General features: G+C 44.3%; 90 protein-coding genes, 1 tRNA gene and 1 pseudogene (2 of these 92 cut by a window edge). 52 read left to right on the forward strand and 40 right to left on the reverse strand.

The features are described from left to right. On the forward strand, window positions 1-146 hold the 3' portion of the coding sequence (locus ACFPIB_RS05595; RefSeq protein ID WP_378016451.1) for a hypothetical protein. It extends 637 nt beyond the left edge of the window; the window shows 146 of its 783 coding nt (coding positions 638-783); its start codon lies off the left edge, out of view; its stop codon occupies window positions 144-146. Between the two features lie 229 nt (window positions 147-375). Here ACFPIB_RS05595 and ACFPIB_RS05600 read toward each other — a convergent pair whose 3' ends face one another. Both ACFPIB_RS05600 and ACFPIB_RS05605 read right to left on the reverse strand, forming a co-directional pair. Beyond that, the gene (locus ACFPIB_RS05600) at window positions 376-1017 is read right to left on the reverse strand and encodes a VTC domain-containing protein (protein ID WP_378016452.1); all 642 of its coding nucleotides are present in this window, start codon (window positions 1015-1017) and stop codon (window positions 376-378) included. Between the two features lie 220 nt (window positions 1018-1237). After that, on the reverse strand, window positions 1238-1906 hold the full coding sequence (locus tag ACFPIB_RS05605; protein ID WP_378016453.1) for a DUF4956 domain-containing protein: 669 nt from the start codon (window positions 1904-1906) through the stop codon (window positions 1238-1240). A gap of 152 nt (window positions 1907-2058) precedes the next feature. Here ACFPIB_RS05605 and ACFPIB_RS05610 point away from each other — a divergent pair, with 152 nt between their 5' ends. From ACFPIB_RS05610 to rplT, 6 genes are all read left to right on the forward strand, one after another. Continuing rightward, entirely contained in the window at window positions 2059-4554 is a 2496-nt protein-coding gene (locus ACFPIB_RS05610) for a DUF5686 and carboxypeptidase-like regulatory domain-containing protein (RefSeq protein ID WP_378016454.1), read from the forward strand. An 851-nt stretch (window positions 4555-5405) separates the two neighbouring features. Continuing rightward, the gene (locus tag ACFPIB_RS05615) at window positions 5406-6398 is read left to right on the forward strand and encodes a tetratricopeptide repeat protein (protein ID WP_378016455.1); all 993 of its coding nucleotides are present in this window, start codon (window positions 5406-5408) and stop codon (window positions 6396-6398) included. Window positions 6399-6419: 21 nt separating this feature from the next. Continuing rightward, window positions 6420-8357 (forward strand): threonine--tRNA ligase, encoded by a 1938-nt coding sequence (thrS, locus tag ACFPIB_RS05620; RefSeq protein WP_378016456.1) that lies wholly within the window; start codon window positions 6420-6422, stop codon window positions 8355-8357. 91 nt (window positions 8358-8448) lie between these two features. Beyond that, entirely contained in the window at window positions 8449-8994 is a 546-nt protein-coding gene (gene infC, locus ACFPIB_RS05625) for a translation initiation factor IF-3 (protein WP_378016457.1), read from the forward strand. A gap of 34 nt (window positions 8995-9028) precedes the next feature. Continuing rightward, window positions 9029-9226 (forward strand): 50S ribosomal protein L35, encoded by a 198-nt coding sequence (gene rpmI, locus ACFPIB_RS05630; RefSeq protein ID WP_150904294.1) that lies wholly within the window; start codon window positions 9029-9031, stop codon window positions 9224-9226. Window positions 9227-9305: 79 nt separating this feature from the next. Then, entirely contained in the window at window positions 9306-9650 is a 345-nt protein-coding gene (gene rplT, locus ACFPIB_RS05635; RefSeq protein ID WP_150904295.1) for a 50S ribosomal protein L20, read from the forward strand. A gap of 111 nt (window positions 9651-9761) precedes the next feature. Here rplT and ACFPIB_RS05640 read toward each other — a convergent pair whose 3' ends face one another. Together ACFPIB_RS05640 and ACFPIB_RS05645 are read right to left on the reverse strand one after the other, a co-directional pair. Continuing rightward, window positions 9762-10499, reverse strand: a complete 738-nt coding sequence (locus ACFPIB_RS05640) for an outer membrane beta-barrel protein (protein WP_378016458.1) — start codon at window positions 10497-10499, stop codon at window positions 9762-9764. A gap of 115 nt (window positions 10500-10614) precedes the next feature. After that, a tRNA-Met gene (locus ACFPIB_RS05645) sits at window positions 10615-10688 on the reverse strand. Window positions 10689-10808: 120 nt separating this feature from the next. On the opposite strand from ACFPIB_RS05645, the gene ACFPIB_RS05650 reads away from it, so the two are divergent. The 8 genes from ACFPIB_RS05650 to bshB1 all read left to right on the forward strand — a co-directional run bounded on the left by ACFPIB_RS05650 (window position 10809) and on the right by bshB1 (window position 19855). Continuing rightward, window positions 10809-11228, forward strand: coding sequence for an START-like domain-containing protein (locus ACFPIB_RS05650; RefSeq protein ID WP_378016459.1), 420 nt, complete (start codon window positions 10809-10811; stop codon window positions 11226-11228). Between the two features lie 71 nt (window positions 11229-11299). Further along, complete coding sequence (locus tag ACFPIB_RS05655; RefSeq protein WP_378016460.1) at window positions 11300-12712, forward strand: LptF/LptG family permease; 1413 nt, start codon at window positions 11300-11302, stop codon at window positions 12710-12712. Window positions 12713-12966: 254 nt separating this feature from the next. Continuing rightward, window positions 12967-13242: a 30S ribosomal protein S15 gene (gene rpsO / locus ACFPIB_RS05660; RefSeq protein ID WP_378016461.1), complete on the forward strand. Its 276-nt coding sequence runs from the start codon at window positions 12967-12969 to the stop codon at window positions 13240-13242. A gap of 139 nt (window positions 13243-13381) precedes the next feature. Next, the gene (gene pnp / locus ACFPIB_RS05665) at window positions 13382-15529 is read left to right on the forward strand and encodes a polyribonucleotide nucleotidyltransferase (protein ID WP_378016462.1); all 2148 of its coding nucleotides are present in this window, start codon (window positions 13382-13384) and stop codon (window positions 15527-15529) included. A 191-nt stretch (window positions 15530-15720) separates the two neighbouring features. Further along, the gene (locus ACFPIB_RS05670; RefSeq protein ID WP_026464485.1) at window positions 15721-16584 is read left to right on the forward strand and encodes a sigma-70 family RNA polymerase sigma factor; all 864 of its coding nucleotides are present in this window, start codon (window positions 15721-15723) and stop codon (window positions 16582-16584) included. A gap of 366 nt (window positions 16585-16950) precedes the next feature. Continuing rightward, window positions 16951-17892, forward strand: a complete 942-nt coding sequence (gene trxB, locus ACFPIB_RS05675) for a thioredoxin-disulfide reductase (RefSeq protein WP_378016463.1) — start codon at window positions 16951-16953, stop codon at window positions 17890-17892. Between the two features lie 158 nt (window positions 17893-18050). After that, on the forward strand, window positions 18051-19115 hold the full coding sequence (locus ACFPIB_RS05680) for a peptidoglycan DD-metalloendopeptidase family protein (protein WP_378016464.1): 1065 nt from the start codon (window positions 18051-18053) through the stop codon (window positions 19113-19115). 20 nt (window positions 19116-19135) lie between these two features. Further along, complete coding sequence (bshB1, locus tag ACFPIB_RS05685) at window positions 19136-19855, forward strand: bacillithiol biosynthesis deacetylase BshB1 (RefSeq protein WP_378016465.1); 720 nt, start codon at window positions 19136-19138, stop codon at window positions 19853-19855. Window positions 19856-20323: 468 nt separating this feature from the next. Here bshB1 and accC read toward each other — a convergent pair whose 3' ends face one another. Further along, window positions 20324-21823: an acetyl-CoA carboxylase biotin carboxylase subunit gene (gene accC, locus ACFPIB_RS05690; protein WP_378016466.1), complete on the reverse strand. Its 1500-nt coding sequence runs from the start codon at window positions 21821-21823 to the stop codon at window positions 20324-20326. A 192-nt stretch (window positions 21824-22015) separates the two neighbouring features. Between accC and ACFPIB_RS05695 the strand changes: the two genes are divergently transcribed. Both ACFPIB_RS05695 and ACFPIB_RS05700 read left to right on the forward strand, forming a co-directional pair. Next, window positions 22016-23254: an aminotransferase class I/II-fold pyridoxal phosphate-dependent enzyme gene (locus ACFPIB_RS05695; protein WP_378016467.1), complete on the forward strand. Its 1239-nt coding sequence runs from the start codon at window positions 22016-22018 to the stop codon at window positions 23252-23254. Window positions 23255-23362: 108 nt separating this feature from the next. Next, window positions 23363-23539, forward strand: a pseudogene (locus ACFPIB_RS05700) (histone H1); the annotation flags it as partial. Window positions 23540-23707: 168 nt separating this feature from the next. Here ACFPIB_RS05700 and tyrS read toward each other — a convergent pair. Beyond that, window positions 23708-25012, reverse strand: coding sequence for a tyrosine--tRNA ligase (tyrS, locus tag ACFPIB_RS05705; protein ID WP_378016468.1), 1305 nt, complete (start codon window positions 25010-25012; stop codon window positions 23708-23710). A 954-nt stretch (window positions 25013-25966) separates the two neighbouring features. Here tyrS and holA point away from each other — a divergent pair. From holA to ACFPIB_RS05765, 12 genes are all read left to right on the forward strand, one after another. Beyond that, on the forward strand, window positions 25967-27016 hold the full coding sequence (holA, locus tag ACFPIB_RS05710) for a DNA polymerase III subunit delta (RefSeq protein ID WP_378016469.1): 1050 nt from the start codon (window positions 25967-25969) through the stop codon (window positions 27014-27016). A 358-nt stretch (window positions 27017-27374) separates the two neighbouring features. Further along, the gene (locus ACFPIB_RS05715) at window positions 27375-29654 is read left to right on the forward strand and encodes a TonB-dependent receptor (RefSeq protein WP_378016470.1); all 2280 of its coding nucleotides are present in this window, start codon (window positions 27375-27377) and stop codon (window positions 29652-29654) included. Between the two features lies 1 nt (window position 29655). After that, on the forward strand, window positions 29656-32739 hold the full coding sequence (locus ACFPIB_RS05720; RefSeq protein WP_378016471.1) for a tetratricopeptide repeat protein: 3084 nt from the start codon (window positions 29656-29658) through the stop codon (window positions 32737-32739). Beyond that, entirely contained in the window at window positions 32736-34466 is a 1731-nt protein-coding gene (locus ACFPIB_RS05725; RefSeq protein ID WP_378016472.1) for a TonB-dependent receptor, read from the forward strand. The genes ACFPIB_RS05720 and ACFPIB_RS05725 overlap by 4 nt, the downstream gene beginning before the upstream one ends. A gap of 8 nt (window positions 34467-34474) precedes the next feature. Beyond that, window positions 34475-35767, forward strand: a complete 1293-nt coding sequence (locus ACFPIB_RS05730) for an HU domain-containing protein (RefSeq protein WP_378016473.1) — start codon at window positions 34475-34477, stop codon at window positions 35765-35767. 1 nt (window position 35768) lies between these two features. Beyond that, a complete protein-coding gene (locus ACFPIB_RS05735; RefSeq protein ID WP_378016474.1) occupies window positions 35769-36470 on the forward strand; it encodes a MotA/TolQ/ExbB proton channel family protein in 702 nt (233 codons plus the stop codon). Between the two features lie 187 nt (window positions 36471-36657). Beyond that, entirely contained in the window at window positions 36658-37062 is a 405-nt protein-coding gene (locus tag ACFPIB_RS05740; RefSeq protein WP_200505633.1) for an ExbD/TolR family protein, read from the forward strand. A 4-nt stretch (window positions 37063-37066) separates the two neighbouring features. Continuing rightward, complete coding sequence (locus ACFPIB_RS05745; protein WP_378016475.1) at window positions 37067-37936, forward strand: hypothetical protein; 870 nt, start codon at window positions 37067-37069, stop codon at window positions 37934-37936. A gap of 65 nt (window positions 37937-38001) precedes the next feature. Next, complete coding sequence (locus tag ACFPIB_RS05750) at window positions 38002-38424, forward strand: energy transducer TonB (protein WP_378016476.1); 423 nt, start codon at window positions 38002-38004, stop codon at window positions 38422-38424. A gap of 113 nt (window positions 38425-38537) precedes the next feature. Continuing rightward, window positions 38538-39848, forward strand: a complete 1311-nt coding sequence (locus ACFPIB_RS05755; protein ID WP_378016477.1) for a bifunctional folylpolyglutamate synthase/dihydrofolate synthase — start codon at window positions 38538-38540, stop codon at window positions 39846-39848. 1 nt (window position 39849) lies between these two features. After that, window positions 39850-40509, forward strand: a complete 660-nt coding sequence (gene trmB / locus ACFPIB_RS05760) for a tRNA (guanosine(46)-N7)-methyltransferase TrmB (RefSeq protein ID WP_378016478.1) — start codon at window positions 39850-39852, stop codon at window positions 40507-40509. Window positions 40510-40700: 191 nt separating this feature from the next. Further along, a complete protein-coding gene (locus ACFPIB_RS05765) occupies window positions 40701-41756 on the forward strand; it encodes a bile acid:sodium symporter family protein (protein WP_378016479.1) in 1056 nt (351 codons plus the stop codon). A gap of 170 nt (window positions 41757-41926) precedes the next feature. Here the strand turns inward: ACFPIB_RS05765 and trpF are convergent, their stop codons facing one another. Further along, window positions 41927-42547, reverse strand: a complete 621-nt coding sequence (gene trpF, locus ACFPIB_RS05770; RefSeq protein ID WP_378016480.1) for a phosphoribosylanthranilate isomerase — start codon at window positions 42545-42547, stop codon at window positions 41927-41929. Between the two features lie 249 nt (window positions 42548-42796). On the opposite strand from trpF, the gene mnmA reads away from it, so the two are divergent. The 5 genes from mnmA to ACFPIB_RS05795 are packed head-to-tail and all read left to right on the forward strand — an operon-like array spanning window position 42797 to window position 49474. Beyond that, complete coding sequence (mnmA, locus tag ACFPIB_RS05775; RefSeq protein WP_378016481.1) at window positions 42797-43903, forward strand: tRNA 2-thiouridine(34) synthase MnmA; 1107 nt, start codon at window positions 42797-42799, stop codon at window positions 43901-43903. A 21-nt stretch (window positions 43904-43924) separates the two neighbouring features. Then, the gene (locus tag ACFPIB_RS05780) at window positions 43925-44623 is read left to right on the forward strand and encodes a hypothetical protein (RefSeq protein WP_378016482.1); all 699 of its coding nucleotides are present in this window, start codon (window positions 43925-43927) and stop codon (window positions 44621-44623) included. 2 nt (window positions 44624-44625) lie between these two features. Next, complete coding sequence (locus ACFPIB_RS05785; RefSeq protein ID WP_378016483.1) at window positions 44626-46293, forward strand: S8 family serine peptidase; 1668 nt, start codon at window positions 44626-44628, stop codon at window positions 46291-46293. 57 nt (window positions 46294-46350) lie between these two features. Then, the gene (gene rpe, locus ACFPIB_RS05790) at window positions 46351-47007 is read left to right on the forward strand and encodes a ribulose-phosphate 3-epimerase (RefSeq protein WP_378016484.1); all 657 of its coding nucleotides are present in this window, start codon (window positions 46351-46353) and stop codon (window positions 47005-47007) included. A gap of 16 nt (window positions 47008-47023) precedes the next feature. Continuing rightward, entirely contained in the window at window positions 47024-49474 is a 2451-nt protein-coding gene (locus ACFPIB_RS05795; RefSeq protein ID WP_378016485.1) for a TonB-dependent receptor, read from the forward strand. Between the two features lie 184 nt (window positions 49475-49658). On the opposite strand, the gene ACFPIB_RS05800 is transcribed toward ACFPIB_RS05795, so the two are convergent. Further along, window positions 49659-50522 carry a DUF2911 domain-containing protein gene (locus tag ACFPIB_RS05800; protein WP_378016486.1) on the reverse strand — a complete coding sequence of 288 codons (864 nt, stop codon included), beginning with the start codon at window positions 50520-50522 and terminating at the stop codon, window positions 49659-49661. Window positions 50523-50634: 112 nt separating this feature from the next. After that, window positions 50635-51318 (reverse strand): YiiX/YebB-like N1pC/P60 family cysteine hydrolase, encoded by a 684-nt coding sequence (locus tag ACFPIB_RS05805; protein ID WP_378016487.1) that lies wholly within the window; start codon window positions 51316-51318, stop codon window positions 50635-50637. 329 nt (window positions 51319-51647) lie between these two features. Here ACFPIB_RS05805 and ACFPIB_RS05810 point away from each other — a divergent pair, with 329 nt between their 5' ends. From ACFPIB_RS05810 to ACFPIB_RS05830, 5 genes are all read left to right on the forward strand, one after another. Beyond that, window positions 51648-52430 carry a C39 family peptidase gene (locus tag ACFPIB_RS05810; protein ID WP_378016488.1) on the forward strand — a complete coding sequence of 261 codons (783 nt, stop codon included), beginning with the start codon at window positions 51648-51650 and terminating at the stop codon, window positions 52428-52430. After that, a complete protein-coding gene (locus ACFPIB_RS05815; RefSeq protein WP_378016489.1) occupies window positions 52431-53906 on the forward strand; it encodes a RimK family protein in 1476 nt (491 codons plus the stop codon). Continuing rightward, the gene (locus tag ACFPIB_RS05820; RefSeq protein ID WP_378016490.1) at window positions 53890-55137 is read left to right on the forward strand and encodes a carboxylate-amine ligase; all 1248 of its coding nucleotides are present in this window, start codon (window positions 53890-53892) and stop codon (window positions 55135-55137) included. Before ACFPIB_RS05815 ends, ACFPIB_RS05820 begins: the two co-directional genes overlap by 17 nt. A 90-nt stretch (window positions 55138-55227) precedes the next feature. Then, window positions 55228-55932: an N-formylglutamate amidohydrolase gene (locus tag ACFPIB_RS05825; protein WP_378016491.1), complete on the forward strand. Its 705-nt coding sequence runs from the start codon at window positions 55228-55230 to the stop codon at window positions 55930-55932. 57 nt (window positions 55933-55989) lie between these two features. Beyond that, window positions 55990-56871 (forward strand): class II glutamine amidotransferase, encoded by an 882-nt coding sequence (locus ACFPIB_RS05830; RefSeq protein ID WP_378016492.1) that lies wholly within the window; start codon window positions 55990-55992, stop codon window positions 56869-56871. A gap of 3 nt (window positions 56872-56874) precedes the next feature. On the opposite strand, the gene ACFPIB_RS05835 is transcribed toward ACFPIB_RS05830, so the two are convergent. From ACFPIB_RS05835 to ACFPIB_RS05845, 3 genes are all read right to left on the reverse strand, one after another. Then, window positions 56875-58245: an ArnT family glycosyltransferase gene (locus ACFPIB_RS05835; RefSeq protein ID WP_378016493.1), complete on the reverse strand. Its 1371-nt coding sequence runs from the start codon at window positions 58243-58245 to the stop codon at window positions 56875-56877. Between the two features lie 296 nt (window positions 58246-58541). After that, the gene (locus ACFPIB_RS05840) at window positions 58542-59054 is read right to left on the reverse strand and encodes an FKBP-type peptidyl-prolyl cis-trans isomerase (RefSeq protein ID WP_378016494.1); all 513 of its coding nucleotides are present in this window, start codon (window positions 59052-59054) and stop codon (window positions 58542-58544) included. 203 nt (window positions 59055-59257) lie between these two features. After that, complete coding sequence (locus ACFPIB_RS05845) at window positions 59258-61219, reverse strand: AAA domain-containing protein (protein WP_378016495.1); 1962 nt, start codon at window positions 61217-61219, stop codon at window positions 59258-59260. A 210-nt stretch (window positions 61220-61429) separates the two neighbouring features. Here ACFPIB_RS05845 and ACFPIB_RS05850 point away from each other — a divergent pair, with 210 nt between their 5' ends. After that, complete coding sequence (locus ACFPIB_RS05850; protein ID WP_378016496.1) at window positions 61430-62761, forward strand: hypothetical protein; 1332 nt, start codon at window positions 61430-61432, stop codon at window positions 62759-62761. A gap of 67 nt (window positions 62762-62828) precedes the next feature. On the opposite strand, the gene ACFPIB_RS05855 is transcribed toward ACFPIB_RS05850, so the two are convergent. The 3 genes from ACFPIB_RS05855 to ACFPIB_RS05865 form a co-directional block, all read right to left on the reverse strand. Continuing rightward, window positions 62829-63191, reverse strand: a complete 363-nt coding sequence (locus ACFPIB_RS05855; RefSeq protein ID WP_378016497.1) for a hypothetical protein — start codon at window positions 63189-63191, stop codon at window positions 62829-62831. Then, window positions 63181-63723, reverse strand: coding sequence for a hypothetical protein (locus ACFPIB_RS05860; RefSeq protein ID WP_378016498.1), 543 nt, complete (start codon window positions 63721-63723; stop codon window positions 63181-63183). The genes ACFPIB_RS05855 and ACFPIB_RS05860 overlap by 11 nt, the downstream gene beginning before the upstream one ends. Window positions 63724-63802: 79 nt before the next feature. Next, window positions 63803-66118 (reverse strand): efflux RND transporter permease subunit, encoded by a 2316-nt coding sequence (locus ACFPIB_RS05865; protein WP_378016499.1) that lies wholly within the window; start codon window positions 66116-66118, stop codon window positions 63803-63805. A gap of 113 nt (window positions 66119-66231) precedes the next feature. On the opposite strand from ACFPIB_RS05865, the gene ACFPIB_RS05870 reads away from it, so the two are divergent. Together ACFPIB_RS05870 and ACFPIB_RS05875 are read left to right on the forward strand one after the other, a co-directional pair. Beyond that, window positions 66232-66438, forward strand: a complete 207-nt coding sequence (locus ACFPIB_RS05870) for a hypothetical protein (RefSeq protein ID WP_378016500.1) — start codon at window positions 66232-66234, stop codon at window positions 66436-66438. Window positions 66439-66616: 178 nt separating this feature from the next. After that, window positions 66617-67411 carry a thymidylate synthase gene (locus ACFPIB_RS05875; RefSeq protein WP_378016501.1) on the forward strand — a complete coding sequence of 265 codons (795 nt, stop codon included), beginning with the start codon at window positions 66617-66619 and terminating at the stop codon, window positions 67409-67411. Between the two features lie 53 nt (window positions 67412-67464). Here ACFPIB_RS05875 and ACFPIB_RS05880 read toward each other — a convergent pair whose 3' ends face one another. From ACFPIB_RS05880 to ACFPIB_RS05900, 5 genes are read right to left on the reverse strand one after another with little or no spacing between them, the layout of a single operon-like run. Then, a complete protein-coding gene (locus ACFPIB_RS05880) occupies window positions 67465-68292 on the reverse strand; it encodes an aminotransferase class IV (protein ID WP_378016502.1) in 828 nt (275 codons plus the stop codon). Between the two features lies 1 nt (window position 68293). After that, entirely contained in the window at window positions 68294-69442 is a 1149-nt protein-coding gene (dprA, locus tag ACFPIB_RS05885) for a DNA-processing protein DprA (protein ID WP_378016503.1), read from the reverse strand. A gap of 27 nt (window positions 69443-69469) precedes the next feature. Continuing rightward, window positions 69470-70066: a hypothetical protein gene (locus ACFPIB_RS05890; RefSeq protein ID WP_378016504.1), complete on the reverse strand. Its 597-nt coding sequence runs from the start codon at window positions 70064-70066 to the stop codon at window positions 69470-69472. A 9-nt stretch (window positions 70067-70075) separates the two neighbouring features. Next, on the reverse strand, window positions 70076-70411 hold the full coding sequence (locus ACFPIB_RS05895) for a MerR family transcriptional regulator (RefSeq protein WP_378016505.1): 336 nt from the start codon (window positions 70409-70411) through the stop codon (window positions 70076-70078). Window positions 70412-70450: 39 nt separating this feature from the next. Continuing rightward, window positions 70451-70879, reverse strand: a complete 429-nt coding sequence (locus ACFPIB_RS05900; protein ID WP_378016506.1) for a hypothetical protein — start codon at window positions 70877-70879, stop codon at window positions 70451-70453. 260 nt (window positions 70880-71139) lie between these two features. Between ACFPIB_RS05900 and alaS the strand changes: the two genes are divergently transcribed. The 4 genes from alaS (at window position 71140) to ACFPIB_RS05920 (ending at window position 77368) form a co-directional block, all read left to right on the forward strand. Next, complete coding sequence (gene alaS, locus ACFPIB_RS05905) at window positions 71140-73773, forward strand: alanine--tRNA ligase (RefSeq protein ID WP_378016507.1); 2634 nt, start codon at window positions 71140-71142, stop codon at window positions 73771-73773. Window positions 73774-73818: 45 nt separating this feature from the next. Beyond that, window positions 73819-74412, forward strand: a complete 594-nt coding sequence (locus ACFPIB_RS05910) for a hypothetical protein (RefSeq protein ID WP_378016508.1) — start codon at window positions 73819-73821, stop codon at window positions 74410-74412. Between the two features lie 202 nt (window positions 74413-74614). Next, on the forward strand, window positions 74615-76075 hold the full coding sequence (gatB, locus tag ACFPIB_RS05915; RefSeq protein WP_378016509.1) for an Asp-tRNA(Asn)/Glu-tRNA(Gln) amidotransferase subunit GatB: 1461 nt from the start codon (window positions 74615-74617) through the stop codon (window positions 76073-76075). Window positions 76076-76237: 162 nt separating this feature from the next. Beyond that, window positions 76238-77368 (forward strand): redoxin domain-containing protein, encoded by a 1131-nt coding sequence (locus tag ACFPIB_RS05920; protein WP_378016510.1) that lies wholly within the window; start codon window positions 76238-76240, stop codon window positions 77366-77368. A 351-nt stretch (window positions 77369-77719) separates the two neighbouring features. Here ACFPIB_RS05920 and ACFPIB_RS05925 read toward each other — a convergent pair whose 3' ends face one another. The 5 genes from ACFPIB_RS05925 to ACFPIB_RS05945 all read right to left on the reverse strand — a co-directional run bounded on the left by ACFPIB_RS05925 (window position 77720) and on the right by ACFPIB_RS05945 (window position 84203). Further along, the gene (locus tag ACFPIB_RS05925; RefSeq protein ID WP_378016511.1) at window positions 77720-78217 is read right to left on the reverse strand and encodes a hypothetical protein; all 498 of its coding nucleotides are present in this window, start codon (window positions 78215-78217) and stop codon (window positions 77720-77722) included. 92 nt (window positions 78218-78309) lie between these two features. Next, a complete protein-coding gene (locus tag ACFPIB_RS05930) occupies window positions 78310-78831 on the reverse strand; it encodes an acyl-CoA thioesterase (RefSeq protein ID WP_378016512.1) in 522 nt (173 codons plus the stop codon). Window positions 78832-78914: 83 nt separating this feature from the next. Further along, window positions 78915-81089, reverse strand: a complete 2175-nt coding sequence (locus ACFPIB_RS05935) for a M43 family zinc metalloprotease (RefSeq protein ID WP_378016513.1) — start codon at window positions 81087-81089, stop codon at window positions 78915-78917. A 102-nt stretch (window positions 81090-81191) separates the two neighbouring features. Beyond that, complete coding sequence (locus tag ACFPIB_RS05940; RefSeq protein WP_378016514.1) at window positions 81192-83435, reverse strand: M43 family zinc metalloprotease; 2244 nt, start codon at window positions 83433-83435, stop codon at window positions 81192-81194. 117 nt (window positions 83436-83552) lie between these two features. Further along, window positions 83553-84203: a protein-L-isoaspartate(D-aspartate) O-methyltransferase gene (locus tag ACFPIB_RS05945; protein ID WP_378016515.1), complete on the reverse strand. Its 651-nt coding sequence runs from the start codon at window positions 84201-84203 to the stop codon at window positions 83553-83555. 91 nt (window positions 84204-84294) lie between these two features. On the opposite strand from ACFPIB_RS05945, the gene ACFPIB_RS05950 reads away from it, so the two are divergent. The 3 genes from ACFPIB_RS05950 (at window position 84295) to ACFPIB_RS05960 (ending at window position 87372) form a co-directional block, all read left to right on the forward strand. Continuing rightward, complete coding sequence (locus ACFPIB_RS05950; RefSeq protein WP_378016516.1) at window positions 84295-85197, forward strand: hypothetical protein; 903 nt, start codon at window positions 84295-84297, stop codon at window positions 85195-85197. A gap of 3 nt (window positions 85198-85200) precedes the next feature. Continuing rightward, window positions 85201-86601 (forward strand): sugar transferase, encoded by a 1401-nt coding sequence (locus ACFPIB_RS05955; RefSeq protein ID WP_378016517.1) that lies wholly within the window; start codon window positions 85201-85203, stop codon window positions 86599-86601. A 177-nt stretch (window positions 86602-86778) separates the two neighbouring features. Next, window positions 86779-87372 (forward strand): riboflavin synthase, encoded by a 594-nt coding sequence (locus tag ACFPIB_RS05960; protein WP_378016518.1) that lies wholly within the window; start codon window positions 86779-86781, stop codon window positions 87370-87372. 122 nt (window positions 87373-87494) lie between these two features. Here ACFPIB_RS05960 and ACFPIB_RS05965 read toward each other — a convergent pair whose 3' ends face one another. From ACFPIB_RS05965 to hemF, 4 genes are all read right to left on the reverse strand, one after another. Then, entirely contained in the window at window positions 87495-88385 is an 891-nt protein-coding gene (locus tag ACFPIB_RS05965) for a DUF4249 domain-containing protein (protein ID WP_378016519.1), read from the reverse strand. A 178-nt stretch (window positions 88386-88563) separates the two neighbouring features. Beyond that, window positions 88564-90963: a TonB-dependent receptor gene (locus ACFPIB_RS05970; RefSeq protein WP_378016520.1), complete on the reverse strand. Its 2400-nt coding sequence runs from the start codon at window positions 90961-90963 to the stop codon at window positions 88564-88566. A gap of 22 nt (window positions 90964-90985) precedes the next feature. Then, window positions 90986-91561: a phosphatase PAP2 family protein gene (locus ACFPIB_RS05975; RefSeq protein ID WP_378016521.1), complete on the reverse strand. Its 576-nt coding sequence runs from the start codon at window positions 91559-91561 to the stop codon at window positions 90986-90988. 175 nt (window positions 91562-91736) lie between these two features. Next, window positions 91737-92633 carry an oxygen-dependent coproporphyrinogen oxidase gene (gene hemF / locus ACFPIB_RS05980; RefSeq protein ID WP_378016522.1) on the reverse strand — a complete coding sequence of 299 codons (897 nt, stop codon included), beginning with the start codon at window positions 92631-92633 and terminating at the stop codon, window positions 91737-91739. Between the two features lie 126 nt (window positions 92634-92759). Between hemF and ACFPIB_RS05985 the strand changes: the two genes are divergently transcribed. Beyond that, a complete protein-coding gene (locus ACFPIB_RS05985; protein ID WP_378016827.1) occupies window positions 92760-94841 on the forward strand; it encodes an alpha-ketoacid dehydrogenase subunit alpha/beta in 2082 nt (693 codons plus the stop codon). A 252-nt stretch (window positions 94842-95093) separates the two neighbouring features. Here ACFPIB_RS05985 and tamL read toward each other — a convergent pair whose 3' ends face one another. After that, a complete protein-coding gene (gene tamL, locus ACFPIB_RS05990) occupies window positions 95094-97619 on the reverse strand; it encodes a translocation and assembly module lipoprotein TamL (RefSeq protein WP_465251495.1) in 2526 nt (841 codons plus the stop codon). 12 nt (window positions 97620-97631) lie between these two features. Here tamL and ACFPIB_RS05995 point away from each other — a divergent pair, with 12 nt between their 5' ends. Further along, a complete protein-coding gene (locus tag ACFPIB_RS05995; RefSeq protein ID WP_378016524.1) occupies window positions 97632-98381 on the forward strand; it encodes a TrmH family RNA methyltransferase in 750 nt (249 codons plus the stop codon). A gap of 109 nt (window positions 98382-98490) precedes the next feature. Here the strand turns inward: ACFPIB_RS05995 and ACFPIB_RS06000 are convergent, their stop codons facing one another. From ACFPIB_RS06000 to pckA, 10 genes are all read right to left on the reverse strand, one after another. Beyond that, window positions 98491-99612 (reverse strand): outer membrane beta-barrel protein, encoded by a 1122-nt coding sequence (locus tag ACFPIB_RS06000; RefSeq protein ID WP_378016525.1) that lies wholly within the window; start codon window positions 99610-99612, stop codon window positions 98491-98493. A 25-nt stretch (window positions 99613-99637) separates the two neighbouring features. Then, the gene (locus ACFPIB_RS06005) at window positions 99638-100537 is read right to left on the reverse strand and encodes a hypothetical protein (protein WP_378016526.1); all 900 of its coding nucleotides are present in this window, start codon (window positions 100535-100537) and stop codon (window positions 99638-99640) included. After that, the gene (locus tag ACFPIB_RS06010) at window positions 100506-101075 is read right to left on the reverse strand and encodes an RNA polymerase sigma factor (RefSeq protein ID WP_378016527.1); all 570 of its coding nucleotides are present in this window, start codon (window positions 101073-101075) and stop codon (window positions 100506-100508) included. Before ACFPIB_RS06010 ends, ACFPIB_RS06005 begins: the two co-directional genes overlap by 32 nt. A 308-nt stretch (window positions 101076-101383) precedes the next feature. Continuing rightward, complete coding sequence (locus ACFPIB_RS06015) at window positions 101384-102412, reverse strand: PorP/SprF family type IX secretion system membrane protein (protein WP_378016528.1); 1029 nt, start codon at window positions 102410-102412, stop codon at window positions 101384-101386. A gap of 5 nt (window positions 102413-102417) precedes the next feature. After that, complete coding sequence (locus tag ACFPIB_RS06020; RefSeq protein WP_378016529.1) at window positions 102418-108246, reverse strand: Ig-like domain-containing protein; 5829 nt, start codon at window positions 108244-108246, stop codon at window positions 102418-102420. Window positions 108247-108705: 459 nt separating this feature from the next. Further along, window positions 108706-109080, reverse strand: a complete 375-nt coding sequence (locus ACFPIB_RS06025; protein WP_378016530.1) for a CoA-binding protein — start codon at window positions 109078-109080, stop codon at window positions 108706-108708. A gap of 99 nt (window positions 109081-109179) precedes the next feature. After that, a complete protein-coding gene (locus tag ACFPIB_RS06030) occupies window positions 109180-110751 on the reverse strand; it encodes an NAD(P)/FAD-dependent oxidoreductase (protein ID WP_378016531.1) in 1572 nt (523 codons plus the stop codon). 139 nt (window positions 110752-110890) lie between these two features. After that, complete coding sequence (locus ACFPIB_RS06035) at window positions 110891-111553, reverse strand: DUF4159 domain-containing protein (protein ID WP_378016532.1); 663 nt, start codon at window positions 111551-111553, stop codon at window positions 110891-110893. Window positions 111554-111709: 156 nt separating this feature from the next. Beyond that, entirely contained in the window at window positions 111710-112414 is a 705-nt protein-coding gene (locus tag ACFPIB_RS06040; RefSeq protein WP_378016533.1) for a 16S rRNA (uracil(1498)-N(3))-methyltransferase, read from the reverse strand. Window positions 112415-112708: 294 nt separating this feature from the next. Next, on the reverse strand, window positions 112709-114325 hold the full coding sequence (gene pckA, locus ACFPIB_RS06045) for a phosphoenolpyruvate carboxykinase (ATP) (protein ID WP_378016534.1): 1617 nt from the start codon (window positions 114323-114325) through the stop codon (window positions 112709-112711). A 294-nt stretch (window positions 114326-114619) separates the two neighbouring features. Here pckA and ACFPIB_RS06050 point away from each other — a divergent pair, with 294 nt between their 5' ends. Further along, on the forward strand, window positions 114620-115343 hold the 5' portion of the coding sequence (locus ACFPIB_RS06050; RefSeq protein WP_378016535.1) for a peptide MFS transporter. It continues 620 nt past the right edge of the window; only the first 724 of its 1344 coding nucleotides appear in the window; it begins with the start codon at window positions 114620-114622; its stop codon lies off the right edge, out of view.

A 115343-nucleotide genomic window follows, 5' to 3' on the forward strand; every position in this document is an offset into this window, starting at 1 on the left:
TGGCAATAGTTTATAAAGAACTCGAAAAAACTGATCTGACTATTGTAACGCTTCAGGAAGCCATTGATCTGAAATTGCTGACTTCGGAAGAGTTGGAAATTAACCGGCGTTGTAAAAACATGCTGAACCAAATGATAAAAGCCTGAACTTAAGTTCGGGCTTTACTTTTTTACCTCTAAACCGTACCGTTTTTCTACTTAATTTGATAGCATGTTTTAGCTAAAGGCAATGCGCTTTATTTTACTTTTCAATAGAAAAACTATAGCGTTTTGCATTTCCTTTTAGCTCAGATTTTTCAGTGAAAATTCATAGCGTTTTGCGCTTTATTATTCTGACTTTTTAGGCTGAAAACCATAGCGTTTTTACTGTATTTATTTAGCCGTAGCAAGCCATAATTGCCTGTACATATTTTGAATTCCGGGTCATGCGGAATGGAAGATCCTGGCTAATGTGATTGTAGCTTTTGGTATAGTCAGCCGGATATTTCAGTTCCAGAATAATGGTATGATCTCTGTAAGGCTGAATGTTGAAATTGAGGTTTTTATCTACGGGGTAAAAGGCTTGCTGCCGGTCTACGGTTATGCGCACTTTTTTATCGAAAGAAAGGAAATAGGAGCGAAGATAACGTACCATTACCGTTGGCTCAATATTGTTCGAAGCCAGCCATAAATGTTGCTTCATATACAATTCATAAGAGAAATCGCCGCCGGGTTTAAACGAAGGTAGTTCTGAATAACGCTTGTAACCAACCTGGTTTTCCTTAATCTTTATTTCCAGAGTTGGATCGTGAATATGGTCAAGTTGTGGGCCGTACCACCTGATGCGCTGCTTCACCCGATCAGACAAACCTGCAACATTATCGTTGTAATAATCCAGTTCCTGTGTATCGAGGTAAATGCTGTTGATGTACCGGTCTGGAAACGCTTTGCGAAACGACAAACGGTGCTGCGACAATATTAACAGCACTTCCTCAAATGTTACATTCTCAGCCCGGAATTTTCGCTCGAAACGCAGCATTTTTTAAGGATTAATTTTTAATGACTAATGATTAATGATTAATGATTAATGGATAATGATATAAGTTTAATGTTTAATAAAGAAGGAGAAAGACTGTTTATGATATTACATTTTGAAAACGGTAGTCTTTTAGGTCTGAAAACTGACACTTTCTCCTTCCTGTTTTTTTTTAAATTTCTAATCCGGTTAAATTAAATCTCCCAGAATAATTAATCATTAATTAAAACACTAGGTTTCGTTGTTCAATAAAGGAGAATTCAATGTCGTTGGAAAAGGCGGCGAGCGCATCCTGGGCTTGGATCACGAGGTCCATATTTGTGGTTGAGATCTGGTACGAAAGCGTGATCATGTTGCCGGAATTATCCATGCGTTTAAGCAGAATGCTTTTAAAATGCTGCTTCAGAATTTCGTGAATCGGATCTACTTGCGAACGTTGGCACAGAATGTTTATGAACATGTGTTCGGAAGTGCTGAAGGCTTCTTTTTTACTCAGTAAAGCTTGGCCGAAAAGTAGTATTAAAATAACCGTTACAGCAATGAGCGTTACAAAAACCTGGTTGGCTCCCATGGCTAAACCGATACCAATGTTCAGGAATAAATAACCAAGTTCTTCGGGCTCTTTAATGGCCGTGCGGAAGCGGATAATAGATAATGCGCCTACCAGACCGAGCGAAAGTGCCACCGATGCTTTTACAATATAAATGATCAGCATGGTGGTAAGCGAAAGCAACAGGAAATTCTGTGCGTATTTTTTCCGGTTGGAAATAGAAGTACCGAACTTAACGTAAAATTGTCCGATCCCGTAGGAAATAATTGCCGTAATAACCAGGTTCAGGAGAAATTGTTCGTGGCTTTGATATTTGATATCTTTAAAAAAATCAAGATCCATGGAGCGGCACCTTTTTTGCTGTTTTTCTGCACTAACGCATATTCCGTTCCGAAGTTATTTCAAACGATTCTGAATGGATGTTATACATCGGAAAATTCCTTATATTTACAAAAGCCGAATTGAACCTGAAGTTCACCTAAAAAGGTACTGCCTTGAAACGAAAACTACTTTTTTTCTTACTTTTCTTTGTAACCGGAAGCGCTTTGCTGGCGCAGGAAAAAGTATTTAACGGCCGCGTGATCGATGCTCAAACCGGTGAGCCATTGCCATTTGTGAGCGTATATTTTAAAAACTCCGATTTCGGCACCACTACCAATTTCGATGGAAATTATAGTTTTAAAGCTGTTCCGAATTCCGATTCCCTCACGGTTTCTTACGTGGGTTATATTACCCGCTCCAAAGCGATTACGAATGAAAAAGTACAAACCATAAATTTTCAGCTTCAGGATAATTCTACCAGTTTGGCGGAGGTATTGATCAGGCCAACCGAAAATCCGGCGTTTAAAATTCTGCGGCAGGTAGTGGCGCATAAAGCGCTTAACAATAAAGAAAAGCTTAGCGCTTACCAATACGAAAGCTACAACAAAATTGAGCTGGACGTAGATAATATTACCGATGCCTTTAAAAAGCGCAGCCTGATTAAACCGGTCACTTCCATACTGGACAGTATAAAATTAATAGCCGGCGATGAAGGCGAACCTGTTCTGCCGGTCTTTATTTCTGAATCGCTTTCCGATTTTTATTACCTGAAGAACCCGAAGAAAACCAAGGAGATCATTAAAGCCAGCAAAGTAACCGGCATTGGTATGGACGATGGTAGCCTGATATCGCAGTTGATCGGTTCAACGTTTCAGGAATATAATTTCTACGACAACCGGATGAATTTGCTGAAAAAGGAATTCGTAAGCCCGATAGCCGATGGCTGGAAATTGTATTACGATTACGATCTGGAAGATAGCCTCTACATAAACGGCGTTTATTGCTACAAATTAAAAGTGATTCCGCGCCGCGCTCAGGACCTGGTTTTTGGCGGGTATATCTGGATCGCGAAAGAGAATTATGCGCTGCGGCAGGTTGATTTGAGTGTAGGAAAATCTGCGAACTTAAACTTCATTGAAAAAGTAAAGATCCAGCAGGAATTGCAACCAACTTCGGCAGGGCCGTATCTGCCGGTGAAAACACGTTTACTCGTTAAAATTATAAGCGTTGGAAAGCAAAGGCCGGGCATGCTGGCTAAAATTTATACATCCAGCCGCAACATTCAGGTAAACCAGCCGCAACCGCTGAAATTTTATACCGAGCCGGTCGAACTCGCCGAAAAAGCTCTGAAACACAATGATACTTTCTGGAATGAAAACCGCCACGACAGCTTAAGCGCCACCGAACAACACGTTTATGCTATGATCGATTCGGTACGGGAAATTCCGGCGGTGAAAACGTATGTAGAGATCGTTAATATCATTATTAATGGTTATAAAACCGTTGGTAAAATTGATCTGGGACCTTATCCTTACACGTATGCTTTCAACAATATTGAGGGGCACCGTTTCCAGGTAGGCTTTAAAACCAATCCTGAATTCAGTCGCAAAATCGAGTTCAGTGGTTTTGGGGCATACGGTACCCGCGATGGCCGTTTTAAATACCGCGCTTCGGGCAGGGCCATTTTGTCGCGCCGTAAATGGACCGAAGTTGGAATTTCGGATAAAGAAGACCTGCAGCAAATTGGTTTAGAAACCGAAAAGATCGGCGATAATGCTTTATTTCTGGCTTCCAGTCGTTTCGGGGAATTAAAACGCCCATATCGCCAGCACGAAACGGAGATCTGGGGCCAGCGGGAATTGTTTAAAGGATTTACCGAACGCATAACCCTGCGTCAGCGCAGTTTTAATCCTCTGTTCCCTTTTTCCTACGTTTTCGATAGCAACGAAAATGGCGTGGTGTTAAAAAACAGTTTTTCAACTTCGGAAATTATCTTCGATACCCGCTTCGCTAATAATGAAATGTTCCTGCAATCGGAAAACAGTCGGATAAGCTTAGGCAATAAAGGATGGCCGGTTTTCAATCTGCGGTATTTGCTGGGCCTGAAAAATGCGCTGGGCTCCGACGTTTCATATCAGCGTCTGGAAGCCAATGTAAGGCAGGATATTCCGATGGGTATTTTAGGAACGGGCCGCTACGAACTGGAAGCCGGACGGATTTTCTCAACAGTTCCGTACCCGCTCCTGGAAGTGCATTTGGGCAACGAAACGCCGTTTTACACCCGTAACGCATTCACACTGATGAATTATTTTGAATTTGCTTCCGACAGTTACGCTTCGTTGCATTACAACCAGCATTTAGAAGGTTTTGGCCTGAACAGCATTCCATTAGTAAGCAAATTAAAGTGGAGAATGGTTTTAACCGGCAATATTCTGTACGGCCATTTAAGCGACGCAAATTTAGCATTGTTGCCTCCGCAGGATCATCAGGGGCGTGACCTTGAAACGTTTAATCAGTTCTCTAATGGCGTACCTTACGCCGAAGTTGGATATGGTTTTGAGAACATTTTTAAATTTCTCCGGGTACAGGCTTTTCACCGCTTAACCTACCGCAATAATCCCGATGCCAATAATTTCGGCATTAAAGTAGCTGCGCAGTTCAATTTGTAGAATGGGTAGGATTACGGAATGAAAAAGTAAAAATGGAGCAAGGTATGATTGGCTGAACAGTTATTTTGTTCAGGATTTTCAGGACAATTGTCTGAATTGAGATTCGTCAGATTCAGGGATTAATAGATTTAACCATCCCTAACCCCTCCTTGAAAAAGTGGGGAGCTTTAAAATCGTCAGCTAAAGCAGACGACAATGAATTTAGAACCATTTACATTTCAATCTCACACATTTCGCCAGCGCAGCGTCGCCTGAAAACCACGGTACCCGAGAAAACTAAACTAAAAAAGAAGCTGACTACGAAGGTGAATGATACCAGTTTCTGTGAGAGCGGCCTCCGCACTTTCCGGCTTTTGCTTTAGCAAAATTGCGCAAGCAAAGGAAAGGGTGCAGCCGCGAACATAGAAACGAAGCCGCCCGGCTTGAGGGAATAAATTGCCGATGAAAGTTAAAAGTCAGCTGTTTAGCAAAATGGTGTTTAAAAAATGCTAGCACTTTTAGTCAAAAAACTGCTAGCCGCCGATGAGGTCCTACGCTAGCGCTCAGAAAGACATAAAAACGCTATCCTTTCAAGCTCAAAAAGTCAATAGCGAACCAAACTACTAATACGAAGAGATCTCTCCTGACGTCGAGATGACGGAAAAACGCTATGCTTTTCAAGCATAAAACTCCCATACCGCTATTTCTACCTCCCAAAACAGGCAATTCTGAGAAAATATTAATACTTTAGCAGCTGTTTTCAAAAACAAAAAAAGAATACTTAAGAGCCAATGCGGTTGCAATTTTGTTACGGGTTATTAATTATGGGTTTATTAGGGTCTTGTTCAGGAAAGGACAAAACTCAGGAAAAAATGATGGACCTGAAAACAGTTGCCGATAAACCGGATGTAAAAATTGCACGCCTGACCGAAGCGATTGAAAGGGAACCGAAAGCGGCGGGTTTATATGCACAACGCTGCCGTGCTTATCTTGATATAAAGAAAAACGAAGAAGCACTCAAAGATGCAGAAAAGGCAATTTCTATTGACGCAACCAACGGTGAATATTTTTTCCTGAAAGCTAAAGCCCAACGCGCCCTTAATCGTCTGGAAGCGGCTTTAAGCTCTGCTAAAGCTGCTGAAACCAAAAATTACCGGCACGCCGAGCTGTATATTCTGATGGGAGAAATTTTCATTATTGTAAAACAATATCAGCAAGCCATCGATTACCTGAACCAGGCATTAAAGCTTTCTTCTTTCAACGAGTTTGCCTATTTCTACAAAGGCATTGTTTATGCCGAAAGCGGCGATACAACCCGCGCTATTTCCAATTTCCAGACGGCTATTGAGCAGGCGCCGGAATTTGTAGAACCCTATAACGAGCTTGCTAAGATCCACACGGCACAACGGAAATTCGGCGAAGCGCATCAGTATATTCAGTCAGGTTTGCGGTTCGATGCCAGCAACGCTTTTCTGCATTATAACGAAGGCGTGAATTTAGTGAAGCAAAATCTTGCTGACAGCGCTGCCACCAGTTTTGAAAAAGCTTTGCGCGCCGATACAGCTATGTATCTGGCTACCTACAATTTAGGGGTGATTGCCTACAACAAAGATAAATATGCCGAAGCCGTGAATTATTTTGAAAACGGTTTGCGTTATGCCGATAGATTGCCGAACCTTAACCTGCTTTTAGCCGACAGTTACGAAAAATCCGGCCGGGGAGAAGAAGCATTACAGCAATATAATGTAGTTTTGCAAAAACAGCCGGAAAACAGTTTTGCTCTGAAAGCGGTCCATCGCCTGAATCGTCAACCGAAAAACGCTATGGATACAACTGCAAAAAGTAAACGGTCCGGCCAATTTTAATATAGAAATTTTTTCTACGATATGATAAAGATTACCCTGCCCGACGGAAGCATTCGTGAGTTTCCAAAAGGCGTAACCGGTTTTGAAATTGCCTCCTCCATTTCGGAAGGATTGGCCCGTAACGTACTTGCCGCCAAAGTGAACGGTGAAGTATGGGATTCTACCCGTCCGATAAACGAAGATGCCACGGTACAACTTTTAACCTGGAACGATCAGGAAGGTAAATCAACTTTCTGGCATTCGTCAGCGCACTTAATGGCCGAAGCTATAGAAGCGTTGCATCCGGGCGTACAATTCGGTATTGGTCCGGCTATTGAGAATGGCTTTTATTACGATATCGATTTAGGTGATAAAACCCTGAGTCAGGATGAATTTGCCGCCATCGAGAAAAAGATGCTGGAGCTTACCAAAGAGAAAAGCGTTTTCGAACGCCAGGAAATTTCCAAAGCCGATGCCATCGATTTCTTCACCAAAAAAGGCGATAAATATAAATTAGACCTGCTGAAAGATCTGCCGGACGGTTCGATCACGTTCTATCACCAAGGCAATTTTACCGATCTTTGCAAAGGGCCGCATATTCCGAATAGCGGTTTTATTAAAGCCGTGAAGCTGATGAACGTGGCCGGGGCTTACTGGCGTGGCGACGAAAAAAGCAAGCAGCTTACCCGCGTGTACGCTATCACCTTCCCGAAACAAAAAGAGCTGACCGAATACCTGGAGCGTCTGGAAGAAGCTAAAAAACGCGACCACCGCAAACTGGGTAAAGAACTGGAGCTATTCGCTTTCTCCGAAAAAGTAGGAGCAGGCTTGCCGTTGTGGTTACCGAAAGGAACGCTGCTGCGCGAGCGTCTGGAGCAATTCATGCGTAAAGCTCAGATCAAAGCTGGTTACAGCCCGGTTGTTACCCCGCACATTGCCAGCAAAGAACTTTACGTAACTTCCGGCCACTACGAGAAATACGGCGCCGATTCTTTCCAGCCGATCCGCACTCCGAATGAGAACGAAGAGTTCTTCCTGAAACCAATGAACTGCCCGCATCACTGCGAGATCTATAAAACCAAACCGCGTTCGTACCGCGACCTGCCGTTGCGTTTAGCTGAATTTGGTACTGTTTATCGTTACGAACAAAGCGGCGAATTACACGGCTTAACCCGCGTGCGCGGCTTTACTCAGGACGATGCGCACATTTTCTGCCGCCCGGATCAGGTAAAAGAAGAGTTCATGAAAGTGATAGACCTTGTAATCTATACTTTCAAGACTTTAGGTTTCGATGATTATACTGCCCAGATCTCTTTGCGCGATCCGGAAAACAAAGCGAAATACATTGGCCGCGACGAACTTTGGGAAAAAGCCGAACAAGCAATTGTGGAAGCGGCTTACGAAAAGAACCTGCCAACTGTAACCGAACTTGGTGAAGCCGCGTTCTATGGTCCGAAACTGGACTTTATGGTACGTGATGCGCTGGGCCGGAAATGGCAGTTAGGAACCATTCAGGTAGATTACAATTTGCCGGAGCGTTTCGAACTGGAATACAACGGTTCTGACAACGAAAAGCATCGTCCGGTTATGATCCACCGTGCGCCGTTTGGTTCGCTGGAACGTTTTGTGGCCGTATTGATCGAACATTGCGCCGGTAATTTCCCGCTGTGGTTAAGCCCGGAACAGTTCGCCATTCTGCCGATCTCGGAGAAATACCAGGATTATGCCCAGCAGGTTTATGATCGTTTAATGCAGGAAGAAATTCGGGGCTACATCGATAATCGCGACGAAAAGATCGGCCGTAAGATCCGCGATGCGGAAGTGAAGAAAGTGAGCTACATGCTGATTGTAGGCGAGAAGGAACAGGAAAATGAGATCGTTTCGGTACGGAAGCACGGCGAAGGCGACTTAGGAAATATGACCGTTGACGTATTTGTTGAGCACTTTAAAAATATTATTGAGGAAACTTTTGCCCAATAAATGGGGTATTGTTTTCATTTGTCGGAAAAATACCCGATATTCGCACCCTGATTGTAAAAACTAAGCTAAGGAGGAACAATTTATAGCTACTATGAACAGACGCACCCCGATGCGGGCAGTTGTCGAAGAGCCATATAAAATTAATCAACGCATTACGGCCCGCGAAGTACGGGTGGTAGGTGAGAATGTGGAACCGGGTGTTTACCCGCTGGATAAGGCTTTGAGCCTGGCCCGCGAGCAGAACCTGGACCTGGTAGAGATTTCGCCGAAAGCGGAACCGCCGGTTTGCCGCATCGTTGATTATTCAAAGTTTAAATACGATCTGAAGAAAAAATCGCGCGAACTGAAAGCGAAAACGCAGAAAGTGGTGCAGAAGGAGATCCGGTTCAGCCCGAATACCGATGACCATGATTTTGAGTTCAAGCTGAAGCACGCTAAAGCCTTTTTAGAAAGTGGCGCAAAAGTTAAAGCTTATGTACACTTTGTAGGCCGTTCGATTGTGTTTAAAGAACGCGGTGAAGTATTGCTGCTGAAGTTTGCGCAAGCGCTGGAAGATTTTGCGAAAGTAGACCAGTTGCCAAAGCTGGAAGGTAAACGGATGTTCCTCTTCCTTTCGCCGAAACCTAAAAAAGCTTAATTAATAAGAAAAATTATCAATCAATCTATATATTATGCCTAAAGTAAAAACCAAATCAGGCGCTAAGAAGCGTTTCAGCCTGACAGGTACTGGCAAAGTAAAGCGTAAACACGCTTTCAAAAGCCACATCCTGACCAAGAAAACCACCAAGCAGAAAAGAGGTCTTACGCACATCGGCTTAGTTCACGAAGCAGATGAGAACCGCGTAAAACACATGCTCGGATTACAGTAATTTTTTAAATGTTTAACCCGGTGCCCGGCCCCAAGTATGCCCGTAAAACGGTATCGCCAGTCACCAAAAAAGTACAGAAATGCCTAGATCGGTTAACGTCGTAGCAGCACGACACAAAAGAAAAAGAATAATGAAATTGGCCAAAGGTTACTTTGGCCGTCGTAAAAACGTTTGGACGGTAGCGAAAAACGCCGTTGAAAAAGGTTTACAATATGCATACCGCGACCGCAAAGCTAAGAAGCGTGACTTCCGTGGCCTGTGGATCCAGCGTATCAACGCGGGTGTACGTGAGTATGGCATGTCTTACTCCCAGTTTATGGGCGCTTTGAAAAAAGCAGATATCAACTTAAACCGTAAAGTTCTGGCTGACTTAGCTATGAACCACCCGGAAGCTTTCAAAGGCATAGTAGAAAAAGTAAAATAACGAATTGATAATTTTGCAAAGAAAAGGCCCCGGAATTTCCGGGGCCTTTTTTATTTTCGGTATTCCAAAACGCTATGGTTTTCAGGGCAAAAACCATAGCGTTTTTACACCTTATTTCAGTTTGTAAGATAAGCCGAAACTGTAATTAATAGCATCTAAATCTTTCTTAGTGGTAACGTTGTTGTGCCAGAATTTTGCGCTTGTGTATAAAGAATAAACTTCGAAGTTCGTTCCAATCTTTTTGCCTTGCCATTTTATGCCGCTGCCTATTCCATAGGCAAAGCCCTGGGTTTTGGAAAGAAATTCCGGTAAAGTTTTCTTAGATTCTGTAGAATTAATATCGGGGTGCGTATTAAAAGAAGCTCCCGCACCAACTTTCATGTATATTGCTAACACTGGAGCTAACGGGTATTTAAAAATGGCATTAGCGAGCAAATAATTAGTTCGCCAATTGGTGTGGATATAGTATTTTACCGGAGCCTTTTGTTCTGAGTAAGCTTCAATATCGAAGGGGTTGCGGCGAATTCCGAATGTTAAGCCAAGGCCAAAATAGTTATCTATAAAACCGTTGTATTCGGCAGCTATGTGGTAACCCTGCTCGGCAAAGCCGGCTTTTTCACCTGCATTTGATTTATCACCGAAAGCGCCTTTGGGAACACTGATACCGGAGCGGATTGTAATCGTGCTTCTTTCATAAATTTCTTCGATTTGAGCCAACGCTTGGAAGCTGCTTAATGAAAGTGCCAGGGCCAATAGTTTTGTTTTCATAGCTTTATTTTTTTGAACAGTAAACCTGCCAAAATTTATGGATTTCAGTTGAGGTAAAGAGGGAGGTAAAGAATTTTGCATTAGAGTTTTTAGAGTCAAAACCCTATCGTTTTTAGTTGAGCACAGCACAAATAAATCTTAAAAAACAAAAAAGCCTGTAACTGGTTAGGTTACAGGCTTTAAAGCAATAAATCAGTAGCGGGGAGCAGGGTCGAACTGCCGACCTCAGGGTTATGAATCCTGTGCTCTAACCAACTGAGCTACCCCGCCGTTTTGATGATGCAAAGGTAGCAAAAACAGATTTACATTCGCAAATTTTTTTTCAAGAAAATAATTTCTTTTATTGGGTCACGTTATGAATATAGTATCCGCTTAATTTTTTTCCGATTTATGCTTACTACCATGAATGATCCTGCCTCTAAAGTTAAATTTGTCCGCGAATATGCAATCAATGCTTCACCTAAAATTATTTATCCTTACCTGAGTTCTGCCTCCGGGTTAGCCCGCTGGTTTGCCGATAACGTAAATATTCTGAGCAACAATGTTTACAACATCATCTGGGATAAAGAAGATCACTTTACAGAACTTACCAATGTGCGGAGCAACCGCTCGGTGCGCATCGTTTTCCTGGATGAAAATAAACAACCCGTTGCCGATGCCGATTACGTAGATTTTACCATTGAGACCAGCGAACTTACCGGCGAGCAGTTTTTACGCGTAACGGATTACAGTTCTGAGCAGGATGAAGAAGAAATGGAAGAACTTTGGGACAACCTGATTCAGAGTTTACGCGAAATAATAGGGGGCTAAGCACTTTTTTGCGCTAAAACCCTACCATTTTTGTTTTACAACCGGTAGCTTTGCGCCCCTTACGTTGCTGCATGAAGAAACTAGATAAACTCATTCTCTCGTCCTTTTTCGGGCCATTTTTTTTAACCCTGGCCATTGCAGAGTTTATTCTGCTTACGCAATACATGCTCAAATATCTCGACGACCTGGTAGGGAAGGATCTGGGGTTTGCCGTAATTGTGGAGCTGCTCATGTATTTCAGCATGAATATGCTGCCGGTGGCGCTGCCGCTGGCGGTGTTGCTTTCTTCGCTTATGACCTTCGGGAACCTGGGCGAACATATGGAGCTAACGGCAATTAAAACCTCCGGCATTTCTCTGGTACGCGCATTATTGCCCATTTTTGTGTTTACCATTCTGGTTTCCTGTTTTGCTTTTTTCTTCAACAATAATATTGTTCCGAAAGCCAATCTGAAAGCATATAGTTTACTTTGGGATATCCGGCAGAAAAAACCATCGTTAGATTTGCGCGAAGGCTCTTTTTACAACGGAATTCCGGGTTACAGCATTAAAGTGGGGAAAAAGTACAGCGATGGACAAACGCTGGGCGACGTAATTATTTACGACCACACGCAGGGTCGCGGCAATACAGCGGTAATTCTCGCCGATTCCGGCATTATGACCACCAAGTTTGACGATAAATACCTGTCGATTGAGCTTTTTAACGGCAAAACTTTTGTAGAGGAAGCCAACGAAAACCTGCGCGACGATGGCACACCGTTTGTGCGGCAGAGCTTCCGCGAAAACCGCATCATGTTCAATTTATCGTCTTTCAACCTTGACCGCACGCGCGAAGAGTTGTTTGCCGAGAACAAAATGATGAAAAATATTAACCAGCTGAAATACGTAACCGATTCGCTGGAGCGGCAAGTTGCGCGCGAAAGCAAGCTGGTTTCTACCAACATTACGCCTTATTATACCTATTTCCGTTCCACGCAACCAATAGTTGGCAACAAGCCGCTTTCGGCCGATGCTAAAATACAGAAGGAAGTTCCGCCGGTAAACCAGTTTATTCTGCAATCGGCCACGAATAAAGCGCGTAACCTGCGCAGTTTTACCCAGAGTTTTGTGGAGCGTTTGCAAAATACCAAGCGCGAAACCAATAATTTTGAGATCGAGATCTACCGCAAATACACGCAATCTGCCGCTTGCCTTATCATGTTCCTGATCGGGGCGCCGCTCGGAGCCATTATTAAGAAAGGCGGGTTGGGCGTGCCGGTGCTTATTTCTATCTTGTTTTTCATTACGTTTTATGTGCTTTCAATTCTGGGGGAAAAATGGGGCAGGGAAGGGCTTTTGCCGGTAGTACAAGGCATGTGGACGGCCAATTTGATCTTGCTGCCAATCGGTTTATTCTTCCTTTACCAGGCCCGCAACGATTCGGCTTTACTGGAGTTTGACATGTACCGCCGCTTAATGAGCAAACTGAAGCGCAATAAACTCTAAAAACGCTATGGTTTAACGGCTGAAAACTGCTTCATAGTTTTACGGCTCCAAACCCTACCGTTTTTCTTGTTTTTAGTTCTGCACTGACTTTTTAAGCCGGAAAGCCTACCGTTTTTGCACCGCAACTTTAGATGCAGTATTTATTGTACCGGATTTTAATATATATCCGGAAAAATATTTTAGGATTCGTGATTTTCTCATTACCTTTGCACTTTCATAAATAAATAGCTGCACAATAAAATTTAATTCTGTTCATGAAATTAACAACTGAAACAAAGAAAGAAATTTTTGCGAAAAGCGGTTTTAACAAGACAGCCACTGACACTGGCTCACCGGAATCTCAGATTGCCTTGTTTACCCATCGCATTAGCCACCTTACAGATCACCTGAAGGTTAACAAAAAAGATTTTTCTACCCGTTTAAGCTTATTGAAGCTGGTAGGTAAAAGAAGAAGATTGTTGAACTACTTATACAAAAACGATATTAACCGCTACCGCGCTATTATCGCTGAGTTAGGTATCAGAAAGTAATATTAGCACAAGCAGATCAGGGAATTCAACATACGAATTCCCTGTTCTGTTTTTATGGCCGGCCGTTGCCACAAATAACGCGCCAAATGCAAAATTACCAAAGGGGTAATTTTGTTCAGATGATGCAAAAGATATAAAGATGTCGTACAACGCAATTAACAAAACCATTATCATGGCCGACGGCCGTGAGATCAGTATTGAAACCGGTAAACTGGCTAAACAAGCCGATGGTTCGGTAGTAGTAAGAATGGGCAACACCATGTTGCTGGCTACCGTGGTTTCTGCTCCAACTGCCAAAGAAGGCGTAGATTTTCTGCCGCTTTCTGTAGATTACCAGGAAAAATTCGCTTCTTCCGGTAAAATTCCCGGTGGTTTCCTGAAAAGAGAAGCCCGTCTTTCTGACTATGAGATCCTGATTTCCCGCTTGGTTGACCGGATTCTTCGCCCGATGTTCCCGGAAGATTACCACGCTGACACCCAAATTATTATTAACTTAATTTCTGCTGATGCTGAAGTTCTGCCAGATGCGCTTGCCGCATTAGCCGCTTCTGCTGCCTTAGCAGTTTCCGATATTCCTTTCAACGGCCCTATTTCTGAAGTACGCGTTGCGCGTATCGACGGCCAATTGGTTATTAACCCTAAAACTTCTGACATTGCCCGCGCCGATATTGAACTGATCGTAGGTGCTTCTTACGACAGCGTAGCGATGGTGGAAGGTGAAATGAACGAAGTTTCTGAAGCAGAAATGCTTGAAGCGATCAAGTTTGCTCACGAAGCTATTAAAATTCAGTGCAAAGCGCAGATGGAACTGGCCGAAATGGTTGGCAAAACTACCAAACGCGAATACTCGCACGAAAGCCATAACGAAGAATTACGCGAGCGCATCAAGCGTGAACTTTACGACAAAGCTTACGCTGCTGCCAAGTTAGGCAACCCGAACAAAGCGGAACGTAAAAAAGCTTTTGGTGCCCCTAAAGCTGAATTCGTCGAATCTTTAGGCGACGACCATACTTACGATGCCGGCATGATCGGTACGTATTATCACGACGTGGAGAAAGAAGCGGTGCGCAACATGATCCTGAACGATCGTGTTCGTCTGGATGGCCGTAAACTGGACGAAATTCGCCCGATCTGGTCTGAAGTGAATTACCTGCCTTCAACGCACGGTTCTGCAATCTTTACCCGCGGCGAAACCCAGTCTTTGACAACTGTAACGTTAGGTACTAAACTGGATGAGCAGCTGATCGATAGCGCCATGATCTCTGGCACTAACAAATTCATGCTGCACTACAACTTCCCGGCTTTCTCTACCGGCGAGGTGAAGCCAAACCGTGGTCCGGGACGTCGTGAAGTTGGTCACGGTAACCTGGCGATGCGTGCATTGAAAAAAGTATTGCCTTCTGCGGAAGAAAATCCATACACCATCCGTATCGTTTCTGATATTCTGGAATCTAACGGTTCGTCTTCTATGGCTACTGTTTGTGCGGGTTCGCTTGCGCTGATGGATGCCGGTGTGAAGATCAAAGAACCGGTTTCTGGTATTGCGATGGGTTTAATTACCGATACTGAAACGGGTAAATTTGCGGTTCTTTCAGATATCTTAGGTGATGAAGATCACTTAGGCGATATGGACTTCAAAGTTACGGGTACTAAAACCGGTATCACGGCTTGCCAGATGGATATTAAAGTTCAGGGCTTATCTTACGAAGTGCTTTCACAAGCGTTAGAGCAAGCAAGAGCTGGCCGTTTACATATCCTGGGTGAAATGGCAAAAACCATTTCTGCTCCGGCTGCCGATTATAAACCACATACACCACGTTCATTCAACATCATTATCGATAAAGAATTTATCGGTGCGGTTATCGGGCCAGGCGGTAAAGTTATTCAGCAGATCCAGAAAGATACGGGTGCTACTATCATTATCGAAGAGAAAAATGAGAAAGGCCACGTAAATATCTTCGCCACGAACCAGGAAAATATGGACAATGCCGTGAGCAAGATCAAGGCAATTGTTGCAGTTCCGGAGATCGGCGATGTTTACACCGGTAAAGTGAAATCGATCCAGCCGTATGGTGCTTTCGTAGAATTTATGCCGGGCAAAGATGGCTTGCTGCATATTTCTGAAGTGAAGCACGAGCGTCTGGAAAGCCTGGAAGGCGTACTGGAAATTGGCGAAGAAATTCAGGTAAAACTGATGGACGTTGACAAGAAGACAGGTAAGTTTAAACTTTCGCGCAAAGCGTTATTGCCTAAACCGGAAAAACAAACAGAGCAAGCTCCCCAGTAGTTTTAATATAGAAACTGAAAAGGTACATCTGCTTCGGCGGTTGTACCTTTAGCAGTTTTTTACCGGTTTTGCCTACCGTTTTTTATTTAGGGGGATTACCGAACTTTTGGTGCGTATTTCTGCGTTACCCAATCAAACCGGAAACGATTTTTCAATTAAAGTAAATAATATTTTTTTAGACCAATACCCCAATGAGACAACTCAAGATCAGTAAACAAATCACGAACCGCGAAAGCCAGTCGCTGGATAAATACCTGCAGGAAATCGGTAAAGTGGATTTGCTTACGCCCGATGAAGAAGTAACGTTAGCTCAGCGGATAAAGGAAGGCGACCAGTTTGCGCTGGAAAAGCTGACCAAAGCGAACTTACGTTTCGTGGTTTCGGTAGCCAAACAGTACCAGAACCAGGGCTTATCGTTGGGAGATTTAATTAATGAAGGAAACTTAGGTCTGATCAAAGCGGCCAAACGTTTTGACGAAACCCGTGGTTTCAAATTCATTTCTTACGCCGTTTGGTGGATCCGTCAGTCTATTCTGCAGGCTTTGGCTGAGCAGTCTCGTATTGTGCGTTTGCCGCTTAACCGTGTAGGTTCTTTAAACAAGATCTCCAAATCTTTCTCTGAACTGGAGCAGAAATTTGAGCGTGAGCCATCTCCGGAAGAAATTGCCGAAGTATTGGAATTAACGACTTCTGAAGTTGTTGATACGCTGAAAATTTCCGGCCGTCACGTATCAGTAGATGCGCCATTTGTACAAGGTGAAGAAAACCGCTTACTAGATGTACTGGAAAACGAAGACGAAGAATCTCCGGATACCGGTTTGATGAACGACTCGCTTCGTAAAGAAGTGCAGCGCGCTTTATCTACTTTAACCAAACGTGAAGCCGACGTAATTACGCTTTATTTCGGTTTGAACGGAGAGCATTCTTTAACGCTGGAAGAAATTGGCGAGAAATTCAATTTAACCCGCGAGCGTGTGCGCCAGATCAAAGAAAAAGCGATCCGTCGTTTACGTCATACTTCGCGCAGCAAAGCCCTGAAACCGTATTTAGGTTAACAAAAAACGGTAGTGAAATTACCCGAAAAACCCGGCTTTCCAGTCGGGTTTTTTTATGTGGTTTTGGGATTGGTTTTAGTTAAATACCAATTGTAGAGACGTAATACTTTGCGTCTAGCTCGAAGCACCGGCAACAATAATCCATTCTATACATAAATTAAATCGCAGTAATATTTCTTAGGAATTTATCAGGTAGCGCACATCGTAAATTTTCCGCAGACCGTGAAAAGACGCAAAGTATTGCGTCTCTACAACCCAAAAAACGTTATGGTTTGGGGCCTAAAAACTGCCTGCGCGGCCGCATAATGGTAAAAGGTTAAGCATTAATTTGTAATATTGTATTCTAAAGAATTACGAAACACGAAAATGACTGACATAGAACACGTTAAATGTCTGATAATTGGTTCAGGTCCAGCAGGTTATACTGCGGCAATTTATGCTTCCCGCGCCAACTTAAATCCCGTTCTTTATCAAGGGCTGCAGCCTGGTGGCCAGCTTACCATTACCAACGATGTAGAGAATTATCCTGGCTATCCGGATGGTATAAAAGGCCCGGAGATGATGGAAGACTTTAAAAAACAGGCGGAACGTTTTGGCACCGATGTGCGCTATGGTATTGCTACTGAGGTAGATTTCAGTGGTAAACCGCATAAAGTTACTATAGATGGCAATAAAATAATTTCAGCCGATACGGTTATTATTTCTACCGGAGCTTCCGCTAAATGGCTGGGGCTGGAATCGGAGGCACGTTTGAATGGCAATGGCGTTTCGGCTTGTGCGGTTTGCGATGGTTTCTTTTACCGTGGTCAGGATGTAGCCATTGTAGGCGCCGGCGATACGGCTGCTGAAGAAGCAACGTACCTGGCAAACCTGTGCAAAAAAGTTTACATGATCGTGCGGCGCCACGAAATGAAAGCTTCGGTAATTATGCAGGAACGCGTTAAAAATACGCCGAATATCGAAGTTTTATGGAATTCTGTAACCGATGAGATTTTAGGTACGGATGTTGTGGAAGCAGTACGGGTTAAAAATGTTGTAACCAACGAAATGAGCGAAATTCCGGTACAGGGTTTCTTCGTTGCAATCGGCCACCAGCCAAATTCAGATATTTTTAAGAAATATCTGGAGCACGACGAAAACGGTTACCTGAAAACAATTCCGGGTACTTCCAAAACCAATATAGACGGTGTGTTTGCCTGTGGCGATGTGCAGGATTTTATGTACCGCCAGGCTGTTACGGCTGCTGGTTCAGGCTGTATGGCGGCGCTGGATGCAGAGCGTTATTTAGCGGCCCAGGGAATTCATTAATTGAGATCTGGTTTAAAGCATACTAAGAAAATTGTGTTATCAGTTTGTAATACAACGCTTTAAGCCAAAATGCTAACGGTGCCGGGTTCATTTCCGGCGCTTATTAAATCTATTAAATGCAAACTTATTCTGTCCGATTAACTTTGTTTTTTTTACTGATGCTCAGCAGTTTTTCTGTTATGGCGCAGGGAAAGAAACCACCCGTAAAAACAACTCCGGCTAAATCTATCCAGAAATCCCGGAAAGATATGTTCAAGATCAAGGCTCCTAAAATTCAGTACGTGCGGCCTGATACTGCCATTCTGGTGGAATATGATGAATTTCCGGAGGATACTTCTGATGCTGCAAACTCGGTGTTTTTTAACCCAAGCAAACAGCTTTCTATTGTAAGTGAAGATACTTCTACGCTCGATCTTGGTGAGCAGCAGATTGTGGAAATGTCAGAAGAAGTATTGATTGACAGTACCTGGATAAAAGTGGCCGGATATTATGCCATCTGGGATACCCATAATATAAACCCTTATCGCAAAGATGGCCGCAATTTAAAAGATACGCTGCACATTCACCTGGAAGAACCGGAAAAGAAGCGTTACGCGAAAATGCCGCTCGAGAAAACGCCGATCACCTCCGATTTTGGTTTCCGGGGTTACCGCTGGCATTACGGAACGGATATAGATCTGAATACCGGCGATACCATTTATGCCGCATTCGATGGCGTGATCCGGATCTCGAAATGGGATGGCGGCGGTTACGGGAATTACATTGTGGTGCGCCATTACAATGGCCTTGAAACACTCTACGGACACATGTCGCGGCCATTAGTAAACGTTGGAACCTTTGTGAAGGCTGGTGAGGCAATTGGATTAGGTGGCAGCACTGGTCGCAGTTCCGGCCCGCATTTGCATTACGAAGTGCGTTATGAAGGTAATCCGATCGACCCGGAAAGACTTTATGATTTCCCGGATTACAAACTTATCAGTAAAGATTTTACGATTACTTCGGCGCTTTTTAACTATTACAATTCAGCACTTAAGTACAAGAAAGGTGGCAGTCGGAGCGGAGCAACCAGTGCTCGCCGAGCGGCATATCATAAAGTGCGTAGCGGTGATACGATCTCCGAAATTGCCCGTAAATATGGCGTTTCGCAAGCGCAGATCATGCGCCTGAACCGCATAACCGGCAAAACTGTTTTAAAACTAGGCCGTAGTTTACGCATTCGTTAAAATACAAACTCAGGAGAACTATGAAACTGGATATACTGGCTTTTGCTGCTCACCCCGACGATGCTGAACTTTCCTGTGCCGGCACCTTGCTTTCGCACATTGCTCAGGGAAAAAAAGTAGGAATTGTAGATCTTACGCGCGGCGAATTAGGAACCAGGGGAACGCCGGAGATCAGATCGCAGGAATCGGAGGCGGCGACCAAGATCATGGGGATTCATGTGAGGGAAAACCTGGGCATGGCCGATGGTTTTTTTGAAAACGATAAACCACATCGGTTAAAAGTTATTCAGGCCATTCGAAAATACCAACCGGAAATTGTGCTGATGAATGCCATTTCGGATCGTCATTCAGATCATGGTCGCGGTTCCGTTTTGGTTTCAGAAAGCTGCTTTTTGTCGGGTCTGAAAATGATAGAAACTGTAGGGGAAAACAGCGAAAAACAGGCTGCCTGGCGCCCGAAAAACGTGTATCATTATATTCAGGATCGTCGCCATACACCCGATTTTGTAGTTGATATTTCAGCCCATTGGGAAAAGAAAACGGAAGCCATCCGCGCTTTCAGTTCTCAATTCTTTGATCCAAATAATGCTGAACCGAATACGTATATTTCGAGCCCTGAGTTTATGAAATTTCTGGAAGCCCGCGCCCGTGATTTCGGCCATTTAATTGGCGTGGAGTTTGGCGAAGGATTTACGGTAGAACGGAATGTTGGCGTGAAGAATTTGTTCGATCTGGTGTAAAGGGTAGACTAAGGTTTGGTGAAAACAGCATAGCCGTTAGTCTAAGAGGATTTGAAACAGTTTTTTCCTGTAGAGACGTAATACTTTACGTCTCCTTTTGAGGCATTATAGCGTTCAGGTTTAAAGCAGGTTCATGGCTTAAATTAAATCTGATAATTGGTCGCAATGCTGTGAAAGACGTAAAGTATTACGTCTCTACAGTGGCGCAGATAATTAGCCTGACAGAGCCTGACAGCCATTGTGAAAACACCACTAACGACGTCTAATTTCAGTAGCGTTGGGTTAAACCCTGTGCTACTGGTTTAAATAAAATCCAAAAAGCCAGCGATATCTATTTCGCAGGCTTTTACTTTTTCAGCTCAAAACCCTACCGTTTTCTATAAAAAAACCTGTGAGGTTTTTTAAAACCTCACAGGTTTGAATTTCACTACAACTTCAGACTTTTTCAGTCTAAAACCCTACCGTTTTTTAGTTCAGGCGGTTCTTTTTCCAGTTTGAAGTGGCTACAGCAGAAGCTTTGACATTCGTTTTTACGTCGGGTTTTTTCTTGTCCATGAGCATGGCAGCAAGAGCAGCGGCAATTTCAACTTCATCTTGTTTGGTTTGCTCTTTCAAAACTTCCGGTGTGAAATAGCGCTCAATAAATTTAGTATCGAAGTTGCCGGAAATAAAAGCTTCGTGGGTTAAAACGAATTTACCGAATGGGAGCGTGGTTTCGATGCCGGTGATCTTGTATTCATCAATAGCGCGAAGCATTTTTTCGATGGCTTCCTGGCGGTCTTTGCCGAAGGTTACTAGTTTGGCAATCATCGGGTCGTAGTAGATCGGAATTTCCATGCCTTCTTCAAAACCATCGTCTACGCGCACGCCCAAGCCTTGCGGACGTTTATATTGCGCCAGTTTTCCAATATCAGGCAGGAAGTTATTTTTCGGATCTTCGGCATAAACGCGGAGCTCTAAAGAATGGCCGTTAATTTTCAGATCTTCCTGTTTAAAGGAAAGCGCTTCACCTTCGGCAATTTTGATCTGCTCTTTAACCAGGTCAAGACCGGTAATTTGTTCGGTAACCGGGTGCTCAACCTGCAGGCGCGTGTTCATTTCCAGGAAGTAGAAATTCTTGTCTTCATCCATCAGGAATTCTACCGTTCCGGCGCCGTAATAAGAGCAGGCTTTGGCTACATCTACTGCAGCTTTACCCATTGCTTCGCGGATTTCCGGGGTTAAAATGGCTGATGGCGCTTCTTCGATTACTTTCTGGTGGCGGCGCTGGATAGAACATTCGCGCTCGAATAAATGCACAATGTTGCCGTGCGTATCGCCCAAAACCTGGATCTCGATGTGGCGCGGCGAACCTACGTATTTCTCAATGAAAACGGCGCCATCGCCGAACGCAGAAATGGCTTCGGAAACGGCGGTGCGCATTTGTTCTTCAAAGCTTTCTTCGTCGTTTACAATGCGCATGCCTTTGCCACCACCACCGGCGCTGGCTTTGATAAGAATAGGGAAACCAATATTTGCAGCAATTTTCTTGGCTGCAGCAATATCGGTAATGGCTTCGGCGGTGCCGGGTACCATGGGAATGTTGTAATTGGCCACGGCGGCTTTGGCGGCCAGTTTGCTACCCATTAAAGTAATGGCTTCCGGAGAAGGACCGATGAAGATCAGACCGGCGGCTTTTACCATTTCGGCAAAATTGGCATTTTCAGAAAGGAAACCGTAACCCGGGTGAATGGCATCTACACCAAGCTGCTTGCAAACTTCAATAATTTTATCGCCGCGCAGGTACGAATCGGCAGATTTTGGTCCGCCCAGGCAAACGGCTTCGTCTGCGAAGCGCACGTGCAGCGCCTGGCGGTCGGCTTCGGAATAAACCGCTACCGTTTTAATGCCCATTTCTTTGGCCGAACGCATTACGCGCAAGGCAATTTCGCCACGATTGGCCACTAAAATTTTTCTGATTTTAGTCATGCTCTATTAAAATAAAAACTCAGTTCTGAATGAAGTTTCAAAGAAACGGTATTCTTTTCAAAGTAAAAAGTAAAGCCTTGTATTAAGGTTGGAAATAGCTAAGATATAAGTTAAATTTGCGCAACAATTTGCCATACAAGCGTTCGCCTGTATTTTATTACCTGATTTCCAACATTTTAACCTGTATAAGCAGTGGATATTTTTGAAAAGTTAGCGGCTAACCGCGGTCCTTTAGGCAGTCACTCTCATTATGCACACGGTTATTTTACCTTCCCGAAACTGGAGGGCGAAATTGCACCCCGCATGAAATTCCGCGGAAAGGAAGTTTTAACATGGAGTTTAAATAACTACCTGGGTTTGGCTAACCACCCGGAAGTACGCAAAGTAGATGCAGAAGCAGCAGCACAATATGGTATGGCTACTCCAATGGGCGCCCGTATCATGTCCGGAAATACCAATCATCACGAAAAACTGGAAGAAGAATTAGCCGAATTTGTGCAGAAACCTGCCGGTTTATTATTGAATTTTGGCTACCAGGGCGTACTTTCTATTATCGATTCGCTTTGCAACCGCCACGATGTAATTGTTTACGATGCGGAATCGCACGCCTGTATTATAGATGGTCTGCGTTTACACCAGGGCAAACGTTATGTTTATCAGCACAACGATATTGAAAGCCTTGAGAAACAATTGGTACGCGCTACGAAACTGGCCAACGAAAATGGCGGTGGCGTTCTGGTTATTACCGAAGGTGTATTTGGTATGAGCGGTAACCTAGGCGCCCTGCGCGAAATTGTTGCCCTGAAAGATAAATATGAGTTCCGTTTATTTGTGGACGATGCCCACGGTTTTGGTACCATGGGTAAAACCGGTGCCGGTACCGGCGAGCATTTAGGTGTACAGGATGGCATTGACGTTTACTTCTCTACGTTTGCAAAATCGATGGCTTCTATCGGTGCGTTTGTGGCCGGTGAAGAATACGTGATCGATTACCTGCGCTACAACATGCGTTCGCAGATCTTTGCAAAATCTTTGCCGATGCCGTTGGTAATTGGTGCGCAGAAACGCCTGGAATTATTGAAAACCCAGCCGGAACTGAAAGACCAGTTATGGACCATCGTAAATGCGCTGCAAAGTGGCTTACGCGAAAAAGGGTTCAACATTGGTACCACTACTTCACCGGTTACGCCGGTATTACTGGCCGGACAAATTCCGGATGCAACCCAGTTAACGCTTGATTTAAGAGAGAATTTCAATATTTTCTGTTCTATTGTAGTGTACCCGGTTGTACCAAAAGACGTGATCATGCTGCGTTTAATTCCTACGGCTGCACACACGTTAGACGACGTAAAAGAGACGATCGATGCGTTCGAGAAAATTGCAGCAAAACTAGATAAAGGTCTGTACTCGAAGCCTGCGGTAGCGGTCTAAAATAATTTGCTCATTTTTGAAAAAAAAAGTGCCTTATTTGCTTGTATTCATAATATTTGTATATTAGAGCAATCAAATATTAATGTTTAACCAATAACAAACGCACTAATGAGCAAGAACAATTTTGGCCAAGTAAGAGACCTGATCATGGGTTTAGAAGCTGATTTCGAGAAATTCTACGATAAGCAAAATTCTGCTGCCGGTACTCGTGTACGTAAAGGCATGCAAGACCTGAAAAACATGGCTCAGGAGATCAGAAAAGAGGTTCAGGATATGAAAAACAGCGCTGCTGGTACTGCTGCTGCTCCTGCTGCAAAAGCGAAAGCTGCTCCTAAAAAAGCTGCTGCTCCGGCTGCTAAAGGCGGTAAAAAGTAATCATCCTCTTACCTCATCAAACAAAAAAGGCGGTTTCGAAAGAAACCGCCTTTTTTGCGTTAAATGGCTTTGTTAAGCTTAATTCACAGAAATCAGGAAATAATTTTTCTTTCCTTTCTGAACCACTAAATATTTATTCTGAAGCAATTCGTAGTTTAAAGCGGCTTCGGCGTTTTGTACTTTTTCGCGATTGATGCTTACGCCGTTGTCGGCTATCATACGCTTGGCTTCGCCTTTGCTTTTAAAAATAATGCCGTTTGAAGCCGTAGCCAACAGGTCGCTTACGGTTGGAGTTGCTTCGTAATCGGCGCGGGAAATTGCAATTTGCGGCACGCCTTCAAAAACCGAAAGCAAAGTCGCTTCATTCAGGCTTTTCAGTGTATTGATATCGCCTTTGCCGAATAAAACTTCCGAAGCATCTACGGCTGCCTGGTAATCTAAAGAAGAATGCACGCGGGTGGTTACATCTTTGGCCAGGGCTTTCTGTAAGATTCTTAAATGCGGCGCTTCTTTGTGTTCGGCTGTGATCTGTTCGATCTCTTCCTTGGAAAGCAGGGTGTAAACCTTGATCAGTTTTTCGGCTTCTTCGTCAGATAAGTTTAGCCAGAACTGGTAGAATTTGTAGGGCGAAGTCATTTCCGGATCGAGCCAGATGTTGCCGCCTTCCGATTTTCCGAATTTAGTACCGTCGGATTTGGTAACCAGGTTGCCGGTAAGCGCAAAAGCTTTGCCGCCGTCCATTCTGCGGATCAGTTCGGTGCCGGTGGTGATGTTGCCCCACTGGTCGGAAGCGCCCATTTGCAGTTTTACTCCTTTATTTTTGTACAAATGGAAAAAGTCGTAGCCCTGCAAAAGCTGGTAAGTAAACTCGGTGTAGGAGAGGCCGGAAGCCGGACCATCTTCTTCACTGGCCGTGATGCGTTTCTTCACCGAATCTTTGGCCATCATGTAGTTCACGGTTAAGTGCTTGCCTACGTCGCGGAGGAAACCGAGGAAAGAAAAATCCTTGAACCAGTCATAATTGTTTACCATTTCGGCGGCATTTTTTCCGGCTTCAAAATCGAGGAATTTCTCGAGTTGTTTCCGGATGCCTTCCTGGTTGGCGCGCAGGGTTTCTTCGTTCAGGAAGCTGCGTTCGGCGGCTTTGCCGCTTGGGTCGCCGATCATGCCGGTGGCGCCGCCCACGAGTGCCATTGGTTTGTGGCCGGCGCGCTGCAAATGCACCAGCAACATAATGGTAGCCAGGTTTCCAATGTGCAGCGATTCGGCGGTCGGGTCGAAGCCGATGTAGCCGGTTACCATTTCGCTTTTCAGTAATTCATCGGTGCCGGGCATGGCGTCGAAATACATGCCGCGCCATTTTAATTCTTCTATAAAATCCATTTTTTTGAGATTATTCGATTGTTCGATTTTCGATTGTTCGACTTTTTGGGCGCAAAACCATATCATTTTGGCCCAAGTTCGAACGTAATTATCCGGCAAAGATATTAGTCTTCGCTTGTTCCTTCATTATAGTTCCGGTAATTTTGTTGGAGGTTGAGTTTTTGAAGGGGAAAGGATAGCGTTTTGGGTGGACAAAAAATGATAAATGAAAATAAATCTACTGTTTCTTTCTTAGAGTATTTGAAGGCATTAGTAATAAAATACTTTAGAAGTGTTACAGTTCGTGTTTATCTTCCAATTCTAGTAGCTGCCTTTATTTATACAATCTATGATGAAGGTTTAGATTTTGCGTTGGAATACTTCTTTTTTGCCATTTTATTATTTTTTTCTAATTTATCTTTATTCTAAAATTTATCTTCTTATTTTTTATAAACAAGGCTCAAAAAATAACTGGATTCTAAACAGTATTCTCATTTTTATTTTAGCTTTTATCTCATTCTTTTTAATGGAATTGAAGCAAATTGGATACTTAGTTATTATGAGTTTGGCCGTTTTTATTATTGCAACAGGAGCTATATTTTTAGGTAACCTTTTAAGGAAGTTTTTTTAAGTTTATCATTTAAACTAAACTACGGTATCCTTTTCAGCCCAAAAACTGAGACAATCAACAAGTGATGGATAATAATCTTCTTTTAGCTTTAACTTTGATTAAAGTTTTGGTAATTCTAATAGGTTTAGGATTGACCTTATGGGTACTGATAAGGGGAATTATGAACAAGGAACTCAATTGGAAAAATAAAGCATTGAAATATTTTTTCTTTACCTGGTTGATAGTAATCATTCTTTCAATAATTGACTTTGGGATCGCTTAGTAGTTATTAGTTTAAGATCAAAAACGATATCCTTTTCCGCCCAAAAACTCAAACAATCAACAATTAACAATCAGCAATTTAAATGGCCGCTCTTACCGCCGACGAAATATTACAGAAGTTAAAGCAAAACCAATACGCGCCGGTTTATTTCCTGCAGGGCGAAGAACCGTATTACATCGATCTGATCTCGGATTACATCGAGAAAAATGCGCTTTCCGAGATGGATAAGGGTTTCAACCAGGTGGTGCTGTACGGCAAAGATACAGATGTGCTGACCATTCTGAGCCAGGCTAAACGCTACCCGATGATGGCCGAACGCAGCGTGGTAATTGTAAAAGAAGCGCAAAGCATTCCGGATATTGAAAAGGAAAACGGTATTAAAGCGCTGGAAGCTTATTTGCAGAATCCGCTGCCGAGTACCGTGCTGGTGTTTGCATTCAAGCATAAAAGCCTGGATGGCCGCAAGTCGCTGAGCAAAACCATGAGCAAGCACGCGGTAATGCTCACCACCAAAAAGCTCTACGACAACCAGATCCCGGCCTGGATCAACAATTACATCAAAGATAAAAAGCTGCAGATCTCGCCCAAAGCGGTGCAAATGCTGGCCGAATACATTGGCGCCGATCTTTCGCGGCAGGCCAATGAAATCGATAAGCTGACCATTAATTTAAAAGAAGGGCAGACGATCGATGAAAAACTGGTGCAGGAAAACATCGGGATCAGCAAGGATTACAATATTTTTGAGCTGCAGTCGGCTTTGATCATGGGCGATGCTTTGAAAGCGAACCGCATCATCAATTATTTCGAAGCCAACCCGAAAGCCAACCCGGTTATTCCGAATTTAAGTTTACTTTTTGGGTTTTTCAATAAAGTGCTTACGGGTTTCTTTGCCGAAGATAAATCGGATGCCGGCATTGCCAAAGCGCTGGGTGTGAGTCCGTTTTTTGCGAAAGATTATCTGAACGCGATGCGAACCTTCGGTTATCCGCGCACGAAACAGATCATTCATTTTATTCGCGTAGCCGATCTGCAAAGCAAAGGAATTGAAGGCGGAAATATGTCTGATGCCGATATTCTGAAAGAACTGGTTTTTAAAATTCTGCATCCGGTGCCGGAAGTTCAGGAAATTTAAGGTTAAACCTCACAGGTCTCTAAGGCCTGTGAGGTTTTTTGTTTCCGACTTTTTCAGACCAAAAGCATATCGTTTTTAAAAGATAATGTAGCGTAGGGTTTAAACCCTACGCTACATTATTAACTTTTTAAGCACCAAACCATAGCATTTTTCGAATCAAACCTCACAGGTTTCTGAAACCTGTGAGGTTTTTGTTACTGACTTTTTTAGCCCGAACCCCTACCGTTTTTGCTGGAAATTATTCATTTGAAATAACATTGGAGCAGAGTTGTCCGGAAGCGGGCAATTTCAGGAAAACGACTATTTAACCGCTGAGCTTTCAGAGATTTTATTAATTTTGATTTTTAAACCTGAAGTGATGCTTACCAAAAACGTTTACGTTAGACTGCTTTTTCTGCTTTGTTTATTCAGTGGTCCTGCCGCCTGGGCCCAAACTGCCGAAGTCCGTGGATTTCTTTACAATGAAAAGAACGGGGAACCCATAATTTACAGTAACGTGTTGCTTTTTAGCGGCAGTAAACTGGTGCAAGGCGCTCAAACCGATGTAAACGGTTACTTTTCAATAACCCGTATTCAGCCAGGTAGTTACATGCTCGTACCGCGCGCATTAGGCTTCGATTCGCTGCAAATGCCAGTTACCCTGAAAGCCGGTGAAATCAAAACCCAGAAACTTTACCTGAAAGCAGGTGATGTGATTTTGAAGGAAGTGCAGGTAAGCGCCAGTAAAGCCGAGAAAAAAACGACCGTAAACGTGGCAGTAGAAAAGATCACGCCGCGCGAAATTACCTCGTTGCCAAGCATTGGCGGTGAACCCGATCTGGCTCAGTACCTGCAAACCGTTCCCGGCGTAGTTTCTACCGGCGACCAGGGCGGTCAGCTTTACATTCGGGGTGGTACGCCGATCCAGACGTTATTCCTGATGGATGGTATGATCATTTACAACCCGTTTCACAGCATTGGTTTATTCTCCGTTTTCGATACCGATATTCTACGCAACGTAGAAGTTTATACCGGTGGTTTTAACGCCGAATATGGCGGCCGTACTTCAGCCGTAATGGACGTAACCACCCGCGATGGTAACCGGAAAAAATTCGGCGGCGTGTTTTCGGCCAATCCGTTCACTTCTAAATTGGTGCTGGAAGGTCCGTTCTCGAAACCGAAAGACGGCGTGAGCAATTCTTCCTTCATTCTGAGCGGCCGGACTTCTTACCTGGAGCAGACTTCCAAATCTCTGTACAGCTACGCCGATTCTTCCGGTTTGCCTTACAATTTTACCGATCTCTACGGCAAAGTTTCTTTTAATTCGAAGAATGGCAACAAAATGAACGTATTCGGTTTCAATTTTAACGACCGGGTAAACCTGGCGCAGAACTCTGCGGTTGACTGGGATTCTTATGGTTTTGGTACCGATTTTATCGTACTTCCTTCTTCGGCGTCCATGATGATTCATGGTTTGTTTGCTTATTCGAATTACGATATTGCCATTTCTGAACCGAGCGGCCAGCCGCGTAACAGCAAAATAAACGGTTTCAATTTAGGCCTCGACTTTACTTACTTCATTAACCAGAACGAGCTGAAATATGGTATTTCGGTAATTGGTAATAAAACGGACTTTGTAGCCGAAACGCCAACCGGCGTAGCCCTTAACGAAGAACAGAACAATACCGAAATGGCCGGTTTTGTAAAATACCGCCTGGTTAAAGATCTTTTTGTGCTCGAGCCAAGTTTCCGCCTGCATTATTACGCTTCGTTGGCGCAGCTTTCGCCAGAGCCGCGTTTGGGTTTTAAATACAATATTTCTGAAAAATTACGTTTCAAATTTGCCGGTGGCTTTTTTAGCCAGAACTTTTTATCTACCCGTTCCGACCGCGACGTCGTGAATTTGTTTGCCGGTTTCTTATCGTCGCCGGAATCGTTGAAAGATGCTGAGGGTAACGCGGTTGCGAATCCGTTGCAGAAGTCGCGCCACGCCATGTTTGGCCTGGAATACGACCTTACGCAAAGAATAACCGTAAACGTGGAGCCTTACGTGAAAGACTTCAACCAATTGGTGAACATAAACAGTAACCGGATCTTTGCCGAAGATGCGCCTTACCTGGTGGAGACCGGTTTTGCAAAAGGTATAGATTTTGCAGTGAAATATGAAGGCAGCAACGCAATGCTTCAGGCCGCCTATTCGTTAGCCAAAGTAGATCGCACCTTCGGGAAAGCTACTTACCCAACGAACTACGACCGCCGCCACAATGCCAATATTTTAGGAACTTACATGTTTGGCGAAGAAAAAGCTTTTGAAGTAAGTGCCCGCTGGAATTTAGGTTCCGGTTTCCCGTTCACGCCAACGCAGGGCTTTTATGAGCGCAACCTGAACGGCGGCATCGATACCGATATTACTACCGAAAACGGTGAACTTGGTATTCTGTACGGCGAAATAAACTCAAAACGACTGCCTTATTACCACCGGCTCGATATTTCGGCCAAACGCACTTTTAAGCTCAAAAACGCTACCGTTTTAGAGATCAATGCTGATATTGTGAATGTTTACAACCGCAAAAATATTTTTTACTTCGACCGGGTTACTTCGCAGCGCGTGGACCAGTTGCCAATTCTGCCAAGTGTAGGTTTAAGATTAAAATTCTAATATGAAGTTATACCAGAAAATTGTCCTTTCGTCGGCTTTATTGGGTGGCGCCGCACCGTTTGCCGAAGCGCAGCACAACCAGGTTTTTACCAACGACGAACGCTACATGCATGAAGGCCTGGAGCTTTTCGACCGTGAAAAATATGGCGCTGCCCAACAGGCTTTTGCTAAATATATCAGCCTGATCGGCGACGACAGTAAAACCATAGATGCGCAGTATTATTATGCCGTAAGTGGTCTGTACCTGCTTCACCCGGATGCCGAAAAACTGATCCTGAATTTTGCCACCAAATATCCGACTCACCCGAAAGCCGGCCTTGCATATTACCAGTTAGGTTTATTTTATTTCGATAAAAAGAACTACAACAAGGTGATCGAGTACCTGGAGAAAGTACCGAAGGAGAACCTGGATGAAGAGCAAAAACACGAAGCAGAATTTAAACAGGCTTACGCGTATTTTGCCGAAAAAAAATTCGATAAAGCCAAGCCCTTGTTCGACCGCAATAAAGGGGGTGCGCGCAAATATTCTTACGCTTCAAGCTATTATGCAGGCTATATTGCTTTGCGCAATGGCGATTATGCCAGTGCAAAGACCGACCTGCGTATGGCTGAGCAAAACGAGGCTTACCGCACGGTAGTACCTTATTTACTCACCCAGATTCTTTACAAAGAGGGTAATCTGGATGAAGTGATTGCTTACGGCGAGAAAGTGCTGGGTCAGAAACCGGTTCCGCAAAATGCCGATGAGATTGAGCTTTTGATCGGTGACGCTTATTTTAAAAAGAACGATTATAAGAACGCCGCCAAATATTTTAACGCTTACGCCAAAGGCCGGAAAAATATAGAGAACGGCGTGCAGTATAAGATCGCGTATGCCAATTACAAGACCGAAGATTTTAAAGCGGCCATCGTAAACTTTAAGGATGTTGCTTTACAAAAAGATTCGCTGGGGCAGAATGCGGCGTACCATTTAGGTTTGAGCTACCTGAAAGACAACAACAAACAATATGCGTTAACGGCTTTTAACCAGGCCCGCATCCAGGAATTCGATAAACCGGTAACCGAGGCGGCATCTATAAAATACGCGCAGCTCAATTACGAAACCGGCAATTTCAGGGAAGTGATCAACTCGCTTTCCGATTTCAATAAGAAATTCCCGAACTCGAAAATGGGGGATGAGGCCGATGATATTCTGAGCGAATCTTTCCTGAACTCGAATAATTACCTGGAAGCGATCCGCTATATCGAGAAGCTCAATAACCGTTCTTCCCGGATCAATGCCACGTACCAGCGCGTAACGTATTACCAGGCGGTAAATTATTTCAACGATAGTAAATTCCAGGAAGCGGTTGCGTTGCTCGATAAATCGCTGGAACATAATTATGACCCTGAGATCCGCGCGGCCAGCTATTTTCTGAAAGGCGAAGCGTATTCTATAGCTCAGCGGTGGGACGATGCCTCCAATAGTTACGCAGCTGTTTTTAGAACGAGCAATGCCAACAAAACCGATTATTACGTGAAGTCGCGTTACGGTATCGGGTATGCGTACTACAACAATAAGCAATACGATAAAGCGCAAACGCACTTTAAAGCGTACATCAACGATAATTCGGTACGCGATAATAACCCGAACCTGATGGATGCCACCATGCGTCTGGGAGATACTTATTACGTGGAGAAAGATTATAAGCAGGCCCTGAATCTATACGATAAAGTGCTGGCTTCCAATTCGCCGGATAAAGATTACGTGTATTTTCAGAAAGGTGTAGTGCTGGGTTTAATGGGCCGAAAAGAAGAGGCTGCCAAAAACCTGCAATCGTTGGTTAATAATTTCCCGAAATCACGCTATGCCGACGATGCTACGTATCAGAAAGCGGTGCTTGATTTTGAGAACGGAAATTATGCGCCGGCCATTTCCGGTTTTACAAACCTGATCGATAACCGTCCGCAAAGCTCCCTGATCCCTAACGCGATCCAGAAACGGGGCGTGGCTTACGTGAACCTCCGGAAATACGACGAAGCGATTGCCGACTTTAAAAAGGTGCTCGATAGTTATCCGAATTCCAAGGTGGCCAACAGCACGCTTTATTCGTTGCAGGAAGCGCTGAATTCGCAAAACCGCAGCGATGAATTTGATGCTTACCTGGCCAAGTTCAAAACGGCAAATCCGGCCAGCGAAGCTTTGGAAAGTGTTGAGTTTGAATCGGCTAAAAACATGTACTTCAAGGAGAACTATAAGCAGGCCATTCCGAAATTTGAAGCTTACCTGAAATCGTATGGCAACAGCGTTTTAGCCGTAGATGCCCGTTATTTCCTGGCTGATTCTTACCTGCGGACCGGCGATAAAGCAACTGCCCTGAAGAAATTGAAAGAAGTGGTTGCCGAAAACCGGACCGAGTACATGAGCAAAGCCATTGCTAAAGTAGCCGACCTGGAATTCGAAAATAAGAACTACAGCGAATCGTTGAAATATTACAGCCGTCTGCGCGATATTTCTTCGAGCCGCCGCGAACAGGCAAACGCTATGCTTGGCATGCTGAAAAGTTATTACCAGGCTACCGATTATGAGAACACCCGCAAAGTTGCCAACGACCTGTTGAACACAGGTAATGCGACCTTAAATGCTACCAACACTGCTTTGCTTTATAAAGGAAAAGCAAGTTACGCGCAGGGCAATATGGAAAATGCCTTAACCGAACTGAAAGCAGCTTTAACCGCAACTGACGAAAACGGAGCGGAAGCCCAATACCTGATCGCGGAAATTCTGAATAAGCAGAAACGCTATAAAGAATCTACCGATGCGGCTTATAAAATGACGGAAAACTATGCGAACTACGAATATTGGTTAGGCCGCGCGTTCATTATTATTGCTGATAACTATGCGGCGCAGGGCGAGAATTTCCAGGCGCGTGCTACGCTTAATTCCATTATCGAGAATTCTCCTTTTAAAGAAGTGCAGGATCTGGCCAAAGCCCGTTTAGCCGCATTAGATAATGCCGCAAAACCAGCCGAAGAGCCAAAAGGTAAGAACAACAAGAACAACAAGCAGAATTTAAACGCGACGGAAGGAGACTCGATCCGATGAAAAATACTTTTAAAATAACTGGTATAGCCATGTTGCTGGCTTTTGGGCCGATAGCAGGTTTTCAGGCGTTTGCACAAAAAGGCTGGAACAACGATGGAAAGCTGGAAAGTACGGAAATTGTGGTGGAGAAAAACCGCGTAATTGAATTGCCGGAAGCCAGCCGTAACTACGAAAAATTCCGCATCGATCCGCCGGAAAAGAAAACGAACAAAGTTACTTACCGCTTCAACGATTATAAACTGCCCGATCAGGATGTGAACTTATCGGTTCGGGTACTTACTATCCGTCAGGAAGATCTGCCGAAGCTGTATGGAAACTATGTAAAAGCCGGATTTGGTAAATATTCTACACCGTATTTAAAAGGTTATTTCCATAATAAACGCGACGACAAAGCTGCTTTCGGCGGTAATATCAGCCACGTTTCTTCCAATGGTCCGGTTGAGAATTCAGATGTGAGCAACACGGAAATTGGCGCGCATGGCGAAAGCTACATGGGTAATTTTACCCTTGGCGGCAGAGCAAATTACGAGCGCGACGGCTATAATTTTTATGGTTATAACCGCAATTTAGTACCGGAAGGAAAAACTCGTTTAGATGAGCAGGGTTTTAACCGGATCGGGGCAGAAGCTTACCTGAATAACCTGCTGGAGGCAAATGCTAAAATGCAGTATAAATTAGGTGGCGGCATTAAATATTTCTCCGACGATTACGATGCTTCGGAATTCGATGGATTTGCCAACCTGAACCTGGATTATTATTTAAGCAAAACTTCGCGGGTAAATCTGTTTTCCGATTTTTCTTACATTTCCTATAACGATGTAAACAAAGTTTCGCGTCCGTACTTCCGTATCCGCCCGAGCTACCAGCTGGATATGGACAAACTCGATATTTCAGTAGGAGCGATGCTGGCTTATGCGGATGATAATATTGAGAATGGCGATAAGCTGAATTTCTACCCGGCAGTGCGCGTTGGTTTCGAAGCCATAGAAAGTAAACTGATCCTGTTTGGTGGTTTGGGTGGAGATCTGCAACGCGTTACGGTTAATGATCTGACCCGCGAAAACCCATGGCTGAGTTCAAGCTTTAATTTCGCAGGCCCGGATTCGATCCAGGCTCCTGCCCGTTTAGGACTGGATGTACGGAATACCGATAAGCAGATCGAAATTTACGGAGGCGTTACCGGTAGCCTGGCCAGCAATGTGCAGTTTACTGCAAAAGTTTCATACCAGAACCTGAAAAACCTATATTATTTTAATCACTCCATCCTCGATTCTTCGCGGTTTGTGCTGCAATACGACGATGAAGCAACCTCGCTGCTGAATTTTTACGGTGAAGTGGTTTACAACCGGGCCGATAAAACTCGTTTCGGTTTGAAGATGGATTATAACAATTACAGCGGCCTGAATTTGCTGGAACAGCCTTTTTACCGCCCGAGCATGATAACCAGTGTTTTCGGAAGTTATAATCTTTACGATAAGATTCTGTTTAACGCCGAACTTTACTATATTGGCAGTAGTTTCGGAAAGATCCAACGCGGTTTAGGCAGTGCTGCAATTTTAGAATCTGATAAAATAGTAGACCTGAACCTGAAAGTAGATTATAGAATCTCGGAAAAATTTTCAACATTTGTGATGCTGAATAACGTTTTGGGCAAGAAATACGAACGTTTCGTAAACTACCCGACCAAAGGTTTTAACGTGATCGGCGGCATAACTTACACATTCTAAAGCTTTTTATGGTTCTCAAACAGATCCAGGATTTACTACACGACCACGATTGCGTGATCATTCCCGATTTCGGAGGCTTGATCGCGCAGTATGCTTCGGCAAAAATTCACCCGGTAAAACATACGTTTACGCCGCCGAGCAAAAAAATTGCCTTTAACGAAAAACTGCAACACAACGATGGTTTGCTGATCAGCAATCTGGCGCAGCACCTGCGGGTTTCTGCTCCGGAAGCACAGCAAATGGTGGCGCAGTTTGTAGGCAATATTCAAAGCGAACTGGCGCAAAATAAACGATTCGAATTACAGGGCATCGGAATTTTTCGTTACAACGCGGAGCAGAAACTCGAGTTTGAATATCTGGAAGCTGAAAATTACTATGCCCATAGTTTTGGCTTGCCAGAATTGGTAGCGCGTCCGGTAATTGCCGAAGAAGCTGCTGCTTTGCGGGCTGTTCGTCAGAAAGTTACCCCGAAACCGGTTCCGGCCGGCAAAAAAGGTTTATCTGCTTTTGCGCGCAAATATGGTACTGTTGCAGCCACGGTGTTAACCGGTGGTTTAACGGTGGCCATGGTTTACTACGTATCGCTGAATTCCGAATATAATTTAAGTTCACTGAACCCGGTTGCTTTATTCCAGCAGAAAACGCAAACGCAAGCCCCGGAAACGGTAGCATTTTCGGAAGAAAAAGTGGCGGAAGCCTTTACTCAGCAACTCGAAACCTTGCCGGTAACGCCGGAAGAGGAATCGGTAGCTGCCTTAGAAGCAGATTACGACAATACGGTTTCTAATATTGAAGCTGTTGCCGCCCCGGAACCTGTTGCTTTAAAACCGTTGCCAACCCGCCAGGTAAACCTGAACGAGAAAGCAGAAAACGCTATGGAAACGGCTGCTAAAACTGCCGAACCAAAAGCAGAAATTAAAACCGCAGTTGCCAAAAACGAAATTAAAGCTGAGCCAAAAGCTGCAATTGCGAAGGCAGAAGTAAAAACGGTATCAAAACCAGCTGAAAAAGTAGTAACGAAAGCGGAAGCAAAAATAAATTCTGAAACTGCTGCAATTAAAAAAGCTACCGGCCGTTATTTCATCATTTCCGGCGGTTTTAGTTCCCTGGAAAATGCTGAGCGCAGCAAAAAACAACTTGCTGCCAAAGGCGCCGAACAAGCTGAAGTGATGCTGCCAAACGGCATGAGTAAGCTGCACCGCGTTTCGGTGGCCGAGTTCGATAATATGGAAACGGCTGCGGCCAAACTCCCGGAACTGCGCAAAAAATACGGAAATGCTCTCTGGATACTTAACTATTAACATGAACCCGATTCTCTTACAGATTACCACGCTTACTGCCGACACGGCAGCGAATATTCCATCTGCGGCCCCGGTAACCGGCGCCGATTCCGGCCTTTCCGTTTTCGACCTGATCGTGAAAGGCGGCTGGGTTATGGCTCCGATCTTTTTGATGAGCATTATTGCGATCTACATTATGGTGGAACGCTACATTGCTATTAAAAAAGCTTTGCCAGATCCGGAACCGTTTATGCAGGCCGTAAAAACGCAGGTTATTCAGGGCGACCTGAACGGTGCGAAAATGTTGTGCGCCAAAACCAACACGCCAATAGCTCGCATGATCGAAAAAGGTATCCGCCGCATCGGGAATCCGTTAAAAGACATCGAAACTTCGATCGAGAACGTTGGTAAACTCGAAATTACCAAACTGGAAAAGAACATTAACGTGCTGGGTATTATTGCCGGTATCGCACCTATGCTTGGTTTCGTAGGTACGATCATCGGGGTAATTAAAATTTTCTACGCCATTTCTGCCACCGGCGATTTCGGTATTGCACAGATCTCCGGCGGTCTTTACACCAAAATGGTAACTTCCGCGGCCGGCCTTATTGTAGGTATGATCGCGCACATCGGCTACCACTACTTAAGCCTGATGGTAGAACGTGTGGTTTTCAAAATGGAAAATTACGCTGTAGAATTTACCGATCTTCTGCAGGATAATTAAAATGAATGTGCTAGTTATTTAATGTGCTGATGTGCTCATTGAATAATTAGAAAAAGAAGGTGCTGATATTGGTAGAAAATACTGGTATTAGCACTTTCAATTTTAAAAATAAAGTTAAATCGTTCGTTTTTGTTTAAGAGATCTGCTGATCTTGAAAGACGAATAACGGACAACGAACAACGAAAATATGGATTTTAGCCGCAGACGTAAAATTTCGTCGCACGTAGAAACGGGCTCCATGAACGACATCATGTTCTTCCTGATGCTGTTCTTCCTGATCGTTTCTACCATGGTAAACCCGAACGTGATCAAGCTAATGCTGCCCAATGCTAAATCTGATGTGCAGATGGTGAAGCAGCCGGTTACGGTTAGTGTAAATGCCGCAGGCGAGTATTTTGTAGATAAACAACCCGTTTCGCCGGAAAATTTAGAATCAGCTTTGGCGCAGGCAGTGAACGGAATTGATCAGCCAACCGTTGTATTACGAGTGGATGCATCGCTGAACGTACAAAAGCTGGTGGACATCCTTGAAATCGGCAATAAGCTGAAAGTAAAAATGGTAATGGCCACACAGGCTGAAAAGGGACAATAAAATTATGTTAGCTTCAAAAGAAAATGATTACCGGAATTATGGCCTGATAGGTACTGTGGTTTTTCACGGCGCGCTGCTGGCTATATTTCTCCTGATGGTTTTCAAAGGCCCGAACCCGCCGCTGGAAGGTGGCTCCGGTATTGAGCTGAATTATGGGGTAATTGGGGAAGAAGGTTTTGGTGACGTGCAAACTACGGCTCCGGCCAACGAATCGCCAAATAAAGAAGACAGTCGTCCGGCAGCTGAAGCTCCGGAAGTAAAACCTCAGCAACAGGTTGTAGCCCAAAAAGCTGTAGAAGCAACACCTGATCGCGTGGTAACCGGCGTAGAAGAAACCGGCGTAAATGTGAAGGAAGTTGAAAAACCAAATAAAGTAGAAGAGAAGAAGGAAGAAGTGAAAGCGGTAGAAAAACCGAAATCGCTTTATCCGGGCAAATCTACGGCGCAAAATGGTGCCAACGGCAAAGCCGGCAGCAGCAACGAAGCAACCGGCAACAACAACGGCGACCGTCCGGGCAAAGTGGGTGACCAGGGAAATCCGGAAGGAACGTTAGATGCGAAAGCGCTTTATGGTAAACCAGGCAAAGGTGGCCCCGGCAACGGCGGTAGCTTAAACATGCCAGGTTGGGCTTTCGATCGTCCGCCAAAACCAAACGATAATTCCAACGAAAGCGGCCGTATTGTTTTCGATATTAAAGTTGATGAAGACGGTTCAATTACGCGCTGCGAAGTGCGGGAAAGCAACGTTTCTCCGGCTTTAACCAAACTTTACCGCGATGCCGTTTTTAAATCTTCATTGAGCCCGACCAACGCCAGTGGTGTTGCTAGTACCGGTGCCAGCGGAACAGTAACGTTTATTATCAGCGCCCGATAATTTGATTTTTAGAAAATTTAAATGAAAAGCCTGTCTGCGGACGGGCTTTTTGTTAATTTTATCTCATGAAATTTATTGTTCTTTGCATTGGTTTGGTAATTTGTGCTTGCAATTTTTCCTTTGGACAACAACAAGGAAACTTGAAAATACTGAATCATCAACAGCCTTCAGACTCATTATATAACGTTTTAGAACAAACAGTTGAAGGGACAAATAGGGGAGGTTTGAATGTTTCTGGATGGATATTCGACCGTCCTCCAAGACCAAATGATACAAGTACTGAAAGTGGTAAAATCATATTTGAAATAAGTGTTAATAAAGAAGGAAAAATTATAGCGTGTAAGGCTTTGGAAAGTTCGGTTTCAAAGAACTTGATGAGACTTTATAGAGATGCAGTTGTGAAATCCAGATTAAAACCTTCAACTCCAGGTTTTAAGCCTGAAGCCAGTGCAACCGGAACAGTTACCTTCATTATTAAATCCCAATAATTTTTCAGAGATATTTAAAGCCTATCCATCGGATGGGCTTTTTTATTTTCCTTCGACTTTTTTACCTCAAAACCATAGCGTTTTGCACGGATAAGCTTAATTTTACACCGGTTTTGAAAATACCTTCCCCCATGACTTACGAAGAATGTCTGGAATATATGTATGAGCAGTTGCCGATGTTTCACCGCATCGGCAATGCTGCTTTTAATAAAAGCCTCGATAATATTCTGGCGCTTTGCGAAGCGCTGGATAATCCGCAGCACAAATTTAAAAGTGTGCATGTGGCGGGTACGAATGGCAAAGGCAGCAGCTCCAATATGCTGGCGGCTATTTTGCAGAATTCGGGATACAAAACCGGGCTTTACACTTCCCCGCATCTCAAAGATTTTACCGAACGCATCCGCATAAACGGACTTCAGATACCGAAGGAAAAGGTGGTTCAATTTGTGGAGCAGCATAAAGAGCTGTTCGCCAAAATTCAACCTTCCTTTTTTGAAATGACCGTAGCGCTTGCTTTCGAGCATTTTGTAGAAGAAGAAGTAGATATAGCGGTAATTGAAGTGGGTTTAGGTGGAAGGCTCGATTCAACCAACATCATTACCCCGGAAGTTTGCCTGATTACGAATATCAGTTTCGATCATCAGAGTATTTTGGGCGAAACGTTGCAGGAAATTGCAGCCGAAAAAGCGGGCATTATTAAAGAAAATGTTCCGGTAATTATCAGCCAGACGCAGGCGGAAACGGTAGCAGTTTTCGAGGAAAAAGCCAGGGAAATGCATGCGCCGATCGTATTTGCGGATAAGCACCTTGACGTAATAAATCCGGACGTGAACATGGATGCGCGCATTTTTGATGTGTATAAAGGCGACATGGTATTTTTATCGAATCTGGAACTGGGTTTACTGGGTAGTTACCAGGAATTCAACTTACCGGGCGTGCTCATGACGGTGGAAGAGCTTCGGAAAAAAGGCTACGATATTTCGGAATATAATATCCGGGAAGGTTTAAAATATGTGGAGGAAATAACCGGTTTTAAAGGCCGTTGGCAGGTGCTGCAGGAAAATCCACTCATGATCTGCGATACGGGGCACAATGAAGCTGGTATGAAAGCAGTGCTGGCTCAGATCGAACGACTGAATTTGCCTAAAGTGCATTTCGTTTTTGGCGCGGTAAATGACAAAGATATTACGAAGATCCTGCAATTACTGCCCAGCGAATTTACGTATTATTTCTGCCAGGCAAATATTCCGCGGGCTTTACTGGTGGACGATCTGTTTAAGCAAGCAAAAAGTACCGGTCTTTCCGGACAAAAATATAATTCCGTAATGGAAGCTGTGCATGCGGCTAAAGCGACAGCAAAAGAGAACGAATTAATTTTTATTGGCGGCAGCACCTTTGTGGTAGCCGAAGTGGACGATTTATAAAATGGGTAGAAGTAAACTTCAGAAATTCCAGGTAATTGGCGAGCGCGAAAACGTAGTAGAACCTGGTAAGGAAAATTTCAAGCAATTAAAAGGTCGTTGGGCCGAAGATTTTTTTGAAAATAACCACGAGTTGGTGTTGGAAATTGGCTGCGGCAAAGGCGATTATACAGTTGGCATGGCGCAGCTTTTTCCGGATAAGAATTTTATTGGCGTAGATATTAAAGGCGCAAGGCTTTGGAAAGGCAGTTCGCTAGCGGAAGAAATGGAACTGACGAACGTTGGTTTTCTGCGCACGTTCATTGAAGAAATTACCGACCATTTTGCCGATAATGAAGTTAGTGAACTTTGGGTTACTTTCCCTGATCCGCGCCCGCGTTTGGGGGAAGAAAAGAAACGCTTAACTTCGCCGCGCTTCATGAATATGTACAAACAAATGGTGAAACCAGGTGGCATCATTCATTTCAAAACCGATAACCTGGAATTGTTCGATTATACGCTGGAAATTCTGCAAAAGAATAACGAAAATAACCTGATATTCACACACGATCTGTATAATTCTGATTTGCAGGATCATACTTTGGGAATTCAAACAACTTACGAACGCAAGTTTTTGGGCGAAGGCATTCCGATTAAATACCTGCAGTTTGAAGTGGTGAAATAATTTATGAATGATTAATTACTAATGAATAATGATTAATGATTGATAATGCTTTGCTGATTATCCATTAATTATTCATAATTAATCATTAAAAATAAGGTCCGGTTTAGGCTGGACTTTTTGCTTTCAAAACGGTACCGTTTTTAACCGAAAAACTCGGAAAACGGTAAGTGCTTTTAAATTGAAACACACTGATGCAAAATTCCAATCCCCGAATTGATCCCGATCCGGTTGATAAGCAGATCACGTTTTTTCAGAAAACGCTGAAGCTGGCTGGGCGTGCCGGGCTCGATCCGTTCATTCTGATCCTGGCCTGCGTAATTATTCTGGCAAATTTCTGGCCGGAACCGGGCATTCAGGAAGGACCTTTTTCACTGGCGGAACTGGCTAATTACGGCGTTTCGTTCATTTTCTTTTTCTACGGCCTGCGGCAGGAGCCCGAAAAGCTTAAAGCCGGATTAAGTAACTGGAAACTGCATTTGCTCATTCATTTCACTACTTTTTTGCTTTTTCCGTTGCTGGCTTTACTCGGTAAAACGCTGTTCGAAACGCCTGATTCTGAAGTGCTATGGCTGGGTATTTTCTTTCAGGCAACGCTGCCATCTACGGTTTCTTCGGCGGTAGTTATGGTTTCGATTGCGGGCGGGAATATTCCGGCAGCCATTTTTAATGCAAGTATCAGCAGTATGATCGGAGTTTTTATTACGCCGGTTTGGATGGGTTTATTCCTGAATTCGGCTTCGGAAAGTTTTGATCTGAGCCAGGTTTTTATCAAGCTAATCATCCAGGTAATTATTCCGGTTTTTCTGGGAATTTTGCTGCATCGTAAATTAGGGAAGATTGCTGAAAAGTACCGCAAGCAAATGCGCTATTTCGACCAGACCATTATCCTTATGATCGTTTATACCTCTTTCAGCGAATCGTTTTCCCGAAACATGTTTGCCGGCTTTAAGATCTGGGACGTAATTTTGCTGAGTTTAGGATTAATAGGTTTTTTCGTACTGGTACTTTTTATTGTAAACCTCATTTCCAAAGCGCTGCATTTTAACCGCGAAGACAAAATTACGGCCATGTTCTGCGGCTCTAAAAAATCGCTGGTGCACGGAACGGTAATGGCGAAGGTGCTTTTCGTGAATTCCGTAAATACCGGTATTATACTGCTGCCCGTTATGCTTTACCACACGCTGCAAATGGTAGTTGCCAGCATCCTTGCCAAGAAAATGGCAAGGGAATTAGATGAAAAACGGTAGGTTTTTAGACCTAAAAACCTGAAAATATGGTATCGGCAAAAAACGCCAACAAAGCCAGGTTTTTGTAGAGACGCAATACTTTGCGTCTTTTTCACAAGAGTTTCTCTGTTTATAAAATGTAATTTTTTTCGAATTTAGTAAGACGCAAAGTATTGCATCTCTACAAATTTCTACTCTTCCAGCGCTTCGAAAATTTCTTCCAGTTCGTCAAAGGTTTTCAGGCCGGGACGGATTTCGTCGGAGCCCTGCATGCCGATGCCATACGGGTTTATATTTTCCAGAATGTAATTCAGGTTGTTTTTTTCTACGCCAAAACCGATTATCACTTTGTTAAGTTTTGCTACGTCGCTTAATAAGCGGCAATTGGTGTCATCAATCGTAGTGAAATCGTTGGAGTAAACCAGGAAGCAATCTACATCGGCGTGATACAGATCGAGCATTTCCAGTAACTCCGTTTCGATGGTATCTTTATTGATAAAAACTTTCTGGATTACCGGTTTTTCGATTTTCTGAATTTCGTTTATCAGGTAAGTTTTGTTCAGCTGAATGTAATCGAGGTTCAGGTTGAAGGCTTTTTCGTTTATTTCAGTAGCATCTGCTTCATCAAATTCGCCCACCAGCTGAATTCCGGAAATCCAACCCGTAATCTCCTTGAACGCATCTTCGGTAATATGGCCTGAAACGGCGGAATCGAGGGGAAATCCCATCATATCGGCGCCCATGCCGGCACAATAACGGGCATCGCTTAAATTGTTGACGCTATTTACGAGCACGGTAGTTTTTAAAGCCATAACGCTACGGTTTTTCGGGTTGCTGAAATAATGCTCAAAGTAAGTAGCTTTTTTCGGCTTCCGCCACTTTTTTCTCTCAAAAGTATATCGTTTTACCGGAAAGATGCCCGAATTGGAAATTAATCTGTCGGAAATTCGTTTACTTAATTACGAAGAGCAACTCTGCAAAATTGCTATATTGAAAGGGCTTTGTTGTATCTTTGTAGCTTAACCATTTTAAAGAGGGCTTTCAACCCTTATTTCGATTAAATGAGTACCAAAGGAAGAGTATTAGTAGCCATGAGCGGCGGCATAGACAGCTCCGTGGCAGCCGTAATGTTGCACGAGCAAGGTTACGAAGTTGTGGGCATGACCATGAAAACCTGGGATTACGCATCTTCAGGAGGCAGCAAAAAAGAAACCGGCTGCTGCAGTTTAGATTCTATAAACGATGCGCGGAATATTGCCGTGCAACTCGGTTTTCCGCATTACATCATCGACATCCGCGAAGAATTCGGCGATTATGTAATAAATCATTTTACCGATGAATATTTGGCCGGCCGCACACCAAACCCTTGCGTTTTGTGCAATACGCACATTAAATGGGATTCTTTGCTGCGCCGCGCCGATAAACTAGGCTGCGATTTTATTGCCACCGGTCATTATGCTAACGTGCGTGAAGAGAACGGCCGTTACGTGATTTCCAAAGGTTTAGATGAAAACAAAGATCAATCTTATGCTTTATGGGGAATTTCGCAGGAAAGTCTGGCGCGCACAATTTTCCCGTTAGGTAATTTACATAAATCTGAAATTCGCGCATTTGCCTTGGAACGTGGTTTCCACGAACTCGTGCAGAAACCGGAAAGCTACGAGATCTGCTTTATTCCGGACAACGATTACCGTGGTTTCCTGAAACGCAGAGTTCCGGAATTGGCGGAGCAGGTTGCAGGCGGCGAATTTGTGATGGAAGACGGTAGAGTAGTGGGCAAACACGAAGGTTATCCGTTCTACACCGTTGGTCAACGGAAAGGTTTAGGCATTGCGTTGGGCTTCCCGGCATTCGTTACGCGCATCGAAAAGGAAACAAATCGCGTAATATTGGGCAACTACGACGATCTGGCGAAAAACGGGACCACCATCGGCAAACTGAACATGGTAAAATACGCGAACTTACACGATAAGCCAACCGCCACCGTTACCAAAGTACGCTACAACGATTCCGGAACCGAAGCCATTATCGAACAGTTCGGCGATAAAATGAAAGTGCATTTCCTGAGCGGCGTGCATGCTATTGCGCCGGGCCAGGCAGCCGTATTTTACGAAGGCAACGACGTAATCGGCGGCGGCTGGATCGAGACGAGTTACCACATTCAATAAGAAAAAACGCTATCTAATTTTATGAAAAAAGTCGGGTATTTGCTGGTGCTGTTTGCGGGTTTGTTTTACGGTTGCACCGAAACGGAAGAAATTAACGACTCGGTTACGGGCAAAGCTTTCTATCCGCTCAGCATCGGCGATTACCGGATTTATAACGTTACGCACGTGCGTTTTGCCCAGGATACGATCAGCGATTCCACCAGTTTTCAATTGCGGGAACGGGTAGATACGCTCTTTACCAACCTGGCCGGCGAACCGACTTTTAAACTTATCCGTTCCAAAAGAATGAAACCGGAAGACCCGTGGCGCGATGATTCTGTGATCACGGTTTCAATTTCCAGCAGCCAGGTGCGCCGCACCGCCGATAACCTCAGCCTGGTGAAAATGGTATTTCCGGTTACTGAAAATAAAACCTGGAACCCGAACGTTTTCAATACGCTGGAACCCGGTAATGCGAAATATGTGAACGTGAATCAGCCTTACGCAGTGAACGGGCAGAATTTCCCGAATACGGCTACTGTACTGGTAAACGATTTCGTTTCGGTAATTAATAAAGATGTGCGCACCGAAGTTTATGCCGAAAACGTGGGTATGATCTACAAAGATTACGAAGTGCTGCAATATTGCAACGACAACCAGCTTTGCGATGTGGGCGTGGAATATATTTTATTTGGTTACCGCCGCACCGAAACGCTGGAATCTTACGGGAAAACGGAATAATTATGAACAGACTTTTTGCTGCTTTTTTCATACCGTTTTTTTTTATTTCGCTGCATCCGGCTCTGGCTCAGAATTCTGATAAGCATTTCGTTTATTTCAAAGACAAAGCCAATTCGCCTTACAGCCTTTCCAAACCGGAACAATTTCTTTCTCCGGCTGCCCTGAAACGCCGGCAAAAGCAAAAGATTACGCTAAACCAGCGCGACCTGCCTGTAAACCCAAGTTATGTAACTGGGTTGAAAGCGTTGGGTGTGGAAGTGCGTTACAAAAGTAAATGGCTGAATGGCGCTGTTATTGTTTGCGATTCTGCTAAACTGATGCAGGTTTTAGCTCTTCCATTTGTAAAAAACGGCCAGACTTTAAACCGGGAAATACCTGGAAAAAAGGGCGATGATCCGGAGCAGATAGAAGTTCTGATCTCGGGTTCGAGCGCGTTGAACGCGCGTAAAACCGCCGATCCGGCCCAATATGGTGAATCGTATCTTCAGGCTGAAATGATTGGTGCCACGCAAATGCACGATGCCGGTTTTCACGGAGAAGGCATGACGGTGGCAGTTTTCGATAACGGTTTTCCGGGTGTGGACCGTACCATCCCGTTTGCGCATTTGTACCAGAATAACCAGGTAAAAGGCGCTTATAATTTTGTTGCCAATAATAAAAACGTTTATTCGCGCGGCGGACACGGCACCAACACGCTTTCTAATATTGCGGCTTATCAACCCGGTAAATTTATTGGCACGGCTTATAAAGCCAACATTTATTTGTTTGTAACCGAAGATGATGACGGCGAAAATCCGATAGAAGAAGCTTATTGGCTCATTGCCGCCGAATATGCCGACAGTGCCGGGGTAGATGTGATCAATTCTTCTTTAGGTTACAGTAACAAATTCGACAATCCCTCATTAGAACATACTTATGCCGATATGGATGGCAATACTACCATTGTAACCAAAGCTGCTGATATTGCTGCAAGTACTGGGATGCTAGTGGTAAATTCTGCGGGAAATGAAGGTGATAAAACTTGGCGTTACATTATTGCCCCTGCCGATGGCGATTCTGTTTTAACCGTTGGTGCTGTGGATGCCCAGACCAATAAAGCCAGCTTCAGTTCTTTTGGACCAACTTCTGATAACAGAATAAAGCCAAATCTGGCAGCGATGGGCGTGCAGGCCGCGGTAGTCAATTCCTTCGGTGAAGTGGGTAAAAGTAACGGAACTTCTTTCTCCGGTCCGATCCTGGCTGGTCTGGCAACCGGTTTCTGGCAGGCCAATCCGCAACTCACCAACATGCAGGTTATTGAGTATCTGCAGCGTTCGGCAACCCAAGCCAATAATCCGGATAATAATTTGGGTTATGGAATTCCGAATTTTATGAAAGCGCAGGAATTGGTTTCGAAGGATTTCGGCCTGGTAAATACCTTAACGCTTTATCCAAACCCCACCAATACCAATGTCCTTCATTTAGGATTTGCTGAAATGGCTTATGCCGGACCGGTAGATATAAAAATCTATGACCGGACCGGACGCCTGGTAGATCAGGTTTTATTGCAACGGGAACTTGGCCAGCCAATGGAATTTAAACTAAGTTCTGCGGTAGTTTCCGGCTTGTATATTGTGCAGGTAGCTTGGGCTGAAAATGTAGAAACCCTTCGGTTCGTGAAATTGCCGTAATTTTAATAAATCCGTACTTTTACCGCTGAAATTCATAGCGTTTTTAACAACAATATTATGCCCCCAATTATTGCTCCCTCGGTTTTGGCTTCCGATTTTGCCAACCTGCAGTCAGAAGCCGAAATGCTGAACCGCAGCCAGGCCGACTGGTTCCACATCGACATTATGGACGGCCGTTTTGTGCCGAACATTTCTTTTGGTTTACCGGTACAAGCTGCCATTAAAAAACATGCGCAAAAGCCGCTCGATGTTCATTTAATGATCGTGGAGCCGCAGCTTTACATCGAAGATTTCCGCAAAGCCGGCGCCGATATTATTACCGTACATTACGAAGCCTGTCCGCATTTGCACCGCGTAATTCAGCAGATTAAACTTACGGGCGCCAAAGCGGGTGTTGCCTTAAATCCGCATACACCGGTTAGCGTGCTGGAAGATATTATTGCCGATATTGACCTGGTGTGCTTAATGAGCGTGAACCCGGGTTTTGGCGGTCAGAAATTCATTGAGAATACGTATGCCAAGATCGAAAAACTGAAGACGATGATCGTTGCTCAAGGTTCTTCTGCTCTGATAGAAATTGATGGCGGCGTAAACCAGGAAAATGCACCGAAGCTGATGAAAAGCGGCGCCGATGTATTAGTAGCCGGTTCTTTTGTATTCACTGCTGCCGATCCTGAAAAAACCATTGCCGACCTGAAAAATATCGCGTATTAGAATTTACGTTTGCTGCATGCTGAGAAATACCCTGGCCATTTTACTTTTTTTATTATTGAATCAAATGGCCTGGGCGCAGCAGGCAACCTTAACCGGTACCGTTAAAACGGCAGAAGGCGCACCGCTCGAATTGGCTGCCATTGCTTTAAAAGGTACAACTTCCGGCACCCAAACCAACGCCCAGGGGCAGTTCCAGTTATCTGTTCCGGCCGGCGAAAGTTTTACCGTTGTAATGCAGTATGTAGGTTTCAAAACCCAGGAATTGAAGCTCAAACTGCAGCCCGGCGAAACCCGCAACATTTCGGTTAGTATGCAGCCGGACGTTAAAATGCTGAACAAAGTGGTGGTGCGGGGCCGCAGTGAAAACGACACCCGCGAGGAAGTAAGCATCATGAAGCTTGATCCGCGCCTTTCCAGTACCTTGCCTTCGGCTTTCGGCGATTTTAATAAGATACTGGTGGCTTTGCCTGGCGTGGTTAGCAATAATGAGCTTTCTTCTACCTATTCGGTGCGCGGTGGAAACTACGACGAGAACCTGATCTACGTAAACGGAATCGAAATTTACCGGCCGTTTTTAGTTACCAGCGGGCAGCAGGAAGGTTTGAGTTTTGTAAATCCGGAAATGGCGGGCAACGTGGAATTTTCTTCCGGCGGCTGGCAACCTAAGTACGGCGATAAGCTTTCTTCGGTACTGAATATCAAATACAAACAACCTACCAAATTTGCCGGCTCCGTAACCGGTGGCTTAACCGGCGGTGCGGCGCATCTGGAAGCTGCTTCCAAGAATAAAAAGATCAGTTATTTGTTCGGAGCGCGCCATAAAGATGCCCGCTATCTGTTTCATAGCCTGGAAGTGAACGGTGATTATAAACCTGTTTTTTCAGATTTTCAGAGCTACGTGACTTTTAACTTCACAAAAGATAGCGTTTTAACACCCCAAAAACCGGCCCGCACAAGTTTAGGAATTTTAACCGCTTTCGCCCGTAATCGTTACGAGTTAAGCCCCACTTCTTCTACCACTAGTTTTGGCACCGTAAACCGTGTAGTACGTTTGCAGGTGGAATACGAAGGCCGCGAGCAAATGCAATACGAAACGTACCAGGCCGGCCTGAATTTAACGCATCGTTTTACCGACTGGCTTACATCCGAACTCATTCTTTCTGGGGTAAGATCTGACGAACGGGAATTCCGCGATACCGAAGCTTTTTACCGTTTTTGCGATGTGAACACCGATCCTTCTTCACCTGGTTTTAACGAATGCGTTCGTTCCCGCGATGTAGGCAGCCGCTACGATCACGCCCGGAATACTTTGCGGGCCGTAATTGCTTCGCTGGAAAACCGGAATACCTATCGGGCCAATGCTTATAATACTTTACAGTGGGGTATGAAAGCGAGCCGCGAGCAAATAGACGATAATCTTTCGGAGTATAACTTTATTGACTCTACCGATTATGCCGTGAACCGGAGTTTACTGAAAACGAATATCGGGCTGGAAACTTACCGCTACCAGGCTTACGCGCAACATACCATTGAACTCGATTCGCTTAAAACGCTTACTTATGGTTTACGAGCTAGTTACTGGAATTTCAACAAGGAATTCACCATTACGCCGCGCGTACAATATGCCTTTACGCCGGCCCGAAATCCTGATATTTCTTATAAACTGGCCGCCGGTTTGTATTACCAGCCACCATTTTACCGGGAGCTACGCAATGCGCAGGGCGAACTGAACCGGAATTTAAAAGCGCAACGTTCAGCCCACTTTATTGCCGGTACCGAATACCGTTTTAAGAAATGGAACCGCGATTTTAAACTTACTGCCGAAGCTTATTACAAGCATTTAACCAACGTTGTGCCTTACGATGTTGAAAATGTGCGCCTGCGTTATTATGCTCTCAATAATGCCAAAGCATACGCCGCCGGTTTCGATGTGCGCGTGAATGGAGAGTTCATTAAAGGTGCGGAATCTTGGTTCAGTTTAGGAGTGCTTACTACTAAAGAAGACATTGAAGGCGATAAACGGAATATTCTGGATGCGGAAGGAAATGTGATCGGGCAGGAGGATATTGGTTACATACGTCGCCCGAATGATCAGAGGATTACCTTGGGCGTTTTCTTCCAGGATCATTTACCAAACAACCCCACTATAAAAATGTACCTGAATATGCTTTTTGGTAGTGGTCTGGCCTTTAGTTATCCGGGAAATCCGGGAGGCAGAGGTGTGCTGCGTGGTAGAGCATATGTCCGTCCGGATGTTGGTTTCTCGAAGCTGATTACTTTACGCGATGCTTCCGCGCAAAACAGCCCGTTCGAAAGCCTCTGGATAAGCCTGGAAATTCTTAACCTGGTGGCAGCCAATAATTTAGTAGGCTATAGCTTTGTAGAAGACATTAATGGCGTGAATTATGCCGTGCCCAATTATCTTTCCGCCCGGACTGTGAACCTGCGTTTTATTGCGCGGTTTTAATTAAATGGTTTAAGGGTTAAATTGTTGAATTTGTTCAATAAAAAAAACGCTATACTTTTTGAGCTAAAAAGTATAGCGTTTTTTTTATGCTTTAAATTAAATTGAGTAGTGAATTATAACTGCCTTATTTCAATCAAAACAATACTTTAATCTAAACTAACCATTTACCATTAAACCATTTAAATCAGTTCATCCGAATCCGCCAGTCTTTTAAGGCAAGTTCCAGGTCGGGTTCGAACTGCTTGAAAGATTCTTCTTTCTCACCGAGTTTAATGGCTTTTTTAACCAGGTTTACCGCTTCCTGATATTCGTTGTGCTGGGCGAGTAATTGCGCTTTCAGCCAGTTATTGTAATAGTTATCGTCAATGGAAATCGATTTGTTTATCCATTCTAAAGCCAGTTCCGGTTCTTTGTTTTTCTGCAACAGGTAGCTTACCGCTTGGGCATATAACCGCCAGTCGTTCGGTTTGGCTTCAGCCAAGGCTGCTTTAATATTGGCCAGCGCTTTCTGGTCAACTTCCACTTCAATATGGATCGGGATCCGGATCTTTTCCCAGTTAATATTCAGTTCGCCGGAATTTGATTTGATGTCGGTAAAAGAAAAGAAAAGCGTTTCGTGAAAATCATCCGGAATGGCTTGTACCGGAACGCGTAAAACGTCGTCTTCGGTTTTATAATCGAAAGCACCCCACTGGTTCAGTTTTTTGTTGAAAATGATAGTCCAGTTATCGTGTGTTTCCGGAATGGTAAAAAGGGAATAGGTGCCGGCTTTCAGTTTTTCGCCCTGCACAATTACGTCGTCGCTGAAACTGATCATGGTGGCCTCGTTCGCACCGGTTCGCCAAACCTGCCCGTAGGGTACCAGTTTGCCCCAGATCTCACGGTTTTTAACGCCGGGCGTGTAATAATTTACTTTAATTTCGGTTAAACCGATGGTCTGGCTAACTACGGCTTTGGGACTGGCAAGCGGCAAGTTTAATTGCTGCGCATTTACCATAAACGTTAAAAAGTGAAAGCAGGAATATAGGAGCAGAAGTTTCAGTTTCATATTTCAAAAAGTGATCAGGTGCGTTCGGGTTAAACAGTGCAGACCTGAAAATGATTTCACCCGTAAAAAAAATGGTATAAAAAATTATGCCAAAACCCGCAAAAAATAGAATTTAAGCACTTTTTTTTCTTTTAGCCGGCTGCCCGTAAGGGAAATACATTTTCAGTTTCTTAGAGCACGAAATGCCGCCGGGGTTTAATCCGGGATCGTTCTGCGGTACGCGGGCATTCAGTTGCTGAAAATATTCTACCCAGAGCGGCATGATTTGGTCAGAGCCTGGCGTGGCGTAGGTCATGGGGAAAAGCGGGAAAATTTCAAGTTGGTTATTGGCGGCTTTGAAAATTTCGTACACCAGTTCTGAACAGTAATACGCATCGTTGTTCAGCGCAAAAACATCGTCGTAAGGCTTTTTCAGCAGTTTTTCGCCTTCATTTAAAGCCTTCGGAATCAATTTCTGATAAGGTTTCCGAAGGCGGCCTACGGCTACTTTAGGTTTTTTATGGGCATCTAGCTGGCGGTTCAGAAATTTTTCGAGTGGCGTATAATGTACATCCGACCCAATGGCTTCCAGTACCAGCACGTCGCCGTTGGGCTGAATCTTTACAATGCCTACATGCGAAAAATCGGAATTTTTATAGCCCGTCGTTACGCTTTCAATGGCCTCGCACATGTCGCCGCAATCCAGGTCCTGAAAGAGAAGGTCGCCGTTTTTGAGCTTAAAGGTTTGCTGGGCCGAAGCCGGAGTAATAAAAAACGGTAGGCAAAACAGTGTAAAAATTAAGAACCGGAACTGCATATTGTTGTGAGAGTTAAAGCATTAATTTTTACAAAGATAAAGTTTGCAGCCCGCCAAAACAAAACCCGGGTTTTACTTTAAAAACTATAGCGTTTTAGCCTGAAATTTTTTCGGTAGGTTGTTAATAAATTTCGCAGCACGAAAAAAAAAAAACGCTATGGTTTAGGCATTAAAAACTGGTTGAAGCTTCAATTTATGAAAAGCTAAATTGCTGAAAACCATTTAGCAGCTTGACGGAAGTAAGATTTTTTGGTCCAAATTTCAGACTTCCGTTAAAATAGCCGTATAAGGTGAAAAACTGATCTCAGAATTCACGAATACCGTTTGCCGTGCTCGATATAAAACTGCTCAATAAACTCCAGATCCTGACGCAACCCGACGATTCTACCTGCGGACCGACCAGCTTACATGCCGTTTATCAATATTACCAGGATCAGATTCCGCTGGAAGAGGTGATAAAAGAAGTTTCTTTTCTGGAAGAAGGCGGAACGCTGGCCGTTTTATTGGCTTGTCATGCCTTGAAACGCGGTTACAAGGCCAAAATCTATTCGTACAACCTGCACGTTTTTGATCCGACCTGGTTTCGGAGCACCAACGAGAAAATTATTCAGAACCTGGAAGAACAATTGCTTTATAAATCCGATCCGAAATTGCAGATGGCTTCCAAAGCTTACATCGAATTTCTGAAACTGGGTGGCGAACTGAAGTGCGATGACCTGACCGTAGAGTTACTGGATAGTTATTTTTCGAAAGGTCAGCCCATTTTAACCGGTTTGAGCGCCACCTATTTATACAACTGCGCCCGCGAACGCACCAACGAACGCGACGAAGCCATTTACGACGATGTGCGCGGCGAACCGCTGGGCCATTTTGTGGTGCTTTGCGGCTTTACGCCCGAACGCGATAAAGTTATTGTGGCCGATCCGTACCAGGAAAATCCGTTTTTCCGGAATAATTATTACCAGGTGAAAAGCACGCGCCTGATCAATTCTATTATGCTGGGCATGGTTACCTACGATGCCAATCTGCTTATTATTGAGCCGAAAGATGTAGGAAATAACGAACAGCCAGCTTTACAACCCGAAACTTTTACCCAATCATTTTCTTCTTAAATGCGCAAAATTGTAATCGTTAATAATCTTAAAGACTGGGATTTTAACATAGACGAAGTTGAAGTAGTAGCTGCGCAAGCTTACCTTACCGACCCGGCTTACACCGAAATAAAGAACGCCCGCATTTTTAACCTTTGCCGTTCCTATAAATACCAGAGTACCGGTTATTATGTATCGTTACTGGCTGAAGCCCGCGGGCACCGTGCCATTCCGAACGTAACCACTATTCAGGATCTGAAAAGCCAGACCATTGTGCGGAGCATTACCAACGAACTGGACGAACAAATTCAGAAAAGTCTGCACGATATTAAAAGCCGGGTTTTTACGCTCAGCATTTATTTCGGGCAGAACGTGGCAAAAAAATACGAGAAACTGGCAAAGCAACTCCACGATCTTTTTCAGGCACCATTGCTGCGTGCCGAATTCATTTTCAATAAAGAATGGATCCTGCACAATATTTCGCCGATTCCGTTGAACGAGGTACCGGAAAACCACCGCAAATATTTAATGAGTTTTGCAAAAGCGTACTTTGCCCGCCATCGTTTTACCGGCCCGAAGCCAAAAACCAAGATCTACGACCTGGCTATTTTAACTAACCCGCTGGAAAGTGATCCGCCGAGCAACCGAAAAGCCATTCAGCAGTTTATTGAAGCTGCCGAAAGCCTGGGTTTTGCAACCGAATTAATTACCAAAGACGATTACAAACGTCTGTCGGAATTCGATGCATTATTTATTCGCGAAACAACTTCGGTAAATCACCATACATACCGGTTTGCCCGCCGCGCGCATGCCGATGGGTTAGTTGTGATAGATGATCCGGTTTCTATTTTGCGCTGTACAAACAAGGTTTATTTAGCCGAATTACTTTCCAAAGCGAAGGTTCCGATACCAAAAACGATGATCATTCATAAAGAGAACCGTGACCTGGTAATTAAGGAACTGGGCTTGCCGGTAGTACTGAAGCGTCCGGATAGTTCTTTTTCGCAGGGCGTAGTTAAAGTTACCGATGAAGCCAGTTTGCATGAAGAATTAGACAACATGCTGGAGCTTTCAGACCTCGTGATCGGGCAGGTTTTTATGCCAACGGATTTCGACTGGCGCGTGGGAATTTTAGACAAGCAACCGCTTTACGCCTGCAAATATTACATGGCCAAAGACCACTGGCAGATCTATAACTGGGAAGGCAAAAAAAGTGAAATTACCGGCAATGCCGAAACTGTTCCGATCGGTGATGTTCCGTTTCATGTAATGCACACGGCTTTGAAAGCTGCTAATTTAATTGGCGACGGTTTGTATGGCGTAGATCTGAAAGAAATTGAAGGCCAGGCGTACGTAATTGAAGTGAACGACAACCCGAGCATTGATTATGGTTGCGAAGATCAGGTTCTGCATAAAGATCTGTATCTGAGCATTATGAAATCAATAAAACGAAGAATCGAAATTCAAAAGAATATCACGAATGAGCAAGCCTCGTAAACCGCTGCATTTATTTGAAGCCTACGGCGTGGAAATGGAATACATGATCGTGAAGAACAACACGCTGGAAATTCTGCCCATTACCGATAAAGTGATTTATGACGTTGCCGGCAAATTCGATTCGGATGTGGAGTTCGATGACATGGCCTGGAGCAATGAATTGGTGCTGCACGTGATAGAACTGAAAACCAACGGCCCGGCTAAAACGCTAGCGGGTTTGCCCGAAAAATTCCAGGCGCAAGTAGAACATATCAACAAACTACTGGAGAAATATAATGCCAGGTTATTAGGCAGCGGCGCGCACCCGTTCATGGATCCGTACAAAGAAATGTGTTTGTGGCCGCACGATTATAACCAGATCTACGAAGCATATAATAAGATATTCGATTGCCGCGGACACGGCTGGGCGAACCTGCAAAGTACGCACCTGAATTTGCCTTTTGCCAACGATGAAGAATTCGGGAAACTGCACGCGGCCATCCGGGTTTTACTGCCCATAATTCCGGCTTTAAGCGCTTCGTCGCCTGTTCTGGATAATAAGATTTCCGGCTTTGCCGATACGCGCCTGGAGGTTTACCAGGGTAACCAAAAGCAGATCCCTAGCATTGCGGGTAAAGTTATTCCGGAACAGGTTTTCAGTAAAGCCGAATACGAGCAGAAGATATTTAAAAAGATCTACGCCGACATTGCCCCATACGACGAAGACGAAATTCTGCGCGACCAGTTCCTTAATTCCCGCGGCGCCATTGCCCGTTTTGACCGGGGCGCTATTGAGATCCGCATCATTGACATTCAGGAATGTCCGCAGGCCGATATTGCCGTATTATATGCCGTAATCGAAACGCTTAAAACCCTGGTGTCAGAAAAATGGACTTCGTTGGATGATCAGAAAAAATGGCACGAAACCGACCTGGCGGAAATTCTCTGGAAGGTGGTAAAAAACGGACAACAGGCAGTAATTGATAATGCCGATTATCTGAAGTTATTCGGTTATGACAAAGCTGAGAGTTGCACCACTTTAGAACTCTGGCAACACATTTTCGATACGGTTTTAGCTGCTGCAATTACTGATGAAAAAACGAAAGCGGCTTTGACTTTTATCCTCCAAAACGATACCCTTTCGGCCAGAATTGTAAAAGCTTTGAAAGGGAATTCTTCGCCGGAAAATATTAAAAATGTGTATGAACAGTTAGCAGATTGCCTGAAATCCGGGAAACAGTTTTTAGGTTAAAAACCATAACGTTTTTTTATCTTCATCAGATCTACAACCTCCCAGGTTTTAAAGCCTGGGAGGTTTCGCTACTTTAAAAAATAAACAGAAATGCAAAAGATCCTGATAACCTGCGAACATGGCGGCCGCGAAATTCCGGAAGCACACGGGCATCATTTTCATGCGCACCAGGAGTTATTGGAAACCCACCGCGGCTGGGATATTGGCGCACTGGAGCTTTATGAAAAATTTGTAGCTGCAGGTGCCGATGCATCTTTCTTCTCGGAAACCAGCCGGCTTCTGGTAGAATTGAACCGGTCGTTGCATCACCCGAATTTGTTTTCGGATATTACGCGCCAAACGGCGGAAGTGGAAAGAGAGGCAATTCTGGAGGCACATTATCATCCATATCGGCAGCAGGTTGAAAAAACTATTCAGACTTTTATAGCCCAAAATCATAGCGTTTTGCATTTGTCGGTACATTCTTTTACGCCGCAGCTTAACGGGGAAATACGGAATGCCGATATTGGGTTGCTTTACGATCCGCAGCGGAAAACCGAAAAAGAGTTTAGTGCTTTGTGGAAACAGGAATTTGAGAAGCTGGATCCAGACCTGAAAGTGCGGTTCAATTATCCGTACCGAGGCACCGCCGATGGATTTACTACGTATCTGCGCAAACTTTTTCCGGATGAGCAATATGGTGGAATTGAGCTGGAAGTGAATCAGAAATATCCGCAATGCAATGCCGGAATATGGGAAAATGTACAGCAAATTATTGTGCAAAGTTTCCGGAATGCCGTAAACGTAAGGAGTTAGAATCTTTCGAAATTTTCAATTTTTAATTATTAATTTCTAATTATTAATTAGCGTAATATGTGCCGGTTTGTTGCTTACATCGGAAAGCCGATCATGATGTACGACCTGCTTTTCAAGCAAAAAAATTCCCTGATCAAGCAGAGTGTTAAGGCGAATGAAATGGAGGAACCGCTGAACGGCGATGGTTTTGGCGTTGGCTGGTACACCCCGGAAGCCAATGATATGCCGGGACTTTTCGTTTCGGTGAGGCCGGCCTGGAACGACCGGAATTTAAAATACATCGCGCCTAAAATAGTTTCTGATTGTCTGTTTGCACACGTGCGCGCCGCTACCGAATCGCCGGTAAACGAACTGAATTGCCACCCTTTTCATTATGGTCAGTTTCTCTTCATGCACAACGGCGATATTGAAGGTTTTCAGAAAATAAAGCGCGAAATGATCCGCCATTTACCCGATAATATTTACGCCAATATTTTGGGCCTTACCGATTCGGAACATTTGTTCGCGTTGTTTCTGCACCAGATGGAAAAGTTGCAAAACGAAAATGACCTGCCTACCCGCATGGCCAATGCCCTGGAAAATTCTATTGTGGAAGTGGAAGAGATTAAAGCGCGGCTTAAAATGAAAGACCCGAGTTATATAAATGTTTGTGTAACCAACGGAGATACTATTGTGGCAGTACGATACGTTTCTGATCTGAGTCTGCCCGCTTCCACTTTATATTATACCGAAGGAGCAGTTTATACTTGCGAAAACGGTATCTGTAAAATGGAAAAAAGTAAAGATAAGACCAGAAATGCTGTGCTCATTGTATCGGAAAAACTAAACAGCCGTCGCTCTGACTGGAAACCGGTGCCCGTAAACCATATAATAACCGTAAACCGCGATCTGGAAATAAATGTAACGGTTTGTCAGCGTACGCTTAAAGTGCAAGCCTGAATTTTACCGGCCCGACGCTGCGTATTTTTCTGGTTTCTCTGAAGCTATAATTTGCTTTTGTTGCCTGAAAAATTCGGCGCAGAAAACGGTAGCAAAAACCAGTAAAAACCAAACCGGTTCTTTAAAACGCGCGCAGCCAATTGGTCCGGGCGCGGCCGCCATATAACCCATCAGCAGAACCGCAAAAATTCTAATGGCTAGGTTTTGTTTCCGAATGAAAAACGCCCAAAAAGCAAAGGCCAAGGCCGTTATTAAATTGGCGGCAAAGATCAAAGCCATGTAAACGGTAAGGCCCAGCGGAATTTTGGAGAAATAATTAAATATGCCGGCAAATCCGTGTTGGCGCACTTCATTAAAAAATCCGAATTCCGTTTTGGTTTGCAAAGGCGGCAGAAAATTTACCATATCGTAACGGCCCGGATCCAGGAAAAAATTGATCGCACCCCGGAAATGCAGCCACGCATAAAGCCCGATATTTTCTTTTATAATGGCAAAACTTTCCTTTTCAATGTGCTTTAAACGCGCTTCCAGGTTGGCATAATCGGCGTCGGTCTGGTTAATTTTTTTCACAATAGCTTTGGCCGAATCAATGCCGTGCAGATGTTTTAAAAGCTCGTAAGTATTGTAATCGGAGAGGTTGTAGGTTTTAATTGACGTGTAATGAAAATAGCCCGTTACCTGCTGGTTATAAAAACACAACGTTGCAATTGCAACCGGCATGATCAGGCTTTGCAGCAGCAATATTTTTGGCCTGTTTTTCCATACCAGGTAGCCCATAAAAAGCATGTTCGGCAGCCAGAAATAAACCAGCACCGGTTTGGTTAACACCGAAAAAGCCAGCAATATATTATAAAGCAACATCCATTTGGGATTCTGGGTTTGCAGGTATTTTACCAGGCAGAAGAATGCCCAGAATAAGCCGGTTTCGAGCACCAGTTCGCTCATGACCATATTGGTATAAACCAAGCGGGTAGGGAAGAGGAGCAACGAAAAGAACAATATTCCGTGCAGGTATTTTTTCGGAAGCTTTACATCTTTCAGCAGCCAGACCAAGCCCGTAAAATTTACAAATGCCAGCACATTCTGCACCAGCAGAACGGCAAAATGCGAAGCCGAAATTTGTTGTATTAAATAGATCAGGTAACCGTAAACCGGCGTACGGAGCGTCCACATTTGGTAAATGAACGGTTTTTGCCATTTCCAGGAATAAAGGCTGTCGTGGTTTTTAATGTTTTCGGCCTGGTACAAATATTCCTGCGAATCGGTGAGATAGAGGCTTTTATAATGCAGCGCCAATCCGAAAAAAATGATCTGTAAAGCCAGCGCGCCAATCAGAACCGGATAATGATGCTTCAGAAAATTGCGGAATTCCATGCCCGAAAATAAGCAATATCCGGTTGTAGAGACGCAAAACTTTGCGTCTTTTCACGAATTCGAATCTTAATTTTACTTTTTCACGCGATCCAGATTCAAATATTGCCTTTTTAAGGAGTGAATATTTTACTTTGGTTACTTCCCGTTTTCTTTTTGCAAAAAAGGCAGACGCAAAGTTTTGCGTCTCTACAGGAATTACCGGACAAAATAAAACCGGAAGCTATTTAAAACTTCCGGTTTTGAATTTACTTTTAGGCTCAAAACGCTACCGTTTTTACCTTAAAAAGTCAGTTCTATTAATGGTGATGACCGCCTGCTCCGTGCACGTGGCCATGTGAAATTTCTTCTGAAGTAGCTTCGCGTACTTCTTCTACGGTACCCTCGAAGAACATCGCCATACCGGCTAACGGGTGGTTGAAGTTCATTTTTACTTCTGTTTCACCAATTTCTTCTACCTTGCCTTGCAGTTGGTTGCCTTCGGCATCAGACATTGGCAGGAAGTTGCCAACTTTCAGCATTTCTTCGTCAATTTTGCTATCTACTTCAAAAACTGCTTTCGGAATAGAAACAATTGCGTTTTCGTCCGGATGACCGTAACCTTCTTCGGCTTCCAGTTTAAATTTAAAGCTTTCGCCTTGTTCTTTGCCTTTCAGGTATTCTTCAAATTTATCGGGCAGGCCGCCGGCGCCAAACAAAAACACCATCGGATGCTCTTTTTCGGCTGTTTCCACTAAAACGTGTTCGCCGGTTTCGTCTTGTACTTTAAGCTCGTAGGTGAGCGAAACCACGGTGTTCTCGCTGATCTTCATAATTGTGTCGTTTTTTTCAAAGGTAGTTTCTTAATTAAGAATTAAAAATTAATAATTAAGAATTTTAGATTTGGTAAACGGAATTTTCTCGATTTGGATTTGAAATATTTTTGTCATTCCGAGCGAAGCCGGGGAAACTTATAAAGCTAGCATCAGAAAATGGCCCCATAAGTTTCCTCGGCTTCGCTCGGAATGACGGAAAGCTATTCACTGATCAACTCCCAGGCACTCTTATATGCGCCGATATCTTCCGTATATTCCACGAATTCTTTGTAGAACGGATCGTAGGTAAGGGTAGCACTATCGCCAATGATCACGAGTTTTTTGCGGGCGCGGGTCATGCCTACGTTCATGCGGCGGATATCGGCCAGGAAACCAATTTCGCCGCGGTCGTTGCTGCGCACCATGCTGATGTAAATAATATCGCGTTCCTGCCCCTGAAAACTATCTACGGTTCCAATGGAAAGCAGCTTTTTGGTAACCAGTTCCTGCAACATCGGAATTTGCTCGATCTCATCTTTCAGGTAATTGATCTGGGCGCGGTACGGAGAAATGATGCCAATTTTTAACGGGTTTTCGATACCGTTTTCAGATTCATTTTGCGGGAATTGTTCGAGCAGGATTTGCAGATGTTTGATCAACAGATCGGCTTCTTCGGGATTGGCAACGCTGCTGGTTTCGGAAAAGGCCTGTTCGTTGTAACCGCAGCCGGCCGTATCTACATATTCCACCGCAAAACCTTCGGTAAAAGCCGGGTTAAAATGGTGCAGATCCGAAAAATGAACCGATTCGTGGGCTTTTAATTCACCCCCGTAGAATTGCTTATTCGAGAAATTCATGATCTGGTGATGCATCCGGTACTGCGTTTTCAGCATTACGGCTACATCCGGCTGACGCGCAATGCATTTCTCGAACAAAGTTTTGCTTAAACCCAAACGCTCCGCTTTTTCCGATTTTACGGTGGGCGGGAGCTGGAAATGATCGCCGGCTAAAACCACGCGGCTCGCGCGGGTAACCGGGATCCAGCAGCCCGGTTCCAAGGCCTGCGCAGCCTCATCTATAAAAACGGTATCGTAAGTTAGATGGCGAATCACGCGGTTGGCGGAGCCGACAAGAGTACAGGTAATTACCTGCACGCGGCTTAAAAGATCGTCGGTTATGTAGCGCTCAATTTCATCGGCTTCCTGAAGCATCATTTTGCTTTCTTCCTTAAGCAAACGGCGTTGTTCGCGTTCTTCCCAGCCAAATTTGCGCTTATGCTGAAAAGCCATGCTTTTGTATTCTTCGGCGTTGCGGCGGAGCAGTTTTAGATGCTTGTAATCGCGATGGTTCATGATCTGCGCGTCCAAAGTATGCTGCAGCAACATTTCCGAAACCCGGGATGGATGACCAATGCGGATAACGTTTACACCCTGCTCGGCAATTTTCTCGGTTAAAAGATCTACGGCTGTGTTGCTGGGCGCACAAACCAGAAGCCGCTTTTCGGTTTCTAACGTTCTTAAAACGGCTTGCACCAGGGTAGTAGTTTTTCCGGTGCCCGGCGGGCCGTGAATAATGGCTACATCTTTGGCGGCTTCAATATTTTTTACGGCTTCGTTCTGCGAATCATTTAATTGCGGAATGGGGCGGAAGGGAACGTTGGCTTTAAAAGATGCAGGCTGCGCACCATACAGCACATCGCGCAAATGCGCCAGTTTGCTACCTTCGGTTTCAATGGTTTTTTTCAGCGCAAATTCCATCTCCTTGTAGCTCATTTCATCGAAAGTCAGGTCGATGCCGAGTTTGCCTTCGTCGATCCATTCGGGCAGATCTTCTTTGTTGGTGGCCAGCGTAAGTTTGTTGCGCTTCAGCGTCATGATCACGCCATTGAGCTGGAAATTATTGTGGCCCTGGTCGTTGTGCGAATTGGTGAATATGGATGCAGCTTTGCCGGTCTGAAACAAATGTAGTTGGTCGCGGCCGCCATGGCGTTCAATTTCTACCACCACCTTGCCGCCGAAACCAATTTCGGTTTTGGTGATCGTGATTGGGTACCAGCACAAACCCATTTTCTTGCGTTCGGCGATTGGCGATTTGGCACTCTTTAGTTTATATTGTTCCAGGTCTTCCTGCTGCTCCATTTTGAGCAGGATTTGCACCTGGCTTAATTCTTCTTGTACAGTCATTTTTATGGGCAGACACAGGCGTAAAGGCACCCGTATCTGGGTTATTTGGTTTTTATTTTCTGAATGAATTCCGGCTCGGGTTTTTGAGATAAAAACGATACGGTTTTCAGGCATAAAAGTAAGGTTTATTTTACTGGCCTTACTGAAATTTCAGTGCTATCAACCTGAAAATATCTGCTTAACTGGCGGTTTTATGTTATTTTTGCCGGCGTGAAATCGACATTTATTATAATTGCTTTTGCTTTGGTAGCTTTTGCGGTGGTTTTGTACCGCGGCATAAAAGCAGATCATGTGTTAAGCTGGGACAAATCGGGTTATTACCTTTATCTGCCAGCCACAATTATTTACCAAGATCTTACAGATTACCAGTTTTACCGCGACAAAGGCAAAGAGCATAATTTAACGGGCGGCGAGGAAAATTACGGACTAAAGAAACATCATAACGGGAAGCTGTTGAACAAATATCCGGTAGGGGTTGCGGTAATGCAATTGCCTTTTTTCCTGATCGCTCACGGTTACGCTTCCGGCTCGCCCGATTACCTGGCCGACGGTTATGTATATCCTTATATTGTGGCCGTAGTCGTCAGCAATATAATATGGGTAGTTATCGGGCTGTTTTTTTTGCGCAGTTTTCTTCGCATATATTTTCCCGAAAATGCCGTTTTTCTAACGCTGCTAGCCATTGCGTTCGGAACGAATCTATATTACTACACGGCTTACGACCAGGGCATGAGCCACCCGTATTCCTTTGCGTTGTTTGCCGCGTTGCTTTGGCTAACCGAAAAATTTTACACCAATTTTAAAACCAGGCATTTGCTTTTTATAGGCCTCATGCTTGGCCTGATTACCATTATCCGGCCGGTAAATCTGCTGGTAATTTTAATTCCGCTTTTCTGGCAAGTGCATAATTTTGAAAATCTGAAAGCTCGGTTTTTATTTTTCTTAAACAACTACAGGAAAATGCTTTTAGCAGGCGTTTTGTTCTTCCTGGTCGTACTTATTCAGCTCAGTTACTGGAAATTTGTGACCGGAAACTGGATCTACTATTCGTACGAGAATGAGAAATTTCTTTTCAATGATCCGGAAATTATTAATGGCTTATTCAGTTACAAAAAAGGATGGTTCGTTTATACGCCGGTCGCATTTCTGAGCTTCATTGGCTTGATCTTTTTATGGAAACAATTCCCGAAATTTATACCGGCGTTATTGCTGTTTTTCAGCCTGATGTTCTATGTAGTATTCAGCTGGTCGATGTGGTTTTACGGCGGTAGTTTTGGTTGCCGGCCGTTAATCGAAACGTTGCCATTTGCGGCAATTCCGTTGGCTGCTATTTGCTGTTATGCTTTCCAGGTGCGAAATTATTTCATTAAAATTCCAATTATTACGCTTGTGGTTTTACTGGTTGGCCTGAATTTATTTCAGAGTTACCAATATACGCTCACCATTATTCATTGGGAAGCCATGACGAAGGAATATTACTGGAAGGTTTTTGGCAAACTGGAAATAAACCACGAAGAATTGAAACAGTACCTGAGAAATTAAGTGAAGTTCTTATAAAAAAGTAGACAGAAAAAACAATCTAAATTTCCCGGAACTGCTTTACAGCTCTTTAATTGAAAAACTTCTTTCGGCAACTTTCGCATTCATAAACCTGGGTGCCGGCGTAGTAAATTTTCTGCCAGAACGGTAGGGATTTGGCCATCAAAACTACTTCAGATCTACAACGCGGACATTTCTTTACAAGCCCGGCAATCGCAACTTCGCGCCTGAAACTTTCGGTGATTTCGGAAGCCTTTGCAAGATTTTCTTCTGATACGAAAAGCTGAAAAAACTGGCCTTCGCCGAAAGGAATGGAAGGCGGGCCGCAGCTTTTTACCAAAGCAGGAATTCCGGCTTCTTCCAGATCATTAAAAAGCAAAATGCCTTCTTCGTAGCTTAAATAAGTAGCAGCGCAAACGAGTTTACTTTCCATGTTTCCGGGCTAATTTTCCGCGCAGCCTAATGATGTAAAGTAATAAAAACAACGCTGTTAACGTAGCAAAAACCGTTATTATATCGTGTTCCGTTTTGGCCGCTTTTACTTCTTTTACCCGGTCTTCCAGCTCCGCAATTTTACGTAACCGTTGCTGGTCGCGGGTTTCGAGGTTGGCCACCTGGCGTTTCAGATCAAAGATATTATCGGAAATATTGCGGGTATCGGCTTTTCGTTCGGTTTGCATCTTTTCCGTTTTCACGGTCAGGTCGGCGTTGCGCTTTACGTAACTGGCCTGCACGTTATTGATAATTTCGGTATCTTTTTGAATGATCGCCTTCAGGTTATCGATGATCTTCATCAGATCTTTCTTCGATTTTTTGCCCCAGAAATTGCTGTTTTGCGCATTCAGGTAATTGTATTCTTTTATTAACTCCTGACGTTCGGTAGTCAGGCGTTTGTATTCGTCGTCCTGCGCTAAAGCGAACAAACAAACTAAAAAAAGGCAGCAAAGGCTGGTGATTTTCTTCATAAAACGGTAGGCTTTGGCGACTAAAAAGTCGGGGAAGATATTTATTTCCGGTTTAATTTAAAATTACGAACGCATACGGTTAATTAACCAGTTCGCGTTGCAATTCCGGAGTTTTTTCCTTCAAAACCATACCGTTTTTCTTCTGTTTTGTTGGTTTGTAGAAATACAGCAACAAAACCGGCAACAAGAATATTTCGGCGGCAATTCCAAAGATCAGCGTTAAGCCAATGAGCAAACCAGTATAAAACGTACCATCGAAACTTGAAAAAAGCAGGGTGAAAAAACCACAAACCAGAATACTGGAATTGATGATAATAGCTTTACCGGCGTGTTTAAACGTGTAGCGAATGGCTTTGAAAAGCGAAGGTTCTTTTAACGTTACGAGCTTGAATTTGCTTACAAAATGAATGGTGTCGTCTATAGCAATTCCGAAAGCGATGGTAAAAATAATGGATGTGGAAACTTTCATATTTATGCTGAAAAGCCCCATTACTGCCCCGATCATTAATATCGGAACCAGGTTCGGAATAATGGTGATTATGGCCATCCGGAAACTGCGGAACAACCCCAGAGCGATCATAACCACGATCAGAATATCCGTTCCCATACCCAGCATCATGTTAGTAGTCAGGTCTTCGCCGTTCTTATCCATCAGCAGCGCCGTTCCGGTTAGCCTGGTTTCAAGAATTTTGGCGTCTGTATTTTTAGCGATGAAAGCCTTCAGTTCGTTATTCATCACTTTCGCTTTTGCGCTGCCAACGTCGGGCATTTTTCCGGTAAGTCTTCCGCTTTTTCCGTCTTCCGAAATGAGTTGTTTCAGATCATTTTTTTTGGCAAACAGTTTCAGTTTAGCAGTTAGTTTTTTAAGTTCTTTTTCGGTTTCCGGAAGTCTGAAATATTCGTTGCCTCCCCCGTTATAGCTGCGGTTCAATGCCTTGACAATTGTAACCGGCGAAGCCATGAAATTCAGGCCGTAAATTTGGCTTAAGTACGTTTCAATTTCTTCTGTTTCGCGAAGCGTTTCCAGATCGTACAACGTTTTTCCGGGTGCGGCTTTCAGGTGCATTTCAAACGGACGAACGCCGGCAAATTTTTCCTCGAAATAATAAAAATCCTGCTTTACCGGGTCATCGTCAGAAAGGTCTTCCAGGAATGTAGAATCGATGCGAATTTTGGAAATACTGGCAACTGAAATCACGATAAACCCGGCGCTGATCGCCAGAATTGCCAGCCGGTTTTTCACCACTTGGCGGAATAAACTTCCCAGAATATCGAACCAGCTTTTTCCGTCTTTCGATGGCCGGTTCATTTTCGGTTTATCGAGCAAAATCATCATGGCCGGCAGCAAGGTGTAAGCCAACACAAACGTGAGTAAAACCGAAGTTCCGGTGTACAAACCAAAGTTGCTGATCGGGCCAATGGGTGACGTTATGAGCGAGAAAAATCCGACGGAAGTTGTAATGGAAGTCAGAAGTGAAGCAAAACCAGATTCCTTCAGCGTGATCTTTATAGCTTCCATTTTCGGCGTGCCAAAGTCAATTTCCGTAACGTAACGCGTTAAAATGTGCATCACATCGCTCATGCCCACCACGAACATCATGGTTGGTAAAAGAACCGTCATCAGGTCAATGGAAGCGCCGAAATAATACATCATGGCCAAGCCCCAGATAATGGCAAAAAGCACCACAATGAGCGGCAATACTACTCCCCACCACGTCCGGAATGTTAGCCAGAGTACCACAATTAAAAGCAAAATTCCCAGCGACATAAACACCGCCAGTTCAGTTTGCATCCGGTCTACGAAAATTGATTCGGCTACCGATTTTCCGGCTACGTGCGTTTCGGTCAGGTTCAGCCTTTTCAGTTCCGCGTGCACGTTTTGCATAAGCGTATCAGCAGGCAGTTTTAGCAAATTCGGCGAAGTTTTTAAAGCAATAGAAACCGATTTACCGTCCTTGGAGAAAAAGCTGTTCACCAAACCCGGCGTCTGAAAAATTATTGCGGAATCGGAGGGGAGTTTTTCCGGTTCATAAGGGTGCAAATACGGAATTTCGAAAGCGCCGAAACTTTCTACTACCGGATTTTTCAAAGTGGTTGGTGAAACTACTTCCACAATGTTCCGCTGTTGTTTCAGGAATTGGGAAAGGGTATCGATTCGGGCTAAAAAAGTCGGGTCGAAAACGGTTTCCGGAGCATCGATGCCAAGCAGAATATAATCGTTATCGTTGCCGAACTGGCTTCGGTAGTCATTGTAATAAGCCAGATCCGGATCACCTTCGGGAAAGAAATGGTCGAAATCGTAATCGAATTGCAGCCGGGAAGCGTGGTAAGCATTAAAACCTGTTATAGCCAAGACAATGGTGATAACCAGGTAACAGTATTTTTTATAAGACATTTTGCTTGAAATCCGGCTAAAAAACTATCTTTGAAACCGGAAACTTTCGTTATATTTACAAAGTTAACAACCCAAGCTCAAAACTATTTGTTTCATTTAATAATCATCATCTCATGAAAAAATTAACGCTTGCCATCGCACTTTTCGCTTTCGTTGGAACAGCTTCTGTAAACGCAACCGTAATTAAGCACGAAGGCGAAAAAACGGAGAAAGCTGAGAAATCAGAGAAGAAAGAAAAGAAAGCTAAAAAAGCGAAAGCCTGCACTCCAGGAACAGAAGGCACCAAATCTTGCTGCAAGAAAAAAGAAGCGAAAGCTTAATTCCGTCAGCTTAAGCAGACGGCAATGAAAGTTGCATCAAAAAAGTAGCGTAGGCTTTAAACCCTACGCTACTTTTTTTGCTAAAAATCCTACCGTTTTTCTTAGCATACTGCTAACGATTTGCTTTTGCCGAAATAATTCCGAAATTTCACATCCCCAAATTTTTCAAAACTCAAAAATGAAGCAGTACCTGGATCTTGTTAAGCACATTCTGGACAATGGCACCAAAAAAGAAGATCGTACCGGCACCGGCACCATCAGCGTTTTCGGGTACCAGATGCGGTTCAATTTGCAGGAAGGTTTTCCGCTGGTTACTACCAAGAAAGTGCATTTAAAAAGCATTATCCACGAATTGCTCTGGTTTTTGAAAGGAGAAACAAATATTGCCTACCTGAAAGAAAATGGCGTTTCGATCTGGGATGAGTGGGCCGATGAAAACGGCGAACTGGGTCCGGTTTACGGTTCCCAGTGGCGCAGCTGGCCAACGTCCGACGGCGGCCATATCGACCAGATCCAGCAGGTAGTGAATCAGCTAAAAATGAACCCGGATTCCCGCAGAATAATTGTAAGCGCCTGGAACGTAGCCGAGATCAATCAGATGAAGCTGCCGCCCTGCCACGCCTTTTTCCAGTTCTACGTAGCCGAGGGCAAACTTTCCTGCCAGCTCTATCAGCGCAGCGCCGATACCTTTTTAGGAGTGCCGTTCAACATTGCATCTTATGCGTTGCTCACACTAATGATGGCCCAGGTCTGCGACCTCGAACCCGGCGAATTCATCTGGACTGGCGGTGACACGCATTTATACAGTAACCACATCGAACATGCCGAATTACAACTAACCCGCGAACCGAAACCGCTGCCGCAGATGAAACTTAACCCCGAAGTGAAAGACATTTTCGGTTTTAAGTACGAAGATTTTAAACTGGAAAACTACGAAAGCTGGCCGGCTATTAAAGCGCCGGTAGCGGTATAGGTAATTAGGAATTAATAGCAGCCATTTAGTTTTAAATGACTGCTTTTTTCATTTTACAGAAATTGATTTTCTTTCAGTTTTTGGTTTAGCCAATTGGGTAGCTCTTTTGAAAATGTCGTTTCGCCAATCTGCTGCATAACTTTTATGCCAGCCGCATTACTGGTGAAAACCGTTTCGGCTTGCAGCAATTCCTCTGGTAAATAAAATCCTTCCTGAAATGCTATGCTTTCGGCCTGAAAAAGTCGGAGCAGATTTTCGCGCATGATTCCAGCCACGCAGCCAGTTTTAGTTTTTGGAGTGAAAAGCCTACCGTTTTTGATCCAGAAAATATTGGAAGCCAGGCATTCTGAAATAAACCCTTCGGAACTTAGCAGAATTATCTCTTCCAGGTTCCGCTGCTTTTTTTCGATTCCGGCTAAAACGTATTGCAGGGAATTCGGGCCTTTGAAGAAGCTGTAAACAGAATGATTTGTTCGGACTGATTCTGAAAAATCAGCGGTTTGGATTATGGTTGGAGTTGCCTTTTGCGGTTCGGTGGTGATTAGAACTTCGGCTTTGTTTTGTTCAGGCGTATAAAGTCCTTTGCCACCGCGCCAGATTTTTAATTTAAGCCGAATGGTTCCGGAAAGCTGATTTTCACCAATGAGTTTTTCGATCCAAAACGCTACCGTTTTTGGTTTTGAAAGTGCTTGCGGAAGTTCGAGATGCAAGGTTTTTGCGGCGCGATGGATCCGATCTAAATGGCTTTCCAGGAACCGAAATCTGCCATTTACAAAAAGCATTGTTTCAAAAGCTCCATCGTTGTATTGAAAAGCCCGGTTCGTTATTGGGAGTTGGAATTCCTCTTCCGGTATTAATTTGAAATTAAAGCAGACAACCATTCTACAAAAGTCTGAATTTTTTCCCCGGCAAACTTTTTACTACCCCGTTAAATTCCATATTCAGCAGGAGAGAAGCGATCTGATTTATCGGGATCTGCGCTTTCCAGCTGATATTATCGATCAGTTCATCGTTGGTTTGCTGCAGCACTTCAATGATAGCCCATTCTTCTTTGCTGAAATCATTTGGATCGTAAACGGTTGGCCGGTGCGGTTTGGCAACAGGACTTCCATCGAACAAACCCAGCTGCGGCGGTTGCAAGGCATTGTCCCAGTTCAGCAGCGCTTCCAGGTCTTCGATGCAGGTATACGGCACCGCTTGCTGCGTTTTGATCAGATAATTCGTACCGCCGGAAACTTCCGACGTAATATTCCCCGGCACTGCCATGACTTCCCGGTTGTAGCCAAAAGCAATTTCGGCGGTAATTAACGACCCACTTTTAAGCGCGCCTTCTACAATAATGGTACAGTCAGCTAAGCCGGCAATGATGCGGTTTCTGGCCGGAAAAAATTGCGGGTGCAACTCAATGCCAAAGATCTTTTCCGAGAGCAGACCGCCTTGTTCCAGCATTTGTTCGGCAGTTTTTTTGTGGGCTGCCGGGTATATCATATCCAGGCCGCTGGCAATTGTACCTATAGTTTGTAAGCCGTATTTCAACGCCGAGCGATGCGCCACAATATCGATGCCGTAAGCCAATCCGGAAATGATGAGCGGGTCGTGCTTTTGCAGGTCGTGGATAATTTTTTCGGTAACCGCTTCGCCGTACCGGGTAAGTTTCCGGGTGCCTACAATGCTGATGGTTTTGGGGTGATTTAAACTCGCGTTGCCTTTGTAGAAAAGCAGGGTAGGCGCATCGGCAATTTGCTTCAGGCGTTTGGGGTAATCGGGGTGGGTGTAGAACAGGATCTGCGCTTCGTATTTTTCGGCCTGCTGCAAAACTTCTTCTGCTTTTCGCAAGGCTTCATCTCGCTTTTTAAAAGCTTTTATCGCGCCCGGACCAATGCCCGGAATGGTTTCCAGTTTCGAACTCGGGCAATCAAAAAAGGCTTTCGGCGAACCGCAATAACTTACCAGCTGCCGGGTCAGCATGCCGCCAATGCCGGGAATCAGGCCAATGGCTACTTCGTAAAGCTGTTCGTTCTTGTCTGGCACTTTTCAGGTGGTTTTTGATAGTGTTTTTTAACTAATCCAACGTTGCCGTGTATCGGCAATTATCCATTTATTGTTTCTTTTAATTAAAAAATATTCTAAACCAGCTCCGCAAAGTCTTCTGCAAATAATATCAAGTTGGATATATGCTTTCTTCTTATCCTTTGAGAATAAAGGCTTTGTAAATCGGTAATAATTTATTTTTCCAGTCTTTTCAAATTTGTCTTGTTGAGCATCTTCAGTCATAAAATTATTTTTTATTAAAACTGAATCAATTTTGAAATCTAAATGAATAAGTGATTGAACCTTAATAAAAAAAGTATCACTTGGAGTAATGAAAAATTTACCGTCGATTTTCCTTGATAATAAATCATCAATATAGATTGTGCCAGGCATTGGAGGAGGTGGCGGAATTTCAGAATCGCCTCTCTCCGCTATTTTTGGGTTTTTAAGTTCCCATTGAATTGGAGTTGATTCATCTAAACTATCCTGAATAAGTACAGCCTGAATAATTTTATTTATTTCATTATCAGAAGGTACAACAAAATCCTGTTCATTATTCCTTTTCTGACAAGCGAAAAATGTTAAACCAATAGTAAGAAGTAAAATAAGTTTCTTGTAAATCATCAGGTTTGATTACAACTGCTTCTTCATCTCCACCAAAAACGCCCGAACCTTCTCCAGACTCTGGATCATTTCCACCTTATTCTTCGTCTGCACATTTTTATTTTTCAGCAATTCGCGGGCGCCCTGGATGGTATAGCCGCGGTCTTTGAGCAAATGGTGGATGGTGCGCAGGGTTTCGATATCGGAAGGGGTGAAAAGCCGGTTGCCTTTTTTGTTTTTCTTCGGCTTCAGCTCTTCAAATTCCGTTTCCCAGAACCGGATAAGCGAGGCCGCCACGCCAAACATCGATGCCACTTCGCCAATGGTGTAATACTGCTTTTCTATATCTTTTTCTTTGTATGGCACTTTGTCGTTGTTCGTTGCTCGTTATTCGTTGTTCGATTTTTAATCAGGATAAATTTCGAAATTCTGAAGCATAAATTCATAAACTCCTAATTGCTCAGGATTTAATTCTTCGCTGCTATTAATTGAAACTACAACGATAGCGGATTTAACTGAAAAGATTTTCCAAATCCAATAGTTGTCATCCTTTTTGAATTTAGCTACTATTTTTAAACCTTCTTCAAAATTTTCAATTTCAGGTTCTGAAATTGGGTCATAAGCTGATGTAATATCCGCAAAGAATTCTTTTAAAACTTTTTCGTCTGCTTCACCCTCAACTTCATAGCCACTTAAAGTCATTGAACTGTCGGTTTCATTTGAAGAAATAGTAACTATACTGTCTTCATCTTCAAACAATTCGTATGATTTGGGATAAAAGATTGAATATCTATCAGTTTGTGGAATAAACTGGATTAATTCTAATTGAGCCATCTAATAAATTATCATAAAGTAGGTTTCCGACAAAAATCCTGTCTATCCGGTAAATCCAGAAAATCGTGTTCAGACAAATTCCCAAGCCGGTAAATTTAATCAAATCCCCCAAAAACCTACCAGATTCTTCCGAAATATACTACTTTTGTATTTAGCCTGAAATCCGGGAAACCGCAGTTTTCAGGCCTGAAACCATAGCATTTTACTGGCTCTTGTCCGTGAAATCGAACAACGAGCAACGAATAACGAACAACGAAAAAATGACCTCGAACGAAATACGGAAACAGTTCCTCGATTTTTTTGCTTCCAAAGGCCACCACATTGTGCCTTCCGCGCCCATCGTGGTGAAAGACGACCCGACCCTGATGTTCATCAACTCGGGGATGGCGCCGTTTAAAGATTACTTTTTGGGCAACAAACCCGCGCCGTACAAACGCATCGCCGATACGCAGAAATGTCTCCGGGTTTCCGGCAAGCACAACGATCTGGAGGAAGTTGGTTACGACACCTACCACCACACCATGTTCGAAATGCTGGGCAACTGGTCGTTTGGCGATTATTTCAAGAAAGACGCGCTGCACTGGGCCTGGGAACTGCTTACCGACGTTTACAAACTGCCGAAAGATAAGCTGTATGTAAGTGTTTTCGGGGGCGATGAGAGCGAAAATTTAGGCCGCGATATGGAAGCCTTCGAGATCTGGAAAGAAATTCTGGGTGGCGAAGAACGCATTCTGTTCGGTTCTAAAAAAGACAATTTCTGGGAAATGGGCGACACCGGTCCCTGCGGTCCGTGCTCTGAAATTCACATCGATCTGCGCAACGAAGACGAAATTGCCAAAACGCCGGGCAAAGACCTTGTGAACAACGACCATCCGCAGGTGGTGGAGATCTGGAACAACGTTTTTATGGAATTCAACCGCCTGGCCGACGGCTCGCTGGTGAAACTTCCGGCGCAGCACGTAGATACCGGAATGGGTTTCGAGCGTTTGTGTATGGCCATCGAAGGCAAGCAATCGAACTACGATACCTCGGTTTTCCAGCCGCTCATCCAGCACATTTCCAGAGAAGCCGGCTTAACCTACGGCCAGAACGAAAAAACCGACATTGCCACCCGCGTAATTGCCGACCACATCCGCACGCTGGCCTTCGCCATTGCCGACGGACAGTTGCCTTCCAACAACAAAGCCGGTTACGTAATTCGCCGCATTTTGCGTCGCGCGGTGCGGTATGCGTTCACGTTCCTGAACTTCAAAAAACCGTTTTTCTACAGCCTGGTGCCAACCCTGGCCGACCAAATGGCCAACGTTTTCCCGGAACTAAAGCAGCAGCAAAGTTTCGTAATGCGCGTAATTGAGGAAGAAGAAATTGCCTTCCTGCGCACGCTGGAAAATGGCCTGAAACGCCTCGACCACCTGGAAGAAAAATTCAGGGAAAACGGTAGCGTTATCGACGGAAAAACTGCTTTCGAGCTTTACGACACCTTCGGTTTCCCGCTCGATCTAACCGCTTTAATTGCGAAAGAAAAAGGCCTGACCATCGACGAAATCGGCTTTGCAGCTGAAATGGAACAGCAGAAAAACCGTTCGCGCAACGCATCGGCTTCGGAGCAATCAGATTGGGTGGTGGTGAATGAAGAAAGCGAAAGCGAATTCATTGGCTACGACCACGAAATTTCGGAAAGCAAGATTTTACGTTACCGCAAAGTTTCGACCAAGAACAAAACCGAATACCACATTGTGCTCGAAAAAACGCCATTCTACGCCGAAAGCGGCGGTCAGGTAGGCGACACCGGTTTCCTGGAAAGTGGTTTGAGCAAAGTGAAAGTGATCGATACGCGCAAAGAAAACGACCTGATCATTCACGTAACCACCGAATTGCCGGAAGACGTGAACGCGCCGCTTTACCTGAAAATAGATGCGAACCGCCGGAAAGTGATCAAAAAAAATCACTCGGCCACGCACCTGCTGCACGCCGCGTTGCGCCAGCATTTAGGTGATCACGTAAACCAGAAAGGCTCCCTGGTAAACGACAAACTCCTGCGCTTCGACTTTTCGCATTTCACCAAAGTTACCGACGACCAGATCCTGGAAATCGAACGGATGGTGAACTCTAAGATCCGCGAAAATATTCAGCTGAACGAACAACGCAACGTACCAATCGCCGAAGCGAAACAGCACGGCGCAATGGCTTTGTTCGGCGAAAAATACGGCGAATTTGTGCGCGTAATTACCTTCGATAAAGACTACAGCGTGGAGCTTTGCGGCGGCACGCACGTAGCCAGCACCGGCGAGATCGGTTTCTTCAAGATCGTGTCGGAAAGTTCGGTTGCAGCCGGTGTGCGCCGGATTGAAGCCGTTACCGCCAATGCCGCCGAAGAATTTGTGCACAATCAACTGGCGCAGCTCGAAGAAGTGAAACAGCTTTTAGGTTCACCGCAAACGCTAAGCAAAACGGTAGAAAAAGTGCTGGAAGAAAACTCCGCCCTGAAAAAGCAACTGGAGCAATTCGAGCTGAAGCAGGTTTCGGTGCTGAAAAACGTACTGGCCGGCGAAGTGCAGAACATCAACGGCATCAACTTCATTGCCCGCAACGTGGAATTAGGTTCCGCCGATTACGTGAAGAAACTTGCCTTCGACCTGCGCCAGACCGTAGACAACCTGTTCCTGGTTTTAGCCGCCGAAATAGACGGCAAACCGCAGCTCACCGTAATGCTTTCCGATAACCTGGTTTCCGAAAAAGGCCTGAACGCGACGCAGATCGTAAAAGAACTGGCCAAAGAGATCCAGGGCGGCGGCGGCGGTCAGCCGTTCTACGCAACCGCCGGCGGGAAGAATACCGCTGGTCTGGCAAATGTTCCAGCAAAGGCTGAGGCGTTTGTGAAGGGGATTGCTTAGGGCATTTAATTTGTTTTAGCCTAATGGTGGGAGTGAGTATAAATTATGAAAAAACTTTTCTGGTTAATCTTAATTACCCTTATTAGCTGCCAAAAACCCTATATTGACTTAGATAAAAAGTATGATGACATTGAGTATTTAATATCTCGAATTAAGCCAGAAATTAAAGTTGATAAATGGGAATTCTTTTTTAATGATCTTGGAGAGCCGAAATCAATTTTTGACAGTAATGAAGCAATAGAATTTAGTATTCCTATAAAATCTGAAATTGAAAGTAAATATATAAGTGGATTTTTCTCTGGATGTATGCCAGCATATTGTTCTTATTTTATAGCAGCAACTAAAGGAGATTCTATTGAAATAATTGATTCTGAAGCTAAATTGCAAAACTTCATTGGTAAAGTAGACAATATTGAAGAAGCAATAATAATTGCTAAAATCAATGGTTTTGATTTGTCGCTGGAAAATAGAATTGGCAAGTATAAAATCACAGAAAATGGATTTTACTTTAAAGGGAATAAGTTTATTAAGTGTCCACAAAAGATTTTAAAGTATAATATTGAAGTTAGCAAGAATGGAGAACTTAGATCTTGGTATCAAGAAACTATTGAAATTTCCAAGGACTGTATAATTGAATAATAAAAGCAACCGAAAAAACCAAGAGCAAATTAAAACGAGCCTTACCGCTTTTGTTGGTTTTTTACCAATAACCTTTTGGTAGAAGATGTAAATTAAGTTGTTGGTGAAAACACCAACGGCAAAAACGGTAGCAAATTGAAATAAAAAACTGATTAATGACCCAACTAATCATTAATCACTAATCATTAATCATTACCAAAAAATGGAAAGCGCAATTCGCGATAAATATCAGGCAGTAATTGGTTTGGAGGTGCACGCGCAGCTGTTAACCGAGAGCAAAGCCTATTCTTCCGATTCTACGGAATACGGCACAATGCCCAACACCAACCTGAGCGTAATTACCTTAGGGCACCCGGGCACCTTGCCGCGCATCAATAAAAAAGTGGTAGAAATGGCCGTAAAAATGGGTTTGGCAACGAACTGCCAGATCACGGAAAATAATGTGTACGCCCGCAAAAACTATTTCTACCCCGATCTTCCGAAAGGCTACCAGATCACCCAGGATAAAACCCCGATCTGCACCAAAGGCTTTATTGAAATTAAGGGCAACTCAGGCGAAGAAAAACGCATCGGCATCACCCGCATTCACATGGAAGAAGACGCCGGAAAATCGATGCACTTGGCCGGCGAAACCGAAACGTTGGTAGATTTTAACCGCGCCGGCGTACCGCTTATCGAGATCGTTTCCGAACCGGATATCCGCGATTCCGAAGAAGCCTACGCCTACCTGACCCAGATCAAAAAACTGGTGCAATACCTCGATATCTGCGACGGCAATATGGAAGAAGGTTCGCTACGTTGCGACGCCAACATTTCGGTAATGCTCAAAGGCGCTTCGAATTTCGGTACCAAAGTGGAGGTGAAGAATATGAACTCCTTCCGGAACGTTCAGCGCGCCATCGAGCACGAGATCGAACGCCAGATCCAAATTCTTGAAAACGGCGGCGAGATCGATTCGCAAACCCGTAACTTCGATGCGAATACCGGCAGCACCACGGCCATGCGTTCCAAAGAAACACTGAACGATTACCGTTATTTCCCGGAGCCGGACCTGCCGCCGCTGAAAGTTTCGGAAACCTGGATCGCGCAGATTAAAGAAGCAATGCCGCACCTGCCGCATTACCTGTACAACAAGTTCACCAAAGATTTCGGTCTGCCGGAATACGATGCCCAGGTGTTAACCGACAGCAAAGAAATTGCCTTGTTCTTCGAGCAGATCTGCAACTACACCAGCAACTACAAAGCTGCTTCCAACTGGATGATGGGCCCTATCAAATCGTACCTGAACGAGCTTACCCTCCACATCGACGATTTCCCGCTGACGCCTAACCAGATCGCCGACCTGATTGCGCTGGTAGACAACGGCAAAGTGAACTACAACGTGGCCAGCAAGCAAATTTTCCCGCACCTGTTAGAATATCCGGGCAAGCACCCAATGGAAGCCGCCGAAGACCTGAACCTGTTGCAAAGCACCGATACCAATGCGCTGCAGGAAATCATTTCTGCCGTAGTAGCAAGTAACCCGACGAAAGTAGCCGAATACAAAGCCGGTAAGCAAAGTCTTCTGGGCATGTTCATGGGCGACGTAATGAAGAAAACCCAGGGCAAAGCCGATCCGAAGATTGCAAATGAACTCCTGCGCAAAACGTTGGAAAACGCTTAGAAAACGGTAGGGAAAAGGACCGCAAAAGTGGTCCTCCCCCTAACCCCCTCCAAAGGGGGACTTACGCAATATGCGTAATTAAAAGAAAACACGTTATCAGATAAAGTCCTCCTTTGGAGGGGGCAAGGGGGAGGATTAGTATTCCCGATTAAAAATAAACTTATGAAAAAAACATTTTTAATAGCCGCTGGTGCGCTTGTTATGTTAAGCGCCTGCAATAAAAAAGGAACTACCGCCGATTCTTCCGAAAACGGCTATAAAATTACCGGCAAGTTCAAAAACGCTACCGAAGGAAGTAAAGTGTATCTCGATGAACTCGGCGAACAACAATTTGTAGCCCGCGATACCGCCGAAATTGGCAAAGACGGCAGCTTCGAAATGACCGGAACTGTGCCGGAAACTGGTATTTACAAACTGGCTTTAGACCCGCAAAACGCTATTCTTTTTGTGCTGGAAAACCAGAAGAAGATCGAATTTGAAGCGGATGCCAAGAATGTTTCAGAAACATACACGGTTAAAGGTTCTAAAGATTCGGAATTACTGAAAGAGCTGAATGGCTTAATGGTAGCGCCGCAAAAGCAAATGGAAGGTTTAAAGCAGCGTTACATTACGGCAACCAATGCTGGTCAGCAGGATTCAGTAAAGGCAATTGAAGCTACGGCCAACAGAATTCAGGTAGCCAGCGAAAATAACTTCAAAAACTTTATCCGCCGCAATCCGAATTCCATCATGTCGGTTTACAGCACATTAACGCTCATCAACCCGGAAGAGCAATATGCCTTTGCCGACAGCATGCTGACGATCTACAAGAAGACGCAGCCGAATTCCAAATACACCAAAGCTTTAAATGAACGCCTTACCAAACTCGGCTCCGTTACGGTTGGAAGCATGGCGCCGGATATTACTCTGGCAACGCCAGAAGGGGGCACCAAATCATTATCATCGCTGAAAGGCAAATACGTGCTCATCGATTTCTGGGCTTCGTGGTGTGGACCGTGCCGTCGCGAAAATCCGAACGTGGTGAAAATGTATAACAAATACAAAGACAAAGGCTTCGAGATCTTCGGAGTTTCCTTTGATCAAAGCAAAGAGAAATGGGTAAAAGCTATTGCCGACGATAAACTAACGTGGCCTCACGTATCAGACCTGAAAGGATGGGAGAGTGCCGCCGGTAAACTTTACAACATTACCGCCATTCCGCACACCGTTCTGATTGACAAAGAAGGCAAGATCATTGCCAAAAACCTGCGCGGTGCAGCCTTGGAAGCAAAACTTGCAGAAGTATTAAAATAGAAAAACGGTATCGCTTTAGTCTGAAAAAGTAAAAGGATTGATCTTATTCAAACCTGTGAGGTTTTTAAAACCTCACAGGTTTTTTTATTTAAAACGGTATTGTTTTGGCCTGTAAAAGTAAAAGCCTTCCCAGCAATGGAAAGGCTTTTTTATTGTCATCCTGAGCACAATTGCGCGCGTAGCGCTGAAAGACCTCGTTGGCGTTTAGTAGCTAGTTAATTATTTACCTTAAAACCCTAGGGAGCAGTTAAAAAAGTGATGCCATATTATTTAATTCCTGCTTCCAGCCGACAAGGTTCTTCGCTCACGCTCAGAATGACAAAACTTTTATAGCTATTCAGATCATCTAAATTACAAGAACATTCCCTGCAACCCATTCCAGAGTAACCGTTTTTTATTCTGATCCGCTTCCAGCTGAGTTAAGCTTTCTGAAAGTAACACAGGAGTAGGCCCAACGTGAAAATGTTTGTATGCTGCCGGAATTTTTTCCAGATCCAGTAAGTCAGTACCAAAACTTACTACGCTTTTAATAGGCAATTGTCTTCCTAATACGGCCAGGTTTACATTTGCGCCACAGGCTATATTTACAAAAGCCACGTCGTGCATTTCAAACTTAATCGCTTTCAGAATTTTGGTCAGGAATTCATTTTGCAGAATCTGGCTGAATGTTGTTGCATCTTCCGAAACCAATATCGTCAGGCCTTTAAAAACTTTCTCGTTCCAGGTAATTTCCGGACCGGAAACTGTCAGTTCTTCATCGGGCGTTGGCACGTTGGCGTTCGCATCGCGGGTTATGAAAAGCGTTTCGGAGAAGAAATTTTTATAAAACAAAGCGTTGAATTCGGCCATACTTTTGGAGGTAAAAACGGTAGCGTTTTCGGGTAAAAAACTGCTTAAATAAGAAACCGGTAATGGCAGAAAATAATTCTGCCAGGCAGTAATTAATCTTCCAGTTGGAATAAGGCTTTTAATTCAGCAGCGTCGTGCGGCTTCATTCGGCCCGATAATATTAAACGTAATTGGCGGCGGCGCAATGCTCCATCAAAAAGCTCAATTTCTTCCGGGGTTCCTGGCACAGCTTCCGGTACATCGATCGGGCTGCCCATCTGGTCTACGGCCACAAAAGTAAAGAAGGCTTCATTGGTTTTTATCTTGCTACCGGCCGGAATATCTTCCGCGTAAACATTTATGTGCACTTCCATGCTGGAATTAAAGGCGCGGGTAACCTGGGCTTCCAGTGTAATTACGTTGCCTAATTTCGGGCTTTGCTTGAACGAAACATTATCTACGGAAGCCGTTACTACTATGCGGTTAGAATGTTTTTGCGCGGCGATCGCCGATACAATATCCATCCAGTGCATCATGCGGCCACCCATTAAATTGTGCAAAGTATTGGTATCGTTGGGTAATACCAGTTCCGTCATGATGGTGTACGATTCGCTAACTTTTTTCTGTTTCCGCATGGGAGTTTTGTATAGGCTATAAAAAAAATACCGCCGCAAAGATAATCCTTGCGGCGGTACAATTAAAGCGCTTTACTTTTTATTTAAAAAACGATAGCCTTTTTCAGCGTTGTAAATCCATTGGCCTGCAGTTTAACTAAGTAGATACCGGCGTTCAGGTTCTGATGACCGGTAATGTCGCTTAATTTAATTTCCTGCGTGCCGGTCTGGTTTTTCTTAACGAATGTTTTACCGATCTGCTGACCTGTTACTGAAATTAATTCCAGCGTGAAATCTGTTGCAGTTGGTAGAGCAAAACTAACAGTAGCATCGCCGTTGCTTGGGTTCGGATAAACATTCAGGTTAGCAGCTTCTGCCAGATTATCGTTCATGCCGCTTACCAGTCCGGTAATTTCAATATCGTCCAGATACACCGGGTTACCGCCGTCGCTGGTTACTTCAAATTTGAACATCAGGTTACCACCAGAAAACGTGTTCGGGATATTGAAACTTTCCTGACGCCAGTGGCTTGCTTGTGGCGAGTAATTACCAGAAGCAGTAATCGGGCCGGTAGCAAGCGTAGCACCCGTTTTGGTATAACGGTCAGACCAGGTATTGCCGCAATCGTCAGAAATTGAAATCGTTAATCTTTCATTGCTTTCAGAAGTTTTTTGAGCATGCGCTAATTTAAATTTCAGCGAAGCATTTTTTACATTGTAAAAGCTGATGCTTGGAGAAATTAACGCATTTTTAAGACCGGCTGTAACATTATTGTTCCGCACACGCAGGCTACCGATACCAGTAGCAGCCACTGAAGTTATGCGCTCCCAACCAGTATTACCAGAAACTTCACGTTCCCAGCTTTCAGCAGGATTGCTTGGGTCGGTAGGGAAATTGGCTTTTTCGAAACCACGAATAAATGGTACACCGGCTACACTGTTTCCGGAACCTACAATTACCGTGTTGGTTTTGGTAAGCGAATCCTGACCATAAGCATTGGTTACAACTAAAGTAGCATTATATACCCCAGGAGTATTGTAGGTTACAAAAGGGTTTGGTGAAGTAGAGGTAGATGGCGTTCCGCCTGGAAATCTCCAGCTATATGTTGGTGTAGTTCCGGCCAGGTTATAAGCCTGTTCCTGAAATGCAACAATATTTCCGGCACAGATCCGGTTGGAAGTTGCACTGAAATCAACATTCGGGGCGCAAGGCGAAGCCGTGTATCCCGGATTTGTACCAGTTGCTACCAGGTTAGCTGAATCGGCAAGTGTATTACGGCAATTGCTGAGTGCGGTGGTATTGAAAAGTGCATTTACCATTACCGTTTTCTGGCCGGTAGTAAACATTTTTGCACAGGATGAATAATCCATAAAATTCTGCACATTGTCTGGCATTGCCCCATTCGGGTCTGGGAACGGGTAAGTGCCTGTACAGGAATTAGCAGTAGTATTACAGCTGAAGTTTGTAGAACCTACCGTATTTGGAGTATCCGCAATACCATCGTCCATACCGCAGTTGGTGCTGGCACCAGGCGTATTGCCCGCGCCCCAAACGTGTGGCAAGCCCATGTAATGGCCAATTTCGTGGGTTAAAGAACGAGCAGAAAAATTGCCGCCATTCGATTGACCAATGCTACCAAACTGCGTGTTCAGGATCACCACACCTTCTATGTTGGGTGGTACATTACAAGGCAGGTAAGAATATCCACCAGCTCCAAAAGAGATATTATCTACTACCCAGATATTCAGGTATTTTTCCGGTGCCCAGCGGATCAGATTTTTTACGTTATTATCGGCATTGTTTGTAAGGGTAGTGTACGTACGGGTAATACCGGTTGTACAATTTCCCTGCGGATCTTTTTGTGCCAGCTTAAATTCAAATTCAATATTGGCATGTAAAGGCTTATAAGCGCTTACTACACTTCCGGTATCTAAGCTGGATTTTGAATAATCTTCGTTAATGATCCGAACAGCATCCATCACTTGGGCATCGGTAATATTATCGGAGCCATAGGTATGCATAATGTGTATAACAATTGGAATGGTATACTTACCGCCGTTCTTTTTAATGCGAGCTGCCTCGGGGTTATTATTCAGGTTTTTTACCATTTCCATAAATTGTTTCCGGCCCTTCGCATAATCCGGATACAGATTCATGGCCGCATTGGTCATGCTGTCGGTGGCACAATATTTACGGAACGGAAAGTTCTGACTTTGCGCCTGGTTTAGGCCAAGGCCTAAGGTTAAACTGCTTGCTAAGAACAGTAATTTTTTTCGCATAAAAAGTGAGTTTTGATAGATGAAAATTCGTTAAAAAAAAGGGCTTGCTTTACCGGAACCATTCAGTCCATAAAACAAGCCCGTTTGTTAAATTAAAAGCAATTACTGAACAATAAGTTTAGTGTTATAAACTTTGTCGCCAAGGTTCATTTCTACCAGGTACATGCCTGCACTTAAGTTCTTCATTTTATCGTGTAAACCAATAGTATGCGAACCGGCCGCAAACTTTTCGTTCTCTTTACGATAGATAACATTGCCAATCAGATCGTAGATCTTCACAGAAACGTTCTCAGGAGTTTTCAGATCGAAATTGATACCAGTTTGCATGGTTACCGGGTTTGGATAAACTTTGATGTTGTTTTCCAAAGCAACTTCTTCGTTAGTACCTAACAAGCTGAATAATTTGAAATCATCGATGTAAATAGAGTTACCACCTGCACTATAAGTTTCGAACTTGAACATGATGGTGTTGTCTAATTTAGCTACCGGTATCGGAATTCTTTCTTCTCTCCAGTCAGCAGCGGTAGGTTTAAAGTTATTGGTAACAATTGAAGTCGTTACCAGGCTATTGCCGCTTTTGTTAAATTTATCGGTCCAGTTTACACCGCAATCCGTTGAATAAGATACTTTCAATACTTCTTCCGGCGTAATAGGTGAGCTGGTATTTCCTTTCTTCGCAAACGCTAGCTTAAATGAAGCAAAAACTGAGCTGGTCAGGTTGGTTGTTTCAATATTAGGCGAATAAAGCGTAGAAGTTATACCTTCATTTATTACGCTTGGGTGGTTATTAAGGCGTAGCGAATATTTTCCTGATGCAGAAGCCTGATCGTAACGTACCCAGTTGTTGGCATTCTCAACTTCAGTGGTTTCAAGATCCCAGCTGTAATTTGGAGTAGCATGTGTAGGGAATGAATTGTTCGGGAAAGACGTATCCTCGAAGCTTTCATGATAAGTAACGCTGTTTGAAGCCGATGGAATGTTGGTAACCGGTAAAACCTTAACAACTGCATTTTTGGTAATGGAACGTGAAGATGTACCATTGCCGGCAGATAAAGTTACCGCATATACACCTGGCGTATTATAAGTAACTACCGGGTTCTGATCGGTAGAAGTGGCTGGTGTACCGCCCGGGAAAGTCCAGTTCCAGGAAGTTACATTGCCATTGTAGCTTTCATCTTTAAAGCTAACAGAAGCACCTGCACAAATACGATCGTTATATACAGCAAAGTAAGGTTGCGGCACTAAAGGACCAACGGTAGCATTAGGGTCTATACCGGTAACCATCGCGTTGCTTGGGGAAGCACCGTTAGTAGAAGTCAGGTTTTGAAGCGTCGAAATTGATGAAAGTGCAGCGTGCGCTCTTACCCGCTGGCCTTCAGTGAACATGTTCTGGCAAACGTCATAGCTCATGTAGTTTTCTACCTGATCTACCATATCGGTAGTGAATGCACTACCTGTACCTGTATCCAGACTACAAGTGTTTTGGGTAAAATCGCAACCTTGTGTTGAATAAGCAGATGGAGGCGTATCACCAACCATGTCTCCCAATAAGGTATGATCTCCTCCCTGGCAACCGGAAGCTTGTCCCTGTCCCTGGAAAGTATGCCATAAGTTGATACAGTGGCCTACTTCGTGCGTAGCAGTACGGCCATCGGTGATGGAAGTAGAACCTGGTACGTCGCCAATGCGGCCCCACTGCGAGTGCAGCATTACCAGGCCATACGTATTCCAGGCTCCCATGCCCGGAAACTGGGCGTAACCTAATATCTGGCTTCCCGGAGGGCTATCGATATCGTTTACTAACCAGATATTGAAATATTTATCAGTCGGCCAGGCTGGCGCACCAATTTTTATGTCGTTGCGGGTAACAGGGCCGTTTGTTGTATGAGAAGTTACGCGGTTAATACCTTCGGTTGGGAACCCATCTGGGTCGATGCGGGCCATAACGAATTCAATTTCCAGGTCTGCTGCATAAGGCGCGTAAATAGCCCGGGTATTCACTTTATCGGCATTGGTACGACGGAAATCTTCATTTAAAACCTGGATACCGTTCAATACCTGTTCTTTTGAAATGCCGTTAAAACCTTTTTCTGTTACTACGTGCACTACTACTGGTATTTTCAGCACAGTACCATTTGTCTTAGCCGATGGGTTTTGCTGAATATATTTCCGGATCTGTTGTTCGATGGCAATACGCGATTGCGCATAGGTCGGATTCTGAAGTTCAAGTTCACGGGTGTGTTCGTCGGTATAGCAACCATATTTAGATACCGACTGAGCATAACTAACGCCGCTGAAAAGGAAAAAACCAGAGGCAGTAGCTAAAAGTAAATTTTTTAATTTCATAAATGACGTACTATTTGCAGGCAAGATAACAATTTCATAAATGAAATGCAATATTGTAGTAATATCGTTCCCTTAAGAAGTAAGTATTTTTATAATTGATAACTTGTTGTCTGCTAACTATTTCCAACCAGACCGTCCTAAGAGTGGCACAAACTTGAAATCTTCCAGCTCTTCTTTAATAAAATCAGTATCCGATACTTTTTTTACCCGCAGCATTTTCTGCGTTCCGGCACTGCCCACAGGAATTACCAATATGCCACCCGGTTTTAATTGCAGCAGTAAAGCTCTGGGAACGGCAGGTGCACCGGCGGTTACAATTATTTTATCGTAGGGCGCGTGTACCGGCAAGCCTTCAGAACCATCGCCATAAAATGCCTGCGGATGAACTTTCAGATCGTGAAATACTTTGAGGGCTTTTTTATAAAGTACCTGATTATATTCTATTGTATAAACTTCAGGCGTGATTTTTAACAAAACACAGCATTGGTACCCGGAACCCGTGCCGATCTCCAGCACTTTGTCCGTTGGTTTCAGTTCCAGCAGTTCGGTTTGGTAGGCTACGGTGTAAGGCTGCGATATAGTCTGGCCTTCACCAATAGGGAAAGCTTTGTCCTGGTAAGCATGTTCGAGAAACGCCTTTTCGAAAAAATAATGACGCGGAATTTCCTCAATGGCCTGTAATACGCGTTCATCCCGGATGCCTTTTTCGCGGAGTAGTTTTACCAGCGCTTTGCGCATGCCTTTATGCCGGTAGGTGTCTGTGATCATAGTTTTAAGAATCTATTAAGCCGCAGAAAGCAATCTTATTTCGGGTTTCGCGTTTTTAATTTTAAATTTGCCCAGAAACTAATAATTTAACATGCGGTTCCGCTCTGTTGTTTTCCGTCTTTTGCCTGTGGCAGCTTTTTGCTGGCTTTCAGGTTGCGAAATTATCAATCCTACGGAAGATACACCATCTTATATAAAAATAAACAGCATTCCGCTCGATCCGCGAAAAAATGCTACTGAAGATTACGGCTCTGCTTCTAACAATATTGTAGATGCCTGGGTTTTTGCCAATAAGAAAATAATCGGTTGTTTCGAACTTCCGGCCACCATTCCGATTGTGGCCGATGGTAACGTAGAAATTGATGTTTACGCTGGTATATATGGCGATGGCCAGAAAGCAGCCCGTTTTCCGTATGCGTTTTATACTCAGTACGATACAACGGTATTGCTGGAACCGGGAAAAGTAACTGCCGTTGCCCCGAAAGTGAAATTTGAATCCCGCACCGTAGTGCCTTTCGACGTTTACGAAGATTTTACGGCTTTTCCGGCAACGCCGGCAATTCGGGTGGCAGCCAACAGCGCTTACAAACTGGAAGCTAACCAGGATTCTTTAGCTGATTTTAAATATGCCAATGCAACAGTAGGAGTGGTTTACGGCAAATCCGGCGAAACTTCAGATCTGGTATTGGAATCTTTATTTAACGGGAGACTGCCACAGGCAAATGCGCCGGTTTTCCTGGAATTCGATTACCGTACTACCCGGCCTTTTAAAGTGGGAGTTTTGGCTACTGCTGTAGGTGGCAACCCAACTCCAATTATGGACCTTACGCTGAACCCGACCCGTAAATGGACCAAAATGTATGTGAACCTGACCGAAGAAGTGAATATTACCGGTTTGCAAAGCGCAAATTTCCGGATGCTCTGGCAGGTAGATATGAACGGTAACCCCCGCGATTACTTCGCAATTGACAACATCAGGCTGATTCATTTTTAGGTTTTGACGCGCAACTTCCAGAAAATTAAACTGATCGTAGCAGATTATCTGGCCGCTTTGCTGGCTTGGATCCTGTTCTACGCGCTTCGCAAATACATTCTGCACGAAATGAGCGAAGGTATTTCGTTCTTTTTGCTGGGCAGTGCGCTCATGATCGCCACTTTCTGGTTCCTTTTATATACCCTTATCGGGCAGTACCGCGATATTTTCCGGAAAAGCCGGGTAAAGGAAATTACCAATTTGGCGCAAATTTCGTTTCTGGGCGCCATCATTATCTTTTTTGCATTGTTGCTCGATGATGAAGGAGTGCAGAATTACCGGAGCTATTACAAAACCATCTCTACCTATTTTCTGCTGCATTTCCTGATAACCGGTATTTTCCGTACCATTACCATAACCAGCATTAAAAAACTGATCCGCACCGGAAAGATCTCCTTCAACACTTTAATTGTAGGTTCTAATACCAATGCGCGGGAAGTTTACCTGGAGCTTGAAAATAATAACCGCCATTTGGGGTTAAATATACTGGGATATCTGCACGTTTTTCAGGCCATAGAAACGCTGTTTGTAAACGAACTTAAAAACCTGGGCTATTACCAGAAACTTCCTGAGCTCATTAAAAAACACAATATCGAGGAAGTAATCATTGCCATTGAGCCTTCCGAACACAAAAAAATAGAGGAAATTCTCGGCCTGATGGAAGGCGAAAATGTGCGGATCAGCATCCTGCCCGATCTTTACCAAATATTGCTTGGCTCGGTAAAAGTAAACCACCTTTTCGGAACGCCGCTCATTGAGATAAAGCAGAACCTGATGCCGGTGTGGCAGGAAGTGCTGAAACGTTTGATCGATGTGGTGGCTTCGGCGTTGTTTTTACTGATCTTTTTCCCGGTTTATGCCATGATCGCGGCTATGGTTAAACTCTCCAGTCCGGGACCGGTTTTTTACAAGCAGGAACGCATTGGCAAACACGGAAAGCCGTTTTATATCTATAAATTCCGCAGCATGTTCATCGATGCGGAAAAACAAGGGCCTTCACTTTCTTCAGATTATGACCCGCGGATTACCAGCTGGGGCCGTTTTATGCGCAAGGTTCGGTTAGATGAATTGCCGCAGTTCTGGAACGTGATCATCGGGGATATGAGTCTGGTGGGGCCGCGCCCGGAACGCCAGTTCTTTATTGATCAGATCGTAAAAATTGCGCCGCATTATAAGCATTTGCACCGCGTTCGTCCGGGAATTACATCTTTAGGGCAAGTAAAATATGGCTATGCCAGCAGTGTAGATGAAATGGTGCGCCGCCTGAAATTCGATATTCTTTACATCGAAAACATGAGCCTTGCCATGGATTTCCGGGTGATGCTTTACACTATAAAAATTATTGTAGAAGGAAGAGGGAAATAAAGTGTTAATTTTTTAATGTGCTGATGTGCTATTTTTGTTTCGCATATTAGCTCATAGTTTGAAGAGTATTCAGCACTTTTTAAGCATAAAACCATACCGATTTACTTCAACCATTAATTTATTAAACTAAGTGCAAATAGCACATCAGCACATTAAAAAAATAGCACCTTAAAACCCATGTTCACCGGAATAATTGAAACGCTTGGCACTGTAAAAAATGTCCGTACGGAAGGCACGAATAAGCATTTTACTTTAACTGCGCCTTTTGTGCATGAATTGAAAATTGACCAAAGCGTGGCGCATAACGGCGTGTGCTTAACCGTAGTGGCTATAGAAAATGATACGTATACGGTAACCGCTATTGACGAAACGTTGCAGAAAACGAACCTGAGTTTTTTAGCTGAAAACCATACCGTTAATCTGGAACGTTGCATGCCGGCTTCCGGCCGTTTCGATGGACACATTGTGCAGGGGCACGTAGACCAAACAGCTGTTTGCAAAAGCATTGAAGATCAGAATGGCAGCTGGCTTTTTACCTTCGAATACGATGCTGCCCAAGGCAATATTACCGTAGAAAAAGGTTCGGTTTGTGTGAATGGCATCAGCTTAACGGTGGTAAATTCAAAAGCCAATTCCTTTTCCGTAGCCATTATTCCTTACACGTTCGAGCACACCAATTTACATACTTTAAAAGTGGGGGATACAGTAAACCTGGAATTCGATATTATCGGTAAATACATTGCCCGCATTCTGAAACCGCAGCTTGGTTAATTGTTAATTGCTGATTGTTAATTGAGATCCGAAAAACGGTAGGGTTTTTTAGGTAAAAAGTCAAAAACGCTATGGTTTTCGCATTAAAAACTCAAGGTAAATAATCAATCAGCAATCAATAATTATTCAGGCACAATAAAATGATAATACAGAACGCCGTAACCGCCCCAGATTCCTAAGCCGCCTTTTATATTACTTTCAATTTTTACCGGTGCGCCAAACGGATTTCCTCGGCTGCCGAAATCGCTTTCCAGACTTTGCCAGAAACGATAATGCGCCATGTCAATCGCGGCCCATTTAACGGTAATGGTATCGCCTTTCCGGAAATAACTGTAACTGTCGAAATCGGGTTCCCGTGTTTTTGGTTCGCCGCGTTGCAAAGGGAAATCAATAAACGGTTTGCCATTCACAAAATCATCGATAAAAACGGAAGTGAAATAACCGGGATAAAAGGGTTCCTGATTCCGTTTGGTGAAATACCGCACGCAATTTCCAACCGTATCGGGATCTTTGTAACGGTACCAGAGTGCTACAAGAGTATCCATTTTCGGGTCGGGGTGGGGTTTTATCCAAAGTGAATCGATGGGGTTTAGTTGCGGAATGCTTGTGCTGGCCGTGGCCGTTTCTCTATCCGTTTCAATGCGAAGTTTGTAGTTTTTCCCGACCTGGCCTTTCAGTTCAGCAGAAGTATAAAAATAAAATGTGAAAGGGAGGCCGCCACCGTTATTTTCCGGACTGATTCCAAATTGTTCGGCAACCAGTTTCTGAAGTTCCGGCGGTAAATTACTGGTATTAAATTCCTGCAAAACATATTCCCGCACGCCATCCGAAACGAAGACCCGGGCATGGTGTACAAAAGCCGCTTCTATCTGTTGCGGCGAAAAATTGCTAAAAACTGGCACGCTACGCGTAAGCACCACCACCGGCGGCGTATCCTGTTCAATGTGCCCTTCCACGATCAGTTGTGCTTCACCTTCCGGAATTTCTAAAAGCAGATTTTTCTCGCAACTCACCAAAAACGGTATCAAAATCAACCCAAAAAGTCGAAGAAACTTCCTGAAATATATTGCCTTATTTATCATTCAATTTCTCTAAACGTTATTTACAAACCGCGTAAATCACTAATCACTAATCACTAATCACTAATCACTAATCACTAATCACTAATCACTAATCACTAATCACTAATCATTAAAAAGTAAAATTCCAGGTAACCGATGGGATCGGGAACGGAAAAATGCTTACTTTTTTAGCCTGTAATTTTATCGAATTATCGTACGGATTTCCGGTGCTGTCTATGTAATAAAAGAACGGATTCTGTCGCGCGTACACGTTGTAGATCGCAAACGTCCAGCTCGATTTCAGTTTCTTTGTGGTGGGTTTTTCATATGTGGCAGAAAGGTCGAGCCGGTGAAAACTTTCCATCCGGAAGCCGTTGCGATCGCCGTATTGGTAGGTTACAATGCCCTCGATCACGTAACGCCGCACCGGAATAGTAAGCGGCTGACCAGTAGCATACACGAAACTGCCGCCGAATTTCCAGCGGTCATTCAACGTATAAGAAATTACCACCGAACCATCGTGCCGCCGGTCGAAACGCGCCGGAAAGGCTTTGCCTTCGTTCAGTTCCGGAAACTTGCGGTTGGTGTAAGAAAGTGTATAACCGATCCAGCCTTGCAGCGCACCAAAGTTCTTTCGCACGAATAATTCCAATCCGTAAGCATCGCCGTCGCCACTCACAAATTCGTATTCCAGGTCGCGGTTGCTGGGGCCGGGTGCGTAACTTTCACGGTATTCGAGCTGGTTTTTCAGGATTTTATAATAGATCTCGGCCGAAGCTTCGTAATTGTTTTCCAGGAAATTGCGGAAATAACCAGCTGCGAACTGCGTTGCTTTTTGTGGCGGCACTAAAACCGAACTCGGCACCCAGATATCCAAAGGCAGCGAAGTAAAAGAGTTGGAAACCAGGTGCAGGTACTGGGCATTCTGCGAAAATCCGGCCTTCACCGATGCCCGCTCAGAAAATGCATACCGGAACGAAAACCGCGGTTCCAGCATGTTGAAATCCGTCACTTTTTCGCCCTTTTCATACACCGTTGAGTCTGCTAAAGCGCCGTTCGTCTCAAAATTATATAGCGTGAAAGGCCCGCTTTGCCTGAAAAAACTACCGCGTAAACCGGCCGAAACCTGAAACCTATCCGTTATCGCCCAATCTTCTGAGATATAAACGCCGGCTTCGTGCGCAAACTTTTCTTTTACGCGGTCGGTAGAAAAATCCAGGCCATCTTCCGTTTGCGCTTGTCCGGCGCGGGGCGTGAGGGTGTGGTGCGTATAAATGCTGCCGAACTGTAAAGTGTGCCGCGCATTGGGTTGCCAGTCGAGGTCTATTTTGGCGCTTTTGTCTTTTACACCCGTTACCAGTTTAGAAGTATAGGTATCGAAAGTGGAGTTGAAATTGAACTGGTAGACGGTATATAATCCGGATACATTCAGAAATAGTTTCGGGTTAAAAATATGGTTCCAGCGGGCCGAAGCGGTGGTGTTTCCCCAATCGAACTGTGCTTTAAAACTGGCATTCTGTAATGAAAATTCACCCACATCGCGGCCATAATACCCATCCAGATACAACCGGTTTTTCTGATTGATCTCATAAGACAGGCCACCATTCAGGTCATAAAAATAATAGGGCACGCCGCCTTGGTCGGTATTTTTCAGGAAAGGTGCTGCCAACTGATCGATATACGTGCGGCGGCCGGAAAGCAGAAAAGAAGCCTTATTTTTTACGATCGGACCTTCCAGTGTAAGCCGCGAAGCAATTAAACCCAAACCGCCGGTAGCTTTCAGCGAATCGGAATTGCCGTTTCTGGTCGAAATATCCAGCACCGAAGAAAGTCGCCCACCGTAACGCGCAGGCATATTTCCTTTCAATAAGGTAACCTTGCCAATGGCATCGGAATTAAAAACTGAAAAGAAATTCATTAAATGGCCCGGATTATAAACGATGGCATCGTTGAGCAAAACCAGGTTCTGGTCGGAGCCTCCGCCGCGCACGTAAAAACCGGTATTGCCTTCGCCGCCGCTTTTCACGCCCGGTAAAAGCTGAATGGTTTTAATAATATCGGTTTCCCCGAAAAGCACCGGCAACGTTTTTATTTGTTCCATCGGAAGAATAACTTCTCCCATTTGGGTACTGCGTACGTTTTCGTTGGTCCGGCGGCCGGTTATTTCAACTTCGTTTATGGTTTTGGTTTGAGCCGAAAGCTGAAAGTTCAGGGATGTATTGGTGGAAATATGAATGGCTTTTTCGAGGGGCTGATAGCCGATGTATTGCACCAGAACGGTATGGTTTCCGGACGGGAAAGTCAATTGGTAAAAACCGTTGGCATCGGTAACGGTGCCTTTTTGCGGATCGTTTTTAAGGATGATTGAAGCGCCGGGCAGGGTTTCATTGGTCTGTGAATCGCGCACGAATCCGCTCAGAGTAAAAGTAGTTTGCCCGGAAGCCGGCAAAAACGCCAGGAAAAGAAGCAGGAAAAGTAAAAAATGGTATGGCAAAGCGAACAAAAACCTCAATTGAAACATCGCTTTCATAACCAATTTAATTCGGAAAAAGTTACCGTCGGAAAAAATCGTAACGTTGCAGAATTCTCTGATAAAGTTTTTCAGAAAGCCAGGCCATACTGATACCAAGCAACGCACCGGCTAAAATATCACCGGGATAATGAACCCCTAAGTAAATGCGGCTGTAAGAAACAACGGCGGCCCAGATAATAAGCGAAACCTTGAACCACAAATAGCGCGGCGGCAAAACCAAAACCATAAATGTGGCTAAAGCGAACGTAGTAGCGGCATGCGAAGAAATAAAACCAAATTTCCCGCCGCAACCGCTCACTATATTGATCACTTCCGAAAGTTCAGGATCGTGGCAGGGGCGTAAACGGGCAAAGCCAGGTTTAAAAAATTTGGATGAAATAAAATCGGCGGCGCCAACACCTACCACCGCCATGATCAGTTTCATATAACCACGACGGCCGAAGGTGTAAATTAAATAAATGATCAGCGCCAAGTAAGCCGGAACCCAGAAAAACCTCTCAGATACCAGCACCATGATCGGATCCCAGAATTCCGTGTGGTGGCTGTTGAGATAAATAAAGATCTCCCGGTCAATATTTCGAATGGTTTCTAACAAGGCTATTTAATGTGCTAATGGTTTAATATGCTAATGTGTTAACTAGGAATTTGGTAATGGGTTTTTATTCAGATTATTTTGGTTGAAAAGGCTAGCGATCTCTTGCTGAAAAGTGCTAATCTGGTTTTAAGTGATATATTGAATTTAGAAAATAGCACATTAAAAAATTAGCACATTAAACCACGTTCACCCAGTCAATATCTTTCTTCAGCAGGCTTTGGGTTTCTGCTTCCAAGCTGCCCGGTTCCGGTTTGAAATTATATTCCCAGCCGGCCAGATTTGGCAAACTCATTAATATACTTTCTATTCTTCCGGAGGTTTCCAGTCCGAATTTGGTGCCCCGATCTATGGCTAAATTGAACTCTACGTAACGACCGCGACGCAGTAATTGCCACTGCTTTTCGCGCTCAGTATAAGGTAGTTCGCGGTTCTCATTTACAATTTGAGTATAAGTCGGGCCAAAAGTATAAGCCAGATCTTGAATAAAATTGAAACGATCCTGCAAACTGATATTTTCCGTAGCCATTAACCGGTCCGCGAAAACGCCGCCTATACCGCGGGTTTCCTGGCGGTGCGTGATGTAGAAATAATCGTCGGCCCACTTTTTAAACTCCGGATAGTAACTTTCGTGGTGTTTGTCGCAAACATTTTTGAGTTGCTCGTGAAAGAATTTTCCCTGGGCTTTGTTTACGTAAATGGGAGTAAGGTCTATGCCGCCGCCAAACCAGGCATCGCCGTTACCCGCTTCAAAATAGCGCACGTTCATATGCGTGATCGGTACCATCGGGTTTTCCGGGTGAATGACCACTGAAACGCCGGTTGCAAAATAATTCGGATCGGGCAGGTGCAGGGCTTTGGCTGCATTTTCAGGTAAACTTCCTGTAACTGCCGAAAAATTTACCCCGCCTTTTTCAAACACGTTACCTTTCTGAATAACGCGCGTACGGCCGCCGCCGCCGGTATGGTGCTGCCACAGATCTTCGTGGAATTTCGCTTTACCATCGCAGGTTTCCAATGCGGCGCAAAGGTCGTCCTGGAACCGGCGCATAAAATTTTCGACTTGTTCTCTCATGTTCGGGATAAAAAAACGCTATGAAAATGCCTTGCAAAAGTATTATATATATGGCAGCTTTCCGAAATCCGTTTTAAAAAACGGGTTAAAATGGCTAAATTTGTAAGAAGAAATAAATATCTGCTTATGTTGAATGAAGTTGCTGCTGCCGAAAAAACCGATGTTTCGGTATTGCTGAAAGCCTATAAACTGATGCTTACGGCTAAAAATATGGCCGATACTTACGAAGATAATAAAACGATCTGTAGCAAATACGTGCACAGCACTTCGCGTGGCCACGAAGCCATTCAGCTGGCAACTGCCTTTCAATTAAAGCCTTACGATTTTGCTTCGCTTTATTACCGCGATGAATCTATTCTTTTAGGCATGGGCCTTACGCCGTATGAACTCATGCTGCAGCTCATGGCCAAAGCCGACGATCCTTTCTCTGGCGGTCGTACTTATTACGGTCACCCGAGTTTGCGCCGCGAAGGTTTTCCGGTAATTCCGCACCAAAGCTCGGCAACCGGCATGCAGGCCATTCCGGCTACCGGTATGGCCCACGCCATTTCTTACCTCGAAAGCCAGAAACTGCGAGATGCCAATGAAACGCCTTCAGTGGTTTTGTGTTCTTTCGGTGATGGATCGGTTACGGAAGGTGAAGTGGCAGAAGCATTCCAGATGGCGGTATTGAAAAATCTGCCGATCGTTTATTTGGTGCAGGACAACGACTGGGGAATTTCAGCTACCGGCAAAGAAATGCGCGCTATGGATGCATATGAATATGCGGCCGGCTTCAAAGGTATGCAACGCATGCGCGTGAACGGTTCCGATTTTGTAAGTTCTTACGTAGGCATGGCATTGGCTTTCCAATACGTGCGTGAAGAACGCAAACCAATTCTGGTTCACGCGAAATGCCCGCTTTTAGGTCACCACACTTCAGGAGTGCGCCGCGAATGGTACCGGGGAGATGATTTGGCCCAGCATGCCTTGACCGATCCGATACCGCAACTTGAAAAGCATTTGCTGAACGCCGATGTAAGCCAGGAAGAGTTAGATAAAATAGCTGCCGAAGCTAAAGCTTACGTGCAGGAGCAATACGGAAAAGCTTTAGCCGCACCAAATCCGGACCCAACCACTTTTGATCAGCACGAATTTGCGCCAACGCCGGTAACCGAAGAAAAAGGTGAAAGAAGCCCGAGCTGCGGTGAAAAAAGCATTATGGTAGATGCTGCTTTACACGCTGTAGACGATATTCTGAAAACCTATCCGGAAGCCTTATTTTACGGCCAGGATGTAGGTGGTGAACTGGGTGGTGTTTTCCGCGAAGCCGCTTTACTGGCTAAAAAATACGGCGACGAGCGCGTTTTCAATACGCCAATTCAGGAAGCTTACATTGTCGGTTCAACGGCTGGTATGTCGGCGGTAGGAGCTAAGCCAATTGTAGAAATTCAGTTTGCCGATTATATCTGGCCGGGTATTAACCAGTTGGTAGAAGAACTTTCGAAAAGCTGCTACCTGTCTATGGGTAAATTCCCGATCCAATCTGTAATTCGCGTGCCAATTGGCGCTTATGGCGGTGGCGGACCATATCATTCCGGTTCAGTAGAAAGTACCTTGTTGAATATCCGGGGCATTAAAGTGGTTTACCCAAGCAACGCCGCCGATATGAAAGGTTTGATGAAAGCTGCTTTCCTGGACCCGAACCCGGTAGTAATGCTGGAACATAAAGGTTTGTATTGGAGCAAAGTGGCCGGAACCGAAGATGCCAAAACCATTGAACCAGACGCCGATTACATACTTCCATTAGGAAAAGCCAACATTGTACAGGAAGCCAGTGATGAGCAAATACGCATTGGCAATACTTTAACCGTAATTACGTATGGTATGGGCGTGTATTGGGCTAAAACGGCGTCGAAGCAATTCGAAGGTTCCATTGAAATTGTTGATTTAAGAACGCTGAACCCGCTGGATTTTGAAACGGTAGTGAAATCGGTTAAAAAACACGGTAAAGTGTTGGTACTGACTGAAGAACCGCTGATGAACTCTTTTGCCGAATCTTTGGCCGGAAGAATTTCCAAAGAATGTTTCCAGCAGCTTGATGCTCCGGTATTTACGTTAGGTGCAGCCAATTTACCAGCCATTGCCCTGAACGTAGAGCTCGAGAAAATGATGTTGCCGAACGCTGAAAAAGTAGCCGCCACCTTTGATGAGTTACTGAATTATTAATCAGTTTTAGCAGGTAAAACGGTAGCGTTTTTTGTATAGAATTTAAGCCTGATCGTTTGGTCAGGCTTTTTTTATCTACCTGTTTAGACTGGCACAAGTGACGCCTGCGGCTTAACCCTTGCGCCAGTAAAGGTATCGAAAGATTAAGGCAGTTTTTTACTTAAAAACGGTACCGTTTTTATGCTTAAAAGTAAAAGCCCTGCAAATAATTTGCGGGGCTTTTACTTTTTCTGGCTCAACCCATAGCGCTTTTTAGAACGGATATCCAATGCCAATGTTGAATGAATTCTGCATGTTCTTAGAACTGAACAGGCGGTTAATTCTGAAACGGTCCAGCACAAAACGCTGGCCTTCCGGTTCTGCCGGGTCTATTACTTTGGTAGCAAAGTCGAAACGAACCACTACAAAGGAAAAATCAAAGCGGGAGCCAAAACCAAGATCTACCGCAAATTCTTTGTGAAAATCCTGGAGACCGGAGCCCGGTAGTTCCGGATTTTCTTTTAAAGTCCAGACGTTGCCGGCATCAATAAAAAAAGCACCGTTCCAGAAACCGAAAATATTGAAGCGGTATTCCGCATTTCCTTCTATTAAAACTTCTCCGGGTTGCTCCGGCCGGTAATCGCGTTGCGGCTGACCATTTACAATTACCAGGTTATTGTCGGCGTCCGGGTTAAGTTCGTCTTTTAAACGGTAGGGCGGTGTATAAGATCCAGGACCCAGTTTGCGCGGACGCCAGGCTCGTAAGCTCGATCCACCGCCGGCAAAAAAGAATTTATCGTAAGGCAGAATATTGTTGCTGCCGGGCACCGGACTAACAATCCCGAAATTTCCGCGCGCCACGAAATACATTTTCTCTTTGATTTTATAATAGCGGCGGTAGTCGGCGTTAAATTTCAGGAAGCTGTAAGAGCGGTAATTGTTTTTGGTTTGTTCGGTAAGGAATTCGCTGAACCAGCCGCTGAAACCAATGGTATTGTTGCCAGTAATTACGCCGGGTAAATTTCCGATCTCGGCAAAAAGCTTGATGTATTTTGAATCGAGGGTTTGGTTTATGTTGTTGCTGTTGTAAAGCATGGTAGCATTCATACTCGAAACGATACCGGGTTTGAAACTTTCTATCAGGGTAACGCCCAACGCTTTACGGCTTTCCAGATAATCCCGGAAATTATCAGATTTAATGGTAGCATCTATAATATTGATATCTACCAGCGACACAAAATACTGCAAACGCTGCGAACGCTGCCAGAGATAATCGAGCGAAAATTCAGTATTGGTACGGTTATAATCTTCGCGATTGGTATAGGTAAAAGCGGCATTGATACGTGTGCGCGGGTTATAAACTACCAGCTTCGGGTTACTATCGAGTTTGAAAAAAGGGTCGAGGAATTGCGGAAAATACAACGCCACGCTTCCACCTAACTCAGTGGTCGTTACAAGTTTATCGTCAACGGAACTTGGCTGGGCTTCTAAGCCACCGCGTACACCGAATTCCAGGTTTTCAGCACCGCCAAATACATTACGCACTTTTAAACGAAAGCTTCCGTAGGGCAAGGGCAGCGAGGAACCAAAGTTTGTGAAATTGAAATTTCCGCCAAGTTCGTCGGTTATCTGGAAGCGGGTTGCAGGTGTTACGTTCACAAAAGCATCGAGCATGGGCTTTAACGAATCGCTTACAATGGTGTAATTTACCGCCGAAAACCGGTACACGTCCAGATCGCCGATCTGGCGTTGGGTGCGGCTGGTACGAATTAAGCTGTAAGGCTGGCCCACACTCATCCGGATCTTTTTATCCAGCACTTTCGGCGAAACATATTTTTTGTACCATATGTATTTCACGCCGCCATAATCAATTGTATCGCGGGTTACGCCGAAACGATCCAGATTTGCGTCGCCAATAAAGTAGATGGTGCGGATCTTGTAAAGTTTGTGGTTGGCGCTATCTGCCGGGTTCGAAATGGTAGTTTTCAGGCGCACGGTATTGCCGCCAAAACTGGTATCTACATCGAAGAAAATATATTGTTTCCGGAATTCGTAAAAGCCCTGATTACGCATGAGCGTTTCCAGGCGGTCGCGTTCCTGCGTAAGCAATTCTTCGTCGTAAACCTGTCCAGTTTTGATCAGCGATTCTGCCTGCGAATTCCGGACGATGCGTTGCACCGTAGTATCTTTAATATTGTAAGCAGTTTCGCTTAATCTGAAAGGCGTATTTTCGGCAACTTTTAGCGTGAGGTAAATTTTTTTATTTTCCTCTTTGGTTTCGTAGGTTACTTTGTTGTGAAAAAAGCCTTTGGAGCTTAAATAGGTATTTACCTGCGAAACGGTTTCGACGGTAAGGGCAGAATCGTAAATAGAAGGCGGTTCGCCAACCGAACGCATCAGTAAATTGCCTTCCTCTTTTTTGCGGGTAAGCTTAGCCAGACGTTTTTCCTTCTTTTCAGAAAGCTTAACCACTTCACTGGAATCGGCGCCGGCTTTGCTTATTTTCTTTGCAAATTTATCTTCGTTTTCCTGAATCTGCTGCTGAACCTTAGCCGGGTTGTAGAGTCCTTTGCCCCAGTAATATACCGTTAAATAAGGAGTAGAGCCAAAAATGGGTACTTTCCGGTTAGGTTGCTGCCGGAAAAGGGCGCGTATCTTGTCAGGATCCGCCTCCTTTACATCTTCCAGTTTTACGTCGTAAAGCAGCTTTTCTTTGCCTTTTAAATGGCGGGTGGGCACGCAACTCCACGAGAATAAAATTGCGATTGTAAAGGCGAATATGTAAAATCGTAAGTTCAAAAAAAGCTGGCTATGTTATCGAAAGCAGTAAGCAAATACATCAATTCGCTGCAAATAAAGAAATATCGGAATCTCCATCAAACTTTTGTAGTAGAAGGGGCAAAAAGTGTGCGCGAGTTGTTGGCATCTGATCTCGAAATTGAGAAGCTTTTTATAACGGAAGATTTTCTGCAGAAACATACTAATTTGTTCCGCAAAAGTTTGGAATACGAGCTTGTTACCGAAAATCAATTGGTACAGGCTGGCACTTACGAAAGCAATAACGCCGGGCTGGCCATTGCGCGTATGAAAACGCTACCAAAACTGGCGGTAAAACCCACTGAACTGGTAATTGCTTTAGACGATATCCGCGACCCCGGTAATTTGGGTACCATCATCCGGATTGCAGACTGGTACGGCATTAAAAAAATAATCTGCTCCGAGACCTGCGCCGATTTTTACAACCCGAAAGTAATTGCGTCTACCATGGGTTCTTTTACGCGCGTGGCTGCTTATTACGTAAACCTTCCGGAGTTTTTAAGTTCGTTTTCGGGGGAGTTTAAAATTTATGGTGCGGCTATGGAAGGAGAAAATATTCATAAGCTGAACCTGAAACCGGAAGGCGTTTTGGTAATGGGCAACGAAGCAAATGGCTTAAGACCTGAAACCCGGAAATTCCTGACCAGCCTTATTAAAATACCGGCCTTTGGAAACGCAGAATCGTTGAATGTTGCTACGGCTACGGCTATTCTTACCGATAATTTTTTCCGGCAGGTTTCCTGAGTTTTCAGTGCTTTGAGCATAGCGTTTTGACTTTTTACCCTGGAAATCATAGCGTTTTAAAACAAAGAAAGGAAGCTTACGGGCTTCCTTTCTTTTTAAGTTTGTTTTCTTAGATCGTGATACCAAAGCTCATCACGTTGGCATTTGGTCCGCGACCGTCTTTGAATAATTCATTCAGGTTGTAATTAGCAAACAGATCGAAGCCGCGGTAACCGATAGTGGCTTTCAGGCCATATTGCAGATCTTCGAGGTTAAAATTGCCCTGATCTTTATCTTTCTTATCGTCGCCTTCCAGGTTGTATTTAATTTTGGTGTGGCTGCCTAAACGGTAACCTACAAAGCCACCAACTCCGAACCGGAAAGCTGACTTTCCTTTTTTATCATCAAAATCCATAATGATCATGAGCGGGATATTGGCGCTTGAAGTTGCCAATTTCGATTTTTCGAGGTTGCGGTTTTGAGGATCTTTTACAAGTACAGTTTCAGACCGGCCGCTGGTCTCATCTTCTAAAAGCACATAGTTTTTGTCGAACATGTAATTGTTGAAGGAAAAATCTACACCGGTGCGCAAATGAAGCGGACTTTTTACGCCCCCGATCCGAACCTGATAATAGGGGTTAATACTTACGTAACGGGATCCCCAGGTTCTCAATCCGGCTTCATCTAAAGCAGTTCCTTCAGTATTCAGGAAAGTGTTAAAGCCAAGGTCGAAGTTCATACCGCTTTGGTGACGTCTGTTTGCATTCTTTTTGGTTTTAGTTGAATCAGAATTGCAATTCATATTAGGATCTGAACCAATTTTTACTGTTTTTGTATCGCCTTCATCATCATAATCAACATTAATAAAAACGTCTTTCTTTTCTACATTTTGGCTTTTTTCATCATTTTTAATAGTAATACTAACTTTTTCCGGACGACCTTTGCCTTTTTCTTTTTCAGCCGGACGGAAGCTAACAGTATAGTCTTCCCCGTTCACATCTTTCTTTTCCATTTTTTCAGCTTCGGCAATGTACTTGTTCAGCATGATCATTAGCGAATCGAGGCTGTAATTCTGGAAAGATTTCAGTTGTTCGGTATTTTTTACGATCAGGCTCATTTTAGCGCCATTGGCTAATTTTACCAGCACGGTATCGTCTTTAGAAGCCTTTGTTGAGCCAAAATCGGCGGCCGAAACAGGCAAAGCGGTAGTGGTTGCCAGGCCGAGTGCGGCCAGCAGAAATAAGCGTTTCATAATTTTGAGGGGATTTTTAAGTCTTTTAAATATCGAGTACTTTGGAGAATTTCTGAGTAATGTTGCGGGTGCCTTTAGCAAATTTGGAATCGGGCACTAGAAAGGCCTGAAGGTCCACTGGTTCGCCGTTTTTCAGGTTTTTAGCTTGTTTGAAAATGTTTACCAGTTTCGAATCTTTATCATCGGCTGGAACTGGTTCTGCCATGGCAAGCGCATTTTCTGAATTGTCTTTTTTTACGATTACTTCAATGGCCATGCCCGCTAAAAGGGCCGGTTTCGTTTCCGAAGTTTTTGCATTCACTGCGTTATTGGTCTGCGTAGAAGCAATCATTACTTCTTCCGTTTTCGAAGCCATTTGTTCCGGTTTTGGTTTTTCCTGAACCGGCATTTCATCGGTTAATTTTTCAGCTTTCACATTTTTAGTGTTCTGTGCAATCTGCGTTTTAGGAGCAACTGTGAAAGGAGTTTTTGCCTCGGTTTTGATACCGTTTTTAACAGCGTTTTTGCTGCTGTTTTCACTTTCAATTGCAGTTTCCGGCGTTTCAGTTGCTGCAATCATATTTTCTGAAGTTGTAGCTTTTTCTGAAACCGGAGCGGAAACTTCCTGCATTTTCTCTGTTGGCTCGGCAACTTTTGAAGTTTGATTCACGGCTACCGGCATTTCAGTTTTTCCGCTAAAATTGCTACCGTTTTTTAGTAATCCGAACGTAACGAAAAGCAATACTACGGCCGCTGCGGCATAATGCCACCACATCAAAATGCGACGTTCTTCTTTCTTTTCTTCCGTCGCCACCATTTCTGGTTCTTCTGGCAATTGTGCCGCATTCATCTGACTTTGCAGGCGCGCCCACGCATCGGCCGAAGGCTGGCGGTTCAGGTTTTGCAACCCTTCCTTAAAGCGCGAATCTATATTGTGCTGTTCCATTTTTCTCTATGCTAAATTTTTCCTGGGCAGTAACCCATTTTTGCAGCAAAGCCCGGGCTTTGCTTAACTGCGATTTCGAAGTTCCTTCATTTATCTGCAGCATTTCGGCAATTTCTTTATGCGAATACCCTTCTATGGCGTATAGGTTGAAAACGGCGCGGTAACCGGCTGGTAATTCGTGCAATAAAGCTAAAAGTTCTGCTTCGTTCAGGGCGGTATCGGCTTGTTCCTGGGCGGCTAGCTGCAGATGTTCTTTTTCTACGGCCAAATGCAAGGGTTCCTTTTTTCTCAGAAACATGAGCGCTTCGTTTACAATTACCCGGCGCAGCCAACCTTCAAAATTTCCTTTTCCTTCGTACTGTTTTGCATTCTGAAACACTTTCACCATCCCGGTTATCATCACTTCTTCCGCATCCATTTCATTTTTCAGGTAACGCAAACAAACCCCCAGCATTTTTCCGGCATAAAGCTCGTAGATCGCTTTTTGCGCTTTGGCATCGCCGTTTTGTAAAGCTGCTATGAGTTCGGTTGTAATCACGGGTAGAAGTGTTTCAGTAAACGTTTCTTTAAGGGGTTTCTGACTATATAGATGCAAAGGTATTCCCGGAGGTTGCCTTAAGGTTAAGAAATATTTTAAATATTTTTCAGAATATAAATAAGTTGCTGATAGCGAATGTTTTAAAAATATGATAATAAATAAAAAAAGCCCCGAATTTCTTCAGGGCTTTACTTTTTTGCTTTAAAACGATACCGTTTTTTTGAATTGTTTGAATTAGAGATTGAGTGAATTAAAATTATTAGCATAGTAAAGCTGATAATTTCTAATTCATAATTCCAATTAAAACCTTACCACATCCACTGCGGACAGATCGCTTTGCCGCGGTTCTGCAGTTTAAGTCCTAAAACTACTTCGTGGCTGCCGGAACTGGCGTGGCGTAATTCAGAAGTAACTGCATCGTAAGAATATGCTACATCCAGCAGCGGCGATATATTGATACCAGCCAGCACGGAAACCGCATCTTTATGCCGGTAAGAAACTCCACCCCAAACGCGTTCGGCAATAATAGCTTTTACATTCAGATCCGCTGCCAGTGCAGTTGGCGCCGATTTCACCATAAAAGAAGGTACAACGGTCAGGTCGCGGTTTATATCGAAACGGTAGCCTCCGGTCAGGTAAAAGTGTGGTTGCGCAAAACCAGGGCGCTGAAAGCCGGTTTGTTGCGAAGCAGTTTCGGTATTCGCTAAAAGCTGCATGGCAGAAAGCCCTACAAAGAACTGGTCGGAATAAACCCAGGTGCCAAAGCCAAGATCCATTTTCACATCGTTCAGGCGGTCGGAATACAAAGCCGGGTCGTTGGCAGTAACTGTTGTTGCCATTGCGCGGTTCAGGCTGAATTGATTCATACCGGTAGCAACGCCCATAGCAACTCTTACGCTATTCGTAACCGGTAAATGGAAGGCATAGGTCAGGTTGAAAGTGGTGTTCTGAATAATACCCGTTTTATCTACCTGCACCAAACCGCCAAAACCGTGGTGCGGATTCGCTTTTTTGAAACGGTTGTTCTTGTTTACCTTATATCTTGGTCTTCGCACCGCGCCGCGCATCATGCTTGTTTTATTGATGCGGTTGCGATCCTGCTTACCAATAGCGGTATGGAAACTGGTGTAAAAAGTGCTCGGTGCACCTTCCAGACCGGCCCATTGTTTCCGGAAACCCATTTTCACATCCGTATAATTTTCAATACCGCTGATCGCCGGGTTCACCAGAAAGTTGTTCAGAGAATATTGACTGTATTGTGGGCGTTGCTGCGCAAAAGTAGTCCCGGTAATTCCTGATAAAAAGATAAATAGGATTGCGGGTAAAAGTTTTTTCATAAAAATTAACGAACAATGTTAATGCTTCCGGAAAGCGGCGCCTCCGTTTTATTTAAATAAATGATGTAGTAATAAGTCGCGATCGGTAACTGCTCGCCGCTTAGGGAAACACCGTTCCATGGCTGCGGATAACCAACCGATTCATAAACCTTGGCGCCCCAACGGTTGAAGATTTCCATGCGGCAGTTGCGGTATTCTTCCAGGCCTTTAATTTCCCAGGTATCGTTTATGCCGTCGTTGTTTGGCGTAAAGGTGTTCACGATCTTGATTTTCGGTAGTACGGTTACGGTAACTTCATCGGTAGTAACGCAACCGAATTCAGAAACAACTTCCAGGGTATAGGTAGTGGTTTTGTCTGGAGTAGCAACCGGGTTGGCAATATTCGGGTTGCTCAAACCTTCCGCCGGGAACCACTTGTAAGAAACGCCGCCTTTACCTTGCAGATAAGCACTTTTGCCACTGATCACATCCACGTCTTCACCGGCATCGGCAGTAGCTTCCCGCACATTAACCTTTACCGCAATTCTGGAGCTGGCGCAACCATTTTCTACTGCCTGCACATAGTAAGTTTTGCTTTTCGTTAAGGCTGGTGTCGTGAAAGAAACGCCTTTACCCATTAACTGACCACCAACTGCGGTTTCGTACCATTCAAACGCACTGCCCGCTTCTGACTGATTGCTTACCGGTAAAACCAGTATAGCAGAAGTTCCGGAACAGATTTCCTGCGAAGCAATTGCTGGCGGCGCCGGGATCTGGTTTACTTTTATTTCAATAGCCTGGCTGATATTATCGAAGCAATAACCTGCGCTAACTTTCCGGCGGAACCATGTTGTTTGCTGTAAAGTACCCGGCTGGAAATCTGCGCCATTATTTATGCCAGAAGCCGTTATAAAGCTGTTGGCAGCACCGGAAGTGCTCATTTCCCAAACATAAGTATACGTACCTGAACCGCCAGCCGGAGCCGAACCCAGCAACATAGCCGGAGCCGAACCTGCACAAATAGTTTGCGCCACGCTGATCGTATTGTTCGAAATATTCGGGTTAACGGTGATCTGCACTACGTTACTTTCCAGTGAATATGCGCCTGAAATTACGGTTCTCCTAAACCATGTTGTCTGTGTTAAAATTCCCGGTTGGTAATCTTTTTGGTCGGCAATTCCGGAAGCTGTACTAAAACCGGCATTAGCACCCGCAGTACTCATTTCCCACAGGTAAGTATAGTTGCCTAAACCACCCATTGGCAATGTTCCGGCTAAAATATTCGGTGCATTGTTCAGGCAGATCGTCTGGTCCTGCAGAATTACATTATTCGCAATCGCCGGAACCACAGTAAGCTGCACCACATTCGAAACCAGTACACAGTCGCCGGAGCGTACAATGCGGCGCAGCAAGGTAGTTTGCGCAATAGCGCCCGGCTGGAAATGCTGTCCGTTTGCTGACATTGCGGTAAAGCCAGAAGCATTTCCGGTTAAGCTGATTTCCCAGGTATAAGCGTAGTTTCCATTACCGCCCGTTGGCAAAGAACCATTTAGTAAAGCAGGAATTGAACCGCTGTAAATTGTTTGTGAAGCTGAAATAATATTCGAAGCCAGCGGCGGATTCACTTCCACTTTTACGGCAGTCGAAGTCTGCGAGCAATTTCCGGAGAAAACCACGCGGCGGAACCAGGCAGTTTGTTGTAAAGCCGGCGCAGCATAGTTTTGGGTCGTATTCGCATTTGGTGCCGGTACATAACCCTGATTTGCACCACTGGTACTCATCTGCCACAGGTAAGTGAAAGTTCCGGTACCACCGGTTGGCAGCGAAGCCTGCATAACCTGTGGCATATTTCCGGCACAAATGATCTGCGGTTGCGTGGTGATTATATTCGCAGCTATACCCGGAATTACCGTGATCTTCACGCTGGCGCTGCTATTTTGCTGGCAAGGACCTGAAGAAACCACCCGGCGGAACCAGGTAGATTGCATAAGCGCCGCCGGAGCGTAATTAATTGCAGCATTATTGCCGGTGGCAGGAGTGAAGGTTACATTATCAAGGCTGCTTTCCCAAACGTATGTATAAGTACCATTTCCACCGGCTGGCAAAGCACCCGTCAGGGCAGTTGGTGTTTCACCGGCGCAAATGGTCTGGTTCAGGCTGATGAAGTTATTAGCAATAACCGGCATTACATTTACCGTTATTTTGCTGCGAACCATGCTCCGGCAACCTTCCGTGTTTATCGCTTCCAGGAAGTATTCGGTGGTGTTTTGTAAAGCTGGAGTAGTAAATGAATTTCCGGAGAAAATAGCTTGACCACCGGTTGCTGAGTTAAACCACTGATATTGCAGGCCGTTGGCATTTGCTGTTAAAGTAGCAGTTGCACCGGCGCAAATGGCCTGGGCAGTAACTATCGAAGCAACCGGTCTGGCAATAACTTTAATTTTAATTGGCTGCGAGTATTCCATACAAACTCCGGAAGTTACTTTACGGCGGAACCAGGTAGTTTGTGAAAGCACATTCGGGGTGAAATTTACAGTATTATTCGTTCCGGAAACGGCCGTAAAGTTTACCGAATCGGTACTGAATTCCCAGGCAAAAGTATACGTTCCATTGCCGCCGGCCGGAGCCGAACCGTTTATTTGCGTTGGAATTTCGTTCGCACAAATGGCCTGGTTGCCGATTATAGCGTTGTTGCTTAGTGCCGGTAATACAAAAACGGTAGCTTTTGTGCGCGTAAAACTCGGGCAACCTTCTGCGCTTATTGCCTGCACATAATATTCTGTGGTAGCAGTTAAAACCGGAGTCTGGAATGAAGAACTGGTGAAAATCAGATTACCGTTCTGCGCTGCATCATACCATTTATAAGTACCCGTTGAGCCGCTGGCCGTTAACGTTGCATTTCCGGAACCGCAGATCGTTACATTCGCAACCGTTGGTGCCGGTGCAATTGGGTTTACGGTTACCTGTACGGCTTTTCTATTGGTAGTTTCGCAACCTTGCGCGTTATATGCCACTACAAAGTACGTTTTAGAAGTCTGAAGCGCCGGTGTGGTAAAAGTCTGGCCGGTATAAAGCAGGCTCCCTCCGGTCAAAGCATCGAACCATTCATAGCGGGTCGCATTGTTGCTTTGCGCCGTTAAGGTTACTGTGTTGCCCGGGCAGATCGTCTGGTTGGCTACCGTAGGAACTGCAGGCAGCGCATTCACCGTAATTACTTTCACATCCGAAACCTGGCAGTTGCCATTTCCATACGTGTAAATCAGGGTATAAACGCCGGGAGAATTAGCTGTGAAGTTTCCGTTGGCTTTTACCAGATTACTTCCGCTCCAGGTTCCACCAGCTGGCAAACCTTTCAGTAAAACGCTATTGTTTTGGGCACAAAAAGTCGTGTCGTTACCGGCATTAGCAACGGGCATAGAAACTACCGTTATTTTTTTGGAAGCCGAAGTATAGCAACCGTTCGCGTTCGTATAGTTGTATGTTACATTGTAAACGCCCATAGCAGAACCCAGAAAGAAACCGCTGTTGCTGATATTCTGACCAGCCCAGGTTCCGCCTTTCGGATAACCCTGCATCTGCAAACCTTGCGGCGCCGCACAGATCGTGGTATCTTTTCCAATCGTTACAACCGGTAAAGGCAACACTTCAATTTTTATGGTTTTTGTTGCTGTACAACCCGCCACTGTATCTATTGCAGTAACGGTATAAATAGTTGTAACAGCTGGGTTTGCTATTACTGTAGCGCCGGAAGTGGTGTTCAAACCAATGGCCGGCGACCACGAATAAAGGTCAGCACCGATCACAGTTAATGTTGCTGTTTGCTGACCAACGCAGATCGTGGTATCTGTTGCTGAAATTTGAAGCGGAATTGCTGGTTTTACTACCACAGTATATTGAACTGTATCTGCGCAGCCGGTAATTGCGTTGGTACCAATTACATTATAAGTAGTGGTTACCGCCGGATTAGCCGAAACAATATTGCCGGTGGTTTTATTTAGGCCGGTTGCCGGGAACCATTTGTAAGTATCTGCTCCGGAAGCCGTTAAAATAGCCGAACCTTGTCCGCCGCAAATAGCCATTACCGACGATTGTACCACAATTTGCGGAGCGGGATTTATCGTTACCGTTTGCGTATCTGGTGCAGAAAATCCGCAGGCATTGGCTGCTTTTAATACCACCTGATAAACACCTGGCTGAGCGAATTTAATTTCCGGATATTGGCTGGAAACGGAAGTGCCGTTCATGAACTGATAATTATGATTTCCCAAAACGCTCCACTGATAAACCGTGATCGGGCTGCTGGATTTAAAAGTTGGTTTATGCGCCGGGTTTGCCGGAGAAAAAGCAACCGTCTGGCTGATGCAATATTCCTGCGCAGCCGGCAACGAAATTTCCGGTGTACCTTCAATTACAATGGTCGTATCTGTCGTAGCGATCTGCCCGCAATAATTCCGGGAGGTTAGTTTGATTGTGTAGCTTCCAGCTTTGGTAAAGTTCAGTTCCGGGTTCAGGGAAACGCTATCGGAATTGGTGGCAAAACTCCAGCCTTGCTTTGGAAGAATATCCCAGTTATAGGTCAGGTCGGGGCTTACAGATTTGTTTTGTAAAACCACAAACGAAGGCGCGCAATTGGTTGGAGGAAGTTTTACCTGGAAGGCAGCCTTCGGAAGATCTTTAATGATCAAGGTTTTGGAAATAGAATCTGCTGTACATTTTGCGCCGGAACCGCGCGGCGTAACAATAAGCTGAATGAGGTAATTGCCGGCTTGTGTAAAATTCAGCATAGGCTGCGCCGAAGTATTATTCGTGCCATTTGTATATTTCCAGCCGGTAGCCGGTTTTATGATCCATTCGCGGGTAAAACCAGTTGCCATTGTGCCAGATGCATTCGCATTGAAACCGCCATTAGAAAAATCAGAAAGTTGTACCGGTGTATTCACGCAAGCAATGCTGTCCGGATTAATTTTGAAATCTGCTTTCGGAGTTGCCGAGATCCGGATACCCCCAACCGTAGCCGGTGTAGTACCGCAAGGGTTCGTAGCATAAGCCGTTAACGTAAAAGCATTACCCGGTTTACCCATCGCCGATTTCGTGAAGGTATGCGTGATGGTTTTCGGCAGATTGGCGTGCGTGTAGGTCAGGGCCGGGGTACCATCATCGAACTGGAAAGTATAAACCGTAGAAGGTGTATTGCCCAGGGTATTAATAATATCGAAGGTAAAAGTAGCCGGGGCGCAATCGTTGGTATTTCCCTGGCTGGCTACCCCGAAACTTGGATTGGAACCATTAAAAACCAGATAGCGCTGCGAAGAAGTGCAGCCCGCTGCGTTTGTAACGGTAAAAGTAAGGTTAAATGAACCCGGTAACAGGTATTGGTGGGTTGCAGCCGCAAAACTGCTGCCATACACGTTTGCCGAACCATCGCCCCAGTCTATGGAATATTGGGTGTTGGTAGCTTTGGTTTTGGAAATGTTCTCTACCGTTAAAGCAAAATTAGCCGTGCCCAGCGAATACGTACAATTCATGAAATTATTGATCGTATCCTGTAAAGCAGCATCAGGTGCACCCAAAACCGAAACAGCCACCGGCGAAGAAGTAGCTACGCAACCTGAAGCAGAAGTAACTATAACCGCATAATTTCCGGAAGCTTTGGCATAAATACTCTGCGTGGTTTTTCCATTCGACCATAAATAAGTCTGGCCGGAATTGGCCGTTAATTGCACGCTATCGCCCTGGCAAAGGTTTGTGTTACCAGCGGAGGTGATCACTGCCTGGCAATTCTGCGCCTGCACAAACAGCAATGAAAAGAAATAGCATGAAAACGTGAAGAGTAATAATCGTAAGGAATTTCCCATAAACCGTACATCGATCGGCCGGTTGCAGTTTTTTGAATTGCGGGTTCTTGCTGAAATTGAATTTATCAGGATTTTATAATAAACGAGCCTGATAAAAACGCTAGGAATTTGCCGCCAAAAACTGTTTCCTGATACCTTTTATTTTCTGTTTAGTAAGCCTGTTAAAATTATACAGAACTCCGGAAAACCTTGAAAGCAACCCATTTGAATGAAGTGTTTTCTTTCCGGATTCTATTGGCAGACAAAACAAAGTATAAGTTTGTTCAATGTTCCCGATAAAAGTTCGGTGAACATTATATTGTATTTTTATAAGAGAAAGGTCAGGAATTAATGGTTGTTAGAAATGGTATAAAAGTTCTTGGTAAAATTATTAAAATATAAAATTTACCAAGAAATAAATTGCAATTAACTTATACGAAAGCACAAGATGAAAAGGATTACTATAAAAAAAGGGAAGCTTTAATAGCTTCCCGATGCGAGCATTACCAGCGTACAGGCATGCATGGTTTCAATCTTCTGGTCTTCAGCCATTCGTTCAAATTCCAGGTTTTCTGTGCCGGGGTTAAAAATTATCCGTTTGGGTTTCAGCGATAAGATATAGGCGTACCAGGCGGGTTGGTGTTGCGGCCCCACATACATGGTTACCGTATCTACATTTTCCACTTTGGGGTTGTCTTGTAAATGCTGAATGGGTAAAGTGCCGATTGCCGAATGCCGGATGCCTACCGGCACAACTTCATGGCCATAATTTAAGAGCTTTTGAACAGCTTTGTATGCAAAGCGGGTCGGATTATCGGTAGCGCCAATTACAACAGTTTTTTTCATTGCGTTCATAGTTTTTTGCTTCTGAAAGATACTGTTTTTAGCTACAAAAGTTCGGAATTGCAGGCCAGGAAATGATGAAGGCGCAGTACCTTGCGTCTCCATCGGATTTTATTTCAGGATTTTCTCAGCAATTTTTTCCGCGCAACGTTCCCCATCCATGGCCGCTGAAACAATTCCGCCGGCATAACCCGCACCTTCAGCACAAGGATAAAGGTTTTTGATCTGAACATGCTCCAGCGTTTCTTTATCTCTCGGAATGCGCACCGGAGAGGAAGTACGGCTTTCTACCCCGATGATCTGCGCGTTGTTCGACAAATAACCCGGCATTTTTTTTCCCCAGGCCTGAAAGCCCTGTACTAATCTTTGGGCCAGATTATCGCCTAATAATGCATGCATATCCACCGATCTTAAGCCCGGCTGGTAGGAAGTTTCGAGCAAACCTGAAGACAAGCGGCGGTTGGTAAAGTCTTTCAGAAGCTGAGCCGGAGCAACCTGCGTGCCGCCGGCCATATCACACGCTTTGCGTTCCAGTTCCTGCTGCATTCTCAAGCCTGCCAAAGCACCATATTTCGCCAGATCCATGTCTTCGGTTTCTATGGCAACTACAATTCCGGAATTCGCAAACTTGGAATCGCGGCGGCTCGGCGACATGCCGTTTACCACCACTTCGCCGGGCGCTGTGGCCGAAGGAACGATAAAACCGCCGGGGCACATACAAAATGAAAATACGCCGCGCTGTTTGTTGTTCAGATACGTTTGTTGTACTAACGCATAACTCGAAGCCGGTAAAAATGGTCCGCGGTCGCCTTCGCAATGGTACTGAATGCCATCGATCAGGCTTTGCTGATGTTCCACCCGCACGCCCATCGCAAACGGTTTGGCTTCAATTTTTATACCTTTGGCGTGCAGCAATTCATAAATATCGCGGGCTGAATGGCCGGTAGCCAGGATCACACTTTTTCCTTCGTAAACCGTACCGTTTTGCGCTACCACGCCCTTTATTTCATTTTTTTCAAGAATCAGGTCGGTAATGCGGGTATCGAAATGGATCTCTGCGCCGGCATTTAAAGCCGTTTCCCGCATGGCCTGAATAATGACCGGCAATTTATTGGTGCCAATGTGCGGATGCGCATCAAAAAGGATATCTGGCGTGGCTCCGTGCTTTACTAAAATGTGCAGAATACGGTAAAGATCGCCACGTTTTTTTGAACGCGTGTAAAGCTTACCATCGGAATACGTGCCGGCGCCGCCTTCCCCGAAACAGTAATTGGAATCGGGGTTTACAATATGCTCTTTATTAATAGCAGCCAGGTCACGGCGCCGGTAACGAACATCTTTGCCTCGCTCCACAATTACCGGTTTCAGGCCTAATTCGATGCAACGCAAAGCCGCAAACAAACCCGCCGGACCAGCGCCAACAATTACTACTTTTTCCTTCTTGCTTACGTCCGGGTATTGAAAATCAGGAATAAATACTTCGGCAGGAGGGATTTCGGTATAAATATCGGCTCGTATCCGTACGTTTACCTTTCGGCCACGGGCATCTATAGATCGTTTTACTTTGTGCAGGAATTTAACTTCTTCTTTATCAATGCCCGAGGCGTCGATCAGTTCCTTTTCTAATTGCACGGCATCGAAGGCAATTTCCGGCGGAAAAACCAGGTCAAGTTCTTTTTTCATGAAAAACGGTAAGGTATTTAGCCTTAAAAGTCAAAAATTTCGAACACGAAGGTGCCCGGAATATTTTAGTATACAAAGTTACGAATAATCTTTGTTTTCTTTTTAAAATGTGTTTTGGCGTTGTATAACCTGAATCTTTCTAATATTGGGTCAGGGCGAAAGCTATAATATTTGAACCCATTTTTAAAGCAGCTTCGTGTTTCTCAATTGGGTCGTTGTATATTTCAAGATCTTCCCAACCATTGCCCAGATCGGTTTCGTAGGTGTAAAAGCAAACCAATTTGCCTTGGTAGAATATGCCAAAACCTTGCGGCGGTTTATTGTCGTGTTCGTGGATTTTAGGCAAGCCTTTCGGGAAAGCATATTTTTGGTGATAGATCGGGTGGGAGAAAGGCACTTCCACAAAATCCAGGTCCGGAAAAACTTTTTTCATTTCGCGCCGCACAAATTTATCCATCCCATAATTATCATCGATATGCAGGAAGCCGCCGCCAATCAAATACTTGCGCAGATTCTCCGCTTCCGCCCCCGAGAAAACCACGTTACCGTGGCCGGTCATATGCACAAACGGGTACTCCAGCAATTCCGGACTGCCGACTTCCACCACCTTTTCATTTTTATCGATATTCAGCTTTAAGTTGCTGTTCGCGAAATTGATCAGATTCGGCAGAGAAGTTTTATTCGCATACCAATCGCCGCCACCATTGTACTTCAGCTTCGCGATCTGGAAACTCGGTTTCTGCGCAAAAACGCTAGGGAAAACGAGGCAAAAAGTCAGTATGGTTAGAAGAAGTTTCTTCATTTCTGGTTTAAAATTAATTGTCATCCCGAGTAATGTCGCGGGAACTTATAAGGCCGATTTTTAAATAAATTTACTCCATACTTGCCCCATAAGTTCCCTCGGCTTTGCTCGGGATGACGCAAAAGAGTATTCAATAACTTATCAATAATTTAATAACTAACTCAACAGCAAGTTTAGTGTATGGCAGGCCACCAAAGCAGCAGTTTCGGTCCGTAATCTACTTTCACCCAGCGTAACCGGTTTAATTCCCTTTGCCAAAGCCATTTCAATTTCTTCCGGCGTAAAATCACCTTCCGGACCAATGAGCACGCAATAGCTTGTGCCGAACGTTTTAATTTGCTTTAGATCAACGCGGTTACCTTCTTCTAAATGAGCTATATATGTATCAGAAACGGTAGGAAAATTGGCTAAAAAAGTCTTGTACGGCGTAAGTTCATTCAGCTTCGGTAAGTAAGCTTTCAAACTTTGCTTCATTGCGCTTACAGCAATTTTCTCCAAGCGGTCCAGCTTTAATTCTTTACGTTCGGAGCGCGCGCATTTCAGAAAACTGATCTCATCGATGCCAATCTCTACGGCTTTTTCTACAAACCATTCCATGCGGTCCAGGTTTTTGGTAGGTGCTACGGCAACATGAATGTAGTACGGTTTTTTACCAAATTCCGATACCGTTTTGGTGATCTCCAGTTTGCAGCGTTTCGGGTTCGGGTCGGTTACTTTGGCATCGTATAAGCCGCCTTTTCCATCTACTAACTGCACCATTTCTCCGGCATCCAACCGTAAAACCCTTATAGCATGTTTCGATTCATCTTCACTTAAAGTATATTCAGTGCCGGAAATATCGGGTGTATAGAAAAGGTGCATAAAAACGGTATGGTTTTGAGCTGAAAAACTAAGTTCTGCTAATTGATCGTAGATTCCAAATTTGCGGGGGCTCGATTCTATTGATCTAAGAATTACGGTAGAAAATAACCCTTGTAACCGCCTATTACAATATTGTAGAGACAAGAAATGCCTTGTCTCTACGCATTCCAGCTTCACATCTGCTCAAATTCCTCAATCCTAAAATTCCATAATCTAACGAATCCAAATTCAGACAAACAAAAAGCCCTGCCGTTTACACAGCAGAGCTTTTTAATATTCAGATGAAAGTTAAAATTAAGCTTCTACAGTCTCAACTTTAGGAGCACCGGCTAAAATTGCTTCGCTAGCGAAATCAGCGTATTTGCTGAAGTTCTTCACGAAAGCAGCAGCCAGTTCGTTTGCTTTTGCATCGTAAGCATCTTTATCTGCCCAAGTATTGCGTGGGCTTAAGATTTCTGCTGGTACGTTAGGGCAAGATTCCGGCATAGCTACACCGAATACCGAATGGTTTGTGAAATTCACATCATTCAGTTCGCCGTTTAATGCAGCCGTGATCATTGCGCGGGTGTAAGGCAGTTTCATACGGGAACCTGTGCCATAAGAGCCACCTGTCCAGCCAGTATTGATCAGCCAAACGTTAACTTTGTTCTCGTCCATTTTCTTACCCAGCATTTCTGCATATTTAGTAGGGTGTAATGGAAGGAACACCGCGCCGAAGCAAGCAGAGAATGTAGTTTGAGGCTCAGTTACACCAACTTCAGTACCTGCAACTTTTGCAGTATAACCGGAAATGAAGTGGTACATAGCCTGGCTCTTGTTCAGTTTAGAGATCGGAGGCAATACACCGAAAGCATCAGCAGTTAAGAAGAAAATATTCTTAGGAATATCAGCTACTGAAGGCTCAATAGCGTTGCTGATGAAATTGATCGGGTAAGCAGTACGGGTGTTTTCAGTTACCGATTTGTTAGAGTAGTCCGGTGTGCGAGTGCCTGGGAAGAAACGGGTGTTTTCCAGGATTGAACCGAATTTAATAGCATCCCAAATCTGTGGTTCTTTCTCCTGAGAAAGGTCGATAACTTTTGCGTAGCAACCACCTTCGAAGTTGAAAACGCCTTTATTAGTCCAGCCGTGCTCATCATCACCGATCAGGCCGCGGTTCGGGTCAGCAGATAAAGTAGTTTTACCAGTACCAGACAGACCGAAGAAAATAGCAGTATCGCCTTCTGCACCTACGTTAGCAGAGCAGTGCATAGATAATGTGTTTTTTTCGTGCGGTAAAATGTAGTTCAGTACACCGAAGATACCTTTTTTCATTTCACCGGCATAACCAGTACCACCAATCAGGATCATGTTCTTTGTGAAGTTCAGGATCGCGAAGTTTGCCTGACGCGTGCCATCTACTTCCGGATCTGCCTGGAACTCAGGGATACAGATAATGGTGAAGTTCGGAACGTGGTTTGCAATTTCTTCGTCAGTTGGGCGCAGGAACATGTTGTTGCAGAAAAGGTTCTGCCATGCTTGCGTGTTTACAATACGCAGGTCCAGACGGTAATCAGGATCAGCACCAGCGAAAGCATCGCGTACGTAGATCTTTTTCCCTTCCAGGAATTTGATCATTTTGTCCTGCAGTTTGTCGAATTTCTCAGAATCAAAAGGGATATTGATATCGCCCCACCATACTGAATCGGCAGTTTTAGCATCTTTTACTACGAAACGGTCTTTTGGAGAACGGCCGGTGAATTTACCAGTGTCGCACATCAGCGCGCCGGTATCAGATAAAACGCCTTCACCATTTTTCAGTGCTTCTTCTACCAACTCCGCCGGGGTAAGGTTCCAAAGTACGCTTTCCGCCTTAATGTTGCCGATGCTCTCGAGGCCCACTTTGTTCGATTTTCTGCCAGATTCTTTCATGAGAATATGTAAGGGATTAAAGTATTTGTGTTTTGATGATGATTAAACTTTGTACAAAAATAAAAAATTATTTGAAAAGCGTCCTATCTTTTCTCTAACTATATATCTTCATTCACCAATTAATACGGGGCATTAAAACTTAAAATGGTTCCTGAATATGGCTTTAAAGCCAATAGCCGCAATAAAAAGTTCAAATGTTTGGTTAAATGCTTTCGGCAACGTAGCTTTACTTTTCCGCTTCTGGCGAAATCAGTTCAATTTTTCATTCATCTTTTAACAAAAATCTACTCTTAAATGGCATCAACCCTTGAACAGGCGCAGGTGAAAAAAGGGCACCCTAAAGGCCTTTACCTGCTTTTCATGACGGAAATGTGGGAGCGCTTCAGCTATTATGGTATGCGCGCGCTGCTTATTCTGTACCTTACCAGTGCTACTACCAACCAATTAGGTGGCCGTGGCTGGACCGATGGCGACGCCGGTATGCTTTATGGCTGGTTTACTGGTCTGGTTTATTTAACCCCGATTCTGGGTGGCTGGCTGGCCGACAATTACATTGGGCAACGCCGCTCTATTACAATGGGTGGTATTTTAATGATGCTGGGTCAGTTTGCCTTATTCTCCGAAGTGAGTGACATGACATTTTATCTGGGACTTGGTTTGCTGATTATTGGTAATGGTTTCTTTAAACCAAATATTTCTACCATTGTAGGTAACTTATACGAAGAAAATGATGCCCGCCGCGACAGCGCCTTCACTATTTTCTATATGGGTATCAACGCAGGTGCTTTCCTCGCGCCATTAGTTTGCGGTTACTTAGGCGAAACTTACGGTTACCGTTATGGCTTCCTGGCGGCTGGTATTGGTATGATGCTGGGCCAGATCATGTTCAACTCTCTGGCGCAATCTTATTTAGGTAATGTTGGTAAATTTGTAGCCAAAACTGCCGAAGAAAAAGCTGCTCCTAAAAAAGTGCTTTCTAAAGATGAAACCGATCGTATTGCCGTAATTCTTGTGCTTA

This window comes from Adhaeribacter terreus, from assembly GCF_042657365.1.
Classification (GTDB): Bacteria; Bacteroidota; Bacteroidia; order Cytophagales; family Hymenobacteraceae; genus Adhaeribacter_A; species Adhaeribacter_A terreus.

Bases quoted from the DNA above. Each gene is read 5' to 3' on its own strand.
- ACFPIB_RS05600 (WP_378016452.1), bottom strand. From the start codon at position 1,017: ATGCTGCGTTTCGAGCGAAAATTCCGGGCTGAGAATGTAACATTTGAG.
- ACFPIB_RS05605 (WP_378016453.1), bottom strand. From the start codon at position 1,906: ATGGATCTTGATTTTTTTAAAGATATCAAATATCAAAGCCACGAACAA.
- ACFPIB_RS05615 (WP_378016455.1), top strand. From the start codon at position 5,406: ATGATGGACCTGAAAACAGTTGCCGATAAACCGGATGTAAAAATTGCA.
- thrS (WP_378016456.1), top strand. From the start codon at position 6,420: ATGATAAAGATTACCCTGCCCGACGGAAGCATTCGTGAGTTTCCAAAA.
- infC (WP_378016457.1), top strand. From the start codon at position 8,449: ATGAACAGACGCACCCCGATGCGGGCAGTTGTCGAAGAGCCATATAAA.
- rpmI (WP_150904294.1), top strand. From the start codon at position 9,029: ATGCCTAAAGTAAAAACCAAATCAGGCGCTAAGAAGCGTTTCAGCCTG.
- rplT (WP_150904295.1), top strand. From the start codon at position 9,306: ATGCCTAGATCGGTTAACGTCGTAGCAGCACGACACAAAAGAAAAAGA.
- ACFPIB_RS05640 (WP_378016458.1), bottom strand. From the start codon at position 10,499: ATGCAAAATTCTTTACCTCCCTCTTTACCTCAACTGAAATCCATAAAT.
- ACFPIB_RS05650 (WP_378016459.1), top strand. From the start codon at position 10,809: ATGCTTACTACCATGAATGATCCTGCCTCTAAAGTTAAATTTGTCCGC.
- ACFPIB_RS05655 (WP_378016460.1), top strand. From the start codon at position 11,300: ATGAAGAAACTAGATAAACTCATTCTCTCGTCCTTTTTCGGGCCATTT.
- rpsO (WP_378016461.1), top strand. From the start codon at position 12,967: ATGAAATTAACAACTGAAACAAAGAAAGAAATTTTTGCGAAAAGCGGT.
- pnp (WP_378016462.1), top strand. From the start codon at position 13,382: ATGTCGTACAACGCAATTAACAAAACCATTATCATGGCCGACGGCCGT.
- ACFPIB_RS05670 (WP_026464485.1), top strand. From the start codon at position 15,721: ATGAGACAACTCAAGATCAGTAAACAAATCACGAACCGCGAAAGCCAG.
- trxB (WP_378016463.1), top strand. From the start codon at position 16,951: ATGACTGACATAGAACACGTTAAATGTCTGATAATTGGTTCAGGTCCA.
- ACFPIB_RS05680 (WP_378016464.1), top strand. From the start codon at position 18,051: ATGCTCAGCAGTTTTTCTGTTATGGCGCAGGGAAAGAAACCACCCGTA.
- bshB1 (WP_378016465.1), top strand. From the start codon at position 19,136: ATGAAACTGGATATACTGGCTTTTGCTGCTCACCCCGACGATGCTGAA.
- accC (WP_378016466.1), bottom strand. From the start codon at position 21,823: ATGACTAAAATCAGAAAAATTTTAGTGGCCAATCGTGGCGAAATTGCC.
- tyrS (WP_378016468.1), bottom strand. From the start codon at position 25,012: ATGGATTTTATAGAAGAATTAAAATGGCGCGGCATGTATTTCGACGCC.
- holA (WP_378016469.1), top strand. From the start codon at position 25,967: ATGGCCGCTCTTACCGCCGACGAAATATTACAGAAGTTAAAGCAAAAC.
- ACFPIB_RS05715 (WP_378016470.1), top strand. From the start codon at position 27,375: ATGCTTACCAAAAACGTTTACGTTAGACTGCTTTTTCTGCTTTGTTTA.
- ACFPIB_RS05720 (WP_378016471.1), top strand. From the start codon at position 29,656: ATGAAGTTATACCAGAAAATTGTCCTTTCGTCGGCTTTATTGGGTGGC.
- ACFPIB_RS05725 (WP_378016472.1), top strand. From the start codon at position 32,736: ATGAAAAATACTTTTAAAATAACTGGTATAGCCATGTTGCTGGCTTTT.
- ACFPIB_RS05730 (WP_378016473.1), top strand. From the start codon at position 34,475: ATGGTTCTCAAACAGATCCAGGATTTACTACACGACCACGATTGCGTG.
- ACFPIB_RS05735 (WP_378016474.1), top strand. From the start codon at position 35,769: ATGAACCCGATTCTCTTACAGATTACCACGCTTACTGCCGACACGGCA.
- ACFPIB_RS05740 (WP_200505633.1), top strand. From the start codon at position 36,658: ATGGATTTTAGCCGCAGACGTAAAATTTCGTCGCACGTAGAAACGGGC.
- ACFPIB_RS05745 (WP_378016475.1), top strand. From the start codon at position 37,067: ATGTTAGCTTCAAAAGAAAATGATTACCGGAATTATGGCCTGATAGGT.
- ACFPIB_RS05750 (WP_378016476.1), top strand. From the start codon at position 38,002: ATGAAATTTATTGTTCTTTGCATTGGTTTGGTAATTTGTGCTTGCAAT.
- trmB (WP_378016478.1), top strand. From the start codon at position 39,850: ATGGGTAGAAGTAAACTTCAGAAATTCCAGGTAATTGGCGAGCGCGAA.
- ACFPIB_RS05765 (WP_378016479.1), top strand. From the start codon at position 40,701: ATGCAAAATTCCAATCCCCGAATTGATCCCGATCCGGTTGATAAGCAG.
- trpF (WP_378016480.1), bottom strand. From the start codon at position 42,547: ATGGCTTTAAAAACTACCGTGCTCGTAAATAGCGTCAACAATTTAAGC.
- mnmA (WP_378016481.1), top strand. From the start codon at position 42,797: ATGAGTACCAAAGGAAGAGTATTAGTAGCCATGAGCGGCGGCATAGAC.
- ACFPIB_RS05780 (WP_378016482.1), top strand. From the start codon at position 43,925: ATGAAAAAAGTCGGGTATTTGCTGGTGCTGTTTGCGGGTTTGTTTTAC.
- ACFPIB_RS05785 (WP_378016483.1), top strand. From the start codon at position 44,626: ATGAACAGACTTTTTGCTGCTTTTTTCATACCGTTTTTTTTTATTTCG.
- rpe (WP_378016484.1), top strand. From the start codon at position 46,351: ATGCCCCCAATTATTGCTCCCTCGGTTTTGGCTTCCGATTTTGCCAAC.
- ACFPIB_RS05795 (WP_378016485.1), top strand. From the start codon at position 47,024: ATGCTGAGAAATACCCTGGCCATTTTACTTTTTTTATTATTGAATCAA.
- ACFPIB_RS05800 (WP_378016486.1), bottom strand. From the start codon at position 50,522: ATGAAACTGAAACTTCTGCTCCTATATTCCTGCTTTCACTTTTTAACG.
- ACFPIB_RS05805 (WP_378016487.1), bottom strand. From the start codon at position 51,318: ATGCAGTTCCGGTTCTTAATTTTTACACTGTTTTGCCTACCGTTTTTT.
- ACFPIB_RS05815 (WP_378016489.1), top strand. From the start codon at position 52,431: ATGCGCAAAATTGTAATCGTTAATAATCTTAAAGACTGGGATTTTAAC.
- ACFPIB_RS05820 (WP_378016490.1), top strand. From the start codon at position 53,890: ATGAGCAAGCCTCGTAAACCGCTGCATTTATTTGAAGCCTACGGCGTG.
- ACFPIB_RS05825 (WP_378016491.1), top strand. From the start codon at position 55,228: ATGCAAAAGATCCTGATAACCTGCGAACATGGCGGCCGCGAAATTCCG.
- ACFPIB_RS05830 (WP_378016492.1), top strand. From the start codon at position 55,990: ATGTGCCGGTTTGTTGCTTACATCGGAAAGCCGATCATGATGTACGAC.
- ACFPIB_RS05835 (WP_378016493.1), bottom strand. From the start codon at position 58,245: ATGGAATTCCGCAATTTTCTGAAGCATCATTATCCGGTTCTGATTGGC.
- ACFPIB_RS05840 (WP_378016494.1), bottom strand. From the start codon at position 59,054: ATGAAGATCAGCGAGAACACCGTGGTTTCGCTCACCTACGAGCTTAAA.
- ACFPIB_RS05845 (WP_378016495.1), bottom strand. From the start codon at position 61,219: ATGACTGTACAAGAAGAATTAAGCCAGGTGCAAATCCTGCTCAAAATG.
- ACFPIB_RS05855 (WP_378016497.1), bottom strand. From the start codon at position 63,191: ATGGAAAGTAAACTCGTTTGCGCTGCTACTTATTTAAGCTACGAAGAA.
- ACFPIB_RS05860 (WP_378016498.1), bottom strand. From the start codon at position 63,723: ATGAAGAAAATCACCAGCCTTTGCTGCCTTTTTTTAGTTTGTTTGTTC.
- ACFPIB_RS05865 (WP_378016499.1), bottom strand. From the start codon at position 66,118: ATGTCTTATAAAAAATACTGTTACCTGGTTATCACCATTGTCTTGGCT.
- ACFPIB_RS05870 (WP_378016500.1), top strand. From the start codon at position 66,232: ATGAAAAAATTAACGCTTGCCATCGCACTTTTCGCTTTCGTTGGAACA.
- ACFPIB_RS05875 (WP_378016501.1), top strand. From the start codon at position 66,617: ATGAAGCAGTACCTGGATCTTGTTAAGCACATTCTGGACAATGGCACC.
- ACFPIB_RS05880 (WP_378016502.1), bottom strand. From the start codon at position 68,292: ATGGTTGTCTGCTTTAATTTCAAATTAATACCGGAAGAGGAATTCCAA.
- ACFPIB_RS05890 (WP_378016504.1), bottom strand. From the start codon at position 70,066: ATGATTTACAAGAAACTTATTTTACTTCTTACTATTGGTTTAACATTT.
- ACFPIB_RS05900 (WP_378016506.1), bottom strand. From the start codon at position 70,879: ATGGCTCAATTAGAATTAATCCAGTTTATTCCACAAACTGATAGATAT.
- alaS (WP_378016507.1), top strand. From the start codon at position 71,140: ATGACCTCGAACGAAATACGGAAACAGTTCCTCGATTTTTTTGCTTCC.
- ACFPIB_RS05910 (WP_378016508.1), top strand. From the start codon at position 73,819: ATGAAAAAACTTTTCTGGTTAATCTTAATTACCCTTATTAGCTGCCAA.
- gatB (WP_378016509.1), top strand. From the start codon at position 74,615: ATGGAAAGCGCAATTCGCGATAAATATCAGGCAGTAATTGGTTTGGAG.
- ACFPIB_RS05920 (WP_378016510.1), top strand. From the start codon at position 76,238: ATGAAAAAAACATTTTTAATAGCCGCTGGTGCGCTTGTTATGTTAAGC.
- ACFPIB_RS05925 (WP_378016511.1), bottom strand. From the start codon at position 78,217: ATGGCCGAATTCAACGCTTTGTTTTATAAAAATTTCTTCTCCGAAACG.
- ACFPIB_RS05930 (WP_378016512.1), bottom strand. From the start codon at position 78,831: ATGCGGAAACAGAAAAAAGTTAGCGAATCGTACACCATCATGACGGAA.
- ACFPIB_RS05935 (WP_378016513.1), bottom strand. From the start codon at position 81,089: ATGCGAAAAAAATTACTGTTCTTAGCAAGCAGTTTAACCTTAGGCCTT.
- ACFPIB_RS05940 (WP_378016514.1), bottom strand. From the start codon at position 83,435: ATGAAATTAAAAAATTTACTTTTAGCTACTGCCTCTGGTTTTTTCCTT.
- ACFPIB_RS05945 (WP_378016515.1), bottom strand. From the start codon at position 84,203: ATGATCACAGACACCTACCGGCATAAAGGCATGCGCAAAGCGCTGGTA.
- ACFPIB_RS05950 (WP_378016516.1), top strand. From the start codon at position 84,295: ATGCGGTTCCGCTCTGTTGTTTTCCGTCTTTTGCCTGTGGCAGCTTTT.
- ACFPIB_RS05960 (WP_378016518.1), top strand. From the start codon at position 86,779: ATGTTCACCGGAATAATTGAAACGCTTGGCACTGTAAAAAATGTCCGT.
- ACFPIB_RS05970 (WP_378016520.1), bottom strand. From the start codon at position 90,963: ATGAAAGCGATGTTTCAATTGAGGTTTTTGTTCGCTTTGCCATACCAT.
- hemF (WP_378016522.1), bottom strand. From the start codon at position 92,633: ATGAGAGAACAAGTCGAAAATTTTATGCGCCGGTTCCAGGACGACCTT.
- ACFPIB_RS05985 (WP_378016827.1), top strand. From the start codon at position 92,760: ATGTTGAATGAAGTTGCTGCTGCCGAAAAAACCGATGTTTCGGTATTG.
- ACFPIB_RS05995 (WP_378016524.1), top strand. From the start codon at position 97,632: ATGTTATCGAAAGCAGTAAGCAAATACATCAATTCGCTGCAAATAAAG.
- ACFPIB_RS06000 (WP_378016525.1), bottom strand. From the start codon at position 99,612: ATGAAACGCTTATTTCTGCTGGCCGCACTCGGCCTGGCAACCACTACC.
- ACFPIB_RS06005 (WP_378016526.1), bottom strand. From the start codon at position 100,537: ATGGAACAGCACAATATAGATTCGCGCTTTAAGGAAGGGTTGCAAAAC.
- ACFPIB_RS06015 (WP_378016528.1), bottom strand. From the start codon at position 102,412: ATGAAAAAACTTTTACCCGCAATCCTATTTATCTTTTTATCAGGAATT.
- ACFPIB_RS06020 (WP_378016529.1), bottom strand. From the start codon at position 108,246: ATGGGAAATTCCTTACGATTATTACTCTTCACGTTTTCATGCTATTTC.
- ACFPIB_RS06025 (WP_378016530.1), bottom strand. From the start codon at position 109,080: ATGAACGCAATGAAAAAAACTGTTGTAATTGGCGCTACCGATAATCCG.
- ACFPIB_RS06030 (WP_378016531.1), bottom strand. From the start codon at position 110,751: ATGAAAAAAGAACTTGACCTGGTTTTTCCGCCGGAAATTGCCTTCGAT.
- ACFPIB_RS06035 (WP_378016532.1), bottom strand. From the start codon at position 111,553: ATGAAGAAACTTCTTCTAACCATACTGACTTTTTGCCTCGTTTTCCCT.
- ACFPIB_RS06040 (WP_378016533.1), bottom strand. From the start codon at position 112,414: ATGCACCTTTTCTATACACCCGATATTTCCGGCACTGAATATACTTTA.
- pckA (WP_378016534.1), bottom strand. From the start codon at position 114,325: ATGAAAGAATCTGGCAGAAAATCGAACAAAGTGGGCCTCGAGAGCATC.